Source organism: Leucobacter sp. G161 (genome assembly GCF_001482305.1).
Classification (GTDB): Bacteria; Actinomycetota; Actinomycetes; order Actinomycetales; family Microbacteriaceae; genus Leucobacter.
In genome coordinates, this window is record NZ_LOHP01000014.1 from 1 (window position 1) to 114,750 (window position 114,750).

Consider the following 114,750-nt stretch of genomic DNA (forward strand, 5'->3'; position numbering starts at 1 on the left):
GACGCCGAGCGCCATCGGGGCCAGCGCAAGGATCGTTGCGAGCGCGGTCATCACGATCGGCCTGAGGCGCTGCAGGGAGCCATGCAGCACGGCATCGCGCAGCGCGTCGCCGCGTTCTCGATACTGGTTCACAAGATCGATGAGCACGATCGCATTGGTCACGACGATGCCCACGAGCATGAGGACGCCAATGAGCGAGGCAACGCCGAGCGGGATCCCCGTCGCGATGAGCAACAGGATCGCGCCGGTCGCCGCGAACGGCACCGAGACCAGCAGCAGCAGCGGCTGCAGCAGGCTCCGGAACGTCGCCACCATGACCACGTACACGATCAGGGTCGCTGCGAGCAGCGCAATGCCGAGCTGCTCGAACGCTTCCTCCTGCTGCGCCATCACACCGCCGATGCTCGCGGCCGCGCCAGCCGGCAGGTCGACAGCGTCGAGCGCGGCGGTCACCTCGGCGCCCGCAGAGGTGAGGTCATCACCCTTCGGCAGCGCGGAGACAGTCACCATGCGGACGTTGTTCTCGGTTCGCACAGTCACTGGGCCGTCAGCAACCTCGACGGTGGCGAGCTCATCGAGTCGCTGCTCTCCCGTCGCGGTCTGCAGTGTGAGCGCTTTAACACCCTCGATATCCTCAGGGGCTGTGCCGAGATCCATGTAGACGTTCACGGTCGAATCCTCGATCGTGATCCGCCCGATCTGACTGGGCTGCATACTCTTCGCGGCCATGCCACCGACTGCTGATTCGGTCAGGCCAGCCTCGGCCGCCTTAGCGCGGTCCACGGTGACCCGAAGATACGGTCGCGACATCGCGAGGTCGCTCTCGATCTGTTCGAGCCCGGGCTGCTGTTTCAGCGCGGCCACGATGCTGTCACTCGACGCAGCAAGGGTCTCCTGGTCGGGGGCGGTCACGTTGACCTGGATTGCGCTCGACATCGACATGCCGCCGCCGGCCTGGCCGATCGAGAATTCGCCACCATCACTGATCTCAGCAACCGCAGAGCGAATCTCGTCCTTCGCCTTCGCCTGGTCGGCGTCGGGATCGAGGGTGAGCGAGTAGCTAATTGCGCCGTCGCTGCCGCCGCCGAACATCGCCGCCATGCCGTCACCACCGGAGCCGATGGTCACCTGCACGGTTTCGACGACGTCGAGCCCGGAGAGCGCGGTCTCGACCGCTTCGGCGTGTGTGAGCTGGGCGTCGAGGCTGATGCCAGGCTGCAGCGTCTGGGTGAGGCCAACGGAATTCTGTTCGTCCTCACTCATGAAGGTCGTTTTCATGAGCGGCGAGGCGAGCACGGTGCCGCCGAGCACGAGCACCGAGAGCAGCAGGGTGATGCCGGGCTTGCCGAGCGTCCACTCAATGATCGGACGGTAGCCGCGCGCCAGCCAGTTCGTGCGCTGCGTGGCGTCGACCTCGGCGCCCTCGACCGCCTGTGGCTTCGCGTCTGGCTTGAGGAACCAGTACGCGAGCACGGGAACGATCGTCAACGAGACGAGCAGCGAGGCGGCGAGCGCGATGGTGACGGTGAACGCGAACGGGCGGAAGAGTTCGCCGACCATGCCGCTGACGAACGCCATCGGGAGGAACACGGCGACCGTGGTAATGGTTGCCGCGGTAATGGCGCCTGCGACCTCGCGGACGGCGCGGAGGATCGCGGTCGCGCGGTCTTCTCCCTCAACCAGGTGCCGCTTAATGTTCTCGATCACCACGATCGAGTCGTCTACGACGCGGCCGATGGAGATGGTGAGCGCACCGAGGGTGAGCATGTTCAGCGTGTAGTCGGCGAAGTTCAGGCCGACGAACGCGAGCAGAATCGAGGTCGGGATCGAGATCGCCGTGACGAGCGTCGCCCGGACGGACATTAGGAAGACGAGGATCACGAGCACCGCGAAGAGCAGACCGAGCAGCCCCTCCGTGGTGAGTGACTCGATGGACTGTTCGACGTAGGGTGCCTGGTCGAAGATGACGGTCAGGCTGACGCCGCCGAGCTGCTTGGTGAGCTCGTCGATCTTGTCCTGGACGAGGTGCGACACCTCGACGGTGTTCGCCTGCGACATCTTGGTCACGGCGATGGTGAGCGCCGGCTCGCCGTTGATCCGCGAGATGCTGGTGACCGGGTTCGATTCGAGGGAGACGTCTGCGACGTCGCCGATCGTGACGACCGCGGGGAGCTTCGGCGCCTCGGTCGGCTGGGTCTCTGGCAGCCCGGGCGGCAGCTGTGTACCCCCCGGGATGTCGGGCAGCTGTTCGGCCGCCTGCTGCTGGGCCTGCACCGCCTGTTGGTAGGCCATGAATTCGTCAGCGCTCAACGGAATCGGGAGCGCGGCGATGTCCTCGGCAGAGTGCATCTCCGAGCCGAGCTGCACGGCGAGCGTGTTCTCCGCGTCGTCGACGGTGCCGCCTGCGATGAGCACGCCGCTCTGCTGGAGGGCGTCGGTAATCCGCTGCTGGCTCACCCCGGCGTCGCTGATCTTGGCGTCGTCGGGCACGATGGTGACGCGATCGCCCCTCGCGCCGGTGAGCTGCGCCTCGCGCACGCCGTCGAGGTCGCCGATCTCGGGCACTGCGACGCGCTCGATGAGCCTTGCGGTTTCCTCGGGATCCTCACCGCTGGGCGGGGTGACCGCGATCTGGATCACCGGGAGGTCGTCGACGCTGCCAGCGACGACCTGACTGTCAACGCTCTCGGGGAGCATCTTCGAGATTCGGCTGACCGCGCGTTCGACCTTCTGCTCGGTCGCCGCAATGTCGACGCCGTAGGTGAACTGCGCAAGCACGACGGACATGCCGGTGCTCGACGTCGCCGTGGTGCTCTCAAGGCTCGGCACTCCGCGGAGCGCCGTCTCAATCGGGTCCGACACGTCATTGTTCACGACGTCGGGAGATGCGCCGGGGTAGCTCGTGATGACGGCGATCGCCGGGAACTCAACCGATGGCATGAGTTCCTGCTTCAGGGAGGACATCCCGAGGAACCCAAATACGGCGGCCACGATCGTGACGAGCGCAATGAGTGCACGGTTTTTCAGGCTCAGCACCGTAAGAAACTGCATGACGTGAAGTATCCCATGGCTCACTGATAGCGACTCGCGGTCGGTGAGGTCGCATAATGGTGGTGTGCCCATGTTTACCCGACGTACGCTCGGAGCCGTCACCCCCGCCGATTTCGACCGCCTGCACGCGCTGCGCCGCATGCAGGGCATCGCAGTCGGGCTCCTCATCTTCATGGCGGTGCTGTTCGTCGTCGCGTTCATTCTGCAGGAACGCATTCCGTGGTTCGGCTACGTTCGCGCAGCCGCCGAGGGCGGCATGGTTGGCGCGCTGGCCGACTGGTTCGCCGTCACCGCGCTGTTCCGCCACCCGCTCGGCATCCCCATCCCGCACACGAACCTCATCGCGAACAAGAAGGACGAAATCGGGGAGGGCCTCGGCTCGTTCATCGAAGAGAACTTCCTGTCCGACGAGGTCGTCCACGACAAGCTGTCGCAGATCAGCGGCGCTCGGATGGCCGGCTCGTGGCTGCGTGAACCCGGCAATGCGCAGCGGGTGAGCGACATGGCCGCTGGCATCGGTCTCGGCGCGCTGACCGTGCTTGACGATCGCGACGTGCAGGATCTCATCGAATCGCTCGTGCGGCGGCACGTCATCGACCCAGAGTGGGGGCCGTTGCTCGGACGCGCAACCGAGTCGTTCGTCACCGGGGGCCATCACGAGTCGCTCGTCGACCTCGCTGCTGACCGGCTCGAGCTCTGGCTCGTGCAACACCCACAGGCCTTCGACAAGGTCATCTCGTCTCGGCTCCCCCAGTGGATGCCGAGCATCGTCGAGAAGTTCGTCGACCAACGACTGCACACGGAGGCCGTGAAGTTCCTGCAGAACGTGTCAGCTGACCAGGACCACCCCGCGCGCATCGCGATCACGAAGTTTCTCCACGACCTCTCGCAGGATCTGCAGGAGCAGGAAGCGCTGCAGGCCCAGCTCGAGTCGTTCAAGCGCGAGGTCTTCGACAGCCCGCGGATCCGTTCACTTGCCGCGAGCACCTGGCAGACGGCACGCGCAGCGATCGTCGAGATGCTCGAGGACCCGGAGAGCGAACTTCGCGGGCGCCTCACCGCTGCAGTCTCTGACTTCGGTCGGAAGCTTGAGAGCGACGCGACGCTGCAGTACAAGATTGACGTGTGGGTGATGAAGATCGTTGAGTATCTCGTCCACACGTACCGGCACGACCTCGCGCAGGTGGTGTCGGACACGGTGCAGCGCTGGGATGCCAAGGACGCGGCCGAGAAGATTGAGCTCCAGGTCGGTAAGGATCTTCAGTTCATTCGCATCAATGGAACGGTCATCGGCTCCCTCGCGGGCCTCACGATCTTCACGATCGCCGAGCTCATCATCGCCCCGCTCGCTTTCGCAGGCTGAGCACCACACCCCAACCGGTGACTCCCCGGCGCGTGCGTCGCGGCCGAGATGAAGGTTTCCTCATCTTTGCCTCATCTACGCTTCACATTGGTCGGCCACGATAGTTCTATGACCTTCGCACGACGCTTCCTCCTTCCGGGAGCCCTCATCGCCATTCCGGCGGCGATCGCAGTCGGCAGCCTGGCGCTCATCCAAGCTCCGGGGGCACCCGAGCTCCCGAACGCGCCCATCGTGGCGCCGGAGCCCGTTGTTGCGCCGCCGGCGCCGAAGCCTGAGCCTGCGCCACAGCCGGTCCCGAAGCCTGCACCCGCGCCCGCGCCAGCACCCGCTCCGGCCCCCGCACCGGCACCCGCGCCCGCCCCTGTTGACGACGATTGGGATGACGACGCCGACGACTGGGGCGATGATGACTAACCCGCCAACACAGGCGCTGCCAACGGCAGCGCTCCCGACGCTCGTCCTCGACCCCGTTGAGCCCCAGCACGCTGCCGGTGCCCGCCCCGAGGCTCCTGCTGCTGCAGGGCGGCCCGGCACGCGACCGTCGCCGCTACGCCCGCTCCGCCGCCGCACGCTCCCAGCGCGCTGGCGCATCACCGTGTGGATCGTGCTCAGCACCCTGTTCACGCTCTGCGCGATCGGTCTCATCGGCCGCAGTCTCTCGCTCGCCACCGTCGAGGTTGAGGCGAACGCGCAGATCACCCAGGAGGGTGAGGAGTTCGTGCGCTTCGTCACTGAGGGCGTTGACCCGGAGACGACGAAGCCGTTCGCGACCCCGGAACGTCTGCTCGAGGTGTACCTTGCCCGGCAGTCAGTCGACAAGGGAGAGCTCCTCATCGGGCTCGCAGGCGGCGCACCCGTTGGTTCGCTCTCTGGTGTCACCGGACACGATCCGGGGGCGGCCCCCGACGCGTCGATCCTCAAGACGATGACCGACCCGCGTCAACGCTCGGGCGTCGTCACGCTCGCCGACGGCGAGCCGGTGCGCTGGGGCCGCGTCGACTTCGTCGTCGGCGAAGAGACCGGCTCCCTGCTCGTCGCGCAGTTCACGGCGGCGGATCGCGCCGCGGTCGATCGCGCGGTCGGCACGCTCGCCTGGGTCGCGCTCGCGGGCCTGCTGCTCTGTTCGGGCGTCGCCTGGCTCGTCGCTGGCCAGATCCTCGCCCCCGTGCGCGAGGTGTACCGGGTCGCGCGCGGCATCACCGAGCACGACCTCACCGAGCGCGTCCCAGTCGAGGGCAGCGACGACATCGCGCAGGTCGCCGAGACGTTCAACGAGATGCTCGACCGACTCGAAGACGCGCACCGCACCCAGCAGCAATTCGTCGACGACGCCGGCCATGAGCTGCGCACCCCGATCACGGTCGTGCGTGGCCACCTCGAGCTCCTCAGCGAGGATCCCGAGGAGCGGCAGGCCACGATCCGCCTCGTCACCGACGAGCTCGCGAGAATGAGCCGGATCGTCTCCGACCTGCTCGTGCTCGCGCGCGCCCAGCAGCACGACTTCGTGCGGCTCGCCGACCACGACGTCGCGGCCCTCACACTCGACATCGAGGCGAAGGCGCAGGCGCTCGGCGACCGCCGCTGGCAGCTCATGGAGGTCGCAGAGGGTGAGGCTGCGATCGACGCGCAGCGGGTCACGCAGGCCGTGCTGCAGCTCGCCGCGAACGCGGTGCAGGTGACCGACGCGGGCGACCGGATCCGCATCGGCTCGCGCTTCGACGGCGCGGGCGCGGATCGCCGCCTGAGCGTGTGGGTCGCCGACGAGGGCCCCGGGGTCTCCGAAGAAGCCGCGAAGCGCATCTTCGACCGCTTTGTGCACGGCGGCCACGTCACCGCGCGCAGCGACACCGCCGGATCCTCGCCCCGGCACGGCTCAGGCCTCGGCCTCGCGATCGTGCGCGCCATCACCGATGGGCACGGCGGCTCCGCCTGGGTGGAGAGCACCCTCGGCGAGGGCGCCACCTTCGGCATCGACCTTCCCGCTCCCGCGGCGGCCCCAGAACTCGCAGTACTCGAACTTGAGGAGCGCTAAATGCGGCACATCCTGATCGCGGAAGACGATCCGCACATCACCTCGTTTGTTACGCGCGGCCTCCGCGCCGCCGGATACGACACGACCGCCGCACCCGACGGCGAGACCGCGCTCATCCTCGCGCGCTCCGGCTCCTTCGATCTCGTGCTGCTCGACATCGGGTTGCCAGGGATCGACGGTTTCACCGTGCTCAGTCAGCTCCGCGGCGAGGGCGTCACTGTCCCCGTGATCGTGCTCACCGCACGCGACTCCGTCATCGACACGGTGCGCGGCCTTGAGGGCGGCGCGAACGACTACGTGACGAAGCCGTTCCAGTTCGCGGAGCTGCTCGCTCGGGTGCGGATCCGCATCGGCGACGGCGAGCAGCGCCAGGTCGGCCCGGTGCTCAGCCACGAGGATCTCACGCTCGACGTGCGCGCCCGCCGCGTCACGGTCGGCGACGAGGCCGCCGACCTCACCGCCCGCGAGTTCGATCTGCTCGAAGTGCTGTTGCAGCACCCGGGCCAGGTACTCACCCGCGACCAGCTCATCGGGCACGTCTGGGGCATGGATTTCGACCCGGCGTCGAACGTCGTCGACGTCTACGTGCGGGCGCTGCGTTCGAAGATCGGGGCCGATCGCATCGAGACCGTGCGCGGGGCGGGATACCGACTCCGATGAGTACCGTCCGTTATGCCACCGTGCCACCGCCCGGGCGTGCGACGCTGCCTCGCGAGGCGGGAGCGTCGCCCCAGCCGCCACGCCGCGGCGACGATGACCCCTCGCCGCGGCGCGCTCCGCGGCGAGTCACGAAGCGGTGGATCGCCGCTGCGGTCGTGCTGCTGCTCGCAGCCTGGCTCATCGTGCCTGCCGCGATCCGCACCGCTGGGGGCGCGATCGATCCTGCCGCGCTGAGTCTGCCTGCGGCGACCACCCTCGCCGTGTTTCTCGCCGCCGTCTGGGGGTGGGTGTTCACCACGCTCGACGACACGCTCGTTGCTCTGCTCGCAGCTGCCGGGCTCATCATCCTCGGCGCGCTGCCGGCCGACACGTTCTTCGCCAGTCTCGGCGACGACACCATATGGCTGCTCATTTGCGCCTGCATCATCGCTGCCGGAGTCGCAGCGTCAGGCCTCGCGCTGCGCGGTGCTGCTCAGCTCGTCACCCGTGCCCGCAGGCCACGCACGCTCGCCCATGCGAGCACCGCTGCCCTCATCGTGTCGGCGTTTGCGATCCCGGCCACGAGTGGACGTGCCGCCCTCGCGCTGCCCGTGTACCGAGCCCTCGCGACGGCGCTGCCGGGCAGACCCGCACTGCTGCGAGCCCTCGGGCTCATCTTCCCGACAGTCATTCTGCTCTCCGCGGTCGGCTCACTGCTCGGCGCTGGGGCGCACCTCATCACCAGTCAGATTCTCACCGAGGCGACGGGCGAGGGCATCGGGTTCCTCCGCTGGCTCGTCCTCGGGCTGCCGCTCGCGGTCGTTTCGTCACACCTCGCCTGCGAACTCGTGCTGCTGCGCTTCACGAGCCGGGCAGAGCGGCGCACCCGTGTGAGCGTCGCCCTCACGGACCTCGCCGAGCAGGCTTCCACGCCGGTGTCCGGCCCGCTCACACGCGTCGAGCGCCGCGCCCTGCTGCTGCTCGCCGCGGTCATCGCGCTCTGGTGCACGGAGCCGCTGCACGGTCTCTCCCCCGCCATCGTCGCCTTGCTTGGCGCGATCGCGATGACGCTGCCGAAGCTTGGGTGCATTGGGCTCGGGCCGGCAGTGAAGCGGGTGCCCTGGAACCTGTTGCTCTTCCTCGCGGCGACGCTCGCGCTTGGCTCCGCCCTCACCCGCACCGGCGCGGCCGCCTGGCTCGGCGAGTCGATGCTCGGACCGGTGCGGGGCCTCGGGCAGGGCGCTGGACTCGGTTTCCTGCTCCTCGTTGTTGCGCTGTCGCTCGCCGCGCATCTCGTGATCCAGTCGCGGTCTGCCCGCTCAGCCGCGCTCATCCCGATCATCGTTGCTATTGCCCCCGGCATCGGCGTCGACCCCGCAGCCGCAGCGTTCGCATCAACCGCGGCAGCCGGCTTCTGCCACACCCTGCCGAGCTCCGCGAAACCGGTGGCCATGTTCACCGAGGCTGACGCTGGGGCGGGCATCGATCCAGCTGATCTGCGCACGCTCTCCGCCTGGCTCGCCCCGCTGCTGTTCACACTCATCATTGCCTGTTCGCTGTGGCTCTGGCCCATCCTCGGCCTCCCACTCTTCATCTAGCTCTTTCTTCTCGCTCACTCCCGGGATCCTCCCGGTGCGTTGTCGACCCCACACACGGAGGTTCATCATGTCCATGCAGATTCCCCAGCGCATCCTCGTCGCCCCCTCAGGGTTCAAGGAGAGTCTCGGCGCTGACACCGTGGCCGCCGCAATTGCGGCCGGCATACGCCGCGTGATTCCCGGGGTGCAGGTCGACGAGTACCCGGTGCCCGACGGCGGCGAGGGCACCGCAGAGGTGCTTGCGGAGACTACGGGTGGCGAACTCGTCGCGGCGCAGGTCACCGGGCCCGTCGGCCTGCCCGTCCTCGCGCACTGGGCCAGGCTCGGCGGGAATTCCCGCGGCACCGCCGTCGTCGAAATGGCGTCAGCGGCGGGGCTGCGACTCGTGCCACGCGACCGTCGCGACCCCGGGGCAACGACGACACACGGCGTCGGCGAACTCATCGCCGCTGCCCTTGACGACGGCGCCACGCGCATCATCGTCGGCTGCGGCGACTCAGGCACGAGCGACGGCGGGGCCGGTGCGCTGCGCGGCCTCGGCGCGCGCATCCTCGATGCGGCCGGCCACGAGATCCCGGACGGTGGAACCGCGCTGAGCATGGCGGCGAGCATCGACCTACGCGGGCTGCACCCGCGTGCGCAGGAGGTCGAGATCGTGCTCGCCTGTAACGTGCACAATGTGCTCTGCGGGCCCCGCGGTGTCGCCCGTGTTTTCGGCCCGCAGAAGGGCGCAAGCCCGGAACAGGTCGAAGAGCTCTCGGCTGGCCTCGAACACTGGGCGGAGCTGCTTCGTCGCACCGCGCCATACGGGCAGCAGCTCGACCTGCGCACGGGTGCGGGCACCGGTGCGTCCGGTGGCCTCGGCGCGGGCCTCGCTGCCGTGCTCGGCGCCAGGCTCGCACCGCGGTTCGAGGTGCTCCTCGCGCCGAGTGTCGCCCCGGTCAACCTCGACGGCCTCATCGCGGCCGCGGATCTTGTCATTACTGCGGAGGGCGCGATTGACTTTCAGACGCCACGCGGCAAGGTGCCTGCCGAAATCGCGCTCCGTGCGCGTGCGAGCGGGGTACCAGTGCTCGGAATCGCCGGTTCCCTCGGCTCCGGCGCGCCCGACGTGCACGATATCGGGATTGATGCGATCGCCTCGATCCTCACCGTGCCGATGGAGCTGGCTCAGGCTGTCGAACAGGGCGAGGCGCTGCTGCGTGACGCAGCCGAGCGCTGCATGCGCATGATCTTGCTCGGGTCTGCGCTTTCAGCGCGGAGCGCGCTGCCGCTCGCAGCGTAGGGTGACGGACGCGGCTCTCGGCGCCGGCTCCCGCCCCAGGGAGGGGGGGGTTACTGCGTGCGGTACGCGATCGGCAGCAGCATGTCTTGCACGCGCTCGCGCATCGCAGTGTGATCGGTGCGCGACGCGATCGCGCACTCTGAGACGGTGCAGTCAAGCCCCTCAATGGTGGGCTCCGGAACTGTCAACCGGACCGAGAAACTCCCGAGATCCCGATCGTCGTATCCCTGAGTGGCAAATGATTTCCATGCCCAATCATTCGTGATCCACGCACTGGAGAGCGCTTCGAGAGCGGCTGCTTCTCCCTGCTCTGCCCCCTCGGGAATGCCGCCCAGGCAGGGGCTCGGCTTCACTTCGGGCGACTCGGGAATCGCACAGAACCCAACGTATATGCCGAGACCGGCATCGTAGCCCTCGCCGCTCACGATGACCTCATCTCCCGGCGTGAGCGCGCTGAGATCTGCGGGTGCGCCACTCGTCGTGGTGACCCGCATCGTGCGAGTGCGGCCGTCGGCGCCCGCGGCGCTCGACTCTGCTGCGAAGTCGGTGGGGATCTCTTGCCCCGAGCTGCCCGTATTCGAGTGCGTCAGGATCGGGACAACAATCGCAGCGACTACGCCAACAATCGCGAGCGAAAGCACGAGCACACTGATGAGAACGATGCGCTTTACCGAACGGCGGGGTGCTGGCGGAGTCATGACCTCATGTTAGCGCCGCGAAGCTCGCTTCCCAACGTGCTAAGATCATGCCCATACGTCCATGTTGATTGAGTACTGCCTCGTGGGAGAACATCCTACGGGGCCCGAAATGTGTAAGGGGGTCACGCATGGGGCGCGGCCGTCAGAAGGCAAAACACACTAAAGTCGCTCGGGAGCTGAAGTATTTCAGCCCAGCCACCAACTACTCGGAGCTTGAGCGAGAGCTCGCTTCGGGGCACGTCTCCGACGAGGAACGTTGGGCGGATCTTGCCGACAAGTACAACGTCGAAGACGAGGAAGATGAGGACGACGACAAATAGTCGTTCCGCTTACTTGCAGCTTCACGGTTCCGGCCGCCTCACTGAGTGAGGCGGCCGGAACCTTTCGCTGAGGGGCTACTTCCCCTGAGCGGCGACTGCGGCAGCGCCAGCTGCGGCTGCTTCGGGATCAAGGTATCGGCCGGCGCCGGTCGGCGTGCCGTCCTCGTTGATCTCGTACACGAGCGGCATGCCAGTCGGAATGTTCAACGCGGCGATATCTGCGTCGGAGATCCCTTCGAGATGCTTCACGAGCGCGCGCAGCGAGTTGCCGTGCGCGGTGACGAGTACGGTCTTGCCCGAGTTCAGCTCGGGGAGGATGCTGCCCTCCCAGTAGGGCACGAGGCGCTCGACGACGTCGCTCAGGCACTCAGTGCGGGGCGCCGCGCCGTCGATGTTCGCGTAGCGCTCATCGTTCGCCTGCGACCACTCGCTCGAATCGTCGAGCGCGGGCGGCGGGGTATCGTACGAACGACGCCACTCCATGAACTGCTCCTCGCCGTACTGCTGCAGCGTCTCGGCCTTGTCGAGGCCCTGGAGCGCCCCGTAGTGGCGCTCATTGAGGCGCCACGAGCGCTCGACCGGGATCCACATCCGGTCGGCGCTCTCAAGCGCGAGGTTCGAGGTCTGGATCGCGCGGCTGAGCAGCGAGGTGAAGAGCACGTCGGGGAGCATCCCCGACTCGGCGAGGAGTGTGCCAGCGGCAGCAGCCTCACCCCGCCCGCGCTCAGTGAGTCGAACATCGACCCATCCGGTGAACAGATTCTTTTCGTTCCACTCGCTCTGGCCGTGACGGAGCAGGATCAACGTGTTGGTCATAGTTCCAGCTTAGCGAGGTTCCGCAGTCAAGCGCGCAGTACTACAGCCGCTTGAGTTTCGGGATCTTACGTGTCGCTCCAGCGTCGGTCGGCACGATCATCTCCTGTGCCGCCGCGATCACGCCGGTGACGGGCGCCTGCGGATTCGCCGCATCAGCGCCGCCGCGCACCGCAAGAGTGAGATCTGCAGGCACCGAGCGCTTGAGCAGCGCGAGCGCGATCCCGCCCCACTCGTGGTGAAGTGCGGCACGGGTGATCCTGCCGACGGGCCGCGCTTCCGCGTCGCGCGCCTCGCCCTCCTTGAAGACGAGGGCGCCCGCTACGGGGAGCTCGCCTTCGGACCCATCGAGGTGGAGCAGCACAAGGCGCCGCGGTGGGTGCCCGAGGTTATGGACCTTTGCGACGGTCTCCTGCCCCCGGTAACACCCCTTCGTCAGGTGTACCGCGCTGCGCAGCCAATCGAACTCGTGCGGGATCGCCCGCTCGTCGACGTCGCCGACGCGGGACGGTCGCCACGCCCGGATCTCGAGCGCGTCGAGCGACATGAGACCGGCCGGGGTTGCGGCGCGAGACGCCCGGCGAAGCTCGGTCCGCGGGAACACAAACTGCACGGCGTTCCAGTCGGCGCCCGCGTGCTCCCCGTGCGCATACTGCGTGCCGCCGCGCGTGACCTCGGCCCAGGGGTCAGCCCACTCGATGACAGGCTCGAGCCCCCGGAGCGCTGCGGTCGCGGTGCCACCCTCGAAGGCGAGCACAGCCGCGTGCGTGTCCGAGATATCGGCGACCTCGACGCGGAGCGCGAACCGCATCCGATTGAGGAAGGTAGTGAGGGGCTCAGCGGATCCCTCGTCCACGAGAAGCCAGGTCGTGTCGCCATCGTCGACGACCCGCATCGCGTGCTGAATACGACCGTTCGGATCGAGCAGCAGCGATTCCGTGGAAACACCAGGCGGGAGCCCCAGCAGGTCTTGACTCGTCATCGAGTTCAACCAGCTCAGGCGGTCGGCGCCGCTCACCGTGACAATGCCGCGGTGCGACAGGTCGACCGCTGCGTTGCCAGCGTCGAGCGCGCGCTGTTCAGCGACGGGCGAGCCGTAGTGGAGCGCGACGGGTTCTCCGACCGCCCCCGGAAGTGTGAGGAACGGGCTCGACATCAGGGGACTCGCGACTAGCGCTGGCCCTTGAAGAGGTTGTAGATAACGGTGCCAGACACCCAGGCGATCGCGACACCCGCGAGACCAAGGAGTCCGAGGAAGAAGAGTTCAAGAGCCATAAGCATGCCCCCAGTCTAGCAAGGTTGGAGCACCGACTAGCGGATGAGCATCCCGAACACGTCAATCACGGCGATCACGACGACCGAACCAGCGATACTAAACGACAGTCGGCTGATGAATCCCTCGCGTTGCGCGGTGCCGAGCTGCAGCGCAAACGTCACCAGCGTCGAGACGCCGACGGCGAGCGCAAGCCACTGAAACCTGGCTTCCTCGACGAAGATGCTGACGAGCACGCCGAACACAGCGGCGACGCCCCACGCGATGATGAGCCGCGGCAGGTGCCAAGACACCCGTGCGGCTTCCCCCGTTTCGCTTGCACTCATTCCCTCATCTTCCCACACTGCCGCCGCGGCTGTCCGAGTAAGATAATTCCCTATCGAGGTTGGGGAGGTCAGTCATGGAGCTGCTCCTCCTTACCGCGGTCGATTTCTCGCGTGTCACGCAGCGCGGCCCCGGTGACGCAGACGCACCGACGCCCCTGCCCTCGCTCGATGTGCTCCCACACGCGGTCTCGGTGGCGGACATCAGCGCGCCGCTGCAGGCGGCCCTCGCCTACGAGAAGACGCCACACAGGGTCGGAGCGATTCTGCTCGACGGGTCACGCGATCCGCGGGCTGCGCGTGCGGCAGCGCTCGCCCTCTCGGGGCGCACCGCACTCCCACGGGTGGCGATCCTCAGCGACGCCGCGCTCGCCGCGCTCACACCGGAGTGGGACGTCGCTGATTTCCTCACGCCCGACGCCAGTCCCGCGGAGATTGACACCCGGCTCAGGCTGCTCGTTGCGGCGAGCGCCGAGCCGAGCGACACCATCGCGACAAGCGCCGTCGAGGTATCGGGTGTCGAGATCGATGAGTCAAACTTTGTCGCAACCGTGCACGGACGCACCCTCGACCTCACCTATAAAGAGTTCGAACTCCTACACTTCCTTGCTCTTCACCCCGCGAGGGTGTTCACTCGGGAACAGTTGCTCTCGGAGGTGTGGGGCACTGATTATTTCGGCGGCGCGCGCACCGTGGACGTGCATGTTCGCCGATTGCGCGCGAAGCTCGGAGAGCACGAGTGGCTCATCAGCACGGTGCGCGGGGTCGGATACGGTTTCGCGCGGGGCCGCCAGGGATAGGAGCAGGGATGCAGGCAAGCAATATTGTCGCGGTCGAAGGGACAGTGGAGCTCGCGCAGCCGATCATTGATCGTGCGGCGCGGACCGACGGCTCCTCCCCCGTCTCCGATCAGGCACTGCTCGCTGCGGCCCAGGGCCAGCGGCGGCTGCTGTTGTTCACGGAGGGCGACGACACGACCGTTGCGGTCGGCGTGCTCGGACAGGGAGAACTCGATCTCGTCGTGGATCCGGCGGCACGCGGCCGCGGCATCGGCACGACCGCGCTCCACGAGCTCCTCACACGTTCCGGGCCGGATGCGGATCTGCTCGCCTGGGCCCACGGCGACAACCCCGCTGCGACGGCGCTGCTCAGCGGTGCGGAGTTTCGGCCAGTGCGCTCGCTGTTCCGGATGGCACTGGATCCTGCGCTGCTCCCTGCGGGGGCGACTGCCCCGAGCGTGATCCCGCTCCCGAGCGGCTTCGAGTTGCGCACGTTCGACGAGGATCGGCCCGGCGACGCGAGCGCCTGGGTCGCTGTCAATACACGCGCCTTCGCGAGCCATCCCGAACAGGGCAGGGTGACCCTGGCTGACTTTGCGCTGATGCGCGCAGAGGGCTGGTTCGACCCCGCCGACCTCTTCCTGCTCAGCGCTCCGGACGGCGCCGCTCTCGCGGGCTTCACCTGGGTGAAAACCCTCCGCGACGGCGCCGTCACCGAGACGGAGCTGTATGCGATTGGGGTTGACCCGGACCACTCCGGGCACGGGCTCGGGCGGGCACTCCTCGACGTCACACTCGCACGCATGGCGCAGCACGCTCCGTCGCGGGTGACGCTGTACGTCGACGGCGAGAACGAGCGGGCCGTGCGCATGTACGAGGCCGCCGGGTTCACGATCGACACACGCAGCACACAATGGCGCGGCCCAGTTCGCCCCCAGGTGTCAGAATAGAGCTATGAGCGAAGAGACCCGCGAGATCGCCCTCGTCGACGACGGGGCCCTCCCCGCCGATCGGTACATCGATCGTGAGCTCAGTTGGCTCGCATTCAACCAGCGCGTGCTCGAGCTCGCGGAGGACGCGACCGTTCCGCTGCTTGAGCGGGCGAACTTCCTCGCGATCTTCGCGACGAACCTTGACGAGTTCTTCATGGTGCGCGTCGCGGGGCTGAAACGACGCATTCTCACCGGGCTCGCGGTTCCGACGAACGTCGGTCGCGCCCCCACCGAGGTGCTCGCGGAGATCAACCGCACTGCCTCCGAGCTGCAACTCAGGCATGCGCGCTGCTTCGCGGAGCAGGTGAAGCCGCAGCTCGCCGAGGCCGGCGTGCACATTGTTGAGTGGGAGGCCCTCGACGACGCCGATCGCGAGATCCTCACCGACTACTACGAGCAGCGCATCTACCCGGTGCTCATGCCACTCGCGGTGGATCCGGCGCACCCGTTCCCCTACATCTCGGGGCGCGCGCTCAACCTGTCGATCCGGGTGCACAACCCGAACACCGACAAGGTCGAGTTCGCGCGGTTGAAGGTGCCGCAGATGATCCCGCGCTACGTGCGCGTTGACCGCCGCGAATCCGATGACAACGTGCGCTTCATCGCGCTCGAGGAGCTCATCGCGAACCAGCTCGACGGGCTCTTCCCCGGCATGAAGGTGATCGACGACCACGTGTTCCGCGTCACCCGCAACGAGGATGTCGAGATCGAGGAGGACGAGACCGAGAACCTCATCCAGGCCCTCGAGAAGGAGCTGTTGCGGCGGCGCTTCGGCCCGCCGATCCGACTGGAGATCTCCGACGACCTCGATGAGGCGACGCTCGATCTCCTCGTCCGCGAGTTCGACATCGACGAGGAGCAGGTCTACACGCTCCCCGCTCCGCTCGACCTCTCCGGGCTGTTCGCGCTCGGAAGTCTTCGTAGGCCGGATCTCAAGTTCCAGCCGCACATCCCGGTCACGCACCCGTCCTTCCGCACAAGCTCACCGAGCGACAAGCCCGACATGTTCGCGGCGATCGCCCGCCGCGAGGTGCTCGTGCACCATCCGTACGAGTCGTTCGCGACGAGCGTGCAGGCGTTCATCGAGCAGGCCGCAACCGACCCCGACGTCCTCGCGATCAAGCAGACGCTGTACCGCACCTCCGGCGACAGCCCCATCGTTGCGTCGCTGATCAAGGCCGCTGAGGCTGGCAAGCAGGTGCTCGCGCTCGTCGAGGTGAAGGCGCGTTTCGATGAAGAGGCGAATATCACTTGGGCGCGCAAGCTCGAACAGGCTGGCGTGCACGTCGTGTACGGCATCGTCGGCCTGAAGACGCACTGCAAGCTTGTGCAGGTGATCCGCGAAGAGGGCGGCAAGCTCGTCCACTACTGCCACATTGGCACCGGCAACTACAATCCGAAGACGAGCCGCATCTACGAAGACTTCGGGCTCTTCACGACGTCGCCGGCGATCGGCCGCGACGCGACCAAGCTCTTCAATGTGCTCTCGGGCTACGCGATCGAGACCGATTACGATCGGCTACTCGTCGCCCCGCTCCAGCTGCGCACCGGGCTCCTCGAACGCATCGAACGCGAGGCCGAGAACGCCCGCGCCGGGCTCCCGAGCGGCATCCGACTCAAGGCAAACTCGATGGTCGACGAGGCCATTATCGACGCGCTGTACCGTGCGAGCCAGGCCGGCGTTCCCGTCGATGTCTGGGTGCGCGGCATCTGCTCGATCCGTGCCGGCGTTCCTGGACTGTCCGAGAACATCCGCGTGCGGTCGGTGCTCGGCCGCTACCTCGAGCACTCCCGCATCTACTGGTTCGAGAACGGCGGCGAGCGAGATGTGTTTATCGGCAGCGCCGACCTCATGCACCGCAATCTCGACCGCCGCATCGAGGTGCTCGTGAGTCTCGTCGAGCGCGACCACCTCGCACGCGTGGATCGGTTCTTCGGCTTCGCGTTCAGCGACGATGTGTCGTCGTGGCGGATGCTCCCGGACGGCTCGTGGCAGCGTCGCGTCGTGAGCGAGGAGGGCGAGCCCCTCCCCGACCTCCAAGACCTCGTCATGATCGACCGAACCCAGGCACGGAGAGCGCGGTAACGACGTGGCGAAACAGGTGTACGCGGCCGGCACGATCCCGTGGCGGCGGGTGCGAACCGCTTCCGGCCGTGACGAGCTCATGGTCCTGCTGATTCACCGCCGCAAGCAGCGCGACGTGTCCTTCCCCAAGGGGAAGCTCGACCCCGGCGAGAGTATGCCGCAGGCGGCGGTGCGGGAGACCCGCGAGGAAACCGGACTGCGCATTGCACTTGGCGCGAGCCTCGGCACCATTCATTACGAGATGCCCGGCGGCAACGCAAAGATCGTCCAGTACTGGGCCGCCGAGGTCACCGCGAAGGCCGCGCTCGCTTCAACGTTCAAACCGAATTCCGAGGTGCAGGCGCTCGAGTGGGTCGCTGCGGCTGCCGCCCGTGACCTGCTGAGCTACGAGGCGGACCGCGAGCTGTTCGACGTGTTCATGCGTCTCGCGGAGCCCGGCCTCCTCGACACGTTTTCGATCACACTGCTGCGGCACGCGAAGGCTGCACCGCGCGGCGAGGCCGTACCCGAGGATCACCTGCGGCCGCTCACCGAGAGCGGCGAGCGGCAGGCGCACACCCTCGCCCCGATCCTGCGTTCGTTCGGGCCGCGGCGGATCTTCTCCTCAACTGCCGTTCGTTGCCGCTCCACGGTGGCGCCACTCGCCGAGCTCATCGGCAAGGATGTGCGCGAGCACGAATGCCTGAGCCAGGACTTCTGGGACGAGGGAGACCTCACCGCGACCCGCAGGCTCATCGGCAAGGTCATTAAGCGCGGGCGCTCAGCGGTGATCTGCAGCCATCTCCCAGTCCTCCCCGATCTCGCACGCGAACTCATGCTCGCGAGTGGGAGCCTCCCGGGAGAGTACATTGAAGACGCGGCCAGACTTCCGCCCGCAGGATTCTCGGTCTTCCACTTTTCCCGGTCACGGCCGGGCGCGGGAATACTCGGAGTAGAAACGTATCCGTTGAAACACTAGTTCGATCATCTTGGTGAGGGGTCTTCCATGCGCGATGATGCGCCGTTTGGTGTCGTGGTCAACCCGAGCTCGGCGCTCGGCCGCGGAGCTCGTGTCGCCACACTTGTCCTCGCAGAGTTCGAGCGTGCCGGCTTGCACGCGATCGAGATCACCGGTGAAGACGCCGCTGACTGCCAGTCGCGTGTCCGTGCGGCCGCACAGCGTGGACTCCGGGGGCTCGTGCTCGTCGGCGGCGACGGTCTCATCGGCCTCATCCTCCAGCTTCCCGAGGCTCGCGCACTGCCGATCGGCGTGGTGCCCGCGGGGAGCGGCAACGACTTCGCGCGCCAGTTCGATCTGCCGCACTCACCGGCGGCGGCCGTCGCGCGGGTGCTTGATGCTGAGGATGCCCCGCTCTCAGTGGACCTCGGTGTTGTCTCCCGCCCCGGTGCCACCGAGCACTGGTTCGCGGGCGGGCTGTCGATCGGGCTCGATGCTGCGGTGAATCGCCGCGCGAACGCGATCCGTCTCCCGCTCGGCCCCTTCCGGTACCACCTCGCACTCGTCGTCGAGATCCTCATCCTCCGCGCCCGCCGGTTCACGGTGCGCATCCGGGGCACCGAGCACTCAACAATGGGCATTCTCTCGACAGTCATGAACACACGTGCGATCGGCGGCGGCATCCGGCTCGCCCCTCGCGCCTCGGTGCACGACGGCATGCTCGACCTCGTCGAGGTCTCCAACGGGTCGAAGCTGCGATTGCTCAGCGTGCTCGGCCTCCTTGCGCGGGCCAAACACGAGCACCTCCCGGAGGTGACAATCACGCGCGCCGAGCATATCCGCATCGACGCCGGTGATGAGATCGCGTACTCCGACGGCGAGCGCGTCGGCACTGGACCGTTCGAGGTGCGGGTCGCCCCTGGCGCGCTCACGCTGCTGGCATAGCTGACGGGTGCTGCCCCACCCGGTAGCGGCACCCGACGGTGGTGCGCCGCGAGCCGTCTTTGTCATATTCAACAAAGCTCGCCACATCTCTCGTTGATCCCCACCAGCACACCGCGGGAGCTAGCGCATAGTCTCGAGGGAACCGCACCGTATCGGCGGCGACGCTTTTCTCGACGAGGAGGAACCCAATGACGGATTCGCTGGAGCAGGTTGGCGGCTGGATCGAGGACGTCCTTCCCGGACTCCTCGCACAGCACAGCGTCCCGGGGGCATCCGTCGCGGTGCTCAGCGGCGACGAGATCTTCTCCGCGTCGAGCGGGGTGCTCAACACGCTGACCGGTGTTGAGGCGACGACCGATTCGGTGTTCCAAATCGGGTCCATCACGAAGGTCTGGACGACGACGCTCGTCATGCAGCTCGTCGACGAGGGGCTCGTCGAACTCGACGCACCCATTCGACGGTACCTTCCGGAGTTCACGCTCGCCGATGACGCCGCCGCGGCCGCCATCACCGTCCGCCAACTCCTCAGCCACACTTCGGGGTTCGAGGGCGATGTATTCACGCCCTCTGGTGAGGGCGAAGACGCGGTCGAGCGCTTCGTCGCTGGCCTGGACAGCGTCCCCCAGCTCTTCAGCCCAGGCGACATGTTCTCGTACAACAACGCAGCATTCTGCGTGCTTGGTCGCCTCGTCGAGGTGCTTCGTGGCGCCCACTACGAGGCCTGTCTGCGAACACACCTCATTGATCCCCTCCAGCTCACCCGCACCGCCGCTGGCGCGGCGGAAGCGATCCGTTTCCGGGCTGCGCTCGGTCATCTCACGAAGGAAGCGGGTGGTGCGCCCGAGCCCTCGGCGCAGTGGGGACTCATCCGCGGCCACTCCCCCGCAGGGTCAGTGCTGAACATGAGCGCGGAGGATCTCATGGCCTTCGCCAAGCTCCACCTGAACGGCGGTGTCGGGCCTGACGGCACGCAGCTCATCAGCTCAGCAAGCGTTGCTGCGATGCAGCAGGAGCAGGTGCAGCTCCCGGTACTCGGTGACGGGCTCGACGGCTGGGGGCTCGGGTGGCGGCTCTTCGATTGGAACGGTGGGCGCACGATCGGGCACAACGGCGGGACGCTGGGACAGAGCGCGTTCTTCCGCGTGTTCCCCGAGCACAACATCGCCATCGCGCTCCTGACGAACGGCGGGCGAACGCAGGAGCTGTATTCGGATCTCGTGCTCCCCGCCGTGGAACGGCTGACCGGGATCACACCCCCTGCAGCACCGGTACCTGACCCGGAGGCGCAGCGCTTCGACGCGTCGCGCTACGTCGGGACGTACCGCTCGCAGGCCGCGGACATCCATGTCACCCAGGACGATGACGGCCGCGTCTGGATCGAGCACGAGCTCCAGGGCATTTTTGCCGAGCTGGGCCCGAAACCAGAACCGGTGGAGCTGGTGCGCTGGCGCGGTGACACGGTGCTCGCGCTCACGGTCGACCAGGTGACGATGCCCCAGTACGAGTTCGTCGGGGATGACGGACACGGCCGCGCGACGCACCTGCACGGCGGCCGGGCGAGCCGGCGCGTCACGACGTAACCTGCTCCCTGGCCGCGAGATTCCCGAACGATCACCCGCTGAACAGGAGTTACACCCATGACACGACGGCGCATTCTCACTGATGAGTTCATCGCGCAGCCCCTCCCTGAGCAGCCGGCGCTGTCGCCGGACGGCTCACAGATCGTCTACGTGCTGCGAACAGTGAATCGCGAGGAGGATCGCGACGAACGCTCACTCTGGCTGGTTCCGGCAGCGGGCGGTCGGGCTCGTCGTCTCACGCAGGGCACCGCAGATACCGCACCAGCGTGGAGCCCCGATGGCACGCGAATCGCGTTTCTGCGTGTACACGAGGGGCACGCGCAGCTGTTCGTCTTGCCGATCGCAGGTGGCGAACCCGAGCAGGTGACCCGGCAGCCGTTGGGGGCAGGCCCGCCCGTCTGGAGCGCGGACAGCGGGCGGATCGCATTTACCGGTCCAGTTGACCGAGCAGCGCTCCCGGGCGACGGCAGTACCGAGTCGGCGCGCCGCCGCTTGGGCCCACTTGTCGCCGAGCGCCTAGGCTACAAACTCGATGGCACTGGCCACTTTGGCTCGATGCGCACACACGTGCACGTCGTGGACCTCGCCGACCAGAGCACTGTTCAGCTCACGCGCGGGGACTGGTTCGCTGGCACCCCCGTGTGGTCCCCCGAGGGCCAACGCATCGCGTTTGCCGCGGGCATGCAGGACGACCGTGACCTCACGCTCGCAAGCGCCGTCTACCTGATCCCGGCAGGAGATCCACGGGCGGTCCCGCAACTCCTCAGCACGCTCGACGGGCAGCTCTCTGCGGTGGCGTGGACACCAGACGGATCAAGCGTCATCGCGGTTGGTCGGACCGACACCGAGATCGGCAACGCGGGCGTGATCATGCTGCCCCTCGACGGCTCCGCCGCACGACACCTCACCGAATCGCTCGACCGCAACGTCATGCCTGGCGGCCCGGGGTACCCCGGCGCGCTCCCCCAGTTCGCAGATGGTGGCGCTGAGATCGTGTTCTGCGCGCGCGATAACGGCTATACCCACCTCTATGCGGCGGATCCTGCCGGTGCGCGGCTGCGGCCGCTCATCACTGGGGCGTCGAATGTTTCAGGCCTCTCGGTCTCCGGTTCACGCGCCGCAGCAATCGTCGCGACGTCAACGAGCTACAGTGAGGTCGCGCTGGTCGAGCTCGACTCGGGAACGCTCACCGTGCTCACCGAGTACACTCCGACAGACTCCGGCGTGATCGCAGCCGAGCAGCGCAGCTTCACTATTTCCGACGGCACAGTGGTGCACGGCTGGTTGCGGCGAAACCCCGCGCACGCCGGCCCGCTGCCGCTGCTGCTTGACGTGCACGGCGGCCCACACAACGCCTGGAACGGCGCGGCAGAGCCGTTCCACGCCTACCACCACGAACTCGTTGATCGCGGCTGGGCCGTGCTCATTCTCAATCCCCGTGGCAGCGACGGCTACGGAGAGGAGTTCATGCGTGCCGTGCTGGGCGTGTGGGGCACGAGCGACGCGGATGATTTCCTCGAACCGCTCGACGCACTCGTCGCGGAGGGGATCGCGGATCCGGACCGACTCGCCATCGCCGGCTACAGCTACGGCGGATACACGACGTGCTACCTCACCGCGCGCGACCAGCGCTTCGCTGCGGCCGTCACCGGCGGCGTCGTCGCGGATCTCGCGAGTCTCACGGGCACCTCGGACGTCGGCAACTTCCTGTCCAGACGGGAGCTCGAAGCCAATCCTTGGGAGGATCCCGAGGCCATCCTGCGTCAGTCACCGCTCACCCGCGTCACCGACGTGCGTACCCCGACGCTCATCGTGCACGGCGGCGACGACCACCGCTGCCCCGTCGGCCAGGCCGAGCAGTGGTTCACGGCGCTGCGCGAGCAGCACGTGCCGGCCGAGCTCGTGATCTACCCGGGCGCCGCACACGGCTTCCCGCGCAGCGGGAAGCCGTCGCACCGGGCCGACTGGAACCGGCGCATCGTGGATTGGGTCGTCCGCTACGCGCCACCAACCGGCACACCGGTGCGGCGCACAGCCCTAGATGCTGCCCACTGGCAACAGCGGCTCAGTGAGTTGGCACCGTTGCATCAGGTTCCCGGGGCGACCCTCGGCATTCTGCGCCTCGGCGACGACGCTGCGATCGCGAGCCACGGTGTACTGAACGTCGAGACCGGCGTTGAGACCACGGGCGACTCCGTCTTCCAGATCGGGTCGATCACCAAGGTGTGGACGGCGACAGTCGCGATGCAGCTCATCGAGGAGGGCAAGCTGACGCTCGACACGCGAGTCGTCGACGTATTGCCCAGCCTCCGCCTCGCTGACGCGGAGGCCACGCAGGCGGTCACCATCCGCCACCTCCTCACCCACACGAGCGGCATCGACGGCGACGTCTTTACCGACACCGGCCGCGGTGACGATTGCCTCGAGAAATACGTCGCAACGCTTGCCGACGTGCCACAGAATCATCCGGTCGGAGCGACGTTCTCCTATTCCAACGCGGGGTACGCGCTGCTCGGGCGAGTCATCGAACAGCTCACGGGGCTGAGTTGGGACGAGGCCATGCGGCAGCGGCTCTTCGGGCCGTTGGGGCTGCAGCACACCGGCACACTGCCCGAGGAGGCGCTCCGATTTCGCGCCGCGTTCGGGCATCTGGGACGCGACGAGCACGGCCCCAAGCTCGCGCCGGCGTGGTCGCCGCCGCGGTCGCTTGGCCCCTCCGGCATCATCAATTCCTCGGCGCACGATGTCCTCGAGTTCGCGCGCATGCACCTGCTCGGGGGCGTGACACAGGATGGCTCACGCGTGCTCTCTGAGCGGAGCGCCACCCTCATGACCGAATTCCAGGTCGAGCTTCCAGACACGACCGTGCTCGGAGACTCCTGGGGGCTCGGGTGGATTCGTTTCGACTGGGGCGGGACCAGGCTCTACGGCCACGACGGGGCGACGATCGGTCAGGCTGCCATGCTCCGGGTGCTGCCGGAGGCAGGGCTCGCCGTCGTACTCCTCACGAACGGGGGCAACGCGAAGGATCTGTACCAACAGCTCTTCGGCGAGATTTTCGCTGCACTCGGCGATGTTGCGCTGCCGACGGACTTCGGCCCGCCGGCAGCACCGTTCGAGACCGACGTGACACCGTATCTCGGTCGCTACGAGCGAGCAAACGTGGAGCTGGAGGTCTTCGAGACGGGCGACGCGCTGCGGGCCCGGTCGACCGTGAGCGGCGACGCGGCGAGCTTCGTCTCTCAAGCGGTCACCGAGTGTGATCTGGTGCCGGTACGTGAGGGGCTGTTCGCTCTGCGCCCCGAGGGCAGCCATTCCTGGGCGTCAGTGAAGTTCTACACGCTCCCAACCGGGGAACGGTACGTCACGTTCGGGGCCCGCGCGATGCGCAAGGTGAGCGGTTAGGGAAGTTCCGCTCGACGGCTCTACAGGGGTGTTGGACGCGTGGCGCATGCCACCTGTCCAACACCCCTCTGCTGTGTGCGTGCCGATGCTGAATCTGCCATGGGCAGACTGCCGCCCAGGGCAGACGCCCGAGCATTACCGCGAGTTCACCTCATGTTTACCCTCCGGTCGGATCCCAGTCACACCCGATCCTTAGCGTGGATATCGCCAGGTAATCGCCAGGCAATCAGGATCACACCACATCAGAATGGACACGACACTCGTGAAGTTCTCATCCACGATGAAGGCAGCCGCTGTAGGCGGCGCCGCCCTGCTTATCCTCACCGGTTGCGCCGCTAACGAAGCCGCACCCGAAACCGGCGACGAGACCGCTTCGTCGCTGACCGGTACCCTCTCGGGCGCTGGTGCTTCGTCGCAGGACGCAGCCCAGCAGCAGGGGTGGATCGCCGGCTTCCAGACTGCGAACGCTGACGTCACCATCAACTACGATCCCTCGGGCTCGGGTGCCGGCCGCGAGTCGTTCCAGAAGGGCGCAGTCGCGTTCGCTGGCTCGGACCGCGCGTTCAAGGCAGAAGAGATCACCGCAGGCCCGTTTGACGCCTGCACGACGAGCGACATCGTCGAGATCCCCGCATACATCTCCCCGATCGCCCTCGTGTTCAACGTCGACGGCGTCGACAACCTGAACCTCGACGCGGCAACGATCGCGAAGATCTTCACCGGCGAGATCAGCAAGTGGAACGACGCAGCGATCGCTGCAGCGAACCCAGACGCAACGCTCCCGGACCAGGCGATCGTTCCCGTGCACCGCTCGGACAAGTCGGGCACCACCGGCAACTTCACCGAGTACCTCGCAGCCGCAGCCCCTGAGGCGTGGACCGCGGGCTCGGTCGAGGAGTGGCCGACCGACATCACCGGCGGCGAGGCAGCCCAGGGCACCTCGGGCCTCGTCGAGGCAGTGAAGGGCGGCGTCGGCACCATCGGCTACGCCGACGCTTCGAAGGCCGACGACCTCGGCACCGTCTCGGTGAAGGTCGGCGACAAGTACGTTCCGTTTACCCCCGAGGCAGCTGCGGCAATCGTTGACGCATCGCCACTCGAAGAGGGTCGCGGCGCGAACGACCTCGCGATCGAGCTCGACCGCACCAGCACCGCAGACGGCGTCTACCCGCTCGTGCTCGTGAGCTACCTCGTCGGTTGCGAGTCCTACGCTGACCCGGCAAACGCCGAGCTCGTGAAGAGCTACTTCGAGTACATCGTGAGCCCCGAGGGCCAGGACGTGGCTGCGAAGGCTGCCGGCTCCGCCCCGATCTCGGACTCGCTCCGCGAGAAGGCTTCCGCCGCAGTCGCAGCGATCAGCTAACCCGCTCCCGGGTGGAGCGGCCGCTCAGTGGCCGTTCCACCCGGGCAGTACCCCGCTTGTTCTGCTTCACCTCCCCCATCGGAAGGCACTCCCGAAGTGACTGCTCCCACGACCGCGCCGCGTCAGGTTCTTAGCCGCGGCGACCGAGTGTTCTCGCGCACGGCCATCGCCTCAGGCAGCATGATCCTGGTCATCCTCGCCGCCGTCGCGGTCTTCCTCATCGTGCAGAGCATCCCCGCCTTCGTCGCTACGAGCGACACGGCGTCGGTGCTCACCACCAACTTCTGGGGCTACGTCGGCCCCCTCGTGTTCGGCACCGTCTGGGCGGCGGTGCTCGCACTCATCATCGCGCTCCCGCTCTCGATCGGGATCGCGCTGTTCATCTCGCACTACGCCCCCCGCAAGCTCTCGCAGCTGCTCGGCTACCTCATCGACCTGCTGTCTGCCGTACCGAGCGTCGTTTACGGCCTGTGGGGCATCATGGTGCTCGCCCCCGCGGTGCGCCCGCTGTATGTCTGGCTCAATGAGCACATGGGGTGGATCCCACTGTTCGGTGGCACCCCGAGTGGCACCGGCCGCACGATCCTCACCGCGGCCATCGTGCTCGCCGTGATGATCCTCCCCGTCATGACCGCGATCTCTCGCGAGGTCTTCCTCCAGGCTCCCAAGCTCAACGAGGAAGCCGCGCTCGCGCTGGGTGCGACCCGCTGGGAAATGATCCGCCTCTCGGTGCTCCCGTTCGCGAAGCCGGGCATCATCTCCGGCGCGATGCTCGGCCTCGGCCGCGCGCTCGGCGAGACCATGGCCGTCGCGATGGTGCTCTCCGCGAGCGGCATCGTCTCGTTCAAGTTGCTCACTGCCGATAACCCCTCGACGATCGCCGCGAATATCGCCCTCACCTTCCCTGAGGCCTACGGCGAGAACGTCAACGTGCTCATCGCAACCGGCCTCATCCTCTTCATCGTCACCTTCCTCGTGAACGCGCTCGCGCGGTGGATTGTGAGCCGTCAGAACGCCCGGATCGGAGCCTAACCATGTCGCTCACCGCAGCCGCAAACGGCGCCACCGCGCGCCGCAAGATCACCGACCGGCTCGTCACCGTGCTCGTCACGGCGGCCTTCCTTGTCGCGCTCATCCCCCTCGTCTCGCTCGCGATCACGGTCGTCTCGAACGGTATCGCCCGCTTCGACCTCGAGTTCTTCACCTCGTCGATGCGCAACGTCACCGGCGAGGGCGGCGGAGCACTGCACGCGATGATCGGCACGCTGCTCATCACGCTCGCGGCGACAGTCATCGCGGTGCCGCTCGGCCTCATGACTTCCATCTACCTCGTCGAGTACGGTCGCGGCCGGCTTGCCAAGATCATCACCTTCCTTGTCGACGTCATGACCGGTATACCTTCGATCGTCGCGGGTCTGTTCGCCTACGCCGCATTCGCGCTCGTCCTCGGGCCCGGTGCGCGGATGGGTGTCATCGGTGCGGTGGCGCTGGCGGTCCTCATGATCCCGGTCGTCGTGCGCTCGAGCGAAGAAATGCTCCGCCTCGTGCCCGGCGAACTCCGTGAAGCGTCCTACGCGCTCGGCGTGCCGAAGTGGCGCACGATCCTCAAGGTGGTGCTCCCCACCTCGATGGCCGGCATCATGACCGGAGTCATGCTCGCGATCTCCCGCGTCATCGGCGAAACCGCGCCGCTCCTCATCACGGCCGGCTTCACCGCGAGCATGAACTACAGCCTGTTCAGCGACCGCATGCAGTCGCTCCCCGTGTACGTGTACACGCAGTTCGCCAACCAGGGCAACCCCGCCTCAGCGTTCATTGAGCGCGCGTGGGCGGCAGCACTCCTCCTCATTCTCATCGTGATGGCACTCAACCTGTTTGCCCGTTTCATCGCCCGCCGGTTCTCCGCCGTCGCACGCTGACACGCACCACACCCACAGAAAGCAGCACATGTCGAAGCGCATCGAAGTTGAAGACCTCAACGTCTACTACTCGAAGTTTCTCGCGGTCGAGGATGTCTCGCTCGCCATCGAGCCCCGCTCGGTCACCGCGTTCATCGGCCCCTCGGGCTGCGGCAAGTCGACCTTCCTCCGCACGCTGAACCGCATGACGAAACCATCCCCGGCGCACGAGTCGAGGGCCAGGTGCTGCTCAACGGCGAAGACCTCTACGCGCCGGGCATCGATCCCGTGCTCGTGCGCCGCCAGGTCGGCATGGTCTTCCAGCGGCCGAACCCGTTCCCGACGATGTCTATCCGCGACAACGTGCTCGCGGGCGTGAAGCTGAACAACAAGCGCATTTCGAAGGGCGACGCAGATGCCCTCGTCGAGAAGTCGCTGCGCGGCGCAAACCTCTGGAACGAGGTCAAGGACCGCCTCGAGAAGCCGGGTGCCGGCCTCTCCGGCGGACAGCAGCAACGCCTGTGCATCGCGCGGGCGATCGCGGTCTCCCCTGAGGTCCTGCTGATGGATGAGCCGTGCTCGGCGCTCGACCCGATCTCGACGCTCGCGATCGAGGATCTCATCGCGGAGCTCAAGCAGGAGTACACGATCGTCATCGTGACCCACAACATGCAGCAGGCATCGCGGGTCTCGGACCGCACCGCGTTCTTCAACATCGCAGGGACCGGCAAGCCCGGCAAGCTCATCGAGTACAACGACACTGCGACCATCTTTGGCTCCCCCGCTGTGCAGGCGACCGAGGACTACGTCTCGGGCCGCTTCGGCTAGACCTCGTTACCCCGGGATCGCGCCCGTCCGCTGCTGCGGGCGGGCGCTTTCGCGTTGTTGTCAGGTTTGAGTCGCACACAGCATCCCTACCTCGGCAAGGCTGCAGCCCACCCCGGCGAGGCCGCAGCCTACCCCGCCCAAGATCTGCAATCTACGATCCGTATGCCACTTCCCGCCATTTTCGGCATAGGAACGGAAGATCCAAGACCTTCGGTGCATGCCCGTCAGCCGAAGTGCACCCGGGGCTCCTGCGCAGCTTGCATCTCAGCCCCAAGGCAAGGCTGCGAAGCAGCTGCGGCAGCCCCAAGCCCCAAGCCCCAAGCCCCAAGCCCGAAGATCTGCAATCTACGATCCATATGCCAATTCCTGCCATTTTCGGCATAGGAACGGAAGATCCAAGACCTTCGGCACAGGCCCCAAGGCCTCCGGCGCTAGCCGGCGCTTCTGAACGGCACACACCGCCACCCCACGGCCCTGGTGCAGAGTTAAGTCGCAGCAGCGAAGACACGCCAGCACACAAACTTAAGACCGAGCCGCAGAACGCCTCTCGGCGGAAGGCCGCTCGAAGCGGCAATTTTTGGAGCCCGGGGAACTGCGGCCCGGCACCCCTAAGTGTACTCGGAGTTGCTGAACTCGCTGTGCGTTAGCCGAGGGTGCCGTCGCGCCAGCGGCGTGCGGCGCCGTCGAGTTCGCGTGCGATTGTGGCGTAACGCAGCGCTCGTGTGGTGAGCGCGCTGCCGTGCGCTTCGTCGTGCGGGTCACGGTCGTCGGCGAGTTCAGCGGAGCCAGCGGCCATAACGCGTGAGTAGGCTGCTGCCCGGTCCAGGGTTGCTCCGAGATCACCGACGAACGCGCCGCGGAGGATCCTGTCGCACAGCTCCGCGATGGAGTCGGGCGTGGCGGGTTCGACTGCGCCGACAACGATCGGGTCGATCGTGCCGATTCGCTGCGAACCGCGCGCGAAGAGATCGGCTGTGCCGACAGGGTCGGCGACCGTGATACGGCGGAGCAGGTACAGCCGCCAGAGCACGCCTGCGAGGGAGTTCGGGCTCTCCCGTGCCCACAGCTCGGCGATGTCGTTGATCCCGTCGCCCGAAGCAACTTCGACGACTCGCTGCACGATTGCCGGGTCAGCGACCTCTCGGACGCGGTGCAGGAGGGCCCAGGACGTCTCTTGGGCGAGCCTGTGGGCTGCTTCGGGGTCGTCGGATCCGATGATCCCGTCGAACGCGGCGGACGGTTGCAGAATGGGGCGCTGGTGTTCTCGTGTCATACGGTGAGCCAGGCTACGCGTTTCCGCGGCGCAGCGCGAGTGCGGCCCAGACGAGCGAGCCGCCGATGAGCGTGGTGACCAATCCGGCGACGAACGCCGCGACGATCAAAGCGAGCGATGGCCAGATGAGGGCGACGACGCCGAGGGCGATAATCGCTGCCGGGATCGCGATGAAGATCCAGTGGATCGCTTGCCGCATGCGGATCGCGATCGCCAGCCACACCGTTCCGATGAACAGCATGGTTGCTGCGACGAAGCCAACCAGTAGGCTCACCGTCAGTTCGGGGGCGGCAATTGCAATGACTCCGAGGACGATAAACAGTACCGCTGCTGGCATGCCGAAACCGCGAGCACGCGAGCCCACCAGTGTCGCGAGACCGTTGCCGATGAGGGCTGCGCCGATGAGTAGCGCGAGGATCCGGCTCGCCGCGAAAAATGGCCACACCAGCAGGCTGAGGCCGATGAGCACCGTCACGATTCCGAGGACGAGCGGCACTCCCCAGGGGAAGCGGCGAGGGACACGGCCACCCGGCTGCGAGCCCTCGGGAATCAGTTCCCAGCTCATGGCGCTCCTTCCCCGGCACGCAGCGAGTTCTGTGTCCGTGCGGTTGCACCACCCACTTTAGGCGTTGGCGGCTGTGTAGCGGCGGAGGTGCGCTGTCGGCTGAATCCCGGAATAGGCCAAAACTGTGAGAACCGGAAAAGCCCTTGACTCTCATGGTGAACGGAGAATAATTGGGGATCCAAGCGAAAGGGGAAACTCATGGGATTCTTAGCTTTCATACTGCTCGGGCTCATTGCAGGGGCAATCGCGAAAGCGATCATGCCGGGCAAAAACGGAGGCGGCTGGTTCGCGACACTCATTCTCGGCGTCGTCGGCGCCGTTGTCGGCGGCTGGCTCGGGTCACTCCTATTCAACGCTCCGCTCGAAGAGTTCTGGTCGCTTCAGACCTGGGCACTCGCGATAGGTGGCGCACTGGTCGTCTTGCTCATTTGGGGAGCTGTCACGGGGCGCCGCAAGGACTAACCGCGCACCCATGACGCAAAAGACCCGGTCAGAACTTCCGTTCTGACCGGGTCTTTTTTTGTGTTTGCGTGGTGCCCCCAGCAGGGATCGAACCTGCGACCTGCGGATTAAAAGTCCGTAGCTCTACCGCTGAGCTATAGGGGCCAACCCCAGTAGCCTACCGGATTCGAGGCCCCCACTTCACCTTCGTCACCCGAGCGTCACGAACCTGGCAAGCGCGTCGAACAACACGGCGGCAAGGCCGTCATGCTCACCCATCTCGCCACGCAGCTGCGCGACCTCGTCTGGCTGGTCGGTGATGATGCCATCGGTGCCGCGGCGCAGGTGGTCTCGCATGGACGCAGTATCGTTCACCGTCCATGCAAAGAACGCGAGGCCCGCGCGTTGCGCCGAACGCTGGACTGCCTCGCTCGCCGTCCACTGCTCGACGACGATCATGTCAGCGACCGTGTCAGGCGCTTCGACCGCGGCAAACGCCATCGTGTATCCGACCATGAGATCGGGCCGCATCTGCTTGAGGCGTTCGATGCTCGGGACGTCAAGCGAGTGATACATATGGTCATCGAGTACCCCCAGCTCCTCCAGCTCGGCGACGAGGCGCTCGACGTGATCTGGGCTGTCGTTGCCGCCGAGTTTGATTTCGATAAGCAACGGCATCTCCAGCGCTTTCGCGCGCAGCAGGTAGTCCGCAAAGGACGGAATCAGGTCTCTGTGCCCGTCGAGATCCTCGACGGTGATCGCGGTGAGTTCGGCAAGGGTGAGGTCGGCAACCTTCGCGGTGATCCCGGCGAGCCGCGTGAGGTCTGCGTCGTGCATCGCGACGAACTGGTGGTCCGCGGTCTCCATGACGTCCATCTCAACGAGGTCTGCACCCGCGGCGGCGGCGGCTTCGAGCCCGCCGAGTGTGTTCTCGACGCCGCCATCGGAGAATCCGCGGTGGGCGATCACGAGCGTCTCGGGGGCGGCGTGCAATCGGTGCATCGTGTTCCACCCCGTTCCGGTGAAGACTGCAGCGCTGAGCACTGCGATCACGACGAGCACCGCGGGAAGCGCGCGGGGCCGCGCCATGGGAGCTCCCGCGTCGGCTCCCGCCACGGCACCCACTTTCGGCTTGGCCGCGTCAGTCCCCGGGCGCAGCTGCTCAATGTCCGCAGGCAAGCGCTGCCGCCGCAGAGCGAGGCCCTGCGTGAGCACTGCGGCGATTGCCGCCGTCGCACCACCGGTGAGTACGAGGGCGAGTACTTGCGCGACGCCGAACGATACTGCGGCTACTCCTGGCGCGGCGTCCGGCGCGATCGCGTCAGCGAGCAGCGTCGGCAGGAGCGACACCACAAACAGCGCGATCGTGGCGAAAGCAGCCAGTACGAGCACGGTGAATCCCGCGCACACGATCCCCCACTCGGCCACGGCACCGCGCGTGAGCCGAATGCTCAAGCGCGAGGAGCGCCCGCCCGTCGCCGTCGTGAGTGTGAAGATCGGCACGGTGAGTGCGAGCCGCACGTTTACGGAGCCGAGGATAAAGAGAAACAGGGCGAGCGCAAGCCAGCTGACGACACCCTTCTCAAGCTCACCGGAGATGAACGGCGGGATCGCAATGCCCTTCGCGAGCAGCGAGGTGAAGCCGAAGCCGGTGAGTGGCAACAGGAAAAACAGGTACCCGAGAAGCGGGATCGAACTCGGGCGCAGCATCTTGCGCAGCACGGCGCCGAGGTGCCGCAACTGCTCGCTGGGCGCCGCGCGGAGGTGCGAGCCGTTGAGCATGATCGTGAAGAGGGCGAATTGCACTGCCATCGCCCAGAAGGCGATCAGGATGATGACGGCGATGAGGGCGAGCGTGAACGGCACTCCCTCGGGACGCATCGGGGCCGCAAGGTCGAGTCCGGTGTGCCCGACCGAGCGGAGCGCTTCCCGGAACAGCCACTGGTTCACGGGCAGCACGATCGCGAGAATCACAAGTTGTGAGATGAGGATCGCGGCGAGTAGCGGCAATCCCGCGATTTTCAGGCGGTGAGCTGCCCCGCGCAGCAGCAGGCAGGTACTCCGCCGGATCTGACGAAGCGTGGTCAAGCCTGCCGCACTCTCCGATACGGGTGGGTCTCCACTCGCGTGGTCACCTCGGAGATCATGTCTGCGGTCGAGACGTTCTTGCGCGCCGTTCCAATGATCCGCTGGGTTGCCTTAGCTGCGGCGTTGAGGTTCATGGGGCGGCCTTCGATGCCGAAGAGCAGCAGCGCCCAATCGGGCAGGAGCGAGAGAATCCCGTCCTGCACATTCACGCTGATCCAGGTTGCTACGGGGTTGCCCGAGAGCGATGGGCTCCTGAGCGAACGTGAAATCTCTGCGGCGGGAAGCGTCAACGCCATCCACGACTTATTGTCCTCGATGTACGCGTCGAGCTCCGCGCGAGTGCTGGGCAGGAAGGCTTCGTCCTCAATCTCGACCAGGCACGCCGCGACGTGCTGTTCCACGATGAAGCGATCCTGCTCTTCGGCACTGAGCTCGGGGCCAAATGCCTCGGCCGCGCGCAGCAGGCCGTAGACGAGGGTGTTGTGGGTCCACGCGAGCCACTCCTCGTTGTCGGCACGCAGCTCCTCGCCGGTGCGCGGGTCCGTCCAGACGCTCGCGGCGTGCAGCCGGTTCACCGCTTCGGCAGCGGCCTCGGCGTGCGCGCGATCGCCGTAGACGATCGTGTCGAGGTATCGGCCGGTGCGCTCGCCGCGCCCTTCGACGTCGGCGGTGTAGTCGCTCGTCGCGGCAAACAGTCGCATCATCATCGGGTTGAGCGATTGCAGCAGAATCGCGGCAACCCCGCCCAGCTTCGCGGAGGGATCAGCGAACACTCGCCAGCTCACGCTGTCGGGCCCGAAGTACCCCGTGTCTGCGTGTTCGGCGGTCTGCGGGGCACGGCCGATGCCGTGGGCTACCGGGCAGCTTCCCGCGGCAGTGACTCCAGTCGCCTGCGTTGGCGGGAGCGTGGTCGATGTGGGCACGGCGGCAATCCTTCGGGGTCAGTCCGCGGGCTGCTGCCGCGGGCACCCCCTACTCTCCACTGCTCGGACGTCCGACACACCAGACTGCGTAGGGGTGCGACGCTATTCAGGTAGCCCCGTGTCAGTCGGGAGCGGAAGCAGCTGGTGCCGGTCGCTCACCCCGAGTTTCGCGTAGGCGCGTTGGAGATGCCCCTCAACGGTTCGGTGCGACAGGAACAGCTCGTCGGCGATCTCGGTGTTCGTGAGCCCCGCAGCCGCCCGAATCGACACCTCGATCTCGCGGGCGGTGAGGAGGTTCGGGTCGACACGCACGCGCCCCAGTCGCGGGGTGTTCACACCGGGCAGCTGGTCTGCCAGTTCGGCGGACTGGGCAAACAGTGCCTGCGCTCGCACTCGGTTCTCTGCGTCTCGTGCAGCCCTGGCAGCGTCCGCAAGGAATTCCGCGGCAAACAGTGTGCGTCCGTGCGCGAGCAGTTCGCTGGCGAGTTCCTCAACGGAGTCGGTCTGAGCCAGCAGTTGCAACGAGGCAGCGAACTGGCCCGTCACTCCCGCTGCCGCTGCGGCGAGCGCATCGGGTGAATCTGACAGACCCAAGCGCCAGGCCTCGTGTTCGAGGCGCATGACGAGGAATGCGTGACCTTCGTGACGGGCGCGGGCGACGAGCAGGTCGAACTCGGCGTGGGCCGCGTCTTCGCCTTCGACGGCGAGGATCGCGGCGAGTGCGATCCGCTCGGATTCGGGGTGCAGCAGTTGCCCGCTGTGGACGGAGCTGGACCGGTAGACGTCGAGGAGCTCGCTGGCGCGTTCGAGGTCGTCGAGCATTGCCGCGGCGGCGGCACCGGCGGCGGCCACGAAGCCGGCGATGCCGAATGGGTCGCCCTGCTCGGTGAGCGCGAGCACCTGCTCGGTGAGGTCGAGAGTTTCTGCGGCCATCCCGTATTCTGCGCAGACGTATGCCCGAGAGGTAATGAAGAGGCCGTGGTCGAGCGCGAGCCTGCCCCAGTCGATGCCCTCGAACCGAGCCGCGTGCCCGAGCTCGTGTGATCCCTCGCACAGCACCGCAAGATGCAGCGAATAGAGCAGTGCTCCTGCGTCGTAGCCGGTCGCTGATTCCCAGAGCTCGCTCCCGAGGGCGGCGAAGGCCCGCTCGAGGCCTGCTGCGGGGTCGCCCGCATAGCAGTCGTGCACGATCACCGCCGCGGTGAGGCCGAGCCGGAGCTCGGCTGGGAATGTTGTCTCCGCGGCCCACGCTTCGAACTGACCAGCGTCAAAGGGTTCTCCCCCGTGGGCACGCCACAGCGAGCTCTGGGCGTGGAACCGTTCGGAGTCCCCCAGCTGCCTGGTGAGCAGTTCGATGCCGTGCCCGACGTCGCCCGTGAGCACCTCGATCCGGCCTGCGAGGAGCCGCGCCTCGGCGTCGCCGTCAGCAATGAGCGGCGCGAGCAGCGAGAGCGCTCTCGCGTGGTCACCGGTTTGGTACTCGGCTGCGGCCTGGGTGAGCCGCTGCTCCGGCGTGAGCTGCGCGTCCGAGGTGTCTCCCGGTGTGCGTTTGCGTGCGAGGACGAGGTATCCGCGAGCACTCACGAACCTGCCGTCGCGCATCGCAGCGTCGGCAGCACGGGCGAGCTGCGCGAGGTCACCCTGCACCTCTTCGTAGAGCTTCGTGACGGAGCTCGCGTTCACCGGCTGAGCAAGCTGGGCCTCAAGCATCGTCTTCGCGTCGGTGATGTCGATCGCTCCGAGTGTCACCTGTGCAGTGTCTGCGTGGGTGAGAAACCGTTGAAACTCTGTGGGCAGGTCCCGCGGTTCGCGTACGGCGACCACGAGCTGCAGCGTACCAACGCTGGCGAGCTGGGTGAGTATGGCGGCGCTCTCCGCGTCGACATACTCTGCGTCATCGACAAGTACGCTCAGCGGGGTGATCGCGACCCGTTGCCCGAGTGTGTGCAGGGCCCCGAGTGGGTCAGTGGTGTACGCGGACAGTTCTGGCAACCGCGTCGTGAGCGTTGCGAGGTGCCCGAACGGGACGTTCGTAAGCGCGGCGCTGCCGAGCAGGGTGAGGCGCTCGCGCCCATCACTGGCGGGGGCTGCGCTGAGCCGCCAGAGCGCGGTTGTTCGGCCTCCGCCAGACTCGCCATGCACCGCGATCGACGCACCGGAACGGAACGCGTGCATCGCGATCCGTTCTGCTTCGCGCCGCGAGGGGAGAGAGGGCAGCCCGAACCGAGTCGAGCCGACACTTCCCTGTGAATCTGCTAGGTGCATAAGCTCAGGATACAAGCAGCAGCCGAGCTTCGGGCACGGCGCAAATGTCCTCGAAGAAAAAGTTTGGGGCGGCTGCTCAGTGCATGAACAGCAGGAGCGCCGCGACCGCCACGAAGAGTGCTCCGAATACCCCGTTGAGCACGCGTTGGCCGCGCGCTGTCGCGGCGAACCGGCCGAACGGCTTAGCCGCGGCCGCGAAGAAGAACCACATGACGAGAACGTCGACTGCTAGCGTCGTCGCGGTAAGGACAAGGTACTGGGGCAGTTGTGGCCCGTCGGGTCGGATGAACTGCGGAATGAATGCCAGGAAGAACACGATCGCCTTCGGGTTGAGCAGGTTCACCCAGAGCCCCCGCAGCAGCATCGCGCGGTTCGTGACCCGCGGCACGACCGTCGCTGAGGCGGCAGGATCCGCGACCCGCGGCCGAGCGAACGCCATCCGCACGCCGAGATAGACCAGGTAGGCGGCGCCGAGATAGCGGATCGCCGTAAACACCACCGGTGAGCGCGCGACGAGCACCCCAATGCCCGCCGCCACAATCACGATGTGGATGAGGAGCGCGATCTGCTGCCCCACCACGCCCCACAGTGATCGCCGCCATCCGCTGGCGAGCGCGTTCGACATGGTGTTGATCGCGCCGGCTCCGGGCGTGAAGCTAATGACCAGGCAGGCTGTCAACAGGGACAACCACAGCGAAAACGACACCCGGCAAGTGTATTCTGCCGGGTGTCGTCCGGCGACCTACCAGCCGCGCTCAGCGAGTCGGTGTGGCGCTGGCAGATCGCTGACGTTGATCCCGACCATGGCCTCGCCCAGACCGCGCGACACCTCGGCAATGACGGCCGCATCAGTGAAGTTCTCGGCCGCACGCACGATCGCGACCGCGCGCTTTTCCGGCGCGTTGGACTTGAAAATTCCAGAGCCAACGAACACGCCGTCGGCGCCGAGCTGCAGCATCATTGCGGCATCGGCTGGGGTGGCGATGCCGCCCGCCGTAAAGAGCGGCACGGGCAGGCTCCCCGCCGCCGCGACCGACGCGACGAGGTCAAAGGGCGCTCGCAACTCCTTCGCCGCGACGTAGAGCTCATCCTTCGCGAGCGAGGCGAGCTGCGCGATCTCGGCATTGATCGTGCGAATGTGCTTCGTGGCCTCGGAGACATCTCCGGTGCCCGCCTCGCCCTTCGAACGAATCATCGCTGCGCCCTCGGAGATCCGGCGTAGCGCTTCCCCGAGGTTTGTCGCGCCACACACGAACGGCACGCCAAAGGCGCGCTTGTCGATGTGGTGGACGTAGTCGGCCGGCGACAGCACTTCGCTCTCGTCGATGTAGTCGACGCCGAGGGCTTCGAGCACCTGCGCTTCTACGAAATGGCCGATGCGCGCCTTCGCCATCACCGGGATCGACACCGCGGCGCGAATGCCGTCGATGAGGTCGGGGTCGCTCATACGGGCTACTCCGCCCTGGGCGCGAATGTCTGCTGGGACGCGTTCGAGCGCCATCACCGCGACGGCGCCGGCCTGTTCGGCGATGCGCGCCTGTTCGGGAGTCACGACGTCCATGATCACCCCGCCACGGAAGCGGTCGGTGAGTGCGGCGGCGGGTACGGTCTGAGGGTCTAAAGTTGCGTTCATGTGCACCACCATTTCGCGCATTTTGGTTTGCCACAAGACCCACTTTCTGCGCGTCTCAATGAACCACTTTTCACGAGTCGGGAGGCACGCGGCTTCCTCCCCGACGAATAGGTCGCCGCCTGAGCGGGGCCTAGAATCTGGGTATGCTCCCCCGTTCGCGCCGGGCCTTCCCCCGGCTGACCGCGCTCTTCGGCGTCGCTCTGCTTGCGCTGACCGGCGTCGCGGGCTGTGCTGCGGAACCCCCGCCGCCCACGCTCACTGCCGAGCTGCCCCCTCCGCCCAGCGCTGAAGAGCTGCGCGAACAGGCCGCAGCCAGCTGGGTTGCGCAGGCGTCGACCCGCGAGCTGGTCGGCAGCGTCATCATGGCGACGGCCCCGACGACCGATGCGGCAGAGCTGCGCACGCTCATGGAAGACACTGGCCTCGGCGGGTTCATCGTCATGGGTGCGAACGTGCCTGGCTCCCCCGACGAGCTCCGCGCGATCACGACGCAGCTCACGATCGACCCCGCTCTCCCACCGCTGGTCGGTATTGATGAAGAGGGCGGCCTCGTCACCAGGCTGCCGTGGGATACCCTCCCGGGCGCCGACACACTCCGCGAACAGCCCGCGGAACGTGCCAAGACCGCGTTCGCTGAACGTGCGGTGCTCCTCGCCGACGCCGGCGTCAACGTGAACTTCGGCGTTGTCGCCGACGTCACCGCAGACACCTGGAGCTTCATCTACCCACGAACCCTGGGCGACACCGGCGCGCAGGCGAGCCCCCGCGTTGCGGCGGCCGTCGCCGGCGAGCGGGGAACCGTCGCCTCCACGCTGAAACATTTTCCGGGCCACGGCGCGACGGCGGACGACTCGCACACGGGGATCCCCCGCACGACGACAACGCTGGACGAGTGGCGTACGAACACGGCACTCCCGTTCGAGGCCGGGATCGACGCCGGCGCTGAACTGCTGATGTTCGGGCACCTCGCGTACACGGAGGTCTCGCCGTCCCCGGCGTCGCTCGCGCCCGAGTGGTACGCGATCGCACGAGACGAACTTGGATTCGCAGGTGTCACCGTGACCGATGACCTCGGCATGCTCCGAGCGAGCGGCATCGCCGAGTACCAGGATCCAGCCGCCACCACCGTTGCTGCAATCACTGCCGGCGCGGATCTCGCGCTCACGGTGATCGGCATGGACGCCGCTGGGGTGCGCGGGCTCGTCGATGGCGTGACGGCCGCCGTCGACAACGGGACCCTCTCAGAAAGCCGCCTGAGGGAGGCCGCCACGCGCGTCACCGCGCTCAGGCTCGAGCTTTCGGAGGACACGCTCGACGATGCCAGCGGAGGCTAAACATAGCCTGCCTATCAGATAGAGAACACTGTGGATCCTGGGAGAATCGAACTCCCGACATCCTGCTTGCAAAGCAGGCACTCTACCAACTGAGTTAAGGACCCGTGCGGGCTTTTACCCCCGTACAGCGAATTACTGTATCACGCCCAGGCCGCGCATGAGAAATCCGCCAGCACGTGTGTTGCGGAGACTAGTCGCGCTTCGGGAGCACGATGCGCTTGCCGGTGACCGGATGATGGATCACTTCGACCGGCGTGCGGTACACGTCCGTGAGCACATCGGCGTCGAGCACAGTCTCAGGGTCGCCATTTGCGACGATCTTGCCCTGCCGAAGCAGCGCGATCCTGTCGGAGTAGGCTCCGGCAAGATTCAGATCGTGGAGCACCACGAGCACAGCGTCGCCTGCCGCGGCGCGCTCGCGCGCAAGCCGCAGCACTCCCTCCTGGTGCGCGAGGTCAAGTGCCGCGGTTGGCTCGTCGAGCATGAGCATTCCGGTGCGACCTGCGATAACGCGGGCGAACGCGGTACGTGCCCGCTCACCGCCCGACAGCGACGGCACACGGCGGTTGCCGAGGTGCGAGATATCGGTCGCCTCGATCGCGTCCGAGATCGCCGAATTGTCGTCGTTCTCGAACGTGGTGCGCCGCCACGGCGCACGCCCCATCTCCACCACCTGATGCACGGTGAAGGGGAACATGAGCTGGTTCTCCTGGAGCAGCACCGACCGCCGCCGCGAGAGATCAATGAGCGACCAGTCCGAAAGCGGCTTGCCGCCGAATTCGACATGCCCCGCGTCAGGGAGCACGTCTCCCGAGAGCAGGCTCAGCAGCGTCGATTTTCCGGCGCCGTTCGGGCCGAGCAGCGAAAACACCTCGCCTGCGCGCAGTTCGATGGAGACATCGTCAAGCAGCTTCTTGCGGCCACGCTCCACCATGACCGATTCAGCCGAGCAGACGACCGTTCCAGCGGGCGCGGTGGTGGGAAGCCCCACGTGTCGAGCGTTCATTATCCCCACCCTCCCGAGCGCTTGCGTGTCCGTCGGAGCAGCCAGAAGAAGAACGGCCCACCGACGAGCGAAGTGAGGATGCCAATGGGCAGCTCGGCCATCGGCACGATGGTTCGGGCCGCAAGGTCTGCCAGGGTGAGCAACAGCGCGCCCGCGAGCGCCGAAGCGGTCACCAGCGGGAGATGCGCCGGACCGAGCACCATACGCATGAGGTGCGGGATCACCAAGCCAACAAACGAGATGATTCCCGCGAACGCGACTGCCGCGCCCACGAGGAGCGACACGACGAGGATCATACCGATGCGGAGCAGCTCGACGTTCACCCCGAGGTGACGCGCGTTGCGCTCGCCGAGCGCCAGCAGGTCGAGCTTGCGCGACGTGAGGTAGGCCGCAATCAGACCCACCGCGATGATCGGCGTCACGATCATCACTTGCGTCCAGCTCATCCCTTTCAAACTGCCAAGTTGCCAGAACACGATCGCCTCGCGCGACTGCGAATCACCGACGAACGTCAGCGCGGCAATCGCTGCGCCCGCGATGGCGTTCACGGCGATACCGGTGAGCACGAGGGTGACGACTTCGGTGCGGCCCTCTGCGCGGCTCATTGAGTAGACGATGAGCGTGGCGATGAGGCCGGTGATGAAGGCGAGGACCGCCGTGGTCCACTGCCCGAACACCGTGAGGCCGAAGACGATCGAGATGCCGGCGCCGACAGCGGCTCCCGAGGAGATACCGATAACACCGGGCTCAGCAAGCGGGTTCCCGAAGATCGCCTGCATGATGAGGCCCGACACCGAAAGCCCGATGCCGATGAGCACGGACATCGCGACGCGGGGGAAGCGGATCGCCCAGAGCGCGTCGTCCCCGGCAGGAATGCTCGGTAGCGGCAACCAGTCGATACCGACGCGGTGCAGGATCGAACCCAGCACCTCCTGCGGCGGGATCGCGAGCTGGCCGGTTCCGGCAGACACGAGAACGCTAATGAAGAGCAGCACTCCGAGCACTGCGAACAACAGGGGTGCGCGACTTCCTCGCCGTGACAGCGAGATCTGGCCGGTGCTTTTCATGCTCGCGCGAGACTCTTTCTAGGAGATCCGGGCGCCCGTTCGCGCCGTGTGCGTGTGAGAAATCTGAAAACTCACACTTCATCATATCTTTGTAAGGTTAAGCTTGCTGAGCTTACTTCCTTAACTTGAGAGGGATCGATGAACAACACGCGTAAGTCTCGCATCCGTGCCGTGGTCGCCCTTGCTCTCGGCCTCTCCATCGCTCTCACCGGCTGCCAGACCGGTGGCCCCGCGAAATCTGGGGAGGGCAGCGAAGCCGTTGATCTCCCACCGCTCACGTCACTGACGCCGCTCGAAGATCCCCGAGCCTACGAAGGCCCCTCCACAGCGGTGGTTGGACCTCCCAGCATCGAGCCGCTCGCAGAGCGTCCGGAAGCGAAGCTTCCCGTCACGGTCCAGTCGCAGGACCGGACCGGCGAGATCCCCGTCGAGGTCACTGATACTTCACGCATTCTCGCGATCTCCCTCACGGGCACGCTGAGCGACATCGTCTATAACCTCGGCCTCGGCGACCAGCTCATCGGCCGCGATGCGACGACCTCGTTCCCAGGCTCTGAGGAGCTTCCGCTCGTTGTCACTGGCGGCCACGACATCGAAGCTGAGTCCATCCTCGGCCTCGAGCCGAGCGTGATTTTCACGGACCTCAGCGTTGGCGGCATCGACTTTGTGAACATGATGCGCAACGCAGGCGTGCCAGTCATCGTCGTCAACCGCTCGGTCAACCTCGAGTCAAGCTCCGAGGCCACTCGACAGGTCGCCGCCGGTCTTGGCGTTGCTGACGCCGCGGAGGAACTCAACGCCAACGTCGCCAAGGCCGTGGCAGCGAAGGAGACTGAGGTCGCCGAGCTCATCCCCGCCGATGCAACGAAGCTCCCCCGCGTCGTCTTCCTGTACGTACGTGGCGGAGCCGGCGTCTACTACCTCTTCGGCGAGGGAAGCGGAATCGACGAGCTCCTGGCATCCGTCGGCGTCGTCGACGTTGCAGACGAGGTCGGCTGGAAGGGCGAACGCCCGATGACCGACGAGGCTCTCGTCAGCATGGATCCCGACATTATTATCGTGATGTCCAAGGGACTCACAAGCACCGATGGCATTGACGGGCTTATCGAGGCCCAGCCGAGCATCGCGCTGACCACCGCGGGCAAGAACCGCCGCATCATCGACATCGATGACTCGCTCCTGTTCGCCAGCGCTGGGCGCACGCCTGATGTCATCGATGCACTCGCACGTGCGATCTACGCTCCAGACTCGTTGCAATAAGCGGGACACCGCGCACAACTCCCGCCGACCGCACCCGCACATAGCGGACGCGTGTATGCTGCTCCAAGTCCTTTCAGGATCAGCCGCGGACCGCCGCGCTACTCTTGATCGGAGAATATCCCGGGCGCTAGCGTGGCCCCGGCGCGAAAAGAAAATCTGGGAGACATCGGGTGACTAAGGAACACGAAGCTGCGCACGGCGCTCGCTCGCGCGGCTCAGTTTCCTCCGAGTACCCGGCAGACCGCTTCGACAGCGTCCAGAGCACCTCGCGTGTCGGCGCGCACCGCGTAACCGCACAGCCACGGGTCACCTGGCATTTTGTGCTCGGTGGGCTCATCGGGGCCGCGATCCTCACGACCATTGGCATCGTCGGCGTGACCATCGCTGGTTCAGCGGGAACGCTTCCCATCCAGTCCCCGGGGAGCTCAGCCCCCGGCGCCCCGAAGGTGCAGCCTGCGATTAATGCTGAGGCCACGGTCGCGGTGCTGGACGGCACGTCCACGGAGGGCACCCTCGCACAGGCCGTCGCCACCACCGTCACCGCAGAAAAGTGGGGCACCATCATTCTTGCGGTGCCCGCCGCGACCGCAGATGTTGAGATTTCCGCGGTCTTCTATTCGGAACCAGAGAACAACGCCGCGGCACTCGGACTCGCGGAAAAACTCGGTGGAGTCTCGACGTATCTCAACACGGATTACGCAGAGAACAACGCCGATTTGGTTATCCTCCTCGGCTCAGATTACGCCGGCCCGGGGAAACCCGGGAACTAGTTAATATTCGCGTTCGCTGCGGGCGAGCGATCCTTCTTGCACTCTCAGGGACAGAGTGCCAAAATTGGAGTTAGCAGTCGGATCGACTGAGTGCTAAACCTGGCGCAGAACCCTCGTGGTCTCTGCAGCTTTCCCTAGACGTCCGGGAGGGGCGAATTACATGGCAAAGATGATTGCGTTTGACGAAGAGGCACGTCGCGGCCTTGAGCGGGGTCTGAACATCCTCGCCGACACTGTCAAGGTGACGCTGGGCCCGCGTGGCCGCAACGTCGTTCTTGAGAAGAAGTGGGGCGCCCCCACGATCACCAACGATGGCGTTTCGATCGCCAAGGAGATCGAGCTCGACGACCCGTACGAGAAGATCGGCGCTGAGCTCGTCAAGGAGGTCGCGAAGAAGACCGATGACGTCGCAGGCGACGGCACCACCACCGCAACTGTTCTCGCACAGGCACTCGTGCGCGAGGGTCTGCGTAACGTTGCAGCTGGCAGCGATCCCATCGCGCTGAAGAAGGGCATCGAGAAGGCTGTTGCAGCGGTCATCACCGAGCTGCACAACAACTCGAAGGAGATCGAGACCACCGCAGAGATCGCGGCAACCGCATCGATCTCCGCAGCTGACGAGCAGATCGGCGAGCTCATCGCCGAGGCTATCGACAAGGTCGGCAAGGAAGGCGTCGTCACCGTCGAGGAGTCGAACACGTTCGGCACCGAACTCGAGCTCACCGAGGGCATGCGCTTCGACAAGGGCTACCTCTCGGCGTACTTCGTCACCGACGCAGATCGCCAGGAAGTCGTCTTCGAGGATCCGTACATCCTCGTCGTCAACAGCAAGGTCTCGAACATCAAGGATCTGCTCCCCGTTGTTGACCCGGTCATCCAGTCGGGCAAGCAGCTCCTCATCATTGCTGAGGACGTCGAGGGCGAAGCACTCGCTACGCTCGTGCTCAACAAGATCCGCGGCATCTTCAAGTCGGCAGCCGTCAAGGCCCCCGGCTTCGGCGACCGCCGCAAGGCAATGCTGCAGGACATCGCGATCCTCACCGGCGGCCAGGTCATCTCGGAAGAGGTCGGCCTGAAGCTCGAGAACGCAACGCTCGACATGCTCGGCACCGCACGCAAGGTCATCATCACCAAGGACGAGACCACCATCGTCCAGGGCGGCGGCGAGAAGGAAGCAGTCGAGGGCCGCGTGCAGCAGATCCGCCGCGAGATCGACAACACCGACAGCGACTACGATCGCGAGAAGCTCCAGGAGCGCCTCGCAAAGCTCGCAGGCGGCGTCGCAGTCATCAAGGCTGGCGCAGCAACCGAGGTCGAGCTCAAGGAGCGCAAGCACCGCATTGAGGACGCAGTCCGCAACGCTAAGGCAGCTGTCGAAGAGGGCATCGTCCCCGGCGGCGGCGTCGCACTCATCCAGGCAGCAACGAAGGCATTCGCTACGCTCTCACTTGAGGGTGACGAGGCAACCGGCGCTGCAATCGTGAAGGTTGCAATCGAGGCTCCGCTCAAGCAGATCGCACTCAACGCAGGTCTCGAGCCTGGCGTTGTTGCGCACAAGGTGTCGGAGCTCCCGATCGGTCACGGCCTCAACGCCGCAACCGGCGAGTACGTCGACATGCTTGCAGCCGGCATCAACGACCCCGTAAAGGTCACCCGCTCGGCGCTGCAGAACGCGGCTTCGATCGCTGGCCTCTTCCTCACCACCGAGGCTGTTGTCGCTGACAAGCCCGAGCCCGCAGCGCCTATGGCAGCTGACCCGGGCGCAGGCATGGACTTCTAAGTCCAGCTCGCTTCACATAGCTGTAGATTCAGCAGACTGGGTCGCACCTTCGGGTGCGGCCCAGTTTTTTTGTCTGCGCCCACCGATGAGGAGCCCGACTGTGAGGCCCGTGACGAAGATCGCGACACCGGCAACGGTGATGGGCGCCCACGGCACCGCCGGGGCTGCCGGCGCGGCCCCAGGCTGGACTGGCGCCCCCGGCGCGATTTCGGCAGCGGGTGGGGCCACGGCGGCGACGGCCGCGCAGTCACCCAGCTGCAGGTCGAGCGTGATCGGGTCGAGCTCGACTCCGGCCTCATAGAATCCCGCGAAGGCGACAACACCAGAGTTCGTGAGCTCGGTCGGGAGGTCAGTTAGCGTCAAGCTTCCGTCAGCCGGGGCGAGGGATTCCGCCACTGTCACATCCCCCACCCACTCTTGGTCCTCATCGACGGCGACCTCACCGTCCATGTCGGTGCTCCGCGAGTCGAGCAGCAGCGCCGCCTTACCGTCGCCTTCGAACTCGATCGTTGGGTTTGCGAGGGTCAAATCAAGAATTCCGTCGTGTCCCGTGAAGTGCACTGTGCCAGGGAACGAAACCGTCCCGGTGCCGCTCGCGGGGTCGATGCTGCCCGTCGCGCCGCTCCAGGTGAAGTTGGGCGATTCGTAGGTGAGGCCGTCGCTCGTCTCCCACGAGCCGTTGGCGATGGAGCCGCTGATGTAGGAGCGGAAGCTTGCTTTGATGCCCCACTGCATGGTGCCTCCGGTGACCTCACACGCACTTCCCGCTGTCTGTGTGGCGAGCGGCTCGGCCGCCGCTCCGGCGGCGGTACTGGCGAGCATGGTAGCGGCGATGGCCGCAGTTATCAGGCCGCCGCCGAGGCGGCGCAGCGTACGACGATTCACGAACGATTCTCCTCAAGATTACTTAGCCCGCAACGTGCCAAGCGGTTGACCGGTGCAGCCGTGCGACCCACCGGTGGTGGTTACATGCGTTGCCGAATTGCGAGGGCCGACGTGCTCCCCGCGATGAGTGTCATTCCGCCAGCCATCACCCACCATTCCCACAGCGCCATCCCGCCCCCGAAGCCTGCGGCTTGAAGCCCGGCAGCAGCAGTGGCTGCGGCGAGCGCTTCCTCAGCGGACAGCGCGGCTTTCGAAGCAGCAGCGGATTCCTCCGCCGACAGCACCTTGATCTGAGCACCAACGTTTGTACTGCCCTGCATGGTGAGCGTGTACGGTCCGGGGGTAATGTCGGCAGGCAACCGGCCGGCCCAGGTCACTCCTCCGGAGGAATCGGCTTGGACGGTGTCATCGAGCACATTCGGTCCGGGGTAGAGCACGACGAGGACGCCCTCGTCCTCGGGCTCAAAGCCAGCTGCGCGGACCTCGATACGCCCTCCGGGAACGATCTTCTCCGGGTCGGTCAGCACTTCAAGCCCGTCCGTCGCAGGTGGAGCGTCCGCAGCGGTGTACTTCGACTCCGTCTTCCCCTCGCCCTGCGTCGTGGAACTGTAGGTCACCCTGCTCGAGGAACCGACCGTGAACGTGAGTGGTTCGAAATCAATGCCCTGATTCGCTGAGATCCCGACCAGGCTCCCCTGCACCGGAACATTGCTCCACGTCACCTCGCCGCCTGATCCCACGCTCTTGGTAGCGGCCCCCAGGTTCAACGGAACGGTGCTCGGCCCGTACGATCCGGAGTATCCGGTTGTCAGCGTGGCAGACGTCGCGCTGGTCACCGTAATCGTCGGATTGTTCACCTGGAACATCGTGATCCCGTAACCCTTAAACGCGACGGTGCCGGAATAGCGGACGGTTCCCGTCTGGGAGGCCTCGTTCCACGTCGAACCGCTCTGCGGGAAAAGATATCCGGCGCCGACCCCCGTTGTCGAGATGCTCCCTCCGGCGCAGTGTCCACCTGGAGTCGGGCAGGCAGCGGTGTTTGATTTCGCCGTCGTGTACCCGGCGAAGTAGTTCGAGACGCTCCACCGCAGCGACCCCGCTCCAGCCCCGCCGCCCGCGGGCGACCGGCCGGCTCCGCCCCCGCCGGTTTGTTTCCTCGCCTTGTCAATCCGCAGCATCACCGAGTTCGAGTTCGCGTGATAGTAGCGATCGCCGTCTTGCGGTTGAAAGAGCGCTTGCGCCGAATAGACGCCTTCCGGCAGCTTCGTTGTCTCGAGCACGGCGGCTCCGCCGCTCACGCGAACGGGGCTCCCGAGCGATGTGTTTCCGTAGCTGAACGCTACCGTGCCCGCGATGGCGGGCGACACCTTCGCCGTAAACGTCACCCTGTCGCCAACGTTGGCGCTGGTGGGCGACGCGGCGAGCGTCACCGAGGTCGCCTGCTTATCGGCGACGGTAAAGGCGCCTGGGAGGGTGATGTTGAGCGGGTCGAGCTCGGTTCCCGTCTCATAAAAGCCGCCGAAGGCTTCTGCGCCCTGCTTCGTGAGTCGGGCGCCGACGTTCTTCCACGACAACGTCGTATTGGCGCTGTTGACCTCGGGTATGCCGAGGGAGAGTTCCGCGAGCGGGGCATTGACAAACGAGAACTTCGCGCCCACCGAGTTCATGTCGACGAACTCGTAGCCCTCGACGTCGGTGTACAGCGTGCCGCTCGTTGGTGAGGTAATCACCACCCGCGGATTCGTGAACTGCAGGTCGAGCGCGTAGACCGACCGCCCGTTCACCACCATCGGGTGGGATTGGAAGTGCACCCCGTTGCCCGCGCCGAATGCGATCTCGGCGCTCGTCCCATTGGACGCCGCTGTGCCGGAGCCCCCACTCCACTGGTAGGTGCCCTGATCCTTCGCCTGCTTGGTGCTCCCGAGGAGCGCTGTCCTGCCGCCGAAGGCAGGGGCGTTGTAGATGTAGTTACGGAACGAGGCTTTGACGCCCCAGTCGAGGGTGGCGCCCTTCACGTCGATGACGGTGTTCCCGCGCTCCGACACGCGGACCTGGATCGCGGCTGCGCTCGAAGCGACGAACGCTTCGGCGTCCGTTGGCGTGAACTGTGCCGAGATGGAGTGTGTGCCGAGCGGCAGCTCCGCCGTTCGGAGCGTGGCGGCGCCGCCTGCAAGCGGCACTGGCGCGCCGAGCGAGACGTCGCCGGTAAAGAACTGCACCGAGCCCTCGGCGGTTGCGGGGGTGACGGAGACGTTGAACATCGCTTCGTCGCCCAGGAGAAGAGCGGTCGTGCTCGAAGCGTCGAATGCAGTGGTGGTGGCGACCAGGCTGGGCCCCTCCCCGCCTGGATCACCCTCCAGTCCGGCCGTGGGGAGGGAGAAGGTCACCGGATCGAACTGCTCGCCTGCCTGATAGAAGCCGGCAAAGTTCTCCGCCCCCTCCTCCGTCAGCACGGCCGCCGCGTTGGCCCAGGTGCGCACGTCACCCTCGACCGTCGGTTCGGGCAGCGTGAGTTCTGCGAGCAGCGCGTCTTGATTCGCATACGGCTCGCCAACGGTCGTTGTATCGACGTACGCGCGCCCCTCGACATCGACACGCAGTTCAGCCGTCGTTGCCGATGTCACGACCACCCTCGGATTGGTGAGGGCGATGTCAAGAATGTAGGGGTCTTCCTCGGCGGCCCCGCTTTTGTGCCCGAGGAAGTGCACACCGTTCCCGACGCCGAACGAAACATCGGCGGCGGAACCATCGAGTGCCGCGGAGCCCTGGCCTTCGCTCCACTGGTATTCCCCGGTGGTGTTCCCCAGCAGTTCGATAGTCCCCTTCGGGATCGGGCCGACAATGTATTTCCTGAAGGACTCTTTCACCCCCCAGTCAAGGGTCGCGCCCGACACGGCGCCGGTGGTCTCGTCAGGCGCGGCGGCAGCGATCGCTGGCGCGAAGAGCGCGGTCCCCGCCGCGAGGAACGCGACGAGTGCTCCCCCCACCGCCCGACCGAATAGGCCGAGCGGTGTTCTGTGCTGACGGCGGAGTTCGTTCTGCACTGGGGAAACACTCATCGCGTTGATCTCTCCTATCGGATGATGCCGTTGACACCCGAGCGGGCGGCAAGGCTGCGGCGGGCGGCGAGCAGGGCTCCACCGAGCAGGAGCAGCAGCCCGGCCCCAACGGCGAGGCTCACTGCGGGCCCGTCGGATCCGCCCTTGGCGAGCGGATCGTTCGAACCCTTGTTGTCCTCAGGGGTCTGCTTGTCGCCGCCACCGGGGTTCTCACCGTCACTACCCGGGCCGCCACCACCGGGGCCATCGCCGCCGGGCTCGGTGACGGTAGCCTTCTCAACGACAAACGCATCAGCGAAGGTGAAGACTCTGTCGGTGCTGGTGTTCGTGACGGTGATGCTGTGCGCACCGAGCGCGAAGTCTGCCGGAACCGTCCAGCTCGCGTTCACGAACCCTGATTCGTCGGCCGTGTAGCGATCGGGCAGCGTCGCAGTCTCTGACTGGATCGCAATCTCGAACTCATCGCCAGCCGCGAACGCGCCAATCCTCAGCTCAAGCTCGTCTCCTGGGTTCACGGTAACCGTTCCCGCAGGCTTTCCGTTGATCTGCACCACTGGGAACGCGGCAACCGTCACTGAAACCGCGGCCGACTCAGACTGTGCGTGAACATCCGTGTTCGCGGGGACAAACTCGGCAACGACCTCGTTCGCGCCGACGCCGAGATCGGTCGTTGTCAGCGATGCTGCGCCGTCCGCCACGGTAACGGGATCGGCAAGTCTCTCGCCGTTGCTGGTGAACCGCACTGTGCCCGCCACATCGGCGGTCACTGCTGCAGCGAGCTCAACTTCGTCGCCGGCAAACACCGACGATTCGGAGGCGTCCAGCGTGACGGATGTGGCCTGGGCCGGCGCGAACTCGATCGGCGTGAATGTCTCGAACGGTGCGTAGGTGGCTCCGCCACCGGGGTACGTGTAGACACCATAGTGCCCGTTCTCGAGCGCCAACGCGCTGTCCTTTGTCAGCGTCAGGGTGGTCTCAAACGTTCCGTCGGCGTTCAGCTCGATGCCACCGGGCACCGAGGAGATGAGCGCGAGCTCGGGTGCCTGCACTGCCCAGCGGGTATCGAAGCCTTTGCGGGCCGCAGAGGTGATGCCCTGTGACGGCTGCCACTGCTCAGCGAACGATCCGAAGACGACGTATGCACCGGTGAAGCGGCCGGCGAGCGGCGCGTACCGGCCGTCGGTGTCGGGAGACTTCGGCAGGAAGCCGGTGCCGGTAACGGTGACTTCTTCGCCAGCGGGGTCAATGCCTGACAGCTTGTCGACCATGACAGTGGGGGTGTTCCTCGGTGTGACGGTCACTTCGAAAACATCCGAGACTGACCCGAGGAATGCGGAGCCGCTTTCCGGCGCAAACTCAGCGGTCAGGCTGTTCGACCCAACTTCAAGCGCTGAAGTCTGCAGGGTCGCGGTGCCCGCGTCGACAGCGACCGGCTCGCCCAGGGTGGAGTCGCCGTTCGTGAACTGCACCGTTCCCGGTGCCTCTGGCGCAACCGTCGCCGTCAGGGTGAGGATGTCCCCCTGGGTGACGGTGTCCGCTGATGCGACGAGCGTGGTCTGCGTCGCCACAGCCACGGGTTGCGTCGCGATCGGCAGGGAGAAGCTCACAGGGTCGAGCAGTTCACCGGGCTCGTAGAACCCTGCGAAGTTTTCCGCGCCTTCCTTTGTGAGAACGGCCTTTGCGTCGCTCCAGGTGCGCACGTCACCGTCTATCGTCGGTTCGGGGAGTGTCAGTTCGGCGAGCGAGGCGTTCTCGTTCGAATACCAGTCGCCGACGGTGGTCGTGTTGACAAACTCGCGGCCTTCGACGTCTGCGCGGAGCTCACCGGTCGTTGGCGAGGTCACCACTATTCTCGGGTTCGTGAACGCCACGTCGAGGATGTAGGGGGCGTCGTCGGCAGCGCCGCTCTTGTGCCCGCGGAAGTGGACGCCGTTTCCGACCCCGAATGAGACATCAGCACTCGAACCGTCGAGCGCTGCAGTGCCCTGGCCGCCACTCCACTGATACGTACCAGTGGTGTTTCCGAGCAGTTCGATCGATCCCTTCGGGATCGGCCCTACAACATACCTCCGGAATGACTCTTTCACACCCCAGTCAAGCGTCGCGCCAGCGACAATGGCGTCGTCCATCACCGCAGATTCTGCGGATGCGATGGTCGGGGCGAGTGTCAGGCTGCTGGCCGCGAGCAGCGTTGTTGTAAGTGCGCCAAGTAACGCACCGCGCTTTCTGCGCTCAGTGATTCCCATGCGTACGTGCTCCTTGTCGAGTACAGAGATGTGAGAGCACCGAGACGCGCCCTCATCGGATCAAGGTAAGGCAACCCTTAACTGGACCCCACGTATCAGTTTGACCACAATCGTCAGATGATGCAACCCCCGCTGTTAATTTTTGGAGCATCTCTTGCCGCCCGCCCGTCCCTGCGGGTGCTCGTTCCGGCGCAGCACACACAAAACCGGCCGGGTGGTAAGCCACCCGGCCGGTTCAAGCATTCCTATCGCGGAGCGTTACTCAGGCGTTCCTTGTCCCTCGTCATCAGCCCCGCCCTCATCGCCGTTCGGCTTCTTACCGCGCCCGGCGAGCAGCATTCCACCCGTGACGCCGATGGCTATGAGTGCGACTCCACCGATCACGATCGGCAGCCACGGAATCTCTGGCCCCGCGGCTTCCGGAACTGGTGCTGGTTCCGGGGCGGGGGTGACTTCGGGAGCGGGATCGGGAGCATCGGTTGCCGGCCCAGAGGCCCCGAGCTGGCAGCCCGACACCGCAATCGTCACAGCCAGCGGATCAAGGTTGCTACCTGCGACGTAGTCGCCATAGTCACCATTGAGCGCTTTGGCCCCTTCAGCGGTGAGCAGCACGGGCGCATTCTCGACTGCGAAGCCATCGCCCGTGGTTGCCCCAGCGAGGTCGACCTTGCCCATCGGAATACGCTCGAACGAGAGTTCACCGCCCTCGACGTCGGTCGAGGCCACTCCAACGACCAGCTGAGCTGACTGCGGGCCGGTGAAGACTACCTCTGGGTTCTGCAGATCGAGCTTCATGAGCCCGCCGTGCCCGGTGAAGTGCACGTCTCCGGTGAAGGTGACTGAGCCGGATTCGAGATCCGCACCGAATTCGCCTGTGCCATTCTTCCAACTGAAAGCGGGCGTCTCGTAGCTCGCACCATTTTCCATCGTCCACTCGCCGTTCGCGATGCTTCCGCTGATGTAGTTACGGAACCGCTCGAGCACGCCCCAGCGGAGCTCAGCTGAGGTAACCGTGCACACTGCGGCGTCACCGTCTGCGGCCTCGGTCGAGGCGGCCGAGGGGCTGGCGGGCCCAAATAGCAGGCCTGCCGCCAGCCCTGCGGCAACGGCCGCCGTCGCTCCTCGGCGCACGATCCTTCGATTCACAAACGTCTCCTTGTCGCGCATTCGGCTAGCGGGTACTGCTGGTATCGACCGTAGCATTTGCCGAGTTCCTGCGTTGGTTCACAACCAGGGCTCCCATAGCACCCGCAAGGGCGATCAGCGCGCCTGCGCCGACCCACCACATCCAGACGGGACCACTCGTCGGATCCGCGATCGCTGCCGCCGCCTGCTGCGGTTGTGCGCTCGCTTCAACAGTGCCCTGTTCGATGACTGGCTTGGCCTTCTTCTTGGTCTTCTCGACCACCTTGATGACCGCTCCAGCATCCGTACTGCCCTGCAGTGTGATGGTGTGCTCGCCCGGCTCGAGATCCTCAGGAAGTGTGCCGATCCAGCGCACCTCACCGAAGGAGTTCGCGCCCGCCTTGTCGTCGAGGACGATCGGATCGGAGTAGAGCACCACGAGGATGTCCCGCTCGTCAACCTCAAAGCCGGGCGCAGCGAACTCGATCTCGCCGCCGGGAACCAGCTCGTCCGCGGGAGTGATCACCCGGATACCGGTCGTGGCCGGCGGGGTTGCTGCCGCCACTCGAGCGGCCTTCTGCTCGGTCTGCGTGGTCGACCCGAACTGCGCGCTACTCGGAGCGCCCACCGTGAAACTCAGCGGGTCCACGGCGAACGATCCACCGCCCGAGGCGCCGCCGCCAGTATTGCCGCCGCCGCTGATGGAACCGTTCACCGGCACACCGCTCCAGGTCACTTCACCGCCGGCGCCGACCGTCTTTGAGGCCGCTCCAAGGTTCAGGCCGAAGCTGCGGCCTCCCGCGCTGATCGTGCCGCTGGTGGGACCCGTGATGGTGATCACGGGGTTCGCGAAGGTCTCGGTCAGCAGACCCTTGTGGCCGGTGAAGGTGACCACGCCAGAGAACTGCACGCTACCGGTCTGCGCCTTGGCGTTCCACGATCCGCCGTCAGCCTGCGGGAACATGTACGCTCCCCCGCTGCTGCCAACGCCGCTCGTCGAGATCGCGCCCTTCGCGATGCGCCCGGTCACGTAGCCCTTGAACCCAGAGGAAATGCCCCACGAGAGCGAACCAGCCTGCTGCGAGCTCGAGGTGCCAACCGGCTTCGGCTGCGGCTTCGGCTTGGGCTTCACAACCGGCTTGGTCGGCGGCACGGGAGTGGTGGTACCACCGTCCTTGCCTGCTCCCACCGTGAAGCTGACATCGTCGAACCTCTCGCCTGCCGGGTAGTTCTGGAACGCAAGCACTGACTCCGCCCGGAGCTTCGCGGTCGCCTTCTTCCAGGTCACCTCGCCGTTCTTCCCGGTGGTCTTCGTCGCCTTCGACAGGTCGATGTCGACGAGCGGCTGTACCTTGCCGTTGACCTTTGCAGTCATCACTGCACTCTTGGGACCGGTGATCTTGATCTTCGGGTCAAGGATCGACAGTTGAAGCGCTCCCTCGTGTGCTTCGAAGCTCACCCCGCCGCCATACGGCACTGTGCCAGCCTGGCTCTCCGGGTTCCAGTCTCCGCCCTTGATCTGTGGGAAGACGAAGGTGTTGCCCGACCGCGATGCGGCGCCCAGCACCTGCACCTTGCCACCGGCAATGTTCTCGATGTAGTTCACGAACCGACCGAAAATGCCCCACTGCAGGTCGCCATCACCTGGCGTGACAACGACGCCACCAAACACGGCGTCCCACTGTGCCGATGTCACGGCGAGGTCGGCCTGGCCGAGGTAACGCGAGTCGTTCAGCAGCCCGTGAGCGAGCCACGAGACCGCCACATATTCCTTGGAACGGTCAAGCTTCGCCGCGGGGACTTTGAGCTCCCGGGTCACTTTCCCGTCTTTGATAAACATCTTGTACGCGAAGTCCTCTGCGGCACCCGCATCGGCGCTCGAGCTGTACTCCTTCACGCGGTCCTTCTCGATGATACCGACGTAGACGCCCTGATCATCTTTGCCAGTGTCGGGAACGTCCGCTGCAGCACGCAGCACGATGTTCTCGATCGTCGCGGAGACACGCAGTCCCTCAGCAGACGCGTCGGTTACCGACGCAGTCACCTTCGGTAGCTGACCGAAGACGGCGTCCCACTGCGCAGGTGTCACCGCCAGGTTGGCCTGGCCGAGGTAACGGGAGTCAATCATCATGCCGTGAGCGAGCCACGAAACAGCGACGTACTCCTTGGTGCGGTCCAACTTTTCCGCGGGAACGCTGATGTCGCGCGTCACCTTTCCGTCCTTGATGAACATCTTGTAGGCGAAGTCTTGCGCTGCACCCGCTGCTGCGTCCGTCGCGTACTCGTTGACGCGATCCTTCTCGATGATTCCGACGTAGACGCCCTGATCATCCTTGCCGGTGTCGGGAACATCGGCCGCCGCACGAAGCACGATGTTCTCGATCGTCGCGGAGACACGCAGTCCCTCTGCCGATGCCGCAGTGACTGTCGCTGAAATGCTGGGCTTCGGGCCGAAGACGGCGTCCCACTGCGCCGGCGTCACCGCGAGGTCAGCCTGACCGAGGTAGCGCGAGTCGTTCAACAGGCCGTGCGCGCGCCATGAGACAGCGACGTACTCCTTCGAACGGTCCAGCTTGGCTGCGGAAACCTTAATGTCCCGAGTAACCTTGCCGTCCTTGATAAACATCTTGTACGCGAAGTCCTCGGCGGCTCCGGCATCGGCGCTCGAACCATACTCCTTCACGCGATCCTTCTCGATGATTCCGACGTACACGCCCTGATCATCCTTGCCAGTGTCGGGAACGTCCGCCGCTGCACGCAGCACGATGTTCTCGATCGTCGCAGAAACGCGGAGACCCTCAGCAGATGCGTCGGTCACCGACGCCGACACGCGAGCCTGCGATGCACCGAACACTGCGTCCCACTGTGCCGGAGTCACCGCGAGGTCAGCCTGCCCGAGGAAGCGATCATCGTCGAGGAAGCCATGTGCACGCCACATGACAGCCACGTACTCAGTGCCGCGCTGAAGGTCAGCGGCAGGAATCTCAATCGTGCGTGCAACCTTGCCGCCACGGATTGCGGCCGCCGGGATGAAGTCCTCGAAGACACCAGCGGATGCATCGGTCTTGTAGTTCTCAACGAGCTTCTTGTCGATGATCCCGATGTAGGCTCCGCCGTCCGGCCGTCCGCTCGGAGTCGCGTCGCCGGCGCGCATGACGATCTCGTCCGCAGCGACAGCAACTGTCAGCCCTGTCTTCGAAGCTGCCGATACCGAGGCGGAAACCTTCGCCTTCGGGGATTCGGGAGTGGTCGTTGGCTTGTCGACCACTGCGACAACTGCCTCCGCGGAAACCGAACCGTTGAATACAGCCGGATCGGCGGGAGCAAAGGAAGCAGTGAAGCTCTGGTTGCCCACCGTGAGTGCCGGAGTGACGAGCGATGCGCCGCCAGCGGTGACCACCTGCGGCTCCCCCAGCTGGCTGCCGTTTGCGGCGAAAGTGACCGTTCCGGCGGCGTCCGCGGGCGCGACGCTCGCATTGAGAGTGACCGTCGCACCGACCTCGACCGACGCCGCGGAAGCGCTCAGAGTGGTGCTCGTGCCCGTCGGCTCGACGACCGGCTGCGCAACGGTAATGCGTGAGAACGAATCCATCGTCCGATCTCTGCCCGAGAGCTGGTGGGCAGCAGACGTTGCCACGTGGTAGTTCACCGAGGGATCCAGCGTGTTTGCCGGAATCTTGACGGTCGTCGTGAAGCTGCCGGATGCCATCGCACGGGCGGGAACGTAAGCCTGGTCCAGCCAGCCCTCGCTCACCAACGGCCCGCCGCCCTGCCAGACACTCTCGGGCCCGACGAGCACGTACGCACCAAGCGCGGCCCCGTCGCCAACGAATCCGGTTCCCGTGACCGTGAGCACGTTCTCCACCGAGGGGTCGAGATTCTCGGCAGGGGACACCGTGATCGAGGGGCCATCGGCTGCATGAGCGGCGGGGACAACCAGCAGTCCGCTCAGTGCAACCAGCAGAGACGTGATGATGGCCAGCGCCCTGGCGCCAATGGGCCCGGACTTCTTGGCAAGGGTACTCACTACGAGTTTCTCCTCATAAATATTTGTGCCTAATTTGGCGCCTGGATGACACAGCTTTGACTTCACATCGGACCGGAGTAAGGCTTACCTCACTCCATACACAATTCAATAGTCTGACGAATATCGTCTGACGATGCAAGCCGCAGGTCTGACCTGTGAGTCAGCTTCGAGGAAATCAGGTCCATTCAGCCCCTTTGCGTATGCTTGGAAGACGCGTTTTTCTACGGAGGTCACCATGTCTGCAATCGGCGAAGGCAACTACCCGTTCCAGCTCAGCGAGAGCGAGTGGCGTGAGCGTCTCACCCCTGACGAGTACGCAATCCTGCGGGAAGCAGCGACCGAACGCGCGGGCACCGGCGAGCTCTTGGGGCAGTGGGGCGACGGGCTCTACTCGTGCCGTGGCTGCGGCGCAGAACTGTTTCAGAGCGGCACCAAGTTCGAGTCGCACTGCGGCTGGCCCAGCTTTTACGACAGCATCAATCCCGACGCGGTCGAGCTCCTCGAGGACACGACGCTCGGGCAGGTCCGCACAGAGGTGCGTTGCGCCAACTGCGGGTCGCACCTCGGACACGTGTTCCCCGACGGCTTCGGCACCCCAACCGGGAACCGGTTCTGCATGAACTCGCTCGCACTCGGCTTCGACGGCCCGGGAGCGTAACGAACGCTAGCCGCGCTTCAGCGGCTTGCTCGGGAAGGCTGCAGTCACCACGGCGACGAGGGCGATGGCTGTTCCTGCGACGAGCGCAGGAGTGAGCCCACCGGCCAGCGGAAAGCCGATCTCAAACGCGACTGCGGCGACGAGCTGGCCAGCAACATTCGACATGCTCAGCAGCAGCACACCCGCGCGGCGCACGAGCACCGATGCGACCGCGATAAAGATCACCCCGATAACGCCGCCCCCGTAGAGCCAGAACTGCGTCGGCCACCCCGACGGCCAGCCGCTCACGAGCACCGAGACAGCGGCAGCAGCGACGAGCAGCACCGCTCCGACAAGGAAGTTCATAAAGGTCGCTGTCACCGCGCTCTCGGCTGCGGCGCGCACCAACCCATTGACCATGGACTGCGCTGCCACTCCGACGCCAACGAAGACCGGAACGAGCACGAGCAGCACGAGTCCGCCGTCGAAGCTCGCTGCGACGGTCACGCCGACGGCGACAATCGCGAGACCCGCCCCGACCAGTCGTGTGGGCGACGCATAGATGCGGCCGCTCGGGCCGAGGCCCAGTCTGTCGAGGATGAGCCCGCCTGATACCTGCCCGGCAACGATGCCGACCGTGAACAACGCGACGCCGGTGATCGGCGCGATAAGCCCCTGGTTGAGCACAAAGAGCGCTCCCCCTACCCCGCCGAACATCGCCCAGACGGGGAGCTTGCCGGCGGCAACCTGGGTCCGCATGAGAGCGAGGCCGCGTCGCCCGCGTCTCGAGACCAACAGGGCAAGGCACATGACGATGAGCCCACCGCTGAACGCAATCGCGGCGGCAACGAACCCGTTTCCGATTTCTTTCGAAAGCCCTCCCGTGACGCGGGACTGCAGGGCTACGAGAACGCCCGCCAGACCAGATCCAACCAGGGCTGCCGCGAGCTGTACTTTGGGGTGCGCCATTAGGCCCACTATAGCTGCTGCGCACCGCACCGTCGCGCCTGGGACCGCACCGTGCGTCCCCGCACACGACGAAGGCCCCGCGTGTGCGGGGCCTTCGTGGGCTTGCGCGGCATCACGCCGCAGCACTCCCAGGAGAAGAACACAGCGTGTTCTTCATTGGAGCCCCCTATCGGACTCGAACCGATCACCTGCAGTTTACAAGGCTGCTGCTCTACCAGATGAGCTAAGGAGGCACTGGGGCGGCCGAAGCCGCCCCTCCGATCTTAGTCGGATTTTTGTTAGTCCGTTGCCGACTCGGCGGCACCGGCCTGTTCAATCTCACCCTTGATCTTCAGCATGAAGGTCTCGAGCGAGCCATCGCGGGCTTCGTTCCACTGCTGGCCGTTCACGAGCACAAGCGGGGTCGAGACGAGACGCTGCGGGCCGCCCTCGGGCTGGAGCTCGGTTGCGCTCTGCGGCATCAGCAGACGCTGGCCCTCAGCGAGGCCGGAAATGCCCTCGCTGGCCTTCGTGTAGTTCTCGGTGAAGAACGCACTGAAGGGGCGATCCTGGATGCAGCTCTTGAGCTCCTTCGTGGGCTCGGCGCCTGCCGCCTCAGCCTGCTTCAGCAGCTCCTTGTCGTCGAGACCAGGGGTACCCTCGCCGGGCTGTACCTCGGGGCTGAGCAGTGCCTTGTGCAGCTCGAACGCGGCGTCGGGCTGCTGCTCGACGACGCAGCCAAATGCGTTTGCCGCGCGTGTGGAGTACTTGGTGCCGAGCGATTGACCGTCGAGGAAGTTGATCGGGTAGATCGCGAGGTTCGCGTCACCCGAGCCAACGTAGTTCTCGAGCATGACGCCGTTCTGCGCCTCGAAGTTGCCACAGGCCGGGCACATGTAGTCGACGTAGACCGCGATGTCGAGCGGGAGCTCGTCGCGGTTCGTCTTCGGCGCCACGCGCTTCTCAGTCGGGTCAGCGAGCGCCTTCGAAGGAACGACCTTGAGGTCCTTCGTGAAGACCACTGCGCCGGAGTTCATGTTCGCGGGCCCGGGGCCCGCAGGCTTGAGCGACTGGGTCAGCACGAGGCCGACGATTGCGAGAACCGCTACGACGCCGAGAACGACCCCACCCTGAATGTATAGGCGGCGACGCTTCTCGCGTTTCTTCTCTGCCTCACGAGCCAGGCGTGCCTGTTCGCGCGCTTGCGCACGGCGCTCGTTCTTCGACAGTCGCGACGTGGTGTCATTCGACATAGTTAGGTTTCCTCCTGAGACACACCGGGTTCGGCGAGGGTTTGCTTGCGGCGCTATCGCGCGTCCGCTACTTCTTCTTGGATCGGCGCTCTGCGCGGTTCTGCGGGGCTGCTCCGTCAGCGGGAACCTGCTGACCGAATGCGCCACGAGTCGTGGGCTGTTCGGGCTGCTTGCCCCGCTGCTTGCCCTTCGGCTGCTGCGCTCCTGCGCCGCTGACCTCGGGGGTGCCGTCGACATCGGGCGCGCTGTAGCTCAGCTGCGCTTCGTCGGGCTTGGTCTGTGCGTCGAGCCCGCCACCCTCGAGATGGACGTGGCCTTCGTGGCCTGGCTCGTTGGGGCGAACCTGGACCTCAAGGTTGTACAGCAGCCCAACGGACTCTTCCTTGATCTGCCCCATCATGCCCTCGAACATCGTGAAGCCCTCGCGCTGGTATTCGACGAGCGGGTCACGCTGCGCCATCGCGCGCAGGCCGATGCCCTCCTTGAGGTAGTCCATCTCGTAGAGGTGGTCGCGCCAGCGGCGGTCGATCGTTGTCAGTACGACGCGGCGCTCAAGCTCACGCATGGCCTCTTCACCGAGCGATTCCTCACGTGCGGTGTATGCCACCTCAGCGTCGGAGAGAATTTCGCGTCGGAGGAAGGCCTTGTCGACGCGCCCGTTCGGGGCTTCAGCGACAACCTCATCGACAGTCAACGCGATCGGGTACAGCTGCTTGAGGTCCGACCAGAGGGCGTCGAAGTCCCAGTTTTCGTCGGCGCCGTGCGAATCGAGGATCGCGTTGATCGTCTGCTCACGGAACGTGATGACGCGCTCTTCGATGGCTTCGCCGTCGAGGATCTGTGCGCGGTCGCTGTAGATGGCCTGGCGCTGGCGGTTGAGGACGTCATCGTATTTGAGGACGTTCTTGCGGATCTCGGCGTTACGCGCCTCGACCTGGCTCTGCGCGCTCTGGATCGAGCGGGTGACCATCTTGGACTCGATCGCGAGATCATCGGGGAACCCATCGCGGTTCATGAGCGCAGCAGCGGCACCCGAGTTGAACAGGCGCATGAGATCGTCTGCGAGCGACAGGTAGAACCGGCTCTCGCCCGGATCGCCCTGACGGCCCGAACGACCGCGGAGCTGGTTATCGATACGACGCGACTCGTGCCGCTCGGTGCCGAGCACGTAGAGCCCGCCAGCTTCGAGGACCTTCTCGGCCTCGCCGGCGACCGCTTCCTTCACCGCAGCGAAGACTTCGTCCCACGCAGCCTCGTATGCCTCGGGATCTTCCTCGGTGGAGAACCCGCGAGTGGCCATTTCCTGAACGGCAAGGAACTCGGCGTTTCCGCCGAGCATGATGTCAGTACCGCGGCCAGCCATGTTCGTCGCGACCGTCACTGCGCCGTAGCGGCCAGCCTGCGCGATGATCGCGGCCTCACGCGCGTGGTTCTTCGCGTTGAGTACCTCGTGTCGCACACCCTTCTTGGCGAGCTGACGCGAGAGGTACTCGCTCTTCTCGACGCTGGTGGTGCCGACGAGCACGGGCTGCCCGTTCTTGAAGCGCTCCGCGATGTCTTCGACGACCGCGTTGAACTTCGCCTCTTCGTTCTTGAACACGAGATCCGGCTGGTCGATGCGCTGCATCTTCTTGTTCGTCGGGATCGGCACGACGCCGAGCTTGTAGGTCGACATGAACTCGCCGGCCTCGGTCTCAGCCGTACCGGTCATGCCCGAGAGCTTTTCGTACAGGCGGAAGAAGTTCTGCAGCGTCACGGTGGCGAGCATCTGGTTCTCGGCCTTGACCTGCACGCCTTCCTTCGCCTCGATGGCCTGGTGCATGCCCTCGTTGTAGCGTCGTCCGGCGAGGATACGCCCGGTGTGCTCGTCAACGATGAGCACCTCGCCGTTGAGCACGACGTAGTCCTTATCGCGGGTGAAGAGCGCCTTCGCCTTGATCGAGTTGTTCAGGAACGAGATGAGGGGCGTGTTGACCGACTCGTACAGGTTCGTGATGCCGAGGTGATCCTCGACCTTTTCGATACCTGGCTCGAGCACCCCGACCGTGCGCTTCTTCTCGTCAACCTCGTAGTCGACGCCCACCTCGAGCGTCTTCGCAATCCGCGCGAACTCGCCGAACCAGCGGTTGCCCTCGCCGGAGGACGGGCCGGAGATGATGAGCGGGGTACGCGCCTCGTCGATGAGGATCGAGTCGACCTCATCGATGACGGCAAAGAAGTGTCCGCGCTGCACGCGCTCCTTCGAGGTGCTCGCCATGTTGTCGCGCAGGTAGTCGAAGCCGAACTCGTTGTTCGTACCGTAGGTGACGTCGGCGTCGTACTGCTTGCGCCGCTCCTGCGGATCCTGTCCGGCGACGATGCACCCGGTCGTCAGGCCAAGCGCACGGAAGACACGGCCCATGAGCTCGCTCTGGTAGCTCGCGAGGTAGTCGTTCACCGTGACAACGTGAACGCCCTTGCCCGCCAACGCATTGAGGTAGGCCGGCATGGTCGCGACGAGCGTCTTGCCCTCACCGGTCTTCATCTCGGAAATGTTGCCGAGGTGCAGGTTGGCACCACCCATGACCTGGACGTCGAATGGGCGAAGCCCAATCGTGCGCTTCGCGGCCTCGCGAACCGCGGCAAACGCTTCGGGGAGCAGGTCGTCGAGTGTCTCGCCTGCTGCAAGCCGCTTCTTGAACTCGGCGGTCTCCTCACGCAGCTCCTCATCACTGAGGGCTTCGAAGGAGGGCTCGAGGTCGTTGACGGTCTTGGCCAACCGCTCGAGCTTCTTGAGCGTGCGTCCTTCGCCGACGCGAAGGATCTTCTCGAGGACTGTCGCCACGTTGTGTCTCCTGTACGGTAGTGCGCGATGAGCTGCGGAGCAGAGGCATCGTCGTTGCCTAATTGTGACAACTCCTCAGCTTAGCAACGGCTGTGAGCATTGCGCTGGGAATTCCTTCCTTAATTTGAATGATTCAAAATAAGGGCTACAATGGAGGCATGCCCACCACTCATCACGCCACAGAGTCAGCGGCCCGGCTCAACGCCGCCGGCCTGCGCTCCACGGCGCCACGGCGGGCTGTGCTTGATGCCCTCCAGCCGGGCGGGCACCTCGACGCGAGCGAGCTCTACGAGCGCCTCCGCGGCGAACTTCCCGGCACCTCGCTGCAGGCGGTCTACGGCGTCCTCACTGCCCTGACTGAGGCAAATCTCGTGCGGCGAATCACGCCGGCAGGCGGATCCGCGAGGTACGAGGCGCGTGTTGGCGACAATCATCACCATCTGCTGTGCGGCTCCTGCGGCCGCCTCGAGGACGTGCAGTGCACGGTCGGCGCAGCCCCGTGCTTAACCCCGTCAGACGATCACGGATTCGAGATCACGGCTGCGGAGATCACGTTCCACGGGCTATGCGCCGACTGTGCGAACGCCAAGAAGCACATAGAATTTTCCTCCAAATAACTTCCATCCGACTCAACCCCCACGAAATGAGACATGATGACTGAAAAAAAGATCCTGACGACCCAGACTGGCACGCCTGTTCCGAGCGACGAGCACTCGCTCACCGTTGGCCCGGACGGCCCCACGGTTCTCCACGACCGCTACCTCCTCGAGAAGCTTGCGTCGTTCAACCGTGAGCGCGTTCCCGAGCGCAACCCGCACGCCAAGGGCGGCGGCGCATTCGGCGAGTTCGTCGTCACCGAGGATGTCTCGAAGTACACCCGCGCCGCTGTCTTCCAGCCGGGCGCGAAGGCCGAGACGCTCATCCGCTTCTCGTCGGTTGCTGGCGAGCAGGGCTCGCCCGACACCTGGCGCGATGTGCGCGGCTTCTCGCTGCGTTTCTACACCGAAGAGGGCAACCTCGACATCGTCGGCAACAACACCCCGACCTTCTTCATCCGCGACGGCATCAAGTTCCCCGACTTCATCCACTCGCAGAAGCGCCTGGGCGCATCTGGTCTGCGTGACGCAGACATGCAGTGGGATTTCTGGACCCTTTCGCCCGAGTCGGCGCACCAGGTGACCTACCTCATGGGCGACCGCGGCCTCTCGAAGAGCTGGCGCCACCTCAACGGCTACGGTTCGCACACCTACCAGTGGATCAACGCTGAGGGCGAGCGCTTCTGGGTGAAGTACCACTTCATCTCGCAGCAGGGCGTCGAGCGCCTCTCACCCGAGGAAGCCGAGCAGCTCGCGGGCAGCGATGCTGACTACTACCGCCGCGATCTCTTCGAGTCGATCGACAAGGGCGACTTCCCGTCGTGGGACGTGTACGTGCAGATCATGCCGTACGAGGAGGCAAAGACCTACCGCTTCAACCCGTTCGACCTCACGAAGACCTGGCCGAAGGCGGACTACCCGCGCATCAAGGTCGGCACCTTCACGCTGAACCGCAACCCGGAGAACTTCTTCGCGCAGATTGAGCAGGCGGCGTTCTCGCCCGGCAACCAGGTGCCCGGCACCGGCATCTCGCCCGACAAGATGCTCATGGCGCGCGTGTTCTCGTACGCCGACGCACACCGCCACCGCATTGGTACGAACTTCAACCAGCTGCCGGTCAACCAGCCGCACGCTGGTGAAGTGAACAACTACATGCACGAGGGCAGCATGCGCTACCAGTTCAACGGACCGGAGCACCGCACCTACTCGCCGAACTCGTACGGCACCCCCGGCGGCCCCGTCGCAGATCCGCTCGCCGGCGTCGAAGGCAGCTGGGAGTCGGACGGCGCACTCGTGCGTTCGGCGCACACCCTGCGCGCTGACGACGACGACTTCGGCCAGGCAGGCACCCTCTACCGCGACGTGTTCTCGGCAGAGGAGAAGGCCCGCTTCCAGGAGGTCCTCGGCGGCCAGGCGAAGTCCATCACGGTCGACCGCATCCGCGAGCAGTTCTTCGGCTACTGGACGAACGTCGACGCAGAGCTCGGCGCGATCCTGCGCGCGAACTACGCAGCGTAACCGTTCACGCGAGTAACGGGGCCATCCACACGGGTGGCCCCGTTTCTGCGTTTCCCCCCACAGATCTGAAATGATGGGCTCGTGCAGACTCCGGATACACCCGATCCGCTCGCGCGCGATTGCGCGCTCATTGTGCTGCCGACGTACAACGAGCGGGAATCACTCGAGTCGGTCGTCGTCGACGTGCTCAGCTGCGCCCCCGAGGCCGACATCCTCATCATTGACGACGCAAGCCCAGACGGCACGGGCCGCATCGCGGATGCGCTCGCCGCGGCCGACGCTCGCGTCACGGTGCTGCACCGCAGCGGCAAGCTCGGTCTCGGCACCGCCTATATCGCGGGGTTCCACGTCGCTCTTGAGCGCGGCTACGGGTACGTCGTTGAAATGGACTCCGATGGCTCGCATCAGCCTGCTGCGCTCCCGGCGCTCCTCGCAGCCGCTCGGGAGGGCGCAGGGCTGGTGATCGGCACCCGTTGGATGCCAGGCGGCGAGATCGTCAATTGGCCGCGATACCGGCGGCTGATTTCGCGGGGTGGCACGGCGTTCGCGCGACGCGCGCTGCGGTCGCAGCTGCGGGATCTCACGAGCGGCTTTCGCGTGCTGTCGCGCGAAACGATCGAGCTCCTTGAGCTCGGCAGCATCGATTCTGAGGGGTACGCCTTCCAGGTGGAGACCGCGTGGCGCATCGAGCGGCTGGGCTGCACCGTTGCGGAGGTGCCGATCACGTTTGTCGAACGCACGAGCGGCAGGTCGAAGATGTCAGTCCGGATTATGCGCGAGGCGTTCGTGAACGTGCTGCGCTGGGGCCGTGAGCTGCGTCGGGCCGGACCGACACGCAGCGCGGCCAGCCCAGGAAACCCTGAACCGGCCGCGATCAAACGTGCGCGCTAGGCGTTAGTCCTCCGTGAGCGAGAGCACCCCGTAGTTCCAGCCCTTGCGGCGGTACACCACGCTCGGCTTCTCCGACTCCGAATCGATGAACAGGAAGAAGTCGTGACCGACGAGTTCCATCTGGTCGACAGCATCTTCGACGGCGAGCCGCTCCGCAGGGAACTCCTTCGACCGAATCACCACGGGGCTGTAGGCCGGCTCGGCTTCGCCGACGACCGGCACTGAGCCCGTCGAGACCGCATCAATGATCTCGGCTGATGCGGGCTGCAGATCCACGACCGCGAAGTCGTTCGCAGCTGCGTCGCCAAGCGAAGTGCGGCCACGGCCACGGTGATCCTGCGCTCGATCCTTCGACCGGCGGATGCGTTCGAGCACGCGCCCGTAGGCGATGTCATAGGCGGAGTACTTGTCGGGGCCGGTTGATTCGGCACGGATCACCGGACCCGGGCCGATCAGCGTGATCTCGACGCGGTCACCGTGTTTGGGGCTCTTGTCGCTCAGGCGTGAGACTCGCACTTCAAAGGCCTGTGCCTTCGGAAGCAATCCCGCTACCTTCTCGGTTTTCGACTCGACGTACTGCTCGAATCGATCCGTAATCTCGACATTCCTACCGTGGATGCTGACGTCCATGACGACCTCCCAGGTGACTCAGGCGGGTGGGCCGGTGTGGCGCACCACTACGCCTTTCTCGAACATTACCCCTTTTCACCTGTGAGGTTCCACTCTGTTTTTTGTGGCATGTCTCGCCGCAGTGCTGTACACAGCGCTACAGCGGCGACAACCTCGACCCCCACAGCCTCGAGTGCCGCGACCGCGGCCCTGAGGGAGGCTCCCGTTGTCACGATGTCGTCGACGAGAATCACCGGCCGTCCGCGCAGCCGCCGCACCGCGCGTCTGCGCACCGCAATGAGCCGCGCATTCCGCTCTCGGCCTACCGCATCGAGTCCAACCTGGCCGGTACGGTGCCGGAGCGCGCGCAGCGCAGAACAGCGCGCTGCGGGGAAGTCACTCGCCCGCAGCGCCACCTTCACCAGCTCGTCGACGTGTTTCCACCCCCGCTCCCGCACACCCTGGGACCGGGATGGGAGCGATACGAGCACGGGAATCCGATCTGCCAGTCGCCGCATGCCTCCGCTGTCATCGGCGAGGACGCGTTCGAGTGGCCCGCTCAGACGGCGGCCGAGCGGGCGCACGAAGCCGAACGCCCCGCCGTGTTTGTACGCGAGCAGCGCCGCACGCGTTGGCCCCGCATACGCGGTTGCGGCGTAGCAGGGCACCCCGGCCCCATCCACGCGCCGAACGGGCGCAGCATCGCCGCCCAGCACCACTCGGGTGCACGCAGCGCAGAGCTCACGGTCCACCACCCCACACCCCACGCAGGTGGCGGGCCAGAGCAGCGCAGCGAGGTCGAGGCCTAGCTCGCGGACCGCAGCCCAGCGGGCCGCGCGTCGCTTGGCGGCCGCGGAGGCAGCGGAGGCAGCAGAGGCAGCAGAGGCAGCAGAGGCAGCAGAGGCAGCAGAGGCAGCAGAGAAGGATCGTATCGGGCCCACAGGTGCAGCGTGCCACGCTGAGGAGTCCGGCCGGGGACTACGCCGCCGAGAAGGAACAACTCGCGGCGAACTGCGCGTCCCGCGCTCCTGTGGGCAACGCTAGCCCCGCTTTGCCATGAGCTCAATATCGGTTGCCACACGCTGCCACCCGCTTGCGCCCTGGGGCGCGAAGAGTTCCCCGCTCGACGTGAGCACCCGAATCTGCGCACGGTTGCCGCCGCCGAAGACCTCGACGGCGTCTGGCACGGAGCCCTGCTCGCTCGAGAACGTGCCGGGGCCTCCGATCGTAACCTTGCCGGCACTCCCCTGTTTCGTCAGCGCGACAAACCGCTGCTGATCGATCCAGTCGAGATCGATCGCTTCGCCGCCGGCCCACATCTCGATATCTGCCTTCGGCGTCACTGCGGTTGGGCTGCCGTCTGCATCACGGATGACCCCGCCGACGAGCACGTAGCTCTTGCCTCCGCTGTTGACGAGCACCCCGATTTCGCTCCCACCGGGCGAAATACGCAGCGCTCGAACGTCGAGCCCCTCGAGCCACGGTGCTTCGAGGTCGCGCTGCTCGCCAGGCACATTCGCGACATGGATAGTCGCCGGGTCGTCTGCGGACGTCGACCACGCCCACAGGTCGTCGTCGATACTCGGTGCGAGCAGGTTCTTACGCATATCGATCGGCGCTGTGAACCCCTCGGACACGATGTGCATCCCGTCCGCAGCGCGAACTGCGGCGACAGTCTTCGACCGTGACAGCGCTACCGCATCGGCCTCGAGATTCTCCACCGCAGCGCTGACCCCGATGACCGGTTCGACCGCGCTTGCCGTGAGCACGCCGAAGCGTCCGCCGACTATCCCCGAAAGCTTGGCCCCGATGATGACTGGCGTCGTCGGGCGCACCGGCTGAGTCTTGTCGCGAACTGGCGCACCGTCGATGAGCAGTTCCACACGGTTCACGCCTGCGACCGTCTGCAGGCTCGTCTGCAGCTGCAAATGCATCTCGTCCTGAGCCTGCGGGTTATTGAGTCCCTCGCCGGTGAGATCCACCCGCGCGAGTCCGCCTTCGACGGGTACCGCCGTCTTCGTGAGCGTGACCCCCTGCGGGAAGCCGGAGCGCACGACCTGCGTGAAGCGCTCGCTCGGCCCGTCGAGGAGGGCATTCACGATCTCGGTCGACAGCGCCGCACGCGAGAGGAACCACCGAGTGTCGGGCACGAGGCGCCCGCCAGGGCCGAGGAACGTCACCTGATGCTGCGACCAGATCGCCTCAAACGTCGACCGGTCAAGGATGACGCCGGCCGGGGCCGAGGCGATCCGCCACTCATCGCCGTGCTTCACAAATTCGAACCGCAGCTCCGTGCTTTCGCCCGCTTCGGTTGGCAGCAACCGGCCGTTGGGCTCAACCTCGGCAATCACCGACAGCGAGAGCATGCCGGCGTCGCTGCCGTCGGTGCGATATGGCCGCGACCCCTCCCAGATCAGCACCCCAAAGTACGGGTCCCACTGGGCAGCGTACTCGGGCGTGAGGTACTCGCGCGCAACCGAGTAGTCGTCAGTTGGCGAGTTCGCTGCGGTGAGGAAGCCGCGCACGAGCTCCTCCTGCGTTGCCCCTACCGATGGCCCAAATGCGCTGAACTGCACCGCCTGCTCGGCTTGGTTGATATCGGGCAATCCCGGCTGCACAGCGCCCGATCCTGGGATCGCCGCGCACGCCGAGAGGGAAAGCGCAGCGATCACCATGATCCCTACCGCGGCCTTGCGAGTTCGTCGTCGACCGATGCCGATCATGCCTGTCCCTCCCGCGGTGTCTTGATGCTCCTTCGGAACGGCCGTTTCAGCCAGCCTCCGGTCGTGTCACGGACGTTCGACGCGGCGGCGATGTCCTCCGGAATGAGAGCGATGGGCGAGATGAAGTTCGTGACTTCGTCCCCTCGCGGGAGCGTCAGTCTGAAGTTCGTCCCCTCCCCCTTTGCCGACCACACTTCGAGGAATCCGCCGTGCACTGCGGCATCCTCCCGCGCGATGGCGAGCCCCAAGCCGGTGCCGCCCAGCGTACGCTTCCGCGAGGGATCCGCGCGCCAGAAGCGGTTAAACACGTGCTCAACATCGGCCGCCGCCATGCCGACGCCCCAGTCGCGAACAGCGATGGCGATGGCATGAACGTTCGAATCGATGGTCACGACAATGGGCTCGCCCTCGCCGTGCTCGATCGCGTTCCCGACGAGGTTTGAGACAATCCGTCTGATCCGACGGGCATCCACGTCAACGGGCGTGTAACCGCCGAGCGGCCGCACCTCGATGAGGCTCGACGACAGCGGTCTGAGCGAGGTGACGACCTCGTCGACGAGGTGCACCAGGTTCGTCGGCTCGGTCTCAAGCGTCACCCGGCCTGCGTCGTAGCGCGAGATCTCGAGCAGATCAGTCAGGAGGGCCTCGAACCGCTCTACCTGTGTGCTCAGCACCTCGACAGCGCGCTGCTGGCCGGGGGCAAGTGCGTCCTGTTGCCCGTTGAGTACCTCACTTGCGAGGCGGATCGTCGTGAGCGGAGTGCGCAGTTCGTGCGAGACGTCAGAGACGAATCGCTGCTGCATTTCGGAGAGCTCATCGAGCTCCCGAATGCGCGCCTGCAGCGTATCGGCCATATCGTTGAAGCCGTCAGAGAGGACGTCGAAGTGCTCGTCGTGCTGCTGCGGCATGCGCGCGTCGGCCTCCCCGGCCGCGAGCCGCCGACTCGTGTCTGCCGCGACGCGAATCGGGCGGAACACAATCCGTGAGATGACCCACACCAGGAGGCCGATGAACAGCATCATGCCCGCGGCGGTGAGCAGCAGCGTACGCTGCACGAACGAGAGGGTGTCGGAGGTGTCGGTGAGGTCGTAGCCGATGAACAGGTCAAACGTCCCGGCGCCCGCGGGGAACCGCAGCGACGATCCCACAACGATGCCCGGCGTCACTTTCGAGTCCTCCCCCCGGAACGTCACGGCCTGCCAGTACTGCGGCTCCTCGGCGACGAGCACCGCATTCGAGAGTTCGTCGCTGATGGACTGCCCCAGCGCAGACGGCGTGCTCGCCACTGAGGAGAGCTCGGGGAACGGCGCCTGATTCTGCTGCCGACGAATGTGAATCATCTGGCTCGCCGAGGTGTCTTGCACGGTGCGCAGCACGGTCGTGAGCAGTGACTGCAGCCCGCCCCGGTCCGCGGGGTCAAAAGAGTCAATGATGCGCTGCGCCTGCACGGTCGCACGCGCAGAATCCTGCAGCGCCTGATCGCGGCGCGACGAATACAGGTCGTTACTCACGCTTGTGAGCAGGAACATGCCAGCGACGGCAATCATCGCCCCCGTGACAAGCCCCGTAATCGTCATGGTGCGCACCATGAGCGAGTTGTTCCACCTCGCTCGGAACGGCCCAAAGATCGGCTGCGTGAATCGTATCCACCGGATCCGCAGCCGTCGCCACGCGCGCTGCCCTCGCCCGCGCGTCTTCGGCTCGGTCATGTCCCCGGACTACTCTGCGCGGGCACCAGCGCGGTAGCCGACCCCGCGCACGGTCGTCACAATGGTGGGCCGATCTGGATCAACTTCGATCTTCGCGCGGAGCCGCTGCACGTGCACGTTCACGAGTCGGGTATCGGCCTTGTACTGGTAGCCCCAGACCTTCTCCAGCAGCACCTCGCGCGTGAACACCTGCTGCGGTTTACGCGCGAGAATCGCGAGGAGATCAAATTCGAGCGGAGTGAGGGCGATGACCTCGTCGCCCCGCTTCACCTCGTGCCCGGCGACGTCGATCGACAGGTCACCGATGCTCAGTGTCTCGTGCGTGTCCTCCTGCGGCTCACGCAGGCGAGCGCGGATGCGGGCGATGAGCTCGGCCGGGTTGAACGGCTTCACGACATAGTCGTCAGCGCCGACCTCCAAGCCGCGCACCACGTCGCGGGTGTCGGTGCGCGCAGTGAGCATGATGATCGGCACGCCAGACTCCGCGCGAATCTGCTCACAGACTCCGATGCCGTCGAGACCGGGCAGCATGACATCAAGCAGCACCAGGTCAGGGCGGGTGGAGCGGAACTGCTCGACGGCTTCAAAGCCGTCGTATGCGTGCTCCACCAGGAATCCTTCGCCCTGCAACACCATGCTCAGCATCTCAGCGAGTGCTCTGTCGTCATCCACTACGAGGATTCGTGCGCTCATGAGCCTATTATGACTGGTCAGCCTGGTAATCACGCAACCGGGTCCCCTCGAAGGGATGGGCTGCTAGAAGTGGTCGAACCTTCCGGGAAGCAGCTCCCACGGCTCGTGCCCCAGGTATTCGCACACAGCGCGGTAGACGCAGTGCTCGATGAAGTACCTCCTGTGCTCGTCATCGTTGACGTGCAGCCCGCGGGCGCGCTGAATAGGCATGCGGTACAGCATGATGCTGCGCGCGCTGCGATCGATGGAATAGAGCATCGGCTGCGCGCTATCCCCCTGCCCCGAAGGTACCGTCTGGAAGCCGATCTGAACGCCGCGCAACTCATCAGGGAACGTGTGCTGGAGAAACTCGACGACGCCACGCGCGTCGGTCTCAAATCGAGCGACTCGACTCGCGGGGTTCGCGAGGGCTGGGCCGGTGAGCGATGACCGAATCGGCCTCCGCCCATGCCGCGTTGGCTGTCCCTGCGCGCGCGCACCTCGTGACATCATCCCACCAGTCTAGGCCGGGTCAGCGGGTGTACACCGTGAGCTCACCGGTGTGCTCTGCGCGCGGTGAGATCGGGTAGCCCGCGATCCTGCCGCTGCCGCGCAGCTGCACCCCGGCATGCACCGCTTCTGAGCTCGTAATTGCGCGTTTCCCGGTGCCGGCGACGGTCACCGCGGCGCCTGGCGCAACCGTGAGTTCCTGTGTCTTGCCCCCCGTGACGCTGACCTCGGCGGGCACATCACCCGAGTTCACGATGACTAGCGCTCCGTCAGCGACCACTGGGGCCGCGGTCGTCGCGTCCTTCACGAGCTCCGGCGCGGGAGCAAACCACTGGAAGTCGTGGGTTTCGCCCGAGTTTGAGGCGCCCTCGGCCCCCGCAAACACCGGCACCTCGGATTCAATGATGATCGCGGTGGCCTCGTGCGGCCAGCTCTCGACAGCGAGATTCCCCACCGTGCGTGGCTCGAGGTCGATCTCGCCGAGCTCGGTTCGCGTGCCATCGGGGTCCGTCGCGAACACGCGAGCCTTGCCAGCGACATCGCCCGGAGTGAGCGCGTTGACGAGCACAGGGAATCGGTCTGCGGGGCCCGTGTCCGTCGGCACCGTCTCGTGGTCGTGCGAGTCCTCGTTGGATACACCTGGGATCACCAGCAGCTGCTCGGCGCGGAGCTGGCGCGTGACCGTGCTCGCACCAACAGGGACGATCCCATCAACTCGCGCGATGCCGAGACTCGCCGCCACCGGCGCGCCGGTGCTGGTGACCCGGACAGCGAGACGTTCCCGGTTCGGCGCGTAGCCGTTGAGCGAGACGATCTGTTCGGCACCAGGAGCGACGATCACGCCAGAGGTCTGGACGGCATCGATCTCACCGGCCTCGTCGAACACCGTGATCTGCACCGTCGCCGGCACCTCGCTCGCGTTGCCAAGGCTCAGCGTGGTCGAAAGGCCGAGCGTGCTCCCGCCGCCCACAAGCCACTGCTCGTTGACGGGCTCGACACAGCCACTCGCGGTCATCCCAGACAGCGTGGGTGAGGAGAGCTTCTGGGTCTGTGCTGCCGCGATGGCTGCCTCAGCCAGGCCACTGACGACCCGGGCCCCGCTCGGGTTCGCGCCCTCGTCGCCGGCTCCCGCCAGCGTCGCCAGCTCACCGTCGCCGAGCACGAGCACCGAGGCCTCGCCGACAGGCACAGCAACGTCGGGGCGCGTCGGGTCAGCGCCGAGCTCGGGGAAGGCTCCCGCACAGACAACGCTGCGCTCCCCGTCCTGGGTCGTATTCACCTGTACCGCGTGCGGCTCACGTTCCACAGCGGGCAGTTGGACGGTACCGAGCAGCAACGCGCCGACGGCCGCTGCGCCGGTAATCACGACGCCGGTGAGCGCACGGGCTCCGCCCCGGACAAACTTCTTGCTCGTACTCATCGCTTGTCAGCTCCCTTGTCGCTCTCGGGATCCGTTTCGTCCGCAGCCTCGGGCTCCTCAGGAGTCACGGTTTCTGCGGGAAGCGCCTTGTCAGCCTCATCGATCTCAGGAGTCGGCTCGGCCTCGGCCTCCGGCGCTGGTTCGAGCTCGGCCTCGGGCGTGGGTTCGAGCTCGGCCTGAGTCTCAGGCACCGGTTCGAGCTCAGCCGCAGGCGTCGGCTCGACCGCAGTCTCGGGCGCGGGCACGAGCTCAGTCTCAGCGTCAGCCTCAGTCTCAGTCTCAGTCTCGTGCGTCGGCTCGATCTCAGCCGGGAGCTCGTCATGCGTCACCTGCGCCGCTTCGACTGCCGGGGCGACCTTGGGCGTCGGCTCAGGAGCCGCGGCGGCCCCGGCCGCCAACGATGCTGCTGCACGCTGCTTCGAACGTCGCTTGCCGCGGGCACGCTTGGGTCGTTTGCGCCGCTCCGGCCGCTCGACAACCTCTCCCGTGGGAAGCGCGAGCAGGAGCATCGCGAAGATGAGGATCAGCTGAACAGTCCAGACGGTCTGCCCGCCGAACGAGGTGCCGACGAGCACTGCCGAGTCATCGCCCTCGTCGTCTGCTCCGGTCGTCGCTTCGGAGACGCGCCAGAGCAGGCCCTGGTCCGTCGTGCCGACGCTCGCGAGCTCCGGATGCTGGTCGAGTGTGCGCTGGAGTTCGGTCTCCTCGGTGGCCTCGTTGCCGGATCGGAGCAGTACGTAGTTCACGCGTTCTGCGTTGAGGGCGTCGCCGACGCTCCCGCCACCGATGCTCGCGAGTGATCCCACGAGTTCCGCAAGACGACGATCGGACTCACCGGGGTCAGCGAGCCGTTCAGAGGTACGCACCTCGTCGAGTTCGAGGCCTTCCCCGGTCACGATCTCAGCCTGCACCGCGTGTTCACCGACGGCGGTCACCACGAGGGTGCGCGTCGTGGGGTCTTGCTCGCCCGCAACCTGGACGAGGGCCGGCATCCGGCTATCGCCCGACCCCATGGGAACGTTGCCCGTCACGAGACGGACCGCGATCGGGCCAGCGGCCGCGAGTGCCGCGACGAGCGCGACAGCAACGATGGCGGGCGCCGCGCGGCGAGCAGTCTCCGCGCCCAGAGCCGCGAGCCCGAGCACCGCGAGCCAGTAGAGCACGAGGCCCGAACCCGTCCAGACAGCGACGGGTGTGTCCCCGGCTGTGGAGAGCATGAGCTGGGTTGAGCCGACAGCCGTCACGATGCCGAGAGCACCGAAGAGTGCGTGGAGGATCGTGACCGCTACGCGCCCCGTGTACAGGCCGAGCAGCGCGAGGAGCGCGAGCGGCAACATGAGCACGCCGACAAGCAGCGTGGCTGGTGCACCGCCGAGCCCGATCGATTCGAAGATCCGCGCCCAGCCGTCGAGCCCAAACTCGGGGAAGCCGAGCAGCAGGTGCCAGGTGTTCCCAGGCGTGTACGGCAGGGCGATTCCGGGGTCGGCGAGGAGATCCAGCAGTCGTCCGTCGAAGATCGTGGCGATGATCTTCGGCGCGAATAGCACCAGTGGAGCGATGCCGACCGACAGCACGCGCAGTGCGCCGCGCACGCTCGAGAACACTCCGACGACGAGGAACACCAGCGCGACAGGGATGAGGACCGGGGCGCATGCGAGCGCGACAGCTGCGAGCAGTGATGCGGTGCCAGCCCAGCTCCACGATTCGCGGCAGCGGGTCGCTGCGAGCAGCAGCCACGGCATCACCACGGCAAGAATCAGGGTCGTGATGCGCCCGGATGCGATCGAGCCGAGCAGCACCGGGCTGACGGCGAACCCGATGGAGACGACGACGCGCGCCGCTGCCGACTCGGTGATCTGCGCAGCCCAGATCCACGCTCCGAGCGCGGAGAGTGGGATCGCGACAATGAGCACCAGCACGAGCGCGTGCGACGGGTTCCAGAACGTGACCGAGCCGAGCACCGCGAGCACCCAGGCGAACGGGTCGGCCGGGACGCCATCGATCGTGCGGGTGTGGTGCCAGAGTTCACCGATCGAGCTCAGCGGAGCCATCCCGCCGCCGAACAGGCTCGTCTGCGCGATCGCCCACCAGGTGAGTGCGATCGCGATCACTGAGGTGGTGACCAGCACCGCGAGTCCACCGGTCGAGACGAACCCGAGCTCGCGTGGCACGCGACCCTGCGAGGCAAGAATGGCCTCGCGGTCAACCATGCGCGCGGTGCGCACGGTCTTTCGGTCCGTGCGCAACGGCCGCACCGCCGCCCAGCCGGCCTTCGACGCCCGTTTCACGCGTTTCCGTGAGGCGAGCAACGCTTTCGGCCGGAAGAACACGGTGAGGGCCGCGACGAACTCGCCGAACATGTTGCCCGGCTGCTCGCGGATCAGCGCCCAAAAGACGCGAATGATCGCGAGCAGTGGGAGGCCCAGCCAGAGGAAGAACGCTGGAAACGCGGGGGCATAGGCGATCCGGCGGTGGAGGTGCGCGGTGCGGGCCTGCCGGTGTGCGGTGCGGAGCACCCCGCGCGAACGGTCGATGTGCGGGCCGGCGACACCGCTGCGGGCGAACCGGACCCGTGATTCTGGCGAGACCTCCACGCGATGCCCAGCGAGCCGGGTGCGCACACAGAAGTCGAGCGCGTCGTCGTAGCTCGAGAACGCCGGATCGAATCCGCCGAGCTCGTCCCAGACGTCGCGGCGCACAAGCATGCCTACCGGCCCAACTCCGAGGACATCCTCGAGATGGTCGTACTGCTGCTGGTCAAGCTCTTGCCTCCGCAGCAGCCACCGCGAGCCGGTCGTCGTGAGGCTCTGCCCGAGTTCGATGATACGTTCCGGGTGATCCCAGTCGACGAGCTTCGGGCCCGCAACTGCAACCGACTGCGCGCGCTGCACGCTCGACAGGATCCGTTCGAGGGCTTCCGGTTCCGGGCAGGAATCCTCCGTGAGGAGCCAGATCCACTCGGACGCGGGGTTCTCCCCGGGGAGCACCGTTGTGAGTGCGGCGGCGACCGCTCTCCCGAACGAGAGCTTCGAGGGGATTCCAATGACGCGTGACGCCTCAGCTCCGCCGAGGTTCGCGTTCACGAGCTGTGTGCCGACGCGTTCAGCGCCGCCGTTGTTCACGGCGACGATTGCGTTTGGGCGCCTCGTTTGGGAGGCGATCCCGGCGATCGTCTCATCGAGCCACTCCCCACCCTGGGAAGCGACAATGACTGCGGTTACTGTGCTGCGCATAACGCCGTCAGTCTAGGTACCAAGCACGTTTTGAAACTGAAGCCATGCCGTGCAGCACGAACCTCAGCCTGCTTCGCGGCGAAGCTTCCGTCGCTCTCGCTCGGAGAGTCCGCCCCAAATACCGAAGCGCTCATCGTTTTCCAGCGCGTACTCGAGGCAATCGGAGCGCACTTCGCAGCTCTCGCAGATTCGTTTCGCTTCGCGCGTTGATCCGCCCTTCTCGGGAAAGAAGGACTCGGGGTCGGTCTGCGCGCAGAGCGCGTCAGTCTGCCAAGCAAGAGCTTCATCTTCAGTCGAGCGACGGATGCCGGGGGTGCCGAGAAATACCGGGTCGACAAACCAGTCGCCGGGAACGCTGGGCCCTGATGCGTGTTCCATGTGGTGCGCCCCCTTTCTCAAGAAATCTCATATTGCGACGCTGACACGCCGCTATCTCGAATAATTACACCCTTGTCATTCACCTCGTGTCAAGCCGAGGAGTCTAAACCCTCAAGTAGGTGTTGAGGGTCAGTGGAGCCATGCGTGTCGCACCTCTACACTGTATTCATGGCAGATTCTCTCCGCGTCGCGTCGGTCAACGTCAACGGCATCAGGGCCGCTTACCGCAAGGGCATGGGTGAATGGCTCGCTGAACGCGACGTCGATGTCCTTGCTCTCCAGGAGGTGCGCGCACAAGACGAGCACCTCGAAGAGTTCCTCGGATCGGCGGGGTGGCACTGGCTGCACGACCCGTGCGAGATCAAGGGGCGCGCAGGCGTGGCCATCGCGAGCCGGGTGCCGTCGCTTGCGCACCGCGTCGGTCTCGGCCCAGCTGACGCGCAGGAGCAGATCCAGTCTTCGGGTCGCTGGATCGAGGCGGACTTCGCCTTCGGCGACTCGCAGCTCACGGTTGTGAGCAACTACACCCACTCGGGCGAGGTGGACACGCCACGCCAGGAGGCCAAGTGGGCCTTCCTCGACGCGATGGGCGTGCGCCTCGACGAGCTCGCCGCTGAGCGCGAGTTCGCCGCGGTCGTCGGCGACTTCAATGTCGGGCACCGCGAGCTCGACATCAAGAACTGGAAGGGCAACCGCAAGAAGAGCGGCTTCCTGCCTCGCGAGCGCGCCTACTTCGATCGGTTCTTCGGCCCGCGCGGCGAGACCGTGGAGGGTGTAGACGGCTCCGAGGGCACCGGCCACGGCTGGGTCGACGTCGGCCGCACCTTCGCGGGCGAAGTTGAGGGTCCGTACTCCTGGTGGTCGAACCGCGGCCAGGCATTCGACAACGACACCGGCTGGCGCATCGATTACCACGTCGTCACCCCGCAGCTGGGCGAGCGCGTGCTCGATTACACGATCGATCGGGCGGCTTCCTACGACGAGCGATGGTCGGATCACGCGCCCGTCATCGTCGATTACCGCATCTGAGCCTTCCGGCTTCAGCGCGGACCACACACTTGTTATAGGAACGCAGTTACACATATGAATACCAAGCCAGTCATTTTCTCTGGAATGCAGCCCTCGAGCGACTCCCTGCAGCTCGGCAACTACATTGGTGCGCTCAGCCAGTGGACGAAGATGCAGGAAGACTTCGACGCAATCTTCTGCGTGGTGAACCTGCACGCGATCACCGTGCCGCAGGATCCGAATGAGCTCATCGAGCGCACCCGCCGCACTGCCGCCCAGTACATTGCGGCCGGCATCGACCCCGAGCAGTCGACACTGTTCATCCAGTCGCACGTCCCCGCTCACGCCGAGCTCGCTTGGGTGCTCAATACCCTCACCGGTTTCGGTGAGGCGGGACGCATGACCCAGTTCAAGGACAAGTCGCAGCGTCACGGGGCCGACACCGCCTCGGTCGGACTGTTCACGTACCCGATCCTCATGGCCGCGGACATTCTGCTCTACAACGCAGAGCAGGTTCCCGTCGGCGAGGACCAGCGGCAGCACGTCGAGCTCCCCGTGACCTCGCGAACCGCTTCAACTCCCGCTTCGGCGACACCTTTGTGGTGCCCGAGGCGCAGATCCCGAAGACGGTCGCGAAGATCTACGATCTGCAGCAGCCGACCTCGAAGATGTCGAAGTCTGCGGAGACCGAGGCTGGCCTCATCAAGGTGCTCGATCCCGCGAAGGTGACGACGAAGAAGATCATGCGCGCGGTCACGGATGACGACGCCGAGGTTCGTTTCGACCGCGAGGCAAAGCCTGGCGTCTCGAACCTCCTCACGATCCTCTCCGTACTCGGCGAACGCTCTATCGAGTCGCTCGAGCAGGAGTTCGCGGGCCAGGGCTACGGCCACCTGAAGAAGGCCGTCGCCGAGGTAGTGGAGTCGTCGCTCACGCCGGTGCGCGAGCGCACCGAGGAGCTCATGGCGGATCCGGCTGAACTCGACCGCTTGCTCGCACGCGGCGCGGATCGTGCCAACGAGATCGCGAACACCACGCTGAACCTCGTCTACGAGCGCATGGGGCTCGCGCGCCGCTAGGCCCGCAGCAGTCGGTGGAGACCCCCGCGAGCACCACGGGGGCTCCGCCGATCACCGCTTCGAGTTCGGCACCCCATTTGCCGAACGTCGGCAGGTCGAGCGTCGGGCGGACAGTGAGCTCACGGGCCTCGGGCACGAGGTCGAGAGTGGCGAACCCCACTCGGAGCTCGGATCCGCGAAGATCGTCTGCGGATCGATGACGACGAGCCACGGCTGGTCCCCTGGGTGTGCTGACATTGCGCCCCTCCCGTTGTGCGGTGCTTTCCTTTCTCGCAGCCGTATTCCCCGGTTTCGCCCGTAGCGTTCGGCACACCACTCGCAGGCGCTCCGCGCTATGCTTGAGGCGTGTTCCGGGGTCGGTGGGATTCCGAACCGGCGGTGAAAGTCCGCGACCCTCGCATCCGCGAGGCTGAGCCGGTGTAATTCCGGCACCGACGGTGATGTGCGGGGCGAGAGCTCGCGCACAAGTCCGGATAGGAGGAACGCGGGTCACCGAGGCGACGCTTCGTGTACCCCGTGCCCGGGCTGCAGAAAAGGTACAGCATGCCGGCCGCGCACCCACTCTCACCCGAGGTGATCGAGTTCGCTATGCGCCGCGCACTCACGCTGGCTGAGCGCGGCCCAGCGGATAACGAGAATCCGCAGGTCGGCTGCGTCATTCTTGATGCCGCTGGCACGACCGTGTCCGAGGGCTGGCACAAGGGCGCCGGCACCCCGCACGCCGAGGCAATGGCGCTCGCGCTCCTCCCGGCGGATGTGGATCCCCACGCGCTCACCGCCGTCGTCACGCTCGAGCCGTGCAACCACACGGGCCGCACGGGACCCTGCGCTCGAGCGCTGCTCGATCATGGCATCGGCCAGGTCGCGTTCGGCCTCGCCGATCCCGGCGCTGCTTCGAGCGGCGGCGGAGATACCTTGCGCGCCGCCGGCGTGCCGGTCACCGGCGGGATCCTCGCCGACGAAGTCCGCGCGTTCCTCGCGCCGTGGCTCCAGCGGCAGGGAGGTGAGGCCCGTGGCTAAGCTCCCGCGCATCACCGCGAAGTGGGCCCAAACGCTCGACGGCCGCGCCGCCGCCGCAGACGGCTCGAGCCAGTGGATCACCGGGCCTGCTGCCCGCGCGGACGTGCACCGCAGGCGGGCCGCGGCAGACGCGATCCTCGTTGGCACTGGCACGCTGCTCGCCGACGATCCGTCGCTCACCGCGCGCACCCCGGCGGGCGACCTCTTGGTTCCGGCTGGGGAGCAGCCCGTGCCCGTTGTCGTCGGCTCCCGCGAGATTCCCGCCGGCTCGCGCGTGCTCGCGCACCCCGCGCTCGGCGAGCGGTTCCCGGCTCCCATCAGGCTCTCGGGATCAGATCTCGTCGCTGAGCTCACCTCGCTCGGGGCGCGCGGCATCGACAGCGTCTTCGTTGAGGGCGGGCCGCACATCGTGAGCTCGCTCTTGCGCGCCGGCCTCGTCGACGAGCTCCTCGTCTACATCGCCCCCGCGCTGCTCGGCGGCCCCAGGCTCGCCGTCGGCGACCTGGGGATCGACACGATGGCCGGGATCCACCGCCTCGAATTCACGCACACCGAGCTACTCGGACCAGATCTGCTCATCATCGCAACGCCCGCCCAGAAGGAGATTCGCTAGTGTTCACCGGACTCATTGAAGAAATCGGCGAGATCGTCGCCGTCACGCCGATCGGCGACTCGCTGCGCCTCACGGTTGCCGGCCCGCTCGTCACGAGCGACGCGACCCACGGCGCCTCGATCGCGGTATCGGGCGTCTGCCTCACCGTCATCGAGCAGGGCACCGATGCGCAGGGGCGCGGCACCTTCAGCGCCGACGTGATGGCGCAGTCGATCCGCATGTCGACGCTCGGCGAGCTCGCCCCCGGCAGCCGCGTGAACCTCGAGCGCGCAGCCCGCCTCGACACCCGGCTTGGCGGTCACATCGTGCAGGGGCATGTTGACGGCACCGCGACGCTGCTCACCGCCGAGGACGGCGACGCGTGGCGCACGCTCCGCTTCGCGATCTCCCGCGAGCTCGCACCGTTGCTCGTCGACAAGGGCTCGGTGACGCTCTCCGGCACCTCGCTCACCGTTTCGGCGATTTCGCCTGCCGACGAGACCGAGCAGTGGTTTGAGGTTTCGCTCATTCCGGAGACGCTCGAGGCGACCACGCTCGGCGCACTCGCCCCCGGAGACAGCGTCAACGTCGAAACAGATCTCATAGCTCGCCACGTCGAGCGTATGCTCAGCTTCCAAGACAACGCGTAGCCGCGGCACTCTAGACACCCCAGAAAACCTAAGGACACCGAATGACAACCCCACGCACCGAGGGCATCGCCTCGATCGAAGAGGCAATCGCAGCCATCAAGGCTGGCCGCCCGGTTATTGTCGCCGACAACGAGGATCGCGAGAACGAGGGAGACGTCATCATCTCCGCCGAGCTCGCCTCAGCCGAGTGGATCGCTTGGACGGTCAGCCGCTCGTCGGGGCTGCTCTGTGCACCGATGACGAACGACATCGCCGACCAGCTCGACCTCCCGATGATGGTCGAGCGCAACGAGGACGTCCGTGGCACCGCCTACACGGTGACCGTTGACGCGGCCCACGGCGTCACCACAGGCATCAGCGCGAGCGATCGCGCCACCACGGCGCGCGTGCTCGCGAACCCCGAAGCCGTCCCCACGGACGTCAACCGTCCCGGCCACATTCTCCCGCTCCGCGCGGTCGACGGCGGCGTGCGCGCACGTGACGGCCACACCGAGGCTGCGGTCGAACTCATGCGGCTTGCTGGCCTGCGCGAGGTTGCGGTGATCGCTGAGATCGTCGCCGAAGACGGCGAGATGATGCGCCTCCCCGGCCTCATCGAGCTCGGCGCAGCCGAGGGGGTCGTCGTGACGACTATCGAGCGCCTCATCGACTACCTCAACGAGCACGACCCCGCAGGCACCCCGGCCGTCCAAGGCCATTCACGTCGCGTGAGCCTCCGCGCCGACACCCTGCTCCCCACCGAGCACGGCGATTTCCGGGCCCTCGCCTACCGTGACCGCCGAGCGGGTGTGGATCACATCGCACTCGTCGCGAAACAGCCCGACGGCTCAATGCCCGGCAAGGGCGCCCTCGTCCGGGTCCACTCCGAGTGCATCACGGGCGAGGCATTCGGCTCGCTGAAGTGCGAGTGCGGCCCACAACTCGACGCAGCGCTCGACCTCGTCAACGAGCGCGGGGGCGTCGTCGTCTACCTGCGCGGCCAGGAAGGACGCGGCATTGGCCTCGCGAACAAGCTGCGCGCGTACCAGCTGCAGGAGCAGGGCATCGACACGCTCGACGCGAACCTGCAGCTCGGCCTCCCCGCGGATGCGCGCGACTACACCGCAGCGGCGGATATCTTGGCAGACCTCGGGGTGAGCGACGTTCGCCTGCTCACGAACAACCCGGACAAGGTCGCGCAGCTCGAGTCGCACGGGCTCGCCGTCTCCGAACGCGTGCCGCTCTTCGTGGGCGTCACCGACGAGAACCGTGGCTACCTGCAGGCCAAGCGTGACCGGATGGGCCACGAGCTCCCCGCAGGCGATCTCTAAGCCACCGGTGTCCCCAAGCAGAACAAGAGAAAGCAGAGAGTCATGAGTGGAGCAGGAGCGCCCAGCCTCGCCGTCGACGCGAGCGGGCTGCGCGTCGCGATCATCGCGGGCAGCTGGCACACCGAGATTATGGACGGCCTCATCGCGGGAGCACAAGAGACCGTAGGCGCCGCCGGCGCAGAGCACGTCCTCTTCCGCGTCGCGGGGGCATTCGAGCTCCCCGCCGCGGCGCAGGCGGCCCTCACGCCGGCAGCGGACGGCGGCGGCGGTTTCGATGCAGCGGTCTGCCTCGGAGTGATCATTCGCGGTGGCACCCCCCACTTCGAGTACGTCTCGAACGCCGTTACCGACGGCCTCACGCGGGTTCAGCTCGACGCTGGTCTTCCGGTCGGCTTCGGCGTGCTGACGACCGACAACGAGCAGCAGGCGCTCGACCGGTCAGGGCTTGCCGGCTCCGTCGAGTCGAAGGGGCAGGAGGCCGGTGAGGCCGCGCTGCACCTCGCCGTGCAGTTGCGTGCGATCCGCAGCGCGGGGTCCGCACACTCGTAACCATCCGAGCCGAAGGCCTGGCCCTCACCGAGCGGTGTTTCCGCTTGGCGAGGGCCAGACCTTTTTCGTGGCGACCAGCCCTTCTTTCCCAGCGACCGCGCATCGGCCAAGACTAGAGTGAGTGCGTGTCAGAAGCCGCATCGCAGCATCCTCCGCGCACCGCGGCCGATGCCCCGAAGTCCCCCCGTTCGAAGTCCCGCAGCGCACGCCGCTCGAGTACGAAACAGGCGGGGCCGCGCGCCTCATTCAAGCAGCTCCTGCCCTACCTTTTCGAGCAGCGTGGACTCCTCACGTTCATCATTGTGCTCAGCGTCGTCAGCGCAGCCGTGTCGCTCTCCCAGCCGTTGCTCGTGGGTCAGGTGATCGAGCGGGTCCAGGCTGCTGAACCGCTCGGGGCACTCGTCGCCGTGCTGGTGGTAGTCGTCATCCTCGGTGCCCTCCTCGACGGCTACCAGCACTACCTGCTGCAGCGCATGGGCGAGGGGGTCGTGCTGCGCTCGCGCCGCCGCCTCATCGCGAAGATTCTGCACCTGCCCATCTCGGAGTTCGACCGCCGCCGCACCGGCGATCTCGTCTCACGCGTCGGCTCTGACACGACCCTGCTGCGCGCGGTACTCACGCAGGGCCTCGTCGAGGCGATCGGCGGCTCGCTCCTGTTTGTCGGGGCGCTCATCGGCATGTTCATCATCGACCCCGTGCTGTTCCTCATCACCTTCAGCATCATCGGCGTCTCGCTTGTCGTCGTGGTGCTCCTCGCGGGGAAGATCCGCCCGGCTGTGTCACGCGCCCAGGAGAAGGTGGGCGATCTCGCGGCCTCCGTTGACCGCGCAATCGGTTCCATGCGCACCATTCGGGCCGCCGGTGCAGCGGACCGGGAGCGCGCCGCCATCGAGCAGCAGGCAGAGGAGGCGTACGGCTTCGGGCTGAAGATCGCGCGGATCTCCGCGCTCATCGTGCCCATCTCATTCATCGCTCTGCAGGTGTCGCTGCTCTCAGTGCTTGGCTTCGGCGGCTACCGCGTCGCATCTGGCGCGATCGAGATCAGCCAGCTCGTGACCTTTGTGATCTTCCTGTTCATGATGATCACCCCGCTCGGCCAGGCCTTCGGCGCATTCGCCGCGGTGAACCAGGCGCTCGGCGCACTCGGCAGAATTCAGGAGATCGACGGGCTGAAGGCCGAGACCGACGAGGATGCCGCGCTGTCGCCGACGGGCAGCATCGTCCCGCTCGAATCCGTCAGAGACGAGCAGGCTCCCGCGATCCGCTTCGACGACGTGCACTTCACCTACCGTTCCGCAGCCCCCGACCGCGTTGACGCGCGCGAGCTCGTGCGCGGTCGGGGTGGCCGTGCGGCTGCCGCGGTCCCTGCTGAGATCGTCGAGACCCCGGTGCTCCACGGCGTCTCCTTCGACGTTCCACGTGGCACACGGGTCGCGCTCGTTGGCCCCTCCGGCGCCGGCAAATCGACCGTGCTCGGCCTCATCGAGCGCTTCTACGACCCCGATTCGGGCGCCATCTCACTCCTCGGAGCTGATTTGCGCACGCTCGACCGGGCCGAACTCCGCGCTCAGCTCGGCTACGTCGAGCAGGACGCGCCTGTCCTCGCGGGCACACTCCGCGAGAACCTCTTGCTCGCCTCGCCGAACGCGAGCGACGCGGCCTGCGAGCGCGTGCTGCGAGCGGTGAACCTCGGGGGGATGCTCGATCGATCAGCACTGACGGGTGGGCTCGAATCTGGTCTTGACGCTCAGGTTGGCGAGAACGGCCTCATGCTGTCCGGCGGCGAGAAACAGCGCCTCGCGATCGCGCGTGCGCTGCTCACCGCTCCCCCGATCCTGCTACTCGACGAGTCAACCGCTTCGCTCGATGGCGTCAACGAACGACTCATGCGCGAGGCGCTCGACTCGGTCGCGACCGGCCGCACGCTTGTCGTCATCGCGCATCGCCTCTCGACCGTTGTCGACTCCGACAAGATCATCGTCGTCGACGACGGCCGCGTGATCGGTGAGGGCACCCACGCCGAACTCGTTGAGTCGGTACCGCTCTACCGAGAGCTGGCGCAGCACCAGCTGCTCGTGCCGCAGGACGCCACCGCAGCCGAGTAGGCGGTTCTGCACAGTTGAGGGCGTACACCTCAGCTCCCAAGGGCGCCGAAACGCCATGTCCTCAGCGAGGTCAGGGTAGTTCTGCCGCTGAACATTCCTGACTTCGCTGAGGACATGTCCGCTGAGCGTCACGGCGAGCACGCGTGCCGGCAGCAGACGCACCAAGCGAGCTAGCCTGCGGTGGCGTGCGCTGAGCGGAGACGGATGCCGAGCACCCCGAACCCGATGACGAGGATGGCGAGCCCTAGCGCTGCGGGTCATTGCTCATGCGTCGACCGTAACACACCGCGGTTGGGGCCTCATGGCCCGCCGTCTACGCCGAGGGAGCGGTCGGAACGGGCTTGAACAGCCAGTCGATGCGCGGCTCGACGATGGGACGGAAGACGCGCGAGACGATCCGCGTCGAGAGCACCGCGGTGATCGCGGCGGCGATGAGCGCGAGTACCACGATGCCGACCCAGCCGAGCGATCCGACCGAGTCGACGAAGCCGGACTCGCGCAGCGCCCACACGATGACGCCGTGCAGCAGATAGACGTAGAGCGTGCGAGCGCCCCAGACTGTAGCGATCGAGTGCTTCCGCGACACCACGAGCAGCAGCGCGAGGGTCATTGCTGCGGCGACGACGATGAGGATCGCGCCGACGAGCACGCCGCCGGCCGCGAGGCCGAACCACCCGAGCACCCCAGAGCCGTTCGCGTTCCACGCCCCGAGCGGGGCGTTCTCAAACATCCAGGCGTAGCTGTCGCGATGGGTCAACCAGCGATCGATGCGCCATGAACCCTTCAGCCCCGCCGGGGCGAGTGCGAGCGTCGCGAGCCCGAGCGCGACGGCCGCGAGCAGGCCCCAAGCCGCCGAACGAATCGCCCGGCCCGGAGTCATGAACCACTCCCCCGAGAGCCAACCACGCTCGCGCGCCAGCCAGGCTCCGACGAAGAACGGAAGGAACGCGAGCGTGCGTGCGGCTGAGAAGTTCACGCCGATCGCGGGCAACAGCGGTGCGATGAGGGCGAGCGCGGTCGCGAGCAGCAGCGGGTGCTTGAAGCGGGCAATATATGGCAGCAGGATCCGCATCGTCGCGAGGGTCACCAAGAACCACAGGGTCCACGACGGGCTCACGAGGAAGCTCTGGCTGAGCTGCTTGCCCTCAACCAGGCCGCGCAGCAGGGCCCAGATGCCCTCCCATGCGAGCCAGACCACGAGCAGCTGCACCGTCGAGGTGATCGCCTTCGGCGTCACCTCCGGCTTCGAGAACAGCCCGGAGAGCGCGATCATCGCTGGCATGTGAAACAGGTAGATGTACGCGTAGAGCCCGAACCCGAGTTCGGTGTCCGTGCGCACGGTTGAAATGAGGTGTCCGATGACAACGAGCACAATAAGCGCAAAACGCGCGTTGTCCCAAAGGGCGACGCGCGTTTTAGCGGATGCTACTGAAGTGTTCAGGGTTAGACCATCTTCGTGACCTGGTCGAAGCCGAGTTCGACCGGGGTCTCGCGCTCGAAGAGCGAGACGAGCACGGTGAGCTTGCCCGCTGCCGGGTTGATCTCACTGATCGTGCCGGGGAGGCCCTCGAAGGAGCCGGACTTGATGGTGATGGTCTCGCCGATCTCGAAGTCGATCTCGACCTGGCCCTGCGCGACCGCGTTCGCCGGGGCCTTGCCCTTGGCGGTTGCTGCCGGCTCGAGCTCGACGGTGCTCTTGAGCATCTCGAACGCTTCGTTCAGGCGGAGCGGGACCGGGTTGTGTGCGTTCCCAACGAAGCCGGTGACACCGGGCGTGTGGCGAACGACAGACCAGGTGCTCTCGGTGAGGTTCATGCGGACGAGCACGTAGCCGGGGATCCGCACGCGGGTCACCATCTTGCGCTGGCCGTTCTTAACCTCCATGACCTCTTCCATCGGGACCTGGATCTCGTAGATGTCATCTACGGCGCCCATGACCTCGCGACGGTTCCAGAGGTTCGACTTCACCTTGCGCTCGTAGCCGGCGTAGGTGTGGATCACGAACCACTTGCCTGGGAGGCGGCGGAGTTCCTTCTTGAACACCTTGTAGGGGTCTTCGGCTGTCTCAGCCTCTTCGCCCTCTTCGGTGGTCTCTTCGTCGACGATGGCCGATGCTGCGGCGTCTGCCTCATCGACGGAGTCAATCTCGAGCGCGTCTTCAACTGCCGCGTCAACCTCGGGGTCAGCCACGTTCGCCAACGCGTCAAGCGCTGCGTCGAGGTCTGCCTCGGGTGTAGTGCTGTTCTCGGGCGTCATCTCAGTGGGGCCTTCTTGTTGTCTGCGGGTGTGGTTCGGCCGGGCTCAAATTAAATCGCTGAGCCGAACAGGAAAAGGGTAACGAAGCCGAAGAGCTTGTCGAGAACCCAGACGAGCGCCATCATGATGACCACGAAGGCAAGCACGACGAGGGTGTACCTGACGAGCTCCTTGCGGGTCGGGGTCACGACCTTCTTCAGCTCTGAGAACACCTGCTGGACAAACAGGATGATCCGACCAAAGAAGCCACGCTTCCGGTCGTCCGTCTTCGCAGGCTCGACGTTGCCGCCGTTCTCAGCGAGTTCAGTGCTGCTCATCGGTGTCCTTTCAGTGCCCCGGACTTACATCCGGGAGTGGCAGGGCGGACAGGACTCGAACCTGCAACCTACGGTTTTGGAGACCGTTGCGCTACCAATTGCGCCACCACCCTAAAGGAATCACCCCTGCCGTATCGAATGCGTTTTGGGCACAACCGATAATGGCAGAAGTCAATGCCTAGGAATAACTGTACGCGATTCCCGGGGTCTTGTCGAACTGAGATTGTCGTTCGGTGTAAGCCGGGTGCGCCGCGGGCCAAACTTCCCATGCACAGGCAGCCATCTGCATGCGCGCAGGAGTAGGCTTATCACGTGACCGAAATGAACCGCTTGTCAAAGAAGATCGCCGCCATCGCTGAGTCAGCCACCCTCAAGGTTGACTCGAAGGCGAAAGCCCTCCAGGCCGAAGGCCGCCCCGTCATAAGCTTTGCCGCAGGCGAGCCTGACTTCGCGACCCCGGAACACATCGTCGACGCCGCACGCAAGGCGCTCGACGACCCGAAGAACTTCCGTTACACGCCAGCCGTCGGTCTGCCGGTGCTGCGCGAGGCTATCGTGCGCAAGACGAAGCGCGATTCGGGCCTCGACATTACGCCCGCACAGGTCATCGTCACCAATGGCGGCAAGCACGCGGTCTATTCCGCATTCCAGGCGATTCTCGACCCGGGCGACGAGGTCATCCTCCCCGCACCGTTCTGGACGAGCTACTCCGAGGAGATCCAGCTCGCTGACGGCACCCCGGTCGAGGTATTCGCCGGCGCCGACCAGGGCTACAAGGTCACCGTCGAGCAGCTCGAAGCGGCTCGCACCGATCGCACCAAGGCGCTGCTGTTCTGCTCGCCCTCGAACCCGACCGGCGCCGTGTACACGCCAGAGGAGACGAAGGCCATCGGCGAGTGGGCGCTCGCGAACAACCTCCTTGTCGTCAGCGACGAGATCTACCAGAACCTCACCTACGATGGCGTTCGCGCGATCTCGATCGTTGAGGCAGTGCCCGAGCTCGCCAAGAACACGATCCTCGTGAACGGCGTCGCGAAGACCTACGCGATGACCGGATGGCGCATCGGTTGGCTCATCGGGCCTGCAGACCTCGTCAAGGGTGCTGCGAACCTGCAGTCGCACATGACCTCGAACATCAACAACATCGCGCAGATCGCCGCCGCAGCCGCGCTCGACGGCCCGCAGGAGCCGATCGAGGAGATGCGCCAGGCGTTCGAGCGCCGTCGCGGGCTCATCATCGCTGAGCTCAACAAGGTCCCCGGGTTCCACTGCCCGATGCCAGAGGGCGCGTTCTACGCCTACGTCGACGTGAACGCTGCGCTCGGCCGCGAGATCCGGGGCGTCACGCCCACGACCTCACTCGAGCTTGCCGATCTCATCCTCTCGGAGGCTGAGGTCGCCGCGGTTCCCGGCGAGGCGTTCGGCCCGTCGGGCTACCTGCGCTTCAGCTACGCGCTGGGTGACGACGCAATCGTCGAGGGCATCCGCCGCATCCACGCGCTGCTCTCCGAGTAACGAACACTGCACGCGAAGGCCCGAGTCGATTGCCGACCCGGGCCTTCGTCGTTGCCGGACGCAGTTCCACAGCGAAGACTGCGCTCCGCGAACCGCAGCCGGCGCTGCTCAGTAGCCGACGGTGGCGAGGAACACTTCCCCGCGACCGGTGAGCCGGATCGGCGCGCCAGCAGACACGTAGACCGACTGGCCGCGCGCGACGTTCGCCATCTCTGCGAGCTCGGCGTCGGGGCGCGAGACGAGCACCCGCCCGGCGGTCACGATCAACACGAGCGGCGTGGCAGCTTCGACGACGACCTCGTCGGCTGCGCCGGCCAGGCGCGCGCCGTCGAGCGACTCGGCGTCGCTGAACGCCTCGTGGCTGCTGTGCCCGCCGTCGGAGTCGACTCTGGCGCGGAACAGCTGGAAGTCGGGCACGCCCGGCCGCCACGCGCACAGTCCGGGCGCGACGCGCTCGCCGCTGAGCCGCGGCTCCGCGAGCTCACCGAAGTCGAGCACGCGCAGCATCTCTGGAATGTCAACGTGCTTCCCGGTCAGGCCTGCCCGCAGCACGTTGTCCGAGGCAGCCATCACCTCGACGGCGATTCCCCCGAGGTAGGCGTGCAGCTGCCGTGCGCCGAGATACACGGCCTCGCCCGGCGCGAGCCGCACGTGATGCAGCAGCAGCGAGACGAGGATGCCCGGATCGTCCGGGTAGTGCGTGTGCAGCGCGCGCAGGCAGGCGAGCCGGTCAGCGTGGATCGCGGGCGTCGATCCGGCTCCGATCGCGTCGACGATGCCGCGGAGCGCGTCTGCGACATCGGCGGACCCGCCGAACGCCCACGTGAGAAACGCCTCGCGCGCGTTCTCGGGCGCGGCAGCGACGAGGCGGTCTGCGACGGCGGCGAGCGCGGCGGCTCCGTGCGGGGCGGCTGCCGCGAGCGCGCGGAGATCGATGACGGCGTCCGCGATGGATCGGAAACCGCTCAGCGCAGTGACCTCGCTCAGCGCGACGAGCAGTTCGGGCTTGTGGTTCGCGTCACGGTAGTTGCGGTGCGGGGCATCGGTCGGGACGCCGGCAGCATTCTCGGCGGCGAAGCCCGCGCGGGCCTGTTCGAGATCAGGGTGCGCCTGCAGTGAGAGCGGCGCCCCGATCGCAAGCACCTTCAACAGGAATGGCAGCGATCCGCCATTGACTCCGTACCGCTCGGGATCCTGCGAGATGAGCTCGATCAGCGTGCGCGGCACCGGGGTCGCTTTCGCGACGCTCGCCGGGCTCCCCGGGTGGTCGCCGAGCCAGAGCTCAGCCTGCGGCTCCCCGGTCGGCGCGTGCCCGAGCATGGCGGGGAGAGCGTCGGTTGAGCCCCACGCGTAGGTGCGCGGAGTGTTCTCAATAAAGATCAGCACAATGCTCCCTGCGGTATTGGCATGCTCTACCATACCGGGTATGGCCAATACCAAGACGAGACTCGGAGTGAGTGCGTACGCGATTGTCGTATTCGTCTTCACACTTGGCAGCAACGGCGTGCGCAACGTGCTGGGATGGCCAGGATTCATCATCGCCGCGGTCGTGATCGCGGCGATCGGCGCGGTCATGTTCCTCAGGCTTAAGCCGGAGCGATTCCGCTGGTACCGTCTCCCCGCGCCGATCTACCTCTTCTTGATCCTCGCGATGCTCTCGATCATCTGGTCACAGTACACACTCGAGAGCCTGCTCGGCACCGTCGCGCAGCTCCTCACGACCCTCGTCGCCGTGACGCTCGCGTTCGTACTCACCTGGCATGAGGTGCTCCGCACCCTCGGCACCGCTCTGCGCTACGTCATCGGGCTGTCGTTCGTGTTTGAACTCGTGGTCTCGCTGTTCGTGCGCGAGCCGCTGCTGCCCTGGTGGCTCGAACTCACCGCGGCACAGGAGGAGAAGACGCCGAAGCTGCTGTACTGGAGCCGCGATCTCCTGTTCGAGGGCGGCCCGATCCAGGGCCTCGTTGGCAGCTCGACCCTGTTGGGGTTCATCGGCCTCATCGGCCTCATCATCTTCACCATCCAGCTGCGCGCGAAGCTCGTCACGCGCTTCGCCGGATGGTTCTGGGTACTCATGGCCGTCGCCACGCTCGCCCTCACCCGATCTGCCACCGTCACCGTAGCGCTCGCTGCCGTGGTCGTCGCGCTCGCGTTCGCCCTCTGGGCCCGCCGCACCGGCCCCGAACGCCGTGTCCCCGTCTACATCACCGGTGCCGCTGTACTTGCGGCGCTCACGATCGCAGTGGTCTTCGCCCGCGGCTGGATCTTCAGTCTGCTCGGCAAGAGCAGTGACCTCACCGGCCGCGTCGACACCTGGGAGGCGGTCATCGCGCTCGCGCAGCAGCGCCCCTGGTTCGGCTGGGGGTGGATCAGCTACTGGGCGCCGTGGGTGGAACCGTTCGAGACGCTCGACGTGCAGGGCGGCATTCCGGTGATGAGCGCGCACAACGCGTGGCTCGATGTCTGGTTGCAACTCGGCATCGTTGGCCTACTGATCTTCGCTCCGCTCGTCGCGCTCACGCTGTGGCGGGTGTGGTTCCGCGCGGTGGATCAGCCGCGACGCGGCTTCGGACCGCCCCTCCCCTACGCGACGAGCGCGCTCTGGCCGTTCCTGCTCATGGTTGCCCTCGTGGTGCAGTCGCTCGCCGAGAGCCGCATGCTCATCGAGAGCGGCTGGCTCCTCCTTATCTTGCTCGCGGCAAAGTCGCGGTTCGACTTCGAACTCCCATCACTCGACGCCGAACCGCAGCGGGTGCCGTGGCGGCAGGTCCCAATTCCACGCGACTACGCCCCCGCGCGCAGCTGACACACGTCAAGCCGCGCCGAGACCCGGCTCGGCGCCCAGCACAACTTGGTAGATTGGTACCGTGAACCTCACTACCGAACGTCTGCTGCAGCTGCGGGCCGACGCGCGCCTCGAACGAGAGACCATTCTCGAGTACCGGGTGCGCGGTGGGCAGGATCCTGCGATCGCGTTCGAAGAGGTGCCGGAGCTCGATGATTTCGTCGTCGCCGCGCTGCGTGACGAACTCCTTGAAGACCGGGGCCAGCTGGCGGAGTACGGACTCGCACGCCTCGCAGCCAGGTCCTCGAGCGACGACGCGGCGATCCACCAGGGCAATGCGGACCGCGTGGAGTTCGAGTTGCTGCGCGAGATCGCGGACACCGTACCCGAGCTCGCGGTCGCTGTGTGGCGGGCTGCCGGCAAGCTAACTATCGACTAGCAAATAGCCCAGTCAGAGCCGCCGCACGCAGGCTTGCAAGCCCGCTGATAGGTTTGTGCGGTGAGTATCACGACAGTCAGCGCACCACAGCAGGCCAAGAAACGGTCGAAAGTACGCGCAGATATCCAGGCGCTTCGCGCGCTCGCCGTGCTACTCGTCATCGCGAATCACCTCTGGCCGACGCGCCTCACCGGCGGGTTCGTCGGCGTCGACGTGTTCTTTGTCATCTCCGGGTTCCTCATCACTGCGCACCTGCTGGGTGAAATCCGACGCACGAACCGGATCTCGCTGCCACAGTTCTACGCTCGCCGCGCGCGCAGGCTCCTCCCGGCCGCGCTGCTCGTCGGAGTTGTCACGCTCGGGGCGACGCTCGTCTGGCTGCCCGCGGAACGGTGGTCACGGATCGCGCGCGAGATCTTCGCCTCCGCCGCCTACTTCGAAAACTGGATGCTCACCGCGTCCTCGGTGAACTATTCGGACCGGGGTCAGCCGTCGACGCCGGCGCAGCACTACTGGTCGCTGTCCGTTGAAGAGCAGTTCTACCTGCTGTGGCCGCTCACCCTCCTACTGCTCAGTTGGCTCCTCGCACGCCGCTTCTCTGGCCGAATCGCCGCGCGGCCCGGTCTCCTTGCCGGAGCCGTCATTGTGCTGGGTGGTGCCTCCCTCGCGTTTGCACTGTGGCAGACTGCGACCAACCCTGCAGCTGCCTACTTCAATACCTTTGGCCGCGTGTGGGAGTTCATGCTCGGCGCGCTCGTCGCCATCGCAGCACCGGTTCTTGCGGCCTGGTTTGTGCGCCGACCGATGCTCGCGATCCGAGGCCTCGCCCAGCTCACGGGCTACGTCATGATCCTCGTCGCTGCGGTTCGCTTTGACGACGCCACGGCCTTCCCTGGTCCGTGGGCGCTGCTCCCGGTGCTCGGGACGGCCCTCGTGATCGCGGCGGGTCCCGACATGCCCAGGTGGACGCCCGCGCGACTCGCGGACTGGCGACCGGTGAAGTACGTGGGCGACCTGTCCTATTCGCTGTACCTCTGGCACTGGCCCATTATCGTCATAATGCCCTTCGTGCTCGCGCGGGAGATCCGATCGGTCGACCGCCTCACCATGCTCGCCCTGAGTTTCGCGCTCGCGATTCTCACCAAGCATTTCATTGAGGATCCGGGTCGCACCAAGCTTTTTGCCTCGGCCCGGCCCCGGCGCACGCTGCTCGCGACCCTCGCCTCGGTCGCGGTGGTCGGCTTGCTTGCCGGGAGTACGGTCGCTGCGGCTGGCTCCGTTGCAGCGCGTGAGGCAGAACGTATCGAGGCGGCCGTCGGAGCTGGCTGTTTCGCGGCCGGGGCGCTCCTCCCCGGCAACGACTGCGACGACCCCTTTGGCCCTGCGCTGTTCGCCGCCGGGGCCGACACCGAGGCTCCCTGGGGCGAGGCTGCTGCTTCCCCCGAGTGCACCACCGCCGCGTCCGACAGGCAAATCCTCGCAGCAGGCAAGCCATCGTTCGTTGAGTGCGCGTTCGGGAAGAGTTCCGACGCCTCAGGCAACCGGCCGTATACCGTGTGGCTCCTTGGCGACTCGCACGCCGAGCACTGGAAGGCGGCGGTCAATGACATTGGCCGCGGCAACGGCTGGGATGTCCGACACACCATGCAGGGCAGCTGCCCGAGCGTCCCAACCGCCCTCGTGCAGACCTTTGGCAAGGAAACCTCACAGGAGAAACGGGACAACTGCGCATCCTGGATCACTGAGGTATCAGAGCGAGTACTCGCAGATGCCCCAGACCTGGTCATCGTCTCGAACTTCGCTTCGACCGAGGTCGTGGACGACGGCACCGGCCGTCCGCAGGAGGAGCAGCTCGCGGACGGCATGCAGGCCACCCTCCGGGCATGGTCGGCCGCGGGCACCCAGGTTGTCGTCATTCGGGATGTGCCGACGGCCGGCACCACGCTGGGCGCGGAGTGCGTTGCAACGAGCGGTGGCGGAGACCGGGCGTGCGTCGCACCGGTCGGCGACGTGCTGCGTCCCGACCCGATGTTTGCCGCGGCGAACGCGCTCGATGACCCCCGCATTGCAACCGTCGATATGACGGAGTTCTTCTGCCGCGACGGCGAATGCTCGGGTGTCATCGGTGGGCTTCCGGTCTTCTTCGACGCCGATCACGTCTCCGCAAGCTACTCGCGTTCGCTCGCGCCGATGCTCGGTGAGGCACTGAGTGACGCAATTGGAGTGTCGCTCCACGCACCCGTAAGTTCCCCTCAGTAAGCAAAGCACCGGCGATGCGGGACGAGCGGCCCGCCAGCGCCCGACTAGCCACGGCTGTACCTGCGTGCTAATCTCCTGAATCAACCACCGGTCGGTCCGCGTGCCAACTCGGTAAGGGCGAACTGACTCCGCAACGATGCGAAAGGCACTGGTGCCCCGTGACCGACAAGCTGCAAGAAATTCTTGATTCCATCGGCGGCGTGATTTGGGGGCCGTTCGTCCTCATCCCACTCCTCTTCCTCACCGGCCTCTACCTCACGTTCCGACTCGGCGGGATCCAGTTCCTGCGGCTCGGAGCAGCGCTCAACCTCGGGTTGCTGCGGCGGAAGGATCCCGGCGCGAGCGGCGACATCACCCAGTTCCAGGCCCTCACCACTGCGCTCGCGGCCACCGTCGGCACCGGCAACATCGTCGGTGTCGCCACAGCCATCGGCATCGGCGGCCCCGGAGCACTCTTCTGGATGTGGATCACCGGCCTGCTCGGGATGGCTTCGAAGTACACGGAGGCCTTCCTTGGCGTGCGCTACCGGCAGGCAGACGCGAAGGGCGACCGCAACGGCGGCCCCCAGTACTACCTCGAAAAGGGCATTAAGGGCCCCGTCGGGAAGATCCTCGCCTGGTCGTTCACCGTGTTCGCAGTGTTCGCGTGCTTCGGCATCGGCAACCTCACCCAGTCGAACGCGATCGCGGCGAACGTTGAGAATAGCTTCAACGTGCCCGTCTGGGTGACCGGTGTGATCCTCACCGTGCTCGCGCTCGTCGTGCTCGTCGGCGGCATTAAGTCGATCGGCCGCGTGACCTCGGGCCTCGTGCCCGTGATGATCGTGTTCTACGTTGTCGCCGCACTGTACATTCTCGCGATGAACGTCGGCGACATCCCCGCCGCGCTCGGTACGATCTTCTCCGACGCCTTCACCGGAACGGCTGCCGCCGGCGGCTTCACCGGGTCCGTGTTCATCATCGCGGTGCAGTACGGCTTCGCACGCGGCATTTTCTCGAACGAGTCGGGCATGGGCTCGGCCGCAATCGCAGCTGCGGCGGCGCAGACGAGCCACCCGGTGCGCCAAGGGCTCGTGTCGATGACGCAGACCTTCATCGACACGATCATCGTCGTCACGATGACAGGCCTCGTCATCGTCACAACGGGCGCGTACAAGCTCATCGACGGCGAGACCAACGAGCAGCTCTCTGCCGCGCTCATGACCGGTGAGGCGTTCTCGCAAGGGCTCCCCGGCGAATGGGGGCATTGGGTCGTCACCATCGGGCTCGTGCTCTTCGCATTCTCGACGATCCTCGGCTGGTCGTACTACGGCGAGCGCAACATCGTTCGCATCTTTGGCCGCAGCGTCGCGATCCCGTTCCGTGTCGTCTTCGCCCTCGTGGTGTTTATCGGCGCGACGACGCAGCTCGAGATCGCGTGGTCGTTCTCGGACATGATGAACGGGCTCATGGCGATCCCGAACCTCATCGGGCTGCTCATCCTCTCCGGCCTCGTCGCGCGCGAGACGCGCGCCTACTTGAAGTTCGACCCGAAGCTCAGGGCGACGCCCGAGGAGATCGAGCGGGCGCTCGCGTCCGAGCCCGGGTACCAACAGTGGCGGGCACGCGAGGCTGAGCTCGACCGGGCGAGCGGCCGGGAGCCGCAGCGTCCGGCGACGAGCACGATTTCCGTGCCGACTGACGAATAGTAGGTCTCGCCCAGCAAACAGCGGTGCCCGTCGGCGAACCTCGCCGACGGGCACCGCTATCACGCTGTCCTACAGTGCGGGCCGGTGCTCCGCCGTGTACGCCCACGGGCGCAGCTGTTCAAGGGCTGCCCCTACCCGAAACACCGACTCATCGGCGTATGGGTGCCCGACGAGTTGCACCCCGGTCGGCACACCATTGCGTGCGTGCCCGCTCGGAACCGCGAGCACGGGGCAACGGTTGGCCACGTTGAATGGGATCGTCAGCATCGTCTCCGCACTCGAGACCTCTTCCCCGTCGATCTCGGCCCCGGTAAGGAGCGAGTCGCCTGCGATGAGACCGGTCGTGGCCGCCGTGGGGCACAGGAGCACGTCGAATCCCGACATGGCCTGTGCAATCGCCTGCTGCACCACGTACTCGGCCCTCGCAGCGTCGAACATCCGTGTCGCGGCTCCGACGGGCGCCATTTCGGCCACGAACTGCCCGGCGTAATCGGTGAGCTCTGCGACTCCATCGCCGACGGTATGCTCGACCATCCGTGCCATCATCTGCGCGAAGTGTGTACCTGCCGCAGCCAACAACGTCGCCTCGTCCAGGCCAAACGTCACCTCAACGACCTCAGCCCCTGCCCGCGTGAGCGCTTCCGCGACAGCGCGCGTATTGTCCCGAACCTCCGGGTCCACACGGAAGCCGCCGAGGTCGAAGCTCAGCGCGATCCGCATACCGGCGATGCCGGCGAATGTCTCGGGCAACGGATTCGGCGCGGGTAAGGACACGTGGTCTCTCGGGTCCTGCCCTGCGATCACGTTGGTGAACAGCGCAACGTCAGCCACCGTGCGCCCCATTGGTCCATCGCCTCGGTAGTAGTCGAGGCTCATCGGACCGATCCCGGGCACCCTGCCGTACGGGGCTTTGAATCCCACGTTCCCCGTGAACGATGAGGGGCCGCGCGTGGATCCACCGATGTCCGAGGCAGTGGCAAGGGTCGTGAATCCTGCCGCGAGCGCGGCTCCGGCCCCACCCGACGATCCGCCTGGCGAGAACTGCGTGTTCCAGGGGTTTCGGGTGACACCCCACAGCTTCGAGTGAGTAAATCCGGCAATCGAGAACTCGGGCGTCGCCGTGCGGGCGTGGATGATGGCTCCGGCGTCGAGTAGCCGGTCAATGATCGGCGCGTTCTCGGTCGCGGTAAAACCGGGCCAAGCCGCAGATCCCTCACTGATACGGTGCCCTGCGATCATGTGCTTCTCTTTCGCTGCGACCGTGATTCCTTCCAACGGTCGCGCAGTTCCGGCCCGGTAGCGTTCGGCTGCCTTCGCTGCGTGTTCCCTCGCTTCATCCGCGAAGACCTCCGTGAGGGCCCCCAGTTCACCGTCATAGGCTTGAGCCCGGGCAAGCTGAGCGTCGAGGACCTCGAGCGGCGTCAACTCCCCCCGATGGAACATTGCTCTCGCTTCGGTCGCGGACAGGTAGCAAATGGTGTCGTTCATGAACGTGCCTCCTTGGTTGTCGTGAGGTCGGGAAGACCAATCGGGAACTGCTGGGTGTGGTCGGCGACCAGCTCGGGAGCCAGCCGTGCTTTGAACTCTGCACCGCTCCGCGGGAGAAACAGTGCCGCAACAATTGCGATCACCGGGCCGACCGCGAGTGCAGACAGCGCAACGCTCCAGCCGGAGGATTCGATGAGTACACCGAGAACCGCCGGCGCAATCACACCCGCAACCATTCCGCCGAAGAGGATCATGCCGCTTCCGAGGCCTGTCACCGTGGGCGCGAGATACTTCAGCGGGAGGGCGAAAGCTCCGATGTAGGCGAACGAGGCGATCCCCAAGCCGAGGGTCATCGCAATCACGATCATCGGCACCGTTGTCAGGTGCGGGAACACTAGCGCGTAGGCCGCTGCGAACACCATTGCAGGAATGATCAGCACCTTCGGCCGGCCCCCGATACGATCCGCGATGAGGCCAGAGAGGATGATTACCACGACCGCGGAGATCCCTGGGAAGATCGCGAGCAGCGCTGAAGCGCTCGGAGACAGGCCGAACTGCTCCTGCAGGTAGGAGGCGCCCCACGCCTGTGCTCCCCAAACAAGCACGTCATAGCCGAAGAACACGGCGACATACAGCCACATGACGGGTGTGCGGAGCAGCTGTAGCGCACGGCGTCGCTGGCCTGGATCTCGGCGCCCCGATTGCTGTGGTTGCACGAGCGGCTGCGGCATCCATTTCCCAAAGGCGCCCAGCACGAAGAGCCCGAGCACAGCGATGACGAGGAACATCCCCCTCCAGCCGACGAGCGGGATCGCGATCGCCGCGATCACCGCTGCGAGAATCCCGCCAAAGGCATTCGAGCTGTTTACCCACCCGGTGGCCGTCATTCGCTGCTCGGGTACCGAGCGCTCTGCGAGCATCTTGAGGGCTGCGCCGGGGAACACCCCTTGCGCGAATCCGAACAGCACTCTGATCACGATGAGCGACGTGAACGAGAAAGCCACCGCGGTGAGACCGGTGAATACTGACCACGCGATGAGTCCTACGACCGCAATTCGGAATGCGCCATAGCGGTCAGCGAGCATCCCTCCGGGAATCTGCGCGATCGCATAGGCGAGGAAAAACGAGGAGACAATCAGGCCCGCCTGCGAGTGGCTGAGTGCAAGATCCTGCCGGATCAGCGGAAGCGCAACATTGATGACCAATCGGTCAATGTAGTCCACTGTCCAGGCGGCGAAAAGTAGGATTACGGTAATTCGTGTCTTTGGCAGCACAACGTTCCTTTTCCGATCGGAGTCGACGGTGACACCCGACCTGCAAGTTGCATCCACACTAAAGAGCTGCGAGTTCGAATCCGTGCGGGCAGCAATTTTCGGCGCTCGACCGCCTCAAATGCAGGATTCCGGACACCGTGCCCTGTCAGAGCGCGAGCTTGAAGTGGTGACCGCGCTGCAACGGGACCCGCGTGCTTCCTGGGCGACAGTTGGCGAGCTCATCGGAACGAACGCGACCACCGCGTCGCGAATATGGCAACGGTTGGAACATGCGGGGCTTGCGTGGACGAGCGTCTACCTCGCGAACTATGTCAACGTCATCGGGTACATCTGGGTCTCCGTGGAGCCTGGCCACCTCGAGCAAGTTGCTACGGCCCTCGCGCTGCACACCGGAATCTTTTGGATGGAGCGCCTTGACGGTGACGCACAGCTCTTCGCGGGTTTCGGTGCCCCCACCGTGCACGTCGTCGAGACACTGTTGACGGCCGTCGAGATGCTGCCAGGAGTTCGACAGGTCCGATCACAGCTGTCCCGCCGCGTGCTGCAAGACGGAGCACAATGGCTGCCCGATACGGTGCCCCCGGTCGAGCGCAGCACCGGACACGGCTGGCAACCCACACACACTGCCCCAACGCTCCCCAGCGCCCGAGAATGGGATGCGTACCGAGTTCTCGCAACCAATGGCCGCACGAGCTACATCGACCTGGCACGCTCGACTGGACTGTCAGAACGGACCCTCCGCCGGCGGCTTCCCGCGCTCCTAGAACGAGGCCTCCTCGCAAGCCGCTGCGATGTCGTGCGAGAGAGCATCGGACTCCCACTCGGCATGATCGTGACAGTCGACATGCAGCGAGGCTGGCAAACAGCGGCTTCCGTGATCGCCAGATGGTCAGCGACTCGGCTGGTCGCTCTCATCAGCGGAGACGCTCCGCTGCTGCTGCATTTTTGGGTGCGTTCGACCGCTCACGGCGCGGAACTGCTTGAACGGATCTCCGCGCTCGACCCCAGCGTGCGTATCGCAACAGTGAACTTCTCGCTCCGCTCACTCAAGCGCTCATACCGGTTCATCGGACCATCGGGAGCGGTCACCGGTATCGCGCCGTTCGGAGACGGCACTGAACTGCCCGAAGTTCTCAGCTAGCGAGACGTCCTAGATGTTGCCGTCGAGCTTGTTATTCCACATCGAAAGCGCCGACCCGATAGCCATGTGCATGTCGAGGTACTGGTACGTGCCGAGGCGCCCGCCGAAGAGCACCTGTGGCTCACCCTCGGTGAGCTCACGGTACTTCAGCAGCATCTCGCGGTCCTCGGGGGTGTTCACCGGGTAGTACGGCTCATCCTCGCGCTTCGCGAACCGTGAGTACTCGTGCATGATCACGGTCATATCGGTTGGGTATTCACGCTCAGGGTGGAAGTGGCGGAACTCGTGGATCCGAGTAAACGGCACGTCGGCGCCAGCGTAGTTCATGACGCTCGTGCCCTGGAAGTCACCCACCGGGAGCACCTGCTTCTCGAAGTCAAGGGTGCGCCAGCCGAGCTCGCCCTCGGAGAAGTCGAAGTATCGATCGACGGGGCCCGTGTACACGACCGGCACCTTGCCGACGACAGCGGCCTTGTTGAGCGGCTGCGACTCGTCGAAGAAGTCCGTGTTCAACCGCACCTCGATGTTCGGGTGATCCGCCATCTTCTCGAGCCACGCGGTGTAGCCATTGACGGGCAGGCCCTCATGAGTGTCGCTGAAGTAGCGGTTGTCGTAGGTGTAGCGCACTGGAAGGCGGCTGATGACCTCGGCAGGCAGCTCCGTCGTCGGGGTCTGCCACTGCTTCGACGTGTAGTCGCGGATAAACGCCTCGTAGAGCGGTCGCCCAATGAGCGAGATCCCCTTTTCCTCGAGGTTCTGGGCGCTCTTCGTGTCGAACTCCCCCGCCTGTTCAGCGATGAGCGCACGCGCCTCATCGGGGCTGTACGCGGAGCGGAAGAACTGGTTGATCGTGCCGAGGTTGATCGGCAGCGGGTAGACCTCGCCCTTGAAGTTCGAGTACACCTTGTGCACGTAGCTCGTGAACTCGGTGAAGCGGTTCACGTACTCCCACACCGTCTCGTTGGAGGTGTGGAAGAGGTGCGCGCCGTACGTGTGCACCTCAATGCCGGTCTCGGGGTCGGCCTCGGAGTAGGCGTTGCCTCCGATGTGATTGCGGCGGTCGATGACGACCACCTTCTTGCCGGCGCTTGCTGCGCGCTCAGCGATGGTGAGGCCAAAGAACCCAGAGCCAACTACGAGAAGATCCATGGGGTCTAGTCTACGACGCGAAGCTGCAATCGATTGTTCACAAGTTCAGTTGAGATGCACATTCCCCCATTTACGCATTCTGCCTTCAACAGGATGCTCCACAAGCCGGTATAGAAGCCAAGCTAACAGCAGCGCAACGAGAAACACCGGCAAGTTCCACATTAGGTTCGAAAACGCCATGGGCTGCTTGTCAAAGAGATGCCTGAATGCGTAGATCACCGTGGCATGGACAAGGTAGAAGGCGAAGGACCACTCGCCGAGGCGAACCAAGACCGGTGACCTCAGTAGGGATCTTCCGCCTTGGGCATCCCGAGTGGCCACCGCAAATATGATGAGCGCAAACAGCAGAATGAAAATCGGCTCATACAACCTTAGAGCCCACTGAAACAGCGAGTGTTCCACGTTGAAACGAATGCCGACGACCAGCACGGCTGTAAAAGCAGCAAGCAACCCGTAGCCCACGATCGGAGATACCTTCAAGCGCCACCCGAGAATAGCCAGTTGCGCAAGTCCCGTCCCAATAATGAACTCGCCTAGACGGCGAAGGGGCATCGGCGCCTGCGCGAGTACTGTTCCCGGCACGACGTTGATCACAATTTGATAGCCGACCACAGCGCCCCACGCTGCAATGATCAGGAGAATGGTGCCGCGGCGGCGCAGAGGCTGGAGGAGCTTATTGACCCAGGGATGCAGCTTGTAGAAAAAGCTTCAACTGTGAGTGTCCAGGCAGCGGGGTTACCGGAGAAGAGGATCTCGGGATTGTTCGACCACCCCTGCAGCAGCACCACCGATAACAGAAGGATGCCGAGGGAGAACGGCTTAACCCAGGAGCCTTCCGCAACTTCTGCGAACGAATAAAACACAGGACCGCTAGCAGGAGTGCGACGATGTGTGCAGGGTAGATCCGGCCGAAGCGGCGCCAGTAGAAGTTTCTCGTGGTTGTAGCTGGTCTTGCTGAGTAGGTCAGGACAAACCCCGATAGCACGAAGAAGAACGCGACCCCTGAATTGCCGAACAATACCAGCGTCGAGTACCCGGAACTGGGGCGAAATTCAACATGTGGAACATGAAGACGCCAAACGCAGCCCACCAACGCAGCCCGGTCAATGAGTCCAGGCGGGGACGCGCAGCAAGCCCTGGTTGCGGCGAAGCAGTCTTCATCTTTCTAGCCCGACCCGTATGGTACTTCTCTCCAGGCCAGGGGCGTTCGCGCCGCGCTTAGCTCGTTGAGCGACACCTCAACCGCCGATAATGATCCGAGGCACGCCTGTCCACATGGCAGGGTCGGTGAAGTTTCGACCGTCGGCAAACAGCTTAATCCCGGGGAAATCTGCGGGGCCGAGCTTGCGATACTCCGCGTGGTCGGCCTGCAAGATCGCGACGTCAGCGGGCTCCCCCACCGTGTGCGCAATAAACCCCAGGTCCGACAGCTCAGAGTCAGAGAACACTGGATCGTGGACCGTCACGACGGCCCCGCGGGCACGCAACTCTTCAACTGTCGGGAACACGCCGGACACCGCGGTTTCCTTCACACCGCCGCGGTAAGAGGCTCCGAGCACGACAACCCGCTGCCCGCTCAGACTGCCAATCGTCTGTTCTACACGGTCTACAACGTACTTTGGCATGGTCGCATTGTAGTTCCGGGCCGTGCGCACAATATCGGCGTCGGGATCAGTCGAGAGGTACAGCCTCGGGTAGACCGGAATGCAGTGCCCGCCTACAGCAATGCCGGGCCGGTGAATATGGCTAAACGGCTGGGAATTGCACGCGTCAATGACCTTGTAGACGTCAATCCCTGCAGTGTCCGCATACCGGGCAAACTGGTTCGCGAGTCCGATATTCACGTCGCGGTACGTGGTCTCCGCCAGCTTGGCCATCTCCGCGGCTTCTGCTGTGCCCATGTCCCACACTCCATTGGGGCGAGGAAGATCATCGCGCTCGTCAAAGGTCAGCACTGATTCGTAGAACTCAATTGCCCGCTTTGTGCCGGCCTCGTTCAGGCCGCCAACGAGTTTGGGGTACTTCTTCAGGTCTTCATACACCCGACCGGTCAGAACACGTTCGGGAGAGAAAACGAGGTGGAAGTCATCGCCTTCGGTAAGGCCAGACACCTCTTCAATGAGGGGCTTCCAACGTGTCCGCGTGGTTCCCACTGGAAGCGTTGTTTCGTATGAAACGAGCGTTCCCGGTGTGAGATTCTCGGCAAGCGACCGCGTTGCCGCGTCCATCCATTTGAAGTCCGGTTGCCAAGTCTCCTCGTCCACCAACAGGGGAACAACGAGCACGACTGCGTCGGCGTCGGGAATCGCTTCCGCATAGTTCGTGGTCGCGCGAAGTTTGCCAGCAGGCACTTGCTCTGCAAGTTTCTCAGCGAGGCCTGCTTCGCCGGGAAACGGCTCGACTCCCGAGTTAATGACGTCAACCAACGCCTGGTTCACGTCAACACCAACCACTTCATGCCCCATCGAGGCAAACTGAGTGGCAAGCGGGAGGCCGATTTTTCCAGTTGCTACTACTGCGATCTTCACAGTCTGAGTCTAGCGCGCGAATCCTGACATGTACTTAGCTTTCTGCCGCAGGCGGACCCACTGGGTCGAGCAAGGCCTCCACCAGCGGGGCGATCCGCGCTTCAGTGTTCTCAAACGACAGCTCACGAGCCGCTACGTCAGACGCTCGTTTGAAGGCTTCGACGCGTTCAGGGGTGACGTCCAGCAACGAGGCACGTAGGTCATGCTCGTCAAAGCTGGCACTGACAACGCCCAGGTCGAAACGCTCAAGCAAGCGTGTCATCTCGATGCTTGGGCCGATGGCTACGCCAAGTCGGGCTTGAACGTAGTCAAAGAACTTGTTGGGAAGTGTCAAGCGCGCATTCGTGTGCGTCGGCGGAATCCAGAACACCCCGACGTCGTATGCAGAGAGAACGGTCGGAAGCGCCTCGGGGGCCACCGGCTCATGAAAGGTGATGCGAGGATCGTTCGCCGCTGCCTCACGAAGCGTTGCAAGGTGTTTTCCGCCATCGCCCCCAGGCACCAGGTACAAGTCGAGGGAGTACCGCTCGGGGAGGTCTCGAAACACCTCCACCATGCGTTCAAGGCCGCGTCCGTGTATCGCTGCCCCTGAGTGGACACAGCGAATGCGATCTGCGACTGATGGGCTCGGGGAGAGTTCGCGAAAATGAGTGGCGTTGGTCATCAGCGCCGGGGTAACCCCAAATCGGGTCTGGTACAGCGCTGCGATCTCGTCGCCAACTGTTGTGACCAGGGCGGCTTTCGGGAGGTACAGTCGGCATAGCTCGGTCATGAACGGCGCTACAAGGTATTTCCAGCTACGAATATGGGTGCGTTCCTCCGGGGCCCACTCGTGCATGTCGGCCCACACCGGCGCACCTTTGCTCAGCGTAAACGCGAGATCGAGCACCCGCGCGTCATTCGCCACGACGAGATCCCACCCATCTGGGATCTCCATACCGAGAACTGCGCGCGCCGCAGGTGAAGTGTTCTCAACGGCGCGATGAGCTCTCAGCGCTAGCTTCAGAACGCCAAGCGGAGTCTGCGGAAGTGACGCTGCCCCATCGGGCACGCGGAAATGCTGCTGGACGCCTTCCGGGGCCTCCCCATATCCAATCGTCGAGACATCGCCAAGACGAGTCAGGAGAGAGAGCTGCCGGAGCACACGAGCGTCACGAACGATCGGCGAGAAGGAGATCACAAGAATCTTTGGCACGGTAGTTCGTTTCCTCTGCAGATGGCTCGTCAATACACCACAATCTTACATCTGCACGGAGAGCGGGTGCCGAGCAGCATGCCACCTGTGCTTACACGGTAGCTGGCTGTCGATTCATCCCCTCAAGACGCATTTTTTGGCGTTATCCGGCAGCGTAATCGTCCCGGGCCTCACAAACGCACTGTGCTAAATTGGGCTGGGTTGACGCGACTGTTTGGCCGCCCATTTGCGTCACATCAGATCGAATTGGAGACCCACCTATGACGGGTGCTGAACGTCCGTATCAAATGCGCACTCGCACTACGTTGGCTACGGCAGAGCTTCTGTGCCCCAGCGACAGTCACCTGGCTTCCCACAGCGCAGCTGTCACCCCTAGTTCCACTGGGTGCGCCGGCGCTGTGCCGAATCACGGCAAGTCACAGCGCCCGAAGAAGGAGCAGTAATACGTGGCCCAGCACCCCCCCTTGCCGACTGTGTCAGTCGTGATTCCGGTACACACCCCCGATCGCCCAATTCGCAAGGCAGTTGAGAGCGTCATCGGGCAAAACGCGCCCGGAACAGACGTGGTCGTCGTCTGTCATAACACTTCCCCAATCGCTATTCAGGAACGACTTGTTGGGTTGGATTCGGAACGATACTCACTGTTGGAGCTCCAAGACGGCATCCCGTCGCCTGCCGGACCGCTGAACCTTGGCGTCGAGTCGGCAACGAGCGACTACGTGACAGTCCTTGGCTCCGATGATGTGTACGAACCTCATGTCTTTGATTTCTGGAGGAAAGAGCTTGCCTCGTCTTCTCCGGAGCTCCTTGTTGGCCAGTTCAAGGTTGAGGGGGTCGGTCGAGTGCTTGCACCAGCACCACGAGTCGGCCGGTTCAGGCGCCTCGATGCGGCCAAGGACCTCCTCTATACCAGGACTCCACAGCTTGCCGTGCTCTTTCATTCGGATCTCGTGAGGCATCAGGACTACCCGGGGTTTATGCCGGCAGCCCGGAACGGCGAAGATATCGCGCTGAGCGCCTTCCTCTGGAGCGTTTCTTCGAGCACTTCGTATTCCCGGTGCAGCGATGGGTTTCTCGTTGGGATTTCGGCCAACGACAGGGTAACCGCGGCTCCGTTCTCGGTTGCGGAACTGCTCGCCCCAGTCCTCTTCACGCTGGAGCAGCCCTGGATAGCCTCCCTCGAGCGCTCACAACGCGTTGCGCTGGCTTTAAAGCTCACTACGAATCACGTCCTCAGCACGCTTCGCAGCCGCGAGCGATCAGCCGCCATCAGCGAGGATGACCTGCCTCACTATCGGGATGTCCTCACGCGACTCGAAAGGCTCTCGCCGGGTTACGGGGGCCGACTCACACGACGGGACAACGGCCTCGTCTCGGCGATACTCCAGGGCCACACCGACCGTTTGCTGGAGTGGCTTGAGGACTCCCGTCCACTCGCTAGGTACCGACCGCAGCAATTGCGCTATGTATTCTCCCCGAGCGGAGTACTTCGTCGCGCCGTACGACTCGCACTCGTTCCGCGATTACTTCGGCCTGCCGTCCCGGCTGCCGCGAAGGAACACGCGTAATGGGGATGAACTTAGCGACCCTGGCCAGCAAACTGCCACCAAGCATGCAGCGAGCAGCGGTCTCCCTTTTCGGTCAACACAGCGCTCTCTTTCGAATGCGCTTGCGCGCCAAGGGACTGCACAAGCTGCCTATACCTGCTCCGACGCTCCTTCAGGATGAGGACACCCGCGTCTATATCGCCCCGCTCAACGTTGCCGGGCAGGCTCGCCTCTGGGCGTCAGCACTTAACACGCACTGTGTGGACACCAGTGCGGCCCATATGATGGCTCCAGCGGCCACGACGATTCGACTGACGTCCGACCGTCCTGTACCGCTCGGAGCTTTCCATCTCTCTCGGGAGTGGCAGCGCAACGAATTCTCGGTGGCGCAAAGCGCGACGCATGTACTCAACGAGAGCCTTCGCCCGATGTTTGGCGGTCTCTACGGTTATCAGGCCGAGCGGGAGATTCGTGCGCTACGGGCACAGGGAGTATCCGTGGCCGTGCTCGCTCACGGTTCCGATTTCCGAAGTCCTGCCCTGAGCAGGTCGAGAACACCCTGGTCGCCCTTCCATAACACGGAACACCAACCGGAGATTGCTCGGCTACAGCAAATCGCCGACTCAAACATGCGTCGTCTGAGGGACCTTGACGTTTCTGTCTTCGTCTCGACTCCAGACCAGCTCGCCGACATTCCAGAGGCCGTCTGGGTGCCTCTTGTTGTTGACGCAACCCCCTGGGTGGACGCTTCGCAGCCACTTCGTATCGAAGGACGCCCACGTGTCACCCACGTGCCCAGCAAAGGCTGGCTGAAAGGGACCGGGCTCATCGCGCCGGCGATGGAGTCTCTGGCGAGTAGAGGGGTTGTCGATTACCACCCACTCTCTGGCCTCTCCCACGATCAAATGCCGGCCGCTCTGGGGTCTGCAGACATTGTCCTCGAGCAGTTTGGGGTAGGGAGCTATGGCGTGACTGCAGTAGAGGCAATGGCCAGCGGTCGGGTAGTCGTGGCCCATATCCTCCCTGATGTGCGAGACCATATTCGCTCGCTCACTGGGCTCGACCTGCCGATCGTGGAAGCCACACCAGTAACCTTGGAGGAAACGATCGCCTCATTGGCAGCTGATCCTGAACGCAGGCTCCGCATAGGCGCAGCGAGTCAGGAGTTTGCTAGCGCCGTCCATGGCGGGCAGCTGAGTGCACGGTCGTTCTCCGAGCATTGGCTCAATGCGGGCCCCGTGAACCGTCCGTGAGGCACTCATGCGTCGCGAACCAAGATTTCCGCACTTTGGAACAGCACCAGGCCTCGACCCACGGGCGGTTCTGTGGGCGGGGGCTAGACTGACACCGTGAGCACCGCAGTCATCTCAGTTGGCGAGATCGTTTCGCCGCTGGCTCCACCATTCGCCCCGGCCAAGACTAGCTCGATGGTGTCTGGATGAGCGGGCGACTAGCTGGCTACGTCACACACAGCCAAGATCCAGTGCAAAGCTACCCCAGCGCCGTCGAGCATCCAGTCAATCCGCACCGTGTGCTCGGCCCAACTTGGCCACGCACCGGCGCCCAAACCCGAAGTGGCACATATCTATGAGTTCATTGAAGCCGACCCTGGTCGATTTTTCACTGCGTTCTTACGCGGAGACCCTCCGAGCGTATCGAGATAGAGGCTATGCAGTCAGCAGCTTCGAAGGATTCCTTCGCGCTCCTCAGGACAAGCATTTGATCTTGCGCCACGACATCGACAACAGCATCGAACAGGCCTTGCGCGTCGCCCGGGTTGATGCAGAAGCTGGCTGCTCTGCCTCGTTCTTCCTGCGGGTGCACGCGCGCGGCTACAACCTGCTGAGCCTGCCTTCGCTCGAGATCATCCGCGAGATGGAAGACCTCGGCCACGAGGTCCAGCTGCATCTCGAAGGCGGGTTATGCGAAGTTCTCGGCTCAGACAACGAGGATTGGGCGTGCCGGCAGCGCGAGGTCTTCGAGGCCGCAGTCGGCCGCCCCCTCGGCGGCTTCAGCCTGCACGAGCCGGCTCGAATGGGAGGGATCGACTTTGCTGACCGCATCCGCGAACAGTGGTCTGAAACCGTTCAATACCATGCGTACGAAGACCGTTTTATGATGCCTTCCATGAAGTACCTTAGCGATTCGAGTGGCCGTTGGAGAGAAGGTCACTTTGCAGAGTGGCTCGACAAGGAGCCGCGCATGCAGGTACTCACGCACCCGTTCTGGTGGTTCGAACGAGTGCCCGCCGAGAACTACTAACGGTTCCCCCGGTAAGTACAGGAAGAGTTACCCACGGCGAATCGTGCGCAGGTACTCCCCTCCAAGTCATCGCCTGACGCAAACTACTGTGCAGATCTCGAGGGCAGCTGGCGCGCAGGGTTGCCCACACGAACTTCGCCTTCGTCGATGGACTTCAACGCAACCGCGCCAATTCCGAGCAACGCCCCCCTGCCAAGAGTCACACCTTGGATAATCGAAGAATTTGGGCCGAGCCAAACATCATCTTCCAAAATGACACTTCCAGATACTTCGGCGCATGCGGTAACGATGACGTTGCGCTCCAGTCGGCAGTTGTGGGAAATGTGAACGTGGTCATCGATCTTCGAATAATCCCCGATCGTTGTCGGCGCAATCGTCCCCGAGCACACCGTAGTAAAACATCCGACCTCGACGTGGTTCCCAATCTTCACCGACCCTAGGTGAGGAATCCGGAAGTTGTTTCCAGCGGAGTCCTTTTCGATCCCGAACCCTTCCTCTCCGATGACAGCGTGGCTCTTGATGAGCGCTGAGTCCCCAATCGTGACATTGCGTCCGATGACAACATGGTCCCGGATCTCTGATCCGGCCCCGACCACCGCGTTCTCCCGGATAACAGTAAATTCACCGACCGATGCGGACGGATCGATGAAGGCGGTGGGGTGCACACGTGCCGTCTCTGCGACCCCCGCAAGCACCGGCGGGGTGAAGTACCTTGCGCTCGCCTGCGCAAACGCGGCCCGCGGATTAGCCGCGAGGATGAGCGTGCCCGCTGACGGCGTGGAGTAGGCCTGACCTGCGGGCACGAACACGATTGCGCCAACCTGCAACGCAGTCTCGAGAGCTTCCCCGTATTTTTCGATATCGCCGACAAAGGTCAGCGTATTCTTTTGTGCCTCGCCTATGGGGGCAAGCCCATGAACTTCGCGATGCTCGCCGACCGCTTCGAGAGAGAAGTCAGCCGTGATCGTATGAGTGGTAACAATACTAAGGGCCATACCAGTACTCTAGCTTCGCGAAGACGAGTGGGTCACCCTGTCTCTCCAGCAGATGGGCGCAAGAGGCAGGGGCAACTAGAAACGCTCATGCGCGGCCGCAACTGCGCGACTCGCAACACGCTCCAAGCCAACGGTGTCACGCATACGGAGGGCGAATGGCTTTCGTCGTTGCTGCCATTCCGGCGAGAGACTTGCCCGGTAGGCCTCCTCCATAGCCGCGACCACGCTATCAACGTCGTAGTCGACCGACCACCCTGCCTTCGAGTCTTCAAGAAAATCAATCGCGGGCCCCAACCCCGTGAAGATCACAGGGGTGCCAACGGCGACCGAAGCGTAGATCTTTGTCGGGAAACTAAAGTCGTAGCCCTGCCCTGGGCGTGAGCTAGCAAGCGAAACGATCGCGCCCCGAAGCCAGTCCGCCACTACGCTAGGCTCTTCCCGCGGCAAGTGCAGAACGGCCCCGACCGGGAGCGCCTGAGACATGACTCGAATAGTCTCCCGTTCCGAGCCTTGGCCAATGAACACCAATCGCGTCTCCGGATGATTCGAATGGAACTCGCGAAACGCATCGACGAAGATTCGGGCTCCGTGCACTTCAGATGCAGTGCCAGCGTAGAGGAAGTAGGGCCCATCGATCTGTTTGATGTTCCCCTCGAGCGGGAATGACGCAAGGTCGACCCCGTTCCCGACCGTCACGATTCGCTCCGGTAGGGTGCCCATCTCCTGCAGCCGGTCGGTTACGCCGTCGCTCACCGACAATACGACGGCCGCTCCCCTGAGCACAAAACGCTCGACTACCCCAAGTACCTTGGCCACTAGGCCGGGGGCGGCGTCGGTCCCAGCAACTGCGTCCGACCAGATGTCTGCCGCGTAGTAGGCATACGGCGTCCTTCGCAGCGCTGCCGCACACCGAACGAAAAAGCCCGTGGTTGGAGGAGGCTCAGCAACAATCAGGTCCAACCGTTTGCCGAAGAGGATCCGAAAGAACAGCGGAACGTCAAAGCTCAGGTACTGCACGTATCCGCGGACGTAACCATGCTTGTCTCTGAGCACCGGGAAGCGTCTGACGCGATACGGCAGATTGTCATCTTGAGGGTCCGCCTCAGACTTTGCCGTGCGCACCGTCAGCACATCAACTGAGTCACCCGCCTCAGCAAAAGCCTGCGCCAGTGCCGTGAGCCGAAACGACGCAGCACTGGGCTCAGGAGCAAAAATCCGACTCGCAATTGCTATGCGCATACTTCCCTTGTGTTCTCTTAGCGCCTGCTGCGATGACACGGTCTCAGCGCTCCGCCATCCGCGCGGCGACAGCAGCCTCCCAGACCGGGTTCTGCGCTTCAGCGCTATTTTCGGCTGCAGCTGCGTCAGCGTGTTGCTTCCACCGTTTCACGTCTTCAACGGCTAACTGGTCGAAGGCGGTAACAACGTCCTCAACGCCGGCCCCCTGCGCCACAATTCCCAGGTCGTGCTTCCGCAGCAGCCGTTCCATGTCGACGGTGGGGCTGATGACGAGTGCGAGCCTTGCCTGCACGTAATCAAAGAACTTATTGGGCAGCGCCAGGCGGTAGTTTGTGTTTGTGTCGGGCAATATGAACACCCCCACGTCGTGCGCGTTGAGGACGCCAACGAGGTCGCGTTGCGGAACAGGCGGGTGAACTGTGACCCGATCACCCAAGTCATCAGCCAATGCCATCAAGGAGCGGTGATAGTCAGATCCAACTCCCGTGAGGTAGAGATCTAAGGTGACTGGCGTCTTCGACCTAGCTGCTGCCTGCATCATAACTTCAATCCGGCGATTCTCCTGGGCAACGCCGGAGTGCACCAGCCTGATCCGCGCGCCAACGGGCGTGGGGCTCAACGAAGCCAGCGGTGCGGCATTGCGCACGACGCCAGGAGCAAAGCCATACTCGGCCTCATACCTGCTAGCAATGGTGTCTGACACTGTCGTAACCGACCCAACGGGGACGACATAGCGACGCAGAATCCAGTCGAGAAATGGTTTTCGAAGCCGAACCCACGCAGGATTTTGGTCGTGGAGACCAGGGAAATATTCGTGCAAGTCAGCATGCACGTGCTGCGGCGCAACAATCTCCTGCGCTACTTCGACGGTATCGAAGTCGTTGGCAAGAACTGCGTTAAACGTGCGTCCACGCAACGCGCGCCGCGCTTCTCGGCTCCTTGGGTGCCAGCGGTAAGCAAGCGAGTACAACCGGGTTCTGAGCGCAATCGCCTCAAAATACTTGAATAGCCGAGAGACGCTTCCGGTGAGTGGCAGGTGCTCAATATCATCACGGGCAGCTTCACCGAACCCGCAGGTAGTCACGTCATAGCGTCAGCGAACAACTCGACCTGCTTGCGCACTCGTGCGTCCTGGCTAATATCAGAGAATGACAGGATGAGCAGTCGCTGCTTCATAGGATCCCCGCCAGTTGGGCCTGCACTTTGAACTCTGGGACCTGCTCCACAACCTCCATGAACGCTCCTTGCCCCAAGATCTTCCCTTGGTCCAAGTAGCACACCTGATCGTAATCCCGGATCGTTGCGAGGCGGTGGGCCACCGTGATAAACGTGACCTCCCCTTGTAGCTCGTTCAGTGACTCCGTGATCTTGTTCTCAGTTGCGGTGTCCAGGGAGCTCGTAGCCTCATCCATCACCATGACAAAAGGATCGGCGTACAGCGCCCTGGCGATCCCCATTCGCTGCTGCTGTCCGCCAGAGATCGAGGTTCCCCGTTCTCCGACCGTTGTCCGGATGCCATCACCGCGGGTGATGAGCTCCGACAGGTGGGCCTTGTTCAGAGCTTCCTCAACCCGATCCGCATCGTAATCATCGTGCCAGGTCAATGCCACATTCTGGGCGATGGAAGCGTCAAAAAGCGCAACCCGCTGCGGTACATAGCCAACTCTGCCACGCCACTGACGCATGACGGACTCCAGTGGTACGCCGTCGATCTCAAGCGCACCGGACGTCGGCACGCTCAGACCCAGCAGAATATCAATCAGGGTAGATTTACCGGCACCGGACGGTCCAACGATCGCGAGGCTTGAACCCAACGGAATCGAGAGCGAGAGCCCAGTCAGGACGTCACGCTCCGCACCGGGGTACCGGAAGCTAACGTCCGTGAGCTTCAAAGAAGTTGGGGCAGCTGGCAGTTCACCCGTGTCAGGCTGCTCAACCATCTCCGCGCTCTCTTCATTCGCGCTCTTGAGTTCCCGAATCACATCACGCGCGTATGGCTCTGTCGCTGAGGCTGAATTGATGCTTGACTGTACCGCGTTCAACGCTGGAATCATGCGGAACCCCGTAGCCGCGAACAGCGAGATCGCCACAAGAGCGTGCGTCGTTCCACCTATCAAATACGCAGAACCGCCCACGATGAGTACCCCGCCGACTAACACGGCTTCGTAGGCGTACTTTGGAACGACCGACAAGAACGCAAGATTTGCGCGGGCTCGGGTCGTGATCTGTCGGTTCTCCGTGAGTACCTCGCCGACTTCATCGAGCTTGCCACGCAGCACAATCTCTTTCAGAGCGTCGACCATCTCAGTCATGATGGTTGCGACGCGGTAGCCATACGTGCGATTGCGTGCTCCGGCGGAACGCGAGTGCTTTGACACCAAGGACGTCATCAAGACAAGAGCGCAGCCAAGGTAGACGAACGCAATGAGGGCGACAAGCGGCTGGGCGACAATCAAAACCGAGAGGACCGACACAAATGTGAGAGCGTTCACTGGCACCTGCGACAGCGGCATAATGAAGCCGGTATTCGTGTGCGACATCGAGGTGTCCACAATGCGCGTAACTGTCGCAGTGCTCACCTGCGAGCGCCGCTCCCAGCTGGAACGAGTGTACGCGCGGAACAGGGCATCACCGACCTCGAGCTCGTATCGCGCAAAGCGACGCGTCGCGTGCCAGTGCAAGATCGACGCAATAACGCCTTTCGAGACGAAGAGAACGGCAACTGCAATAGCAATCCAAAGCACTGCGTTCGACGGCAGCTCACCAACGATAGGAAGGGAGATCGGGTCTCCACTTGCCAGGGGTGTGATTACAGCAACGATAAGCGCAAGCGCTAGCGTGTCGAGCAGTGCGAGTGCACCGGTGGCAATGGCATACCACGTATAGAACGGCTTTGCCCCCTTAGGAAGAACCTCGAACAGCTCTGCCAAGGTTTTCCAAGCTGACTTCACCTGCTCACCATTTCCCTCTGTTGACTAGTCATTCTCTCAATTTCACATCTGACGGCGACGTCGGAGACAGGGCCAAACCTGCCGCGGCCCTGCAACAGCCCTACTTCACTTAGGCGCCGGCTCGAGTTACCGCGTTTACCGCAGCGATGATCCGGTCTAGATCGCCCTCGGCGAGGGAAGGGTGCACCGGCAAAGACAGCACTTCTCTCGCTGCACGCTCGGTCTCAGGGAGATCGAGACCAGGAGCGAACTTCTCGAGCGAGGGGAGACGGTGGTTTGGGATCGGGTAGTACACGCCCGATCCGATTCCGTACTCGTCCTTCAGCGCGACTCGAATTCGATCACGCTCCGCACCGTCTAGCCGGATTGTGTACTGGTGGTAGACGTGCGTCGCCTGTTCAGCAACCTGAGGAACGACAACGCCGAGGTTCCCTGCAAAGCCTGCATTCAATGCTGCGGCATTCCGCTGCCGTTGTCTCGTCCAAGCATCCACCTTGGTCAGCTGTACACGCCCGATAGCCGCGTGGATATCAGTCATGCGGGTGTTAAACCCAATCACTTCATTGGCGTACTGAGTCTCCATTCCCTGGTTTCGCAGCAAGCGGATGTTGCGGGCAATTGGTCCAGCCTCGCAGGTGACCATGCCCCCTTCTCCCGAGGTCATGTTCTTCGTCGGGTACAGGCTGAACATTGCGAATGCGCCGAGCGTCCCAACCGGTCGCCCGTCCCAGCTGGCACCGTGGGCTTGAGCGGCGTCTTCAAAGATCGCGAGTCCGTGTTCCTGCGCGATAGCTTCAATCTCATCCACAAGGAAGGGATGCCCGTAGAGATGGACGGGCATGATGCCCTTCGTGCGTGGCGTGATCGCTGCGCGAACCGCCTCAGGCGAGAGCGTAAAGTAGTCGGGTTCAATGTCGACGAACACCGGGGTCGCTCCAGTCAACGCGACAGAGTTTCCCGTAGCCGCAAAGGTGAACGAGGGGACGATGACCTCGTCACCCGCCCCGATGCCTGCAGCAAGCAGCCCTAGATGCTGGCCGCTTGTGCCGGAGTTCACGGCGACTGTTTCACGCCCCTTGACGAAGTGCTCCGAGAACTCCTCTTCAAAGGCCTTGACCTCAGGGCCCTGCGCGACCATTCCGGAACGCATGACCCGATCGACGGCCTCACGCTCTTCGTCTCCGATGATTGGCTTTGCCGCAGGAATGAAATCAGCACACATAGTGACCATCATAACTGACCGCCCTTGCAGAGCCTGTGGCCACAGCCACCTTCCACGCGCAGGTGAAGGCGGCTGTATCGAAGGACCGAGCTATTCCGTTGGGACTGTCTGCTCTTCCGTTGGGGCTGCCTGCTCTTCCGTTGGGACTGCCTGATCTTCCGTTGGGGCTGCCTGCTTATACGTCGGGGCTGCCTGCTTAGAGACAAATTTGATCGTTGCGGGTGGAGTGAGCACCGCATTACCGTTCTGGAAGGGAACCGCATACCCCTTCCCAACAGGGAACCCCGGCCCTGCGGGCCAGCCCCAAGGAC

Annotated in this window: 91 protein-coding genes, 4 tRNA genes, 2 pseudogenes and 1 riboswitch; of the genes and pseudogenes, 44 read left to right on the plus strand and 53 right to left on the minus strand. The window is 65.1% G+C overall.

Annotated elements, in window-relative coordinates; all coding sequences use genetic code 11:
* The coding region (locus AUL38_RS01075) for an efflux RND transporter permease subunit (protein ID WP_059058434.1) at positions 1-3,051 on the minus strand (3,051 nt) is incomplete at its 3' end.
* Positions 3,052-3,121: 70 nt separating this feature from the next.
* On the opposite strand from AUL38_RS01075, the gene AUL38_RS01080 reads away from it, so the two are divergent.
* The 6 genes from AUL38_RS01080 to AUL38_RS01105 all read left to right on the plus strand — a co-directional run bounded on the left by AUL38_RS01080 (position 3,122) and on the right by AUL38_RS01105 (position 9,968).
* On the plus strand, positions 3,122-4,414 hold the full coding sequence (locus tag AUL38_RS01080; RefSeq protein WP_059058436.1) for a DUF445 domain-containing protein: 1,293 nt from the start codon (positions 3,122-3,124) through the stop codon (positions 4,412-4,414).
* Between the two features lie 108 nt (positions 4,415-4,522).
* Positions 4,523-4,828, plus strand: a complete 306-nt coding sequence (locus AUL38_RS17285; protein WP_059058439.1) for a hypothetical protein — start codon at positions 4,523-4,525, stop codon at positions 4,826-4,828.
* Positions 4,818-6,446, plus strand: coding sequence for a cell wall metabolism sensor histidine kinase WalK (locus tag AUL38_RS01090; RefSeq protein ID WP_201023654.1), 1,629 nt, complete (start codon positions 4,818-4,820; stop codon positions 6,444-6,446). The genes AUL38_RS17285 and AUL38_RS01090 overlap by 11 nt, the downstream gene beginning before the upstream one ends.
* Complete coding sequence (locus AUL38_RS01095; RefSeq protein WP_059058441.1) at positions 6,447-7,106, plus strand: response regulator transcription factor; 660 nt, start codon at positions 6,447-6,449, stop codon at positions 7,104-7,106.
* A complete protein-coding gene (locus tag AUL38_RS01100; protein WP_059058443.1) occupies positions 7,103-8,683 on the plus strand; it encodes an SLC13 family permease in 1,581 nt (526 codons plus the stop codon). The genes AUL38_RS01095 and AUL38_RS01100 overlap by 4 nt, the downstream gene beginning before the upstream one ends.
* A 67-nt stretch (positions 8,684-8,750) precedes the next feature.
* On the plus strand, positions 8,751-9,968 hold the full coding sequence (locus tag AUL38_RS01105; RefSeq protein WP_059058446.1) for a glycerate kinase: 1,218 nt from the start codon (positions 8,751-8,753) through the stop codon (positions 9,966-9,968).
* Between the two features lie 50 nt (positions 9,969-10,018).
* Here the strand turns inward: AUL38_RS01105 and AUL38_RS01110 are convergent, their stop codons facing one another.
* Positions 10,019-10,666: a hypothetical protein gene (locus AUL38_RS01110; protein ID WP_059058448.1), complete on the minus strand. Its 648-nt coding sequence runs from the start codon at positions 10,664-10,666 to the stop codon at positions 10,019-10,021.
* A 128-nt stretch (positions 10,667-10,794) separates the two neighbouring features.
* Between AUL38_RS01110 and AUL38_RS01115 the strand changes: the two genes are divergently transcribed.
* Positions 10,795-10,986, plus strand: a complete 192-nt coding sequence (locus AUL38_RS01115) for a DUF3073 domain-containing protein (protein ID WP_059058450.1) — start codon at positions 10,795-10,797, stop codon at positions 10,984-10,986.
* A gap of 75 nt (positions 10,987-11,061) precedes the next feature.
* On the opposite strand, the gene AUL38_RS01120 is transcribed toward AUL38_RS01115, so the two are convergent.
* The 3 genes from AUL38_RS01120 to AUL38_RS01130 form a co-directional block, all read right to left on the minus strand.
* The gene (locus AUL38_RS01120; RefSeq protein ID WP_059058453.1) at positions 11,062-11,802 is read right to left on the minus strand and encodes a phosphoglyceromutase; all 741 of its coding nucleotides are present in this window, start codon (positions 11,800-11,802) and stop codon (positions 11,062-11,064) included.
* 40 nt (positions 11,803-11,842) lie between these two features.
* Entirely contained in the window at positions 11,843-12,955 is a 1,113-nt protein-coding gene (locus tag AUL38_RS01125; RefSeq protein WP_059058455.1) for a folate-binding protein YgfZ, read from the minus strand.
* A gap of 155 nt (positions 12,956-13,110) precedes the next feature.
* A complete protein-coding gene (locus AUL38_RS01130) occupies positions 13,111-13,398 on the minus strand; it encodes a hypothetical protein (RefSeq protein ID WP_059058457.1) in 288 nt (95 codons plus the stop codon).
* A gap of 74 nt (positions 13,399-13,472) precedes the next feature.
* Here AUL38_RS01130 and AUL38_RS01135 point away from each other — a divergent pair, with 74 nt between their 5' ends.
* The 11 genes and pseudogenes from AUL38_RS01135 (at position 13,473) to pstB (ending at position 28,208) form a co-directional block, all read left to right on the plus strand.
* The gene (locus AUL38_RS01135; RefSeq protein ID WP_059058461.1) at positions 13,473-14,195 is read left to right on the plus strand and encodes a winged helix-turn-helix domain-containing protein; all 723 of its coding nucleotides are present in this window, start codon (positions 13,473-13,475) and stop codon (positions 14,193-14,195) included.
* 8 nt (positions 14,196-14,203) lie between these two features.
* Complete coding sequence (mshD, locus tag AUL38_RS01140; RefSeq protein WP_059058464.1) at positions 14,204-15,124, plus strand: mycothiol synthase; 921 nt, start codon at positions 14,204-14,206, stop codon at positions 15,122-15,124.
* Positions 15,125-15,128: 4 nt separating this feature from the next.
* The gene (locus AUL38_RS01145; protein WP_059058466.1) at positions 15,129-17,252 is read left to right on the plus strand and encodes an RNA degradosome polyphosphate kinase; all 2,124 of its coding nucleotides are present in this window, start codon (positions 15,129-15,131) and stop codon (positions 17,250-17,252) included.
* A gap of 4 nt (positions 17,253-17,256) precedes the next feature.
* Entirely contained in the window at positions 17,257-18,210 is a 954-nt protein-coding gene (locus AUL38_RS01150; protein WP_059058468.1) for an NUDIX domain-containing protein, read from the plus strand.
* 27 nt (positions 18,211-18,237) lie between these two features.
* On the plus strand, positions 18,238-19,134 hold the full coding sequence (locus AUL38_RS01155; RefSeq protein WP_059058470.1) for a diacylglycerol kinase family protein: 897 nt from the start codon (positions 18,238-18,240) through the stop codon (positions 19,132-19,134).
* A 188-nt stretch (positions 19,135-19,322) separates the two neighbouring features.
* Positions 19,323-20,714 (plus strand): serine hydrolase, encoded by a 1,392-nt coding sequence (locus AUL38_RS01160; RefSeq protein WP_059058472.1) that lies wholly within the window; start codon positions 19,323-19,325, stop codon positions 20,712-20,714.
* Positions 20,715-20,771: 57 nt separating this feature from the next.
* Positions 20,772-24,119: a serine hydrolase gene (locus AUL38_RS01165; RefSeq protein ID WP_059058474.1), complete on the plus strand. Its 3,348-nt coding sequence runs from the start codon at positions 20,772-20,774 to the stop codon at positions 24,117-24,119.
* 262 nt (positions 24,120-24,381) lie between these two features.
* The gene (gene pstS / locus AUL38_RS01170; protein WP_059058622.1) at positions 24,382-25,482 is read left to right on the plus strand and encodes a phosphate ABC transporter substrate-binding protein PstS; all 1,101 of its coding nucleotides are present in this window, start codon (positions 24,382-24,384) and stop codon (positions 25,480-25,482) included.
* A 96-nt stretch (positions 25,483-25,578) separates the two neighbouring features.
* Positions 25,579-26,514: a phosphate ABC transporter permease subunit PstC gene (gene pstC, locus AUL38_RS01175; RefSeq protein ID WP_059058476.1), complete on the plus strand. Its 936-nt coding sequence runs from the start codon at positions 25,579-25,581 to the stop codon at positions 26,512-26,514.
* A gap of 2 nt (positions 26,515-26,516) precedes the next feature.
* On the plus strand, positions 26,517-27,401 hold the full coding sequence (pstA, locus tag AUL38_RS01180) for a phosphate ABC transporter permease PstA (protein WP_153006422.1): 885 nt from the start codon (positions 26,517-26,519) through the stop codon (positions 27,399-27,401).
* A gap of 28 nt (positions 27,402-27,429) precedes the next feature.
* Positions 27,430-28,208: pseudogene (gene pstB / locus AUL38_RS01185) on the plus strand (phosphate ABC transporter ATP-binding protein PstB).
* Positions 28,209-28,851: 643 nt separating this feature from the next.
* On the opposite strand, the gene AUL38_RS01190 reads toward pstB, so the two are convergent.
* Together AUL38_RS01190 and AUL38_RS01195 are read right to left on the minus strand one after the other, a co-directional pair.
* Entirely contained in the window at positions 28,852-29,481 is a 630-nt protein-coding gene (locus tag AUL38_RS01190) for a hypothetical protein (RefSeq protein ID WP_059058478.1), read from the minus strand.
* A gap of 13 nt (positions 29,482-29,494) precedes the next feature.
* Positions 29,495-30,046: a DUF308 domain-containing protein gene (locus AUL38_RS01195; protein ID WP_059058479.1), complete on the minus strand. Its 552-nt coding sequence runs from the start codon at positions 30,044-30,046 to the stop codon at positions 29,495-29,497.
* A gap of 198 nt (positions 30,047-30,244) precedes the next feature.
* Between AUL38_RS01195 and AUL38_RS01200 the strand changes: the two genes are divergently transcribed.
* Positions 30,245-30,508, plus strand: a complete 264-nt coding sequence (locus AUL38_RS01200; protein ID WP_059058481.1) for a GlsB/YeaQ/YmgE family stress response membrane protein — start codon at positions 30,245-30,247, stop codon at positions 30,506-30,508.
* 69 nt (positions 30,509-30,577) lie between these two features.
* Here the strand turns inward: AUL38_RS01200 and AUL38_RS01205 are convergent.
* From AUL38_RS01205 to pdxS, 6 genes are all read right to left on the minus strand, one after another.
* Positions 30,578-30,652 (minus strand) — tRNA-Lys (locus AUL38_RS01205).
* A gap of 45 nt (positions 30,653-30,697) precedes the next feature.
* A complete protein-coding gene (locus tag AUL38_RS01210) occupies positions 30,698-32,575 on the minus strand; it encodes a glycerophosphodiester phosphodiesterase family protein (protein WP_059058484.1) in 1,878 nt (625 codons plus the stop codon).
* Entirely contained in the window at positions 32,572-33,498 is a 927-nt protein-coding gene (locus tag AUL38_RS01215; protein ID WP_235590548.1) for an oxygenase MpaB family protein, read from the minus strand. The genes AUL38_RS01210 and AUL38_RS01215 overlap by 4 nt, the downstream gene beginning before the upstream one ends.
* A gap of 102 nt (positions 33,499-33,600) precedes the next feature.
* Entirely contained in the window at positions 33,601-35,763 is a 2,163-nt protein-coding gene (locus AUL38_RS01220) for a helix-turn-helix transcriptional regulator (protein WP_083506497.1), read from the minus strand.
* Between the two features lie 76 nt (positions 35,764-35,839).
* Positions 35,840-36,469 carry a LysE family transporter gene (locus tag AUL38_RS01225; protein WP_059058489.1) on the minus strand — a complete coding sequence of 210 codons (630 nt, stop codon included), beginning with the start codon at positions 36,467-36,469 and terminating at the stop codon, positions 35,840-35,842.
* A 36-nt stretch (positions 36,470-36,505) separates the two neighbouring features.
* The gene (pdxS, locus tag AUL38_RS01230) at positions 36,506-37,396 is read right to left on the minus strand and encodes a pyridoxal 5'-phosphate synthase lyase subunit PdxS (RefSeq protein WP_059058626.1); all 891 of its coding nucleotides are present in this window, start codon (positions 37,394-37,396) and stop codon (positions 36,506-36,508) included.
* A 143-nt stretch (positions 37,397-37,539) separates the two neighbouring features.
* Here pdxS and AUL38_RS01235 point away from each other — a divergent pair, with 143 nt between their 5' ends.
* Positions 37,540-38,730 carry a glycoside hydrolase family 3 N-terminal domain-containing protein gene (locus tag AUL38_RS01235; protein WP_059058491.1) on the plus strand — a complete coding sequence of 397 codons (1,191 nt, stop codon included), beginning with the start codon at positions 37,540-37,542 and terminating at the stop codon, positions 38,728-38,730.
* A 31-nt stretch (positions 38,731-38,761) separates the two neighbouring features.
* On the opposite strand, the gene AUL38_RS01240 is transcribed toward AUL38_RS01235, so the two are convergent.
* The 3 genes from AUL38_RS01240 to AUL38_RS01250 all read right to left on the minus strand — a co-directional run bounded on the left by AUL38_RS01240 (position 38,762) and on the right by AUL38_RS01250 (position 40,803).
* A tRNA-Ala gene (locus AUL38_RS01240) sits at positions 38,762-38,834 on the minus strand.
* An 86-nt stretch (positions 38,835-38,920) separates the two neighbouring features.
* Positions 38,921-39,736, minus strand: coding sequence for a heme ABC transporter ATP-binding protein (locus AUL38_RS01245; RefSeq protein ID WP_059058494.1), 816 nt, complete (start codon positions 39,734-39,736; stop codon positions 38,921-38,923).
* Positions 39,736-40,803: an iron ABC transporter permease gene (locus AUL38_RS01250; protein ID WP_059058496.1), complete on the minus strand. Its 1,068-nt coding sequence runs from the start codon at positions 40,801-40,803 to the stop codon at positions 39,736-39,738. Before AUL38_RS01250 ends, AUL38_RS01245 begins: the two co-directional genes overlap by 1 nt.
* A gap of 138 nt (positions 40,804-40,941) precedes the next feature.
* Here AUL38_RS01250 and AUL38_RS01255 point away from each other — a divergent pair, with 138 nt between their 5' ends.
* From AUL38_RS01255 to groL, 3 genes are all read left to right on the plus strand, one after another.
* Positions 40,942-42,063, plus strand: a complete 1,122-nt coding sequence (locus tag AUL38_RS01255; RefSeq protein ID WP_059058498.1) for a hemin ABC transporter substrate-binding protein — start codon at positions 40,942-40,944, stop codon at positions 42,061-42,063.
* 170 nt (positions 42,064-42,233) lie between these two features.
* Positions 42,234-42,833, plus strand: coding sequence for a LytR C-terminal domain-containing protein (locus AUL38_RS01260; RefSeq protein WP_059058499.1), 600 nt, complete (start codon positions 42,234-42,236; stop codon positions 42,831-42,833).
* Between the two features lie 160 nt (positions 42,834-42,993).
* Positions 42,994-44,613 (plus strand): chaperonin GroEL, encoded by a 1,620-nt coding sequence (groL, locus tag AUL38_RS01265; RefSeq protein ID WP_059058501.1) that lies wholly within the window; start codon positions 42,994-42,996, stop codon positions 44,611-44,613.
* 12 nt (positions 44,614-44,625) lie between these two features.
* On the opposite strand, the gene AUL38_RS01270 is transcribed toward groL, so the two are convergent.
* The 5 genes from AUL38_RS01270 to AUL38_RS01290 form a co-directional block, all read right to left on the minus strand.
* The gene (locus AUL38_RS01270) at positions 44,626-45,498 is read right to left on the minus strand and encodes an HtaA domain-containing protein (RefSeq protein ID WP_059058504.1); all 873 of its coding nucleotides are present in this window, start codon (positions 45,496-45,498) and stop codon (positions 44,626-44,628) included.
* An 80-nt stretch (positions 45,499-45,578) separates the two neighbouring features.
* Complete coding sequence (locus tag AUL38_RS01275) at positions 45,579-48,557, minus strand: HtaA domain-containing protein (protein ID WP_083506499.1); 2,979 nt, start codon at positions 48,555-48,557, stop codon at positions 45,579-45,581.
* A 14-nt stretch (positions 48,558-48,571) separates the two neighbouring features.
* A complete protein-coding gene (locus AUL38_RS01280) occupies positions 48,572-50,803 on the minus strand; it encodes an HtaA domain-containing protein (RefSeq protein ID WP_059058508.1) in 2,232 nt (743 codons plus the stop codon).
* A gap of 258 nt (positions 50,804-51,061) precedes the next feature.
* Positions 51,062-51,949 carry an HtaA domain-containing protein gene (locus AUL38_RS01285; protein WP_161937384.1) on the minus strand — a complete coding sequence of 296 codons (888 nt, stop codon included), beginning with the start codon at positions 51,947-51,949 and terminating at the stop codon, positions 51,062-51,064.
* Positions 51,950-51,974: 25 nt separating this feature from the next.
* Positions 51,975-55,955 carry an HtaA domain-containing protein gene (locus AUL38_RS01290; protein ID WP_059058512.1) on the minus strand — a complete coding sequence of 1,327 codons (3,981 nt, stop codon included), beginning with the start codon at positions 55,953-55,955 and terminating at the stop codon, positions 51,975-51,977.
* Positions 55,956-56,190: 235 nt separating this feature from the next.
* On the opposite strand from AUL38_RS01290, the gene msrB reads away from it, so the two are divergent.
* Positions 56,191-56,613 carry a peptide-methionine (R)-S-oxide reductase MsrB gene (gene msrB / locus AUL38_RS01295; RefSeq protein ID WP_059058514.1) on the plus strand — a complete coding sequence of 141 codons (423 nt, stop codon included), beginning with the start codon at positions 56,191-56,193 and terminating at the stop codon, positions 56,611-56,613.
* Positions 56,614-56,619: 6 nt separating this feature from the next.
* Here the strand turns inward: msrB and AUL38_RS01300 are convergent, their stop codons facing one another.
* The 4 genes from AUL38_RS01300 to secA all read right to left on the minus strand — a co-directional run bounded on the left by AUL38_RS01300 (position 56,620) and on the right by secA (position 61,617).
* Entirely contained in the window at positions 56,620-57,561 is a 942-nt protein-coding gene (locus AUL38_RS01300; RefSeq protein ID WP_059058517.1) for a DMT family transporter, read from the minus strand.
* 157 nt (positions 57,562-57,718) lie between these two features.
* A tRNA-Thr gene (locus AUL38_RS01305) sits at positions 57,719-57,794 on the minus strand.
* Positions 57,795-57,839: 45 nt separating this feature from the next.
* On the minus strand, positions 57,840-58,793 hold the full coding sequence (locus tag AUL38_RS01310; protein WP_059058519.1) for a thioredoxin domain-containing protein: 954 nt from the start codon (positions 58,791-58,793) through the stop codon (positions 57,840-57,842).
* 67 nt (positions 58,794-58,860) lie between these two features.
* Complete coding sequence (secA, locus tag AUL38_RS01315) at positions 58,861-61,617, minus strand: preprotein translocase subunit SecA (RefSeq protein WP_059058539.1); 2,757 nt, start codon at positions 61,615-61,617, stop codon at positions 58,861-58,863.
* A 158-nt stretch (positions 61,618-61,775) separates the two neighbouring features.
* Between secA and AUL38_RS01320 the strand changes: the two genes are divergently transcribed.
* The 3 genes from AUL38_RS01320 to AUL38_RS01330 all read left to right on the plus strand — a co-directional run bounded on the left by AUL38_RS01320 (position 61,776) and on the right by AUL38_RS01330 (position 64,622).
* On the plus strand, positions 61,776-62,234 hold the full coding sequence (locus AUL38_RS01320; RefSeq protein WP_059058541.1) for a Fur family transcriptional regulator: 459 nt from the start codon (positions 61,776-61,778) through the stop codon (positions 62,232-62,234).
* Positions 62,235-62,270: 36 nt separating this feature from the next.
* The gene (locus tag AUL38_RS01325) at positions 62,271-63,731 is read left to right on the plus strand and encodes a catalase (RefSeq protein ID WP_059058630.1); all 1,461 of its coding nucleotides are present in this window, start codon (positions 62,271-62,273) and stop codon (positions 63,729-63,731) included.
* Positions 63,732-63,812: 81 nt separating this feature from the next.
* Positions 63,813-64,622: a polyprenol monophosphomannose synthase gene (locus AUL38_RS01330; RefSeq protein ID WP_059058543.1), complete on the plus strand. Its 810-nt coding sequence runs from the start codon at positions 63,813-63,815 to the stop codon at positions 64,620-64,622.
* A 3-nt stretch (positions 64,623-64,625) separates the two neighbouring features.
* Here AUL38_RS01330 and hpf read toward each other — a convergent pair whose 3' ends face one another.
* From hpf to AUL38_RS01375, 9 genes are all read right to left on the minus strand, one after another.
* Complete coding sequence (gene hpf / locus AUL38_RS01335; protein WP_059058545.1) at positions 64,626-65,252, minus strand: ribosome hibernation-promoting factor, HPF/YfiA family; 627 nt, start codon at positions 65,250-65,252, stop codon at positions 64,626-64,628.
* A gap of 65 nt (positions 65,253-65,317) precedes the next feature.
* The gene (locus tag AUL38_RS01340; protein ID WP_161937385.1) at positions 65,318-66,172 is read right to left on the minus strand and encodes a ComF family protein; all 855 of its coding nucleotides are present in this window, start codon (positions 66,170-66,172) and stop codon (positions 65,318-65,320) included.
* A 99-nt stretch (positions 66,173-66,271) separates the two neighbouring features.
* Positions 66,272-67,954 carry an LpqB family beta-propeller domain-containing protein gene (locus tag AUL38_RS01345; RefSeq protein WP_059058550.1) on the minus strand — a complete coding sequence of 561 codons (1,683 nt, stop codon included), beginning with the start codon at positions 67,952-67,954 and terminating at the stop codon, positions 66,272-66,274.
* The gene (gene mtrB / locus AUL38_RS01350; RefSeq protein WP_059058552.1) at positions 67,951-69,663 is read right to left on the minus strand and encodes an MtrAB system histidine kinase MtrB; all 1,713 of its coding nucleotides are present in this window, start codon (positions 69,661-69,663) and stop codon (positions 67,951-67,953) included. Before mtrB ends, AUL38_RS01345 begins: the two co-directional genes overlap by 4 nt.
* A gap of 9 nt (positions 69,664-69,672) precedes the next feature.
* Complete coding sequence (mtrA, locus tag AUL38_RS01355; protein WP_059058554.1) at positions 69,673-70,356, minus strand: MtrAB system response regulator MtrA; 684 nt, start codon at positions 70,354-70,356, stop codon at positions 69,673-69,675.
* Between the two features lie 63 nt (positions 70,357-70,419).
* Positions 70,420-70,848, minus strand: a complete 429-nt coding sequence (locus tag AUL38_RS01360) for a metallopeptidase family protein (RefSeq protein WP_059058556.1) — start codon at positions 70,846-70,848, stop codon at positions 70,420-70,422.
* Positions 70,849-70,867: 19 nt separating this feature from the next.
* Positions 70,868-72,265, minus strand: coding sequence for a DUF5719 family protein (locus AUL38_RS01365; RefSeq protein ID WP_059058558.1), 1,398 nt, complete (start codon positions 72,263-72,265; stop codon positions 70,868-70,870).
* Positions 72,262-75,498 (minus strand): glycosyltransferase family 2 protein, encoded by a 3,237-nt coding sequence (locus AUL38_RS01370; RefSeq protein ID WP_083506502.1) that lies wholly within the window; start codon positions 75,496-75,498, stop codon positions 72,262-72,264. Before AUL38_RS01370 ends, AUL38_RS01365 begins: the two co-directional genes overlap by 4 nt.
* 63 nt (positions 75,499-75,561) lie before the next feature.
* Positions 75,562-75,876, minus strand: a complete 315-nt coding sequence (locus AUL38_RS01375) for a WhiB family transcriptional regulator (RefSeq protein ID WP_083506503.1) — start codon at positions 75,874-75,876, stop codon at positions 75,562-75,564.
* A 168-nt stretch (positions 75,877-76,044) separates the two neighbouring features.
* On the opposite strand from AUL38_RS01375, the gene AUL38_RS01380 reads away from it, so the two are divergent.
* Together AUL38_RS01380 and trpS are read left to right on the plus strand one after the other, a co-directional pair.
* Positions 76,045-76,905 (plus strand): exodeoxyribonuclease III, encoded by an 861-nt coding sequence (locus AUL38_RS01380; RefSeq protein ID WP_059058633.1) that lies wholly within the window; start codon positions 76,045-76,047, stop codon positions 76,903-76,905.
* Between the two features lie 54 nt (positions 76,906-76,959).
* Positions 76,960-77,963 (plus strand): annotated as a pseudogene (gene trpS, locus AUL38_RS01385) (tryptophan--tRNA ligase).
* A gap of 51 nt (positions 77,964-78,014) precedes the next feature.
* Here trpS and AUL38_RS01390 read toward each other — a convergent pair.
* On the minus strand, positions 78,015-78,200 hold the full coding sequence (locus AUL38_RS01390; protein ID WP_059058560.1) for a hypothetical protein: 186 nt from the start codon (positions 78,198-78,200) through the stop codon (positions 78,015-78,017).
* Positions 78,201-78,305: 105 nt separating this feature from the next.
* Positions 78,306-78,452: riboswitch (FMN riboswitch) on the plus strand.
* Between the two features lie 54 nt (positions 78,453-78,506).
* Between AUL38_RS01390 and AUL38_RS17950 the strand changes: the two genes are divergently transcribed.
* The 6 genes from AUL38_RS17950 to AUL38_RS01415 all read left to right on the plus strand — a co-directional run bounded on the left by AUL38_RS17950 (position 78,507) and on the right by AUL38_RS01415 (position 84,189).
* A complete protein-coding gene (locus AUL38_RS17950) occupies positions 78,507-78,983 on the plus strand; it encodes a bifunctional diaminohydroxyphosphoribosylaminopyrimidine deaminase/5-amino-6-(5-phosphoribosylamino)uracil reductase RibD (RefSeq protein ID WP_369795276.1) in 477 nt (158 codons plus the stop codon).
* Positions 78,976-79,596: a RibD family protein gene (locus tag AUL38_RS17955; protein WP_369795277.1), complete on the plus strand. Its 621-nt coding sequence runs from the start codon at positions 78,976-78,978 to the stop codon at positions 79,594-79,596. The genes AUL38_RS17950 and AUL38_RS17955 overlap by 8 nt, the downstream gene beginning before the upstream one ends.
* On the plus strand, positions 79,596-80,225 hold the full coding sequence (locus AUL38_RS01400) for a riboflavin synthase (protein WP_059058562.1): 630 nt from the start codon (positions 79,596-79,598) through the stop codon (positions 80,223-80,225). The genes AUL38_RS17955 and AUL38_RS01400 overlap by 1 nt, the downstream gene beginning before the upstream one ends.
* A 41-nt stretch (positions 80,226-80,266) precedes the next feature.
* Complete coding sequence (locus tag AUL38_RS01405) at positions 80,267-81,535, plus strand: bifunctional 3,4-dihydroxy-2-butanone-4-phosphate synthase/GTP cyclohydrolase II (RefSeq protein ID WP_059058564.1); 1,269 nt, start codon at positions 80,267-80,269, stop codon at positions 81,533-81,535.
* A gap of 42 nt (positions 81,536-81,577) precedes the next feature.
* Complete coding sequence (gene ribH, locus AUL38_RS01410; RefSeq protein WP_059058566.1) at positions 81,578-82,084, plus strand: 6,7-dimethyl-8-ribityllumazine synthase; 507 nt, start codon at positions 81,578-81,580, stop codon at positions 82,082-82,084.
* Between the two features lie 125 nt (positions 82,085-82,209).
* The gene (locus AUL38_RS01415) at positions 82,210-84,189 is read left to right on the plus strand and encodes an ABC transporter ATP-binding protein (protein ID WP_059058569.1); all 1,980 of its coding nucleotides are present in this window, start codon (positions 82,210-82,212) and stop codon (positions 84,187-84,189) included.
* 313 nt (positions 84,190-84,502) lie between these two features.
* Here the strand turns inward: AUL38_RS01415 and AUL38_RS01420 are convergent, their stop codons facing one another.
* The 4 genes from AUL38_RS01420 to AUL38_RS01435 all read right to left on the minus strand — a co-directional run bounded on the left by AUL38_RS01420 (position 84,503) and on the right by AUL38_RS01435 (position 86,875).
* A complete protein-coding gene (locus AUL38_RS01420) occupies positions 84,503-85,630 on the minus strand; it encodes an acyltransferase family protein (protein ID WP_059058570.1) in 1,128 nt (375 codons plus the stop codon).
* Between the two features lie 2 nt (positions 85,631-85,632).
* A complete protein-coding gene (gene nusG, locus AUL38_RS01425; protein ID WP_059058573.1) occupies positions 85,633-86,445 on the minus strand; it encodes a transcription termination/antitermination protein NusG in 813 nt (270 codons plus the stop codon).
* A 50-nt stretch (positions 86,446-86,495) separates the two neighbouring features.
* Positions 86,496-86,762: a preprotein translocase subunit SecE gene (gene secE, locus AUL38_RS01430; protein ID WP_059058574.1), complete on the minus strand. Its 267-nt coding sequence runs from the start codon at positions 86,760-86,762 to the stop codon at positions 86,496-86,498.
* A 37-nt stretch (positions 86,763-86,799) separates the two neighbouring features.
* Positions 86,800-86,875 (minus strand) — tRNA-Trp (locus AUL38_RS01435).
* Between the two features lie 199 nt (positions 86,876-87,074).
* On the opposite strand from AUL38_RS01435, the gene AUL38_RS01440 reads away from it, so the two are divergent.
* A complete protein-coding gene (locus tag AUL38_RS01440; RefSeq protein ID WP_201023655.1) occupies positions 87,075-88,277 on the plus strand; it encodes a pyridoxal phosphate-dependent aminotransferase in 1,203 nt (400 codons plus the stop codon).
* Positions 88,278-88,385: 108 nt separating this feature from the next.
* Here AUL38_RS01440 and manA read toward each other — a convergent pair whose 3' ends face one another.
* Positions 88,386-89,663, minus strand: coding sequence for a mannose-6-phosphate isomerase, class I (gene manA / locus AUL38_RS01445; RefSeq protein WP_059058576.1), 1,278 nt, complete (start codon positions 89,661-89,663; stop codon positions 88,386-88,388).
* 40 nt (positions 89,664-89,703) lie between these two features.
* Here manA and AUL38_RS01450 point away from each other — a divergent pair, with 40 nt between their 5' ends.
* The 4 genes from AUL38_RS01450 (at position 89,704) to AUL38_RS01465 (ending at position 95,448) form a co-directional block, all read left to right on the plus strand.
* The gene (locus AUL38_RS01450; protein ID WP_059058578.1) at positions 89,704-91,083 is read left to right on the plus strand and encodes an O-antigen ligase; all 1,380 of its coding nucleotides are present in this window, start codon (positions 89,704-89,706) and stop codon (positions 91,081-91,083) included.
* Positions 91,084-91,144: 61 nt separating this feature from the next.
* Entirely contained in the window at positions 91,145-91,501 is a 357-nt protein-coding gene (locus AUL38_RS01455) for a hypothetical protein (RefSeq protein ID WP_059058581.1), read from the plus strand.
* Between the two features lie 60 nt (positions 91,502-91,561).
* Positions 91,562-93,760 (plus strand): acyltransferase family protein, encoded by a 2,199-nt coding sequence (locus AUL38_RS01460; RefSeq protein WP_059058584.1) that lies wholly within the window; start codon positions 91,562-91,564, stop codon positions 93,758-93,760.
* 158 nt (positions 93,761-93,918) lie between these two features.
* Positions 93,919-95,448 (plus strand): sodium:alanine symporter family protein, encoded by a 1,530-nt coding sequence (locus AUL38_RS01465; protein ID WP_083506505.1) that lies wholly within the window; start codon positions 93,919-93,921, stop codon positions 95,446-95,448.
* A gap of 69 nt (positions 95,449-95,517) precedes the next feature.
* On the opposite strand, the gene AUL38_RS01470 is transcribed toward AUL38_RS01465, so the two are convergent.
* Both AUL38_RS01470 and AUL38_RS01475 read right to left on the minus strand, forming a co-directional pair.
* Positions 95,518-96,936, minus strand: a complete 1,419-nt coding sequence (locus AUL38_RS01470; protein ID WP_059058586.1) for an amidase — start codon at positions 96,934-96,936, stop codon at positions 95,518-95,520.
* A complete protein-coding gene (locus AUL38_RS01475; protein WP_059058588.1) occupies positions 96,933-98,210 on the minus strand; it encodes an MFS transporter in 1,278 nt (425 codons plus the stop codon). Before AUL38_RS01475 ends, AUL38_RS01470 begins: the two co-directional genes overlap by 4 nt.
* Positions 98,211-98,328: 118 nt before the next feature.
* Between AUL38_RS01475 and AUL38_RS01480 the strand changes: the two genes are divergently transcribed.
* Positions 98,329-99,351, plus strand: coding sequence for an Lrp/AsnC family transcriptional regulator (locus AUL38_RS01480; RefSeq protein ID WP_059058590.1), 1,023 nt, complete (start codon positions 98,329-98,331; stop codon positions 99,349-99,351).
* A gap of 9 nt (positions 99,352-99,360) precedes the next feature.
* Here the strand turns inward: AUL38_RS01480 and glf are convergent, their stop codons facing one another.
* From glf to AUL38_RS01500, 5 genes are all read right to left on the minus strand, one after another.
* Positions 99,361-100,500 carry a UDP-galactopyranose mutase gene (gene glf / locus AUL38_RS01485; RefSeq protein WP_059058592.1) on the minus strand — a complete coding sequence of 380 codons (1,140 nt, stop codon included), beginning with the start codon at positions 100,498-100,500 and terminating at the stop codon, positions 99,361-99,363.
* A gap of 45 nt (positions 100,501-100,545) precedes the next feature.
* Positions 100,546-101,193: an acyltransferase gene (locus AUL38_RS01490; protein ID WP_083506507.1), complete on the minus strand. Its 648-nt coding sequence runs from the start codon at positions 101,191-101,193 to the stop codon at positions 100,546-100,548.
* A complete protein-coding gene (locus AUL38_RS17960) occupies positions 101,174-101,590 on the minus strand; it encodes an acyltransferase (protein ID WP_153006429.1) in 417 nt (138 codons plus the stop codon). The genes AUL38_RS01490 and AUL38_RS17960 overlap by 20 nt, the downstream gene beginning before the upstream one ends.
* Positions 101,591-101,738: 148 nt before the next feature.
* Entirely contained in the window at positions 101,739-103,028 is a 1,290-nt protein-coding gene (locus AUL38_RS01495; RefSeq protein WP_059058596.1) for a nucleotide sugar dehydrogenase, read from the minus strand.
* Between the two features lie 34 nt (positions 103,029-103,062).
* The gene (locus AUL38_RS01500) at positions 103,063-104,223 is read right to left on the minus strand and encodes a hypothetical protein (RefSeq protein ID WP_059058599.1); all 1,161 of its coding nucleotides are present in this window, start codon (positions 104,221-104,223) and stop codon (positions 103,063-103,065) included.
* Between the two features lie 482 nt (positions 104,224-104,705).
* On the opposite strand from AUL38_RS01500, the gene AUL38_RS01505 reads away from it, so the two are divergent.
* The 3 genes from AUL38_RS01505 to AUL38_RS01515 all read left to right on the plus strand — a co-directional run bounded on the left by AUL38_RS01505 (position 104,706) and on the right by AUL38_RS01515 (position 108,032).
* On the plus strand, positions 104,706-105,791 hold the full coding sequence (locus tag AUL38_RS01505) for a glycosyltransferase family A protein (protein WP_235590553.1): 1,086 nt from the start codon (positions 104,706-104,708) through the stop codon (positions 105,789-105,791).
* Positions 105,791-107,023, plus strand: coding sequence for a glycosyltransferase (locus tag AUL38_RS01510; protein ID WP_059058605.1), 1,233 nt, complete (start codon positions 105,791-105,793; stop codon positions 107,021-107,023). The genes AUL38_RS01505 and AUL38_RS01510 overlap by 1 nt, the downstream gene beginning before the upstream one ends.
* Before the next feature lie 334 nt (positions 107,024-107,357).
* A complete protein-coding gene (locus tag AUL38_RS01515) occupies positions 107,358-108,032 on the plus strand; it encodes a hypothetical protein (protein WP_059058607.1) in 675 nt (224 codons plus the stop codon).
* Between the two features lie 83 nt (positions 108,033-108,115).
* Here the strand turns inward: AUL38_RS01515 and AUL38_RS01520 are convergent, their stop codons facing one another.
* The 6 genes from AUL38_RS01520 to AUL38_RS17645 all read right to left on the minus strand — a co-directional run.
* Complete coding sequence (locus tag AUL38_RS01520) at positions 108,116-109,027, minus strand: LpxD N-terminal domain-containing protein (protein ID WP_059058609.1); 912 nt, start codon at positions 109,025-109,027, stop codon at positions 108,116-108,118.
* Between the two features lie 75 nt (positions 109,028-109,102).
* Positions 109,103-110,266 (minus strand): glycosyltransferase family 4 protein, encoded by a 1,164-nt coding sequence (locus tag AUL38_RS01525; protein WP_059058611.1) that lies wholly within the window; start codon positions 110,264-110,266, stop codon positions 109,103-109,105.
* 43 nt (positions 110,267-110,309) lie between these two features.
* Positions 110,310-111,350 (minus strand): glycosyltransferase, encoded by a 1,041-nt coding sequence (locus AUL38_RS01530; RefSeq protein WP_059058614.1) that lies wholly within the window; start codon positions 111,348-111,350, stop codon positions 110,310-110,312.
* An 88-nt stretch (positions 111,351-111,438) separates the two neighbouring features.
* Positions 111,439-113,196 (minus strand): ABC transporter ATP-binding protein, encoded by a 1,758-nt coding sequence (locus tag AUL38_RS01535; RefSeq protein WP_235590550.1) that lies wholly within the window; start codon positions 113,194-113,196, stop codon positions 111,439-111,441.
* A gap of 130 nt (positions 113,197-113,326) precedes the next feature.
* A complete protein-coding gene (locus AUL38_RS01540) occupies positions 113,327-114,439 on the minus strand; it encodes a DegT/DnrJ/EryC1/StrS aminotransferase family protein (RefSeq protein WP_059058637.1) in 1,113 nt (370 codons plus the stop codon).
* Between the two features lie 90 nt (positions 114,440-114,529).
* The coding region (locus AUL38_RS17645) for a hypothetical protein (protein WP_235590551.1) at positions 114,530-114,750 on the minus strand (221 nt) is incomplete at its 5' end.

Excerpts from the sequence above, each read along its gene's own strand:
- mshD (WP_059058464.1), top strand. The coding sequence starts at position 14,204 with ATGCAGGCAAGCAATATTGTCGCGGTCGAAGGGACAGTGGAGCTCGCG.
- AUL38_RS01095 (WP_059058441.1), top strand. The coding sequence starts at position 6,447 with ATGCGGCACATCCTGATCGCGGAAGACGATCCGCACATCACCTCGTTT.
- hpf (WP_059058545.1), bottom strand. The coding sequence starts at position 65,252 with ATGGACGTCAGCATCCACGGTAGGAATGTCGAGATTACGGATCGATTC.
- AUL38_RS01405 (WP_059058564.1), top strand. The coding sequence starts at position 80,267 with ATGACAACCCCACGCACCGAGGGCATCGCCTCGATCGAAGAGGCAATC.
- AUL38_RS01250 (WP_059058496.1), bottom strand. The coding sequence starts at position 40,803 with ATGAAAAGCACCGGCCAGATCTCGCTGTCACGGCGAGGAAGTCGCGCA.
- AUL38_RS01120 (WP_059058453.1), bottom strand. The coding sequence starts at position 11,802 with ATGACCAACACGTTGATCCTGCTCCGTCACGGCCAGAGCGAGTGGAAC.
- AUL38_RS17950 (WP_369795276.1), top strand. The coding sequence starts at position 78,507 with ATGCCGGCCGCGCACCCACTCTCACCCGAGGTGATCGAGTTCGCTATG.
- AUL38_RS01525 (WP_059058611.1), bottom strand. The coding sequence starts at position 110,266 with ATGCGCATAGCAATTGCGAGTCGGATTTTTGCTCCTGAGCCCAGTGCT.
- AUL38_RS01255 (WP_059058498.1), top strand. The coding sequence starts at position 40,942 with ATGAACAACACGCGTAAGTCTCGCATCCGTGCCGTGGTCGCCCTTGCT.
- AUL38_RS01110 (WP_059058448.1), bottom strand. The coding sequence starts at position 10,666 with ATGACTCCGCCAGCACCCCGCCGTTCGGTAAAGCGCATCGTTCTCATC.
- AUL38_RS01480 (WP_059058590.1), top strand. The coding sequence starts at position 98,329 with ATGCAGGATTCCGGACACCGTGCCCTGTCAGAGCGCGAGCTTGAAGTG.
- AUL38_RS01245 (WP_059058494.1), bottom strand. The coding sequence starts at position 39,736 with ATGAACGCTCGACACGTGGGGCTTCCCACCACCGCGCCCGCTGGAACG.
- pdxS (WP_059058626.1), bottom strand. The coding sequence starts at position 37,396 with ATGAACGCAACTTTAGACCCTCAGACCGTACCCGCCGCCGCACTCACC.
- AUL38_RS01450 (WP_059058578.1), top strand. The coding sequence starts at position 89,704 with ATGGCCAATACCAAGACGAGACTCGGAGTGAGTGCGTACGCGATTGTC.
- AUL38_RS01220 (WP_083506497.1), bottom strand. The coding sequence starts at position 35,763 with ATGCACCTAGCAGATTCACAGGGAAGTGTCGGCTCGACTCGGTTCGGG.
- AUL38_RS01125 (WP_059058455.1), bottom strand. The coding sequence starts at position 12,955 with ATGTCGAGCCCGTTCCTCACACTTCCGGGGGCGGTCGGAGAACCCGTC.
- nusG (WP_059058573.1), bottom strand. The coding sequence starts at position 86,445 with ATGACGCCCGAGAACAGCACTACACCCGAGGCAGACCTCGACGCAGCG.
- glf (WP_059058592.1), bottom strand. The coding sequence starts at position 100,500 with ATGGATCTTCTCGTAGTTGGCTCTGGGTTCTTTGGCCTCACCATCGCT.
- AUL38_RS01320 (WP_059058541.1), top strand. The coding sequence starts at position 61,776 with ATGCCCACCACTCATCACGCCACAGAGTCAGCGGCCCGGCTCAACGCC.
- AUL38_RS01155 (WP_059058470.1), top strand. The coding sequence starts at position 18,238 with ATGCGCGATGATGCGCCGTTTGGTGTCGTGGTCAACCCGAGCTCGGCG.
- AUL38_RS01375 (WP_083506503.1), bottom strand. The coding sequence starts at position 75,876 with ATGGAACACGCATCAGGGCCCAGCGTTCCCGGCGACTGGTTTGTCGAC.
- AUL38_RS01380 (WP_059058633.1), top strand. The coding sequence starts at position 76,045 with ATGGCAGATTCTCTCCGCGTCGCGTCGGTCAACGTCAACGGCATCAGG.
- mtrB (WP_059058552.1), bottom strand. The coding sequence starts at position 69,663 with ATGACCGAGCCGAAGACGCGCGGGCGAGGGCAGCGCGCGTGGCGACGG.
- msrB (WP_059058514.1), top strand. The coding sequence starts at position 56,191 with ATGTCTGCAATCGGCGAAGGCAACTACCCGTTCCAGCTCAGCGAGAGC.
- AUL38_RS01165 (WP_059058474.1), top strand. The coding sequence starts at position 20,772 with ATGACACGACGGCGCATTCTCACTGATGAGTTCATCGCGCAGCCCCTC.
- mtrA (WP_059058554.1), bottom strand. The coding sequence starts at position 70,356 with ATGAGCGCACGAATCCTCGTAGTGGATGACGACAGAGCACTCGCTGAG.
- AUL38_RS01280 (WP_059058508.1), bottom strand. The coding sequence starts at position 50,803 with ATGGGAATCACTGAGCGCAGAAAGCGCGGTGCGTTACTTGGCGCACTT.
- AUL38_RS01510 (WP_059058605.1), top strand. The coding sequence starts at position 105,791 with ATGGGGATGAACTTAGCGACCCTGGCCAGCAAACTGCCACCAAGCATG.
- AUL38_RS01145 (WP_059058466.1), top strand. The coding sequence starts at position 15,129 with ATGAGCGAAGAGACCCGCGAGATCGCCCTCGTCGACGACGGGGCCCTC.
- AUL38_RS01200 (WP_059058481.1), top strand. The coding sequence starts at position 30,245 with ATGGGATTCTTAGCTTTCATACTGCTCGGGCTCATTGCAGGGGCAATC.
- AUL38_RS01130 (WP_059058457.1), bottom strand. The coding sequence starts at position 13,398 with ATGAGTGCAAGCGAAACGGGGGAAGCCGCACGGGTGTCTTGGCACCTG.
- AUL38_RS01190 (WP_059058478.1), bottom strand. The coding sequence starts at position 29,481 with ATGACACGAGAACACCAGCGCCCCATTCTGCAACCGTCCGCCGCGTTC.
- AUL38_RS01360 (WP_059058556.1), bottom strand. The coding sequence starts at position 70,848 with ATGATGTCACGAGGTGCGCGCGCGCAGGGACAGCCAACGCGGCATGGG.
- AUL38_RS01540 (WP_059058637.1), bottom strand. The coding sequence starts at position 114,439 with ATGTGTGCTGATTTCATTCCTGCGGCAAAGCCAATCATCGGAGACGAA.
- groL (WP_059058501.1), top strand. The coding sequence starts at position 42,994 with ATGGCAAAGATGATTGCGTTTGACGAAGAGGCACGTCGCGGCCTTGAG.
- secE (WP_059058574.1), bottom strand. The coding sequence starts at position 86,762 with ATGAGCAGCACTGAACTCGCTGAGAACGGCGGCAACGTCGAGCCTGCG.
- pstA (WP_153006422.1), top strand. The coding sequence starts at position 26,517 with ATGTCGCTCACCGCAGCCGCAAACGGCGCCACCGCGCGCCGCAAGATC.
- AUL38_RS01080 (WP_059058436.1), top strand. The coding sequence starts at position 3,122 with ATGTTTACCCGACGTACGCTCGGAGCCGTCACCCCCGCCGATTTCGAC.
- AUL38_RS01365 (WP_059058558.1), bottom strand. The coding sequence starts at position 72,265 with ATGAGTACGAGCAAGAAGTTTGTCCGGGGCGGAGCCCGTGCGCTCACC.
- AUL38_RS01275 (WP_083506499.1), bottom strand. The coding sequence starts at position 48,557 with ATGAGTGTTTCCCCAGTGCAGAACGAACTCCGCCGTCAGCACAGAACA.
- AUL38_RS01310 (WP_059058519.1), bottom strand. The coding sequence starts at position 58,793 with ATGTCGAATGACACCACGTCGCGACTGTCGAAGAACGAGCGCCGTGCG.
- AUL38_RS01470 (WP_059058586.1), bottom strand. The coding sequence starts at position 96,936 with ATGAACGACACCATTTGCTACCTGTCCGCGACCGAAGCGAGAGCAATG.
- AUL38_RS01115 (WP_059058450.1), top strand. The coding sequence starts at position 10,795 with ATGGGGCGCGGCCGTCAGAAGGCAAAACACACTAAAGTCGCTCGGGAG.
- AUL38_RS01160 (WP_059058472.1), top strand. The coding sequence starts at position 19,323 with ATGACGGATTCGCTGGAGCAGGTTGGCGGCTGGATCGAGGACGTCCTT.
- AUL38_RS01105 (WP_059058446.1), top strand. The coding sequence starts at position 8,751 with ATGTCCATGCAGATTCCCCAGCGCATCCTCGTCGCCCCCTCAGGGTTC.
- AUL38_RS01345 (WP_059058550.1), bottom strand. The coding sequence starts at position 67,954 with ATGATCGGCATCGGTCGACGACGAACTCGCAAGGCCGCGGTAGGGATC.
- AUL38_RS01515 (WP_059058607.1), top strand. The coding sequence starts at position 107,358 with ATGAGTTCATTGAAGCCGACCCTGGTCGATTTTTCACTGCGTTCTTAC.
- AUL38_RS01090 (WP_201023654.1), top strand. The coding sequence starts at position 4,818 with ATGATGACTAACCCGCCAACACAGGCGCTGCCAACGGCAGCGCTCCCG.
- AUL38_RS01100 (WP_059058443.1), top strand. The coding sequence starts at position 7,103 with ATGAGTACCGTCCGTTATGCCACCGTGCCACCGCCCGGGCGTGCGACG.
- AUL38_RS01235 (WP_059058491.1), top strand. The coding sequence starts at position 37,540 with ATGCTCCCCCGTTCGCGCCGGGCCTTCCCCCGGCTGACCGCGCTCTTC.
- ribH (WP_059058566.1), top strand. The coding sequence starts at position 81,578 with ATGAGTGGAGCAGGAGCGCCCAGCCTCGCCGTCGACGCGAGCGGGCTG.
- AUL38_RS01300 (WP_059058517.1), bottom strand. The coding sequence starts at position 57,561 with ATGGCGCACCCCAAAGTACAGCTCGCGGCAGCCCTGGTTGGATCTGGT.
- AUL38_RS17285 (WP_059058439.1), top strand. The coding sequence starts at position 4,523 with ATGACCTTCGCACGACGCTTCCTCCTTCCGGGAGCCCTCATCGCCATT.
- AUL38_RS01390 (WP_059058560.1), bottom strand. The coding sequence starts at position 78,200 with ATGTCAGCACACCCAGGGGACCAGCCGTGGCTCGTCGTCATCGATCCG.
- AUL38_RS01195 (WP_059058479.1), bottom strand. The coding sequence starts at position 30,046 with ATGAGCTGGGAACTGATTCCCGAGGGCTCGCAGCCGGGTGGCCGTGTC.
- AUL38_RS01520 (WP_059058609.1), bottom strand. The coding sequence starts at position 109,027 with ATGGCCCTTAGTATTGTTACCACTCATACGATCACGGCTGACTTCTCT.
- AUL38_RS01135 (WP_059058461.1), top strand. The coding sequence starts at position 13,473 with ATGGAGCTGCTCCTCCTTACCGCGGTCGATTTCTCGCGTGTCACGCAG.
- AUL38_RS01370 (WP_083506502.1), bottom strand. The coding sequence starts at position 75,498 with ATGCGCAGCACAGTAACCGCAGTCATTGTCGCTTCCCAGGGTGGGGAG.
- AUL38_RS01325 (WP_059058630.1), top strand. The coding sequence starts at position 62,271 with ATGACTGAAAAAAAGATCCTGACGACCCAGACTGGCACGCCTGTTCCG.